This window comes from Ruegeria sp. BG6 (assembly GCF_056538465.1).
In genome coordinates, this window is record NZ_JBQFTB010000011.1 from 1 (window position 1) to 115,343 (window position 115,343).

The 115,343-nt window shown below is 57.7% G+C and carries 89 protein-coding genes and 1 pseudogene (1 of these 90 running past the window's edge); 23 read left to right on the forward strand and 67 right to left on the reverse strand.

The features are described 5' to 3' along the window. The 4 genes from ACR0JW_RS17360 to rpsL all read right to left on the reverse strand — a co-directional run. Positions 1-91 (reverse strand): GTP-binding protein (locus tag ACR0JW_RS17360; RefSeq protein WP_215675807.1); only part of this gene is annotated, 91 nt, incomplete at its 3' end. A 60-nt stretch (positions 92-151) separates the two neighbouring features. Then, a complete protein-coding gene (gene fusA, locus ACR0JW_RS17365) occupies positions 152-2,269 on the reverse strand; it encodes an elongation factor G (protein ID WP_170613555.1) in 2,118 nt (705 codons plus the stop codon). A gap of 18 nt (positions 2,270-2,287) precedes the next feature. After that, positions 2,288-2,758: a 30S ribosomal protein S7 gene (gene rpsG, locus ACR0JW_RS17370; RefSeq protein WP_039529242.1), complete on the reverse strand. Its 471-nt coding sequence runs from the start codon at positions 2,756-2,758 to the stop codon at positions 2,288-2,290. A gap of 15 nt (positions 2,759-2,773) precedes the next feature. Beyond that, entirely contained in the window at positions 2,774-3,145 is a 372-nt protein-coding gene (gene rpsL, locus ACR0JW_RS17375; RefSeq protein WP_005621086.1) for a 30S ribosomal protein S12, read from the reverse strand. Between the two features lie 368 nt (positions 3,146-3,513). Between rpsL and ACR0JW_RS17380 the strand changes: the two genes are divergently transcribed. Further along, positions 3,514-4,320 (forward strand): putative rhamnosyl transferase, encoded by an 807-nt coding sequence (locus tag ACR0JW_RS17380; RefSeq protein WP_170678401.1) that lies wholly within the window; start codon positions 3,514-3,516, stop codon positions 4,318-4,320. Here the strand turns inward: ACR0JW_RS17380 and ACR0JW_RS17385 are convergent. From ACR0JW_RS17385 to rplJ, 6 genes are all read right to left on the reverse strand, one after another. Further along, entirely contained in the window at positions 4,305-5,174 is an 870-nt protein-coding gene (locus tag ACR0JW_RS17385) for a DMT family transporter (protein WP_170678403.1), read from the reverse strand. The genes ACR0JW_RS17380 and ACR0JW_RS17385 overlap by 16 nt on opposite strands. A gap of 233 nt (positions 5,175-5,407) precedes the next feature. After that, the gene (locus tag ACR0JW_RS17390; RefSeq protein ID WP_170678405.1) at positions 5,408-6,187 is read right to left on the reverse strand and encodes a methyltransferase domain-containing protein; all 780 of its coding nucleotides are present in this window, start codon (positions 6,185-6,187) and stop codon (positions 5,408-5,410) included. 205 nt (positions 6,188-6,392) lie between these two features. After that, a complete protein-coding gene (rpoC, locus tag ACR0JW_RS17395) occupies positions 6,393-10,634 on the reverse strand; it encodes a DNA-directed RNA polymerase subunit beta' (protein ID WP_480714249.1) in 4,242 nt (1,413 codons plus the stop codon). Between the two features lie 50 nt (positions 10,635-10,684). Next, the gene (gene rpoB, locus ACR0JW_RS17400; RefSeq protein WP_170678409.1) at positions 10,685-14,821 is read right to left on the reverse strand and encodes a DNA-directed RNA polymerase subunit beta; all 4,137 of its coding nucleotides are present in this window, start codon (positions 14,819-14,821) and stop codon (positions 10,685-10,687) included. 250 nt (positions 14,822-15,071) lie between these two features. Beyond that, a complete protein-coding gene (gene rplL, locus ACR0JW_RS17405; RefSeq protein ID WP_170613567.1) occupies positions 15,072-15,449 on the reverse strand; it encodes a 50S ribosomal protein L7/L12 in 378 nt (125 codons plus the stop codon). 80 nt (positions 15,450-15,529) lie between these two features. Further along, positions 15,530-16,048, reverse strand: coding sequence for a 50S ribosomal protein L10 (gene rplJ / locus ACR0JW_RS17410; protein ID WP_170613569.1), 519 nt, complete (start codon positions 16,046-16,048; stop codon positions 15,530-15,532). A 423-nt stretch (positions 16,049-16,471) separates the two neighbouring features. On the opposite strand from rplJ, the gene ACR0JW_RS17415 reads away from it, so the two are divergent. Beyond that, the gene (locus ACR0JW_RS17415; protein ID WP_170678414.1) at positions 16,472-17,449 is read left to right on the forward strand and encodes a phosphotransferase; all 978 of its coding nucleotides are present in this window, start codon (positions 16,472-16,474) and stop codon (positions 17,447-17,449) included. Positions 17,450-17,544: 95 nt separating this feature from the next. On the opposite strand, the gene rplA is transcribed toward ACR0JW_RS17415, so the two are convergent. Continuing rightward, positions 17,545-18,243 carry a 50S ribosomal protein L1 gene (gene rplA, locus ACR0JW_RS17420; RefSeq protein WP_170678416.1) on the reverse strand — a complete coding sequence of 233 codons (699 nt, stop codon included), beginning with the start codon at positions 18,241-18,243 and terminating at the stop codon, positions 17,545-17,547. Between the two features lies 1 nt (position 18,244). Further along, positions 18,245-18,694 (reverse strand): 50S ribosomal protein L11, encoded by a 450-nt coding sequence (gene rplK / locus ACR0JW_RS17425; RefSeq protein ID WP_010440985.1) that lies wholly within the window; start codon positions 18,692-18,694, stop codon positions 18,245-18,247. A 313-nt stretch (positions 18,695-19,007) separates the two neighbouring features. Between rplK and ACR0JW_RS17430 the strand changes: the two genes are divergently transcribed. Continuing rightward, on the forward strand, positions 19,008-19,868 hold the full coding sequence (locus ACR0JW_RS17430; protein WP_170678418.1) for a hypothetical protein: 861 nt from the start codon (positions 19,008-19,010) through the stop codon (positions 19,866-19,868). After that, entirely contained in the window at positions 19,865-20,629 is a 765-nt protein-coding gene (locus ACR0JW_RS17435) for a hypothetical protein (protein ID WP_170678420.1), read from the forward strand. The genes ACR0JW_RS17430 and ACR0JW_RS17435 overlap by 4 nt, the downstream gene beginning before the upstream one ends. A gap of 132 nt (positions 20,630-20,761) precedes the next feature. Here the strand turns inward: ACR0JW_RS17435 and nusG are convergent, their stop codons facing one another. The 10 genes from nusG to ccoN all read right to left on the reverse strand — a co-directional run bounded on the left by nusG (position 20,762) and on the right by ccoN (position 29,743). Then, positions 20,762-21,295 (reverse strand): transcription termination/antitermination protein NusG, encoded by a 534-nt coding sequence (gene nusG, locus ACR0JW_RS17440; protein ID WP_170407498.1) that lies wholly within the window; start codon positions 21,293-21,295, stop codon positions 20,762-20,764. 201 nt (positions 21,296-21,496) lie between these two features. Beyond that, positions 21,497-21,694 carry a preprotein translocase subunit SecE gene (secE, locus tag ACR0JW_RS17445; RefSeq protein ID WP_050605011.1) on the reverse strand — a complete coding sequence of 66 codons (198 nt, stop codon included), beginning with the start codon at positions 21,692-21,694 and terminating at the stop codon, positions 21,497-21,499. 67 nt (positions 21,695-21,761) lie between these two features. Further along, positions 21,762-21,920 carry a cbb3-type cytochrome oxidase assembly protein CcoS gene (gene ccoS / locus ACR0JW_RS17450; RefSeq protein ID WP_170613579.1) on the reverse strand — a complete coding sequence of 53 codons (159 nt, stop codon included), beginning with the start codon at positions 21,918-21,920 and terminating at the stop codon, positions 21,762-21,764. Positions 21,921-21,924: 4 nt separating this feature from the next. After that, positions 21,925-24,102, reverse strand: coding sequence for a heavy metal translocating P-type ATPase (locus ACR0JW_RS17455; protein WP_170678422.1), 2,178 nt, complete (start codon positions 24,100-24,102; stop codon positions 21,925-21,927). A 4-nt stretch (positions 24,103-24,106) separates the two neighbouring features. Then, positions 24,107-24,565, reverse strand: a complete 459-nt coding sequence (locus tag ACR0JW_RS17460) for a FixH family protein (RefSeq protein WP_170678424.1) — start codon at positions 24,563-24,565, stop codon at positions 24,107-24,109. Between the two features lie 2 nt (positions 24,566-24,567). Continuing rightward, the gene (gene ccoG / locus ACR0JW_RS17465) at positions 24,568-25,995 is read right to left on the reverse strand and encodes a cytochrome c oxidase accessory protein CcoG (RefSeq protein WP_170678426.1); all 1,428 of its coding nucleotides are present in this window, start codon (positions 25,993-25,995) and stop codon (positions 24,568-24,570) included. 339 nt (positions 25,996-26,334) lie between these two features. Beyond that, positions 26,335-27,198 carry a cytochrome-c oxidase, cbb3-type subunit III gene (gene ccoP, locus ACR0JW_RS17470; protein WP_170613587.1) on the reverse strand — a complete coding sequence of 288 codons (864 nt, stop codon included), beginning with the start codon at positions 27,196-27,198 and terminating at the stop codon, positions 26,335-26,337. Further along, complete coding sequence (locus ACR0JW_RS17475) at positions 27,195-27,380, reverse strand: cbb3-type cytochrome c oxidase subunit 3 (RefSeq protein WP_170613588.1); 186 nt, start codon at positions 27,378-27,380, stop codon at positions 27,195-27,197. Before ACR0JW_RS17475 ends, ccoP begins: the two co-directional genes overlap by 4 nt. A 12-nt stretch (positions 27,381-27,392) precedes the next feature. Beyond that, on the reverse strand, positions 27,393-28,121 hold the full coding sequence (ccoO, locus tag ACR0JW_RS17480; protein WP_170678428.1) for a cytochrome-c oxidase, cbb3-type subunit II: 729 nt from the start codon (positions 28,119-28,121) through the stop codon (positions 27,393-27,395). 14 nt (positions 28,122-28,135) lie between these two features. Next, entirely contained in the window at positions 28,136-29,743 is a 1,608-nt protein-coding gene (ccoN, locus tag ACR0JW_RS17485) for a cytochrome-c oxidase, cbb3-type subunit I (RefSeq protein ID WP_170619174.1), read from the reverse strand. Positions 29,744-29,940: 197 nt separating this feature from the next. Between ccoN and ACR0JW_RS17490 the strand changes: the two genes are divergently transcribed. Then, on the forward strand, positions 29,941-30,780 hold the full coding sequence (locus ACR0JW_RS17490; RefSeq protein ID WP_170613594.1) for a universal stress protein: 840 nt from the start codon (positions 29,941-29,943) through the stop codon (positions 30,778-30,780). Positions 30,781-30,837: 57 nt separating this feature from the next. Here the strand turns inward: ACR0JW_RS17490 and ACR0JW_RS17495 are convergent, their stop codons facing one another. Together ACR0JW_RS17495 and fnrL are read right to left on the reverse strand one after the other, a co-directional pair. After that, a complete protein-coding gene (locus tag ACR0JW_RS17495; protein ID WP_170613596.1) occupies positions 30,838-31,092 on the reverse strand; it encodes a GlsB/YeaQ/YmgE family stress response membrane protein in 255 nt (84 codons plus the stop codon). 26 nt (positions 31,093-31,118) lie between these two features. Then, positions 31,119-31,862: a transcriptional regulator FnrL gene (gene fnrL / locus ACR0JW_RS17500; protein ID WP_170613598.1), complete on the reverse strand. Its 744-nt coding sequence runs from the start codon at positions 31,860-31,862 to the stop codon at positions 31,119-31,121. Between the two features lie 61 nt (positions 31,863-31,923). Here fnrL and hemN point away from each other — a divergent pair, with 61 nt between their 5' ends. Next, positions 31,924-33,279: an oxygen-independent coproporphyrinogen III oxidase gene (gene hemN / locus ACR0JW_RS17505; protein WP_170825311.1), complete on the forward strand. Its 1,356-nt coding sequence runs from the start codon at positions 31,924-31,926 to the stop codon at positions 33,277-33,279. A gap of 181 nt (positions 33,280-33,460) precedes the next feature. Further along, positions 33,461-35,389 (forward strand): elongation factor G, encoded by a 1,929-nt coding sequence (locus ACR0JW_RS17510; RefSeq protein WP_480714250.1) that lies wholly within the window; start codon positions 33,461-33,463, stop codon positions 35,387-35,389. Between the two features lie 20 nt (positions 35,390-35,409). Here the strand turns inward: ACR0JW_RS17510 and ACR0JW_RS17515 are convergent, their stop codons facing one another. The 5 genes from ACR0JW_RS17515 to ACR0JW_RS17535 all read right to left on the reverse strand — a co-directional run bounded on the left by ACR0JW_RS17515 (position 35,410) and on the right by ACR0JW_RS17535 (position 41,781). After that, entirely contained in the window at positions 35,410-36,987 is a 1,578-nt protein-coding gene (locus ACR0JW_RS17515) for an ABC transporter ATP-binding protein (RefSeq protein WP_170678434.1), read from the reverse strand. Beyond that, complete coding sequence (locus ACR0JW_RS17520; RefSeq protein ID WP_170678436.1) at positions 36,984-38,090, reverse strand: ABC transporter permease; 1,107 nt, start codon at positions 38,088-38,090, stop codon at positions 36,984-36,986. The genes ACR0JW_RS17515 and ACR0JW_RS17520 overlap by 4 nt, the downstream gene beginning before the upstream one ends. Beyond that, complete coding sequence (locus ACR0JW_RS17525) at positions 38,091-39,185, reverse strand: microcin C ABC transporter permease YejB (protein WP_170678438.1); 1,095 nt, start codon at positions 39,183-39,185, stop codon at positions 38,091-38,093. It abuts the gene before it with no gap. Between the two features lies 1 nt (position 39,186). Beyond that, complete coding sequence (locus ACR0JW_RS17530; protein WP_170678440.1) at positions 39,187-41,097, reverse strand: extracellular solute-binding protein; 1,911 nt, start codon at positions 41,095-41,097, stop codon at positions 39,187-39,189. A 174-nt stretch (positions 41,098-41,271) separates the two neighbouring features. Beyond that, positions 41,272-41,781: a c-type cytochrome gene (locus ACR0JW_RS17535; protein ID WP_170613798.1), complete on the reverse strand. Its 510-nt coding sequence runs from the start codon at positions 41,779-41,781 to the stop codon at positions 41,272-41,274. Between the two features lie 119 nt (positions 41,782-41,900). Between ACR0JW_RS17535 and ACR0JW_RS17540 the strand changes: the two genes are divergently transcribed. Next, positions 41,901-42,734, forward strand: a complete 834-nt coding sequence (locus tag ACR0JW_RS17540; protein WP_480714251.1) for a prephenate dehydratase — start codon at positions 41,901-41,903, stop codon at positions 42,732-42,734. An 18-nt stretch (positions 42,735-42,752) separates the two neighbouring features. On the opposite strand, the pseudogene ACR0JW_RS17545 reads toward ACR0JW_RS17540, so the two are convergent. The 9 genes and pseudogenes from ACR0JW_RS17545 to ACR0JW_RS17585 form a co-directional block, all read right to left on the reverse strand. Beyond that, positions 42,753-43,043, reverse strand: a pseudogene (locus ACR0JW_RS17545) (phosphotransferase-like protein); the annotation flags it as partial. 133 nt (positions 43,044-43,176) lie between these two features. Then, positions 43,177-44,448, reverse strand: a complete 1,272-nt coding sequence (locus tag ACR0JW_RS17550; protein WP_170678444.1) for an aminotransferase class III-fold pyridoxal phosphate-dependent enzyme — start codon at positions 44,446-44,448, stop codon at positions 43,177-43,179. Position 44,449: 1 nt separating this feature from the next. Then, on the reverse strand, positions 44,450-45,553 hold the full coding sequence (locus ACR0JW_RS17555; protein WP_480714252.1) for a mandelate racemase/muconate lactonizing enzyme family protein: 1,104 nt from the start codon (positions 45,551-45,553) through the stop codon (positions 44,450-44,452). Then, positions 45,550-46,656, reverse strand: a complete 1,107-nt coding sequence (locus ACR0JW_RS17560; RefSeq protein WP_480714253.1) for a mandelate racemase/muconate lactonizing enzyme family protein — start codon at positions 46,654-46,656, stop codon at positions 45,550-45,552. The genes ACR0JW_RS17555 and ACR0JW_RS17560 overlap by 4 nt, the downstream gene beginning before the upstream one ends. Next, positions 46,653-46,937 (reverse strand): cupin domain-containing protein, encoded by a 285-nt coding sequence (locus tag ACR0JW_RS17565; protein ID WP_170678450.1) that lies wholly within the window; start codon positions 46,935-46,937, stop codon positions 46,653-46,655. Before ACR0JW_RS17565 ends, ACR0JW_RS17560 begins: the two co-directional genes overlap by 4 nt. After that, positions 46,934-48,040, reverse strand: a complete 1,107-nt coding sequence (locus ACR0JW_RS17570) for a mandelate racemase/muconate lactonizing enzyme family protein (RefSeq protein WP_480714254.1) — start codon at positions 48,038-48,040, stop codon at positions 46,934-46,936. The genes ACR0JW_RS17565 and ACR0JW_RS17570 overlap by 4 nt, the downstream gene beginning before the upstream one ends. Next, complete coding sequence (locus ACR0JW_RS17575) at positions 48,037-48,615, reverse strand: dimethylsulfonioproprionate lyase family protein (RefSeq protein WP_170678454.1); 579 nt, start codon at positions 48,613-48,615, stop codon at positions 48,037-48,039. The genes ACR0JW_RS17570 and ACR0JW_RS17575 overlap by 4 nt, the downstream gene beginning before the upstream one ends. Next, complete coding sequence (locus ACR0JW_RS17580; RefSeq protein WP_480714255.1) at positions 48,612-49,694, reverse strand: alcohol dehydrogenase family protein; 1,083 nt, start codon at positions 49,692-49,694, stop codon at positions 48,612-48,614. The genes ACR0JW_RS17575 and ACR0JW_RS17580 overlap by 4 nt, the downstream gene beginning before the upstream one ends. Next, a complete protein-coding gene (locus ACR0JW_RS17585) occupies positions 49,694-52,147 on the reverse strand; it encodes an FAD-dependent oxidoreductase (protein ID WP_170825313.1) in 2,454 nt (817 codons plus the stop codon). The genes ACR0JW_RS17580 and ACR0JW_RS17585 overlap by 1 nt, the downstream gene beginning before the upstream one ends. A 68-nt stretch (positions 52,148-52,215) precedes the next feature. Between ACR0JW_RS17585 and ACR0JW_RS17590 the strand changes: the two genes are divergently transcribed. The 5 genes from ACR0JW_RS17590 (at position 52,216) to ACR0JW_RS17610 (ending at position 56,276) form a co-directional block, all read left to right on the forward strand. Next, a complete protein-coding gene (locus tag ACR0JW_RS17590; RefSeq protein WP_170613630.1) occupies positions 52,216-53,103 on the forward strand; it encodes a MurR/RpiR family transcriptional regulator in 888 nt (295 codons plus the stop codon). Continuing rightward, entirely contained in the window at positions 53,100-54,188 is a 1,089-nt protein-coding gene (locus tag ACR0JW_RS17595; RefSeq protein WP_480714256.1) for an aromatic ring-hydroxylating oxygenase subunit alpha, read from the forward strand. Before ACR0JW_RS17590 ends, ACR0JW_RS17595 begins: the two co-directional genes overlap by 4 nt. Before the next feature lie 64 nt (positions 54,189-54,252). Further along, positions 54,253-55,071 carry an aspartate racemase/maleate isomerase family protein gene (locus ACR0JW_RS17600; RefSeq protein ID WP_480714257.1) on the forward strand — a complete coding sequence of 273 codons (819 nt, stop codon included), beginning with the start codon at positions 54,253-54,255 and terminating at the stop codon, positions 55,069-55,071. 52 nt (positions 55,072-55,123) lie between these two features. After that, positions 55,124-55,864, forward strand: coding sequence for a sulfotransferase-like domain-containing protein (locus tag ACR0JW_RS17605; RefSeq protein WP_170678461.1), 741 nt, complete (start codon positions 55,124-55,126; stop codon positions 55,862-55,864). 28 nt (positions 55,865-55,892) lie between these two features. Continuing rightward, complete coding sequence (locus ACR0JW_RS17610) at positions 55,893-56,276, forward strand: carboxymuconolactone decarboxylase family protein (protein ID WP_170613638.1); 384 nt, start codon at positions 55,893-55,895, stop codon at positions 56,274-56,276. Between the two features lie 52 nt (positions 56,277-56,328). On the opposite strand, the gene ACR0JW_RS17615 is transcribed toward ACR0JW_RS17610, so the two are convergent. The 4 genes from ACR0JW_RS17615 to ACR0JW_RS17630 form a co-directional block, all read right to left on the reverse strand. After that, entirely contained in the window at positions 56,329-57,975 is a 1,647-nt protein-coding gene (locus ACR0JW_RS17615; protein ID WP_170678463.1) for a tetratricopeptide repeat protein, read from the reverse strand. Positions 57,976-58,052: 77 nt separating this feature from the next. Next, positions 58,053-62,471, reverse strand: a complete 4,419-nt coding sequence (locus ACR0JW_RS17620; protein WP_170678465.1) for an nSTAND1 domain-containing NTPase — start codon at positions 62,469-62,471, stop codon at positions 58,053-58,055. A 15-nt stretch (positions 62,472-62,486) separates the two neighbouring features. Beyond that, on the reverse strand, positions 62,487-62,951 hold the full coding sequence (locus tag ACR0JW_RS17625; protein ID WP_170619178.1) for a hypothetical protein: 465 nt from the start codon (positions 62,949-62,951) through the stop codon (positions 62,487-62,489). Positions 62,952-63,064: 113 nt separating this feature from the next. After that, positions 63,065-64,000, reverse strand: coding sequence for an adenylate/guanylate cyclase domain-containing protein (locus tag ACR0JW_RS17630; protein WP_480714258.1), 936 nt, complete (start codon positions 63,998-64,000; stop codon positions 63,065-63,067). 429 nt (positions 64,001-64,429) lie between these two features. On the opposite strand from ACR0JW_RS17630, the gene ACR0JW_RS17635 reads away from it, so the two are divergent. After that, positions 64,430-66,253: a BCCT family transporter gene (locus ACR0JW_RS17635; RefSeq protein ID WP_170678469.1), complete on the forward strand. Its 1,824-nt coding sequence runs from the start codon at positions 64,430-64,432 to the stop codon at positions 66,251-66,253. A 213-nt stretch (positions 66,254-66,466) separates the two neighbouring features. On the opposite strand, the gene ACR0JW_RS17640 is transcribed toward ACR0JW_RS17635, so the two are convergent. The 7 genes from ACR0JW_RS17640 to ACR0JW_RS17670 form a co-directional block, all read right to left on the reverse strand. After that, entirely contained in the window at positions 66,467-68,035 is a 1,569-nt protein-coding gene (locus tag ACR0JW_RS17640) for a trimethylamine methyltransferase family protein (RefSeq protein WP_170678471.1), read from the reverse strand. Further along, on the reverse strand, positions 67,986-69,236 hold the full coding sequence (locus ACR0JW_RS17645) for an aromatic ring-hydroxylating oxygenase subunit alpha (RefSeq protein ID WP_480714259.1): 1,251 nt from the start codon (positions 69,234-69,236) through the stop codon (positions 67,986-67,988). The genes ACR0JW_RS17640 and ACR0JW_RS17645 overlap by 50 nt, the downstream gene beginning before the upstream one ends. 32 nt (positions 69,237-69,268) lie before the next feature. Next, positions 69,269-71,335, reverse strand: a complete 2,067-nt coding sequence (locus ACR0JW_RS17650; RefSeq protein ID WP_480714260.1) for an oxidoreductase — start codon at positions 71,333-71,335, stop codon at positions 69,269-69,271. Positions 71,336-71,426: 91 nt separating this feature from the next. Then, positions 71,427-72,482 carry an extracellular solute-binding protein gene (locus ACR0JW_RS17655; RefSeq protein ID WP_170678474.1) on the reverse strand — a complete coding sequence of 352 codons (1,056 nt, stop codon included), beginning with the start codon at positions 72,480-72,482 and terminating at the stop codon, positions 71,427-71,429. 17 nt (positions 72,483-72,499) lie between these two features. Beyond that, positions 72,500-73,600, reverse strand: coding sequence for an ABC transporter ATP-binding protein (locus ACR0JW_RS17660; RefSeq protein WP_170825316.1), 1,101 nt, complete (start codon positions 73,598-73,600; stop codon positions 72,500-72,502). Positions 73,601-73,619: 19 nt separating this feature from the next. Next, positions 73,620-74,414 (reverse strand): ABC transporter permease, encoded by a 795-nt coding sequence (locus ACR0JW_RS17665; RefSeq protein ID WP_170678478.1) that lies wholly within the window; start codon positions 74,412-74,414, stop codon positions 73,620-73,622. Beyond that, positions 74,411-75,274 (reverse strand): ABC transporter permease, encoded by an 864-nt coding sequence (locus ACR0JW_RS17670; protein WP_170678480.1) that lies wholly within the window; start codon positions 75,272-75,274, stop codon positions 74,411-74,413. The genes ACR0JW_RS17665 and ACR0JW_RS17670 overlap by 4 nt, the downstream gene beginning before the upstream one ends. Before the next feature lie 190 nt (positions 75,275-75,464). Here ACR0JW_RS17670 and ACR0JW_RS17675 point away from each other — a divergent pair, with 190 nt between their 5' ends. Then, positions 75,465-76,106, forward strand: coding sequence for a TetR family transcriptional regulator C-terminal domain-containing protein (locus ACR0JW_RS17675; protein ID WP_170678482.1), 642 nt, complete (start codon positions 75,465-75,467; stop codon positions 76,104-76,106). Positions 76,107-76,175: 69 nt separating this feature from the next. Here ACR0JW_RS17675 and ACR0JW_RS17680 read toward each other — a convergent pair whose 3' ends face one another. Continuing rightward, positions 76,176-77,147, reverse strand: coding sequence for a LysR family transcriptional regulator (locus tag ACR0JW_RS17680; RefSeq protein WP_170678484.1), 972 nt, complete (start codon positions 77,145-77,147; stop codon positions 76,176-76,178). 89 nt (positions 77,148-77,236) lie between these two features. Beyond that, positions 77,237-79,672: a GcvT family protein gene (locus ACR0JW_RS17685; RefSeq protein ID WP_480714261.1), complete on the reverse strand. Its 2,436-nt coding sequence runs from the start codon at positions 79,670-79,672 to the stop codon at positions 77,237-77,239. A 183-nt stretch (positions 79,673-79,855) separates the two neighbouring features. On the opposite strand from ACR0JW_RS17685, the gene ACR0JW_RS17690 reads away from it, so the two are divergent. Together ACR0JW_RS17690 and ACR0JW_RS17695 are read left to right on the forward strand one after the other, a co-directional pair. Next, entirely contained in the window at positions 79,856-81,376 is a 1,521-nt protein-coding gene (locus tag ACR0JW_RS17690) for a trimethylamine methyltransferase family protein (protein ID WP_170678488.1), read from the forward strand. A 73-nt stretch (positions 81,377-81,449) separates the two neighbouring features. Further along, positions 81,450-82,421 (forward strand): agmatinase, encoded by a 972-nt coding sequence (locus ACR0JW_RS17695; protein ID WP_170678490.1) that lies wholly within the window; start codon positions 81,450-81,452, stop codon positions 82,419-82,421. Here ACR0JW_RS17695 and ACR0JW_RS17700 read toward each other — a convergent pair. The 4 genes from ACR0JW_RS17700 to ACR0JW_RS17715 all read right to left on the reverse strand — a co-directional run bounded on the left by ACR0JW_RS17700 (position 82,418) and on the right by ACR0JW_RS17715 (position 87,102). Then, complete coding sequence (locus ACR0JW_RS17700) at positions 82,418-83,398, reverse strand: arginase family protein (RefSeq protein WP_170678492.1); 981 nt, start codon at positions 83,396-83,398, stop codon at positions 82,418-82,420. The two genes, ACR0JW_RS17695 and ACR0JW_RS17700, sit on opposite strands and share 4 nt — an antisense overlap. A gap of 54 nt (positions 83,399-83,452) precedes the next feature. After that, on the reverse strand, positions 83,453-85,042 hold the full coding sequence (locus ACR0JW_RS17705) for an ABC transporter permease subunit (RefSeq protein WP_170613698.1): 1,590 nt from the start codon (positions 85,040-85,042) through the stop codon (positions 83,453-83,455). After that, positions 85,035-86,072, reverse strand: coding sequence for a quaternary amine ABC transporter ATP-binding protein (locus ACR0JW_RS17710; protein WP_170678494.1), 1,038 nt, complete (start codon positions 86,070-86,072; stop codon positions 85,035-85,037). The genes ACR0JW_RS17705 and ACR0JW_RS17710 overlap by 8 nt, the downstream gene beginning before the upstream one ends. 79 nt (positions 86,073-86,151) lie before the next feature. Beyond that, complete coding sequence (locus ACR0JW_RS17715; protein ID WP_170678496.1) at positions 86,152-87,102, reverse strand: ABC transporter substrate-binding protein; 951 nt, start codon at positions 87,100-87,102, stop codon at positions 86,152-86,154. Between the two features lie 970 nt (positions 87,103-88,072). Between ACR0JW_RS17715 and ACR0JW_RS17720 the strand changes: the two genes are divergently transcribed. Continuing rightward, on the forward strand, positions 88,073-89,398 hold the full coding sequence (locus ACR0JW_RS17720) for a TAXI family TRAP transporter solute-binding subunit (protein ID WP_170678498.1): 1,326 nt from the start codon (positions 88,073-88,075) through the stop codon (positions 89,396-89,398). A gap of 175 nt (positions 89,399-89,573) precedes the next feature. Here ACR0JW_RS17720 and ACR0JW_RS17725 read toward each other — a convergent pair whose 3' ends face one another. The 5 genes from ACR0JW_RS17725 to ACR0JW_RS17745 are packed head-to-tail and all read right to left on the reverse strand — an operon-like array spanning position 89,574 to position 96,322. Then, positions 89,574-91,262, reverse strand: a complete 1,689-nt coding sequence (locus ACR0JW_RS17725; protein WP_170678500.1) for an ABC transporter ATP-binding protein — start codon at positions 91,260-91,262, stop codon at positions 89,574-89,576. Further along, positions 91,259-92,173 carry an ABC transporter permease gene (locus ACR0JW_RS17730; RefSeq protein WP_170678502.1) on the reverse strand — a complete coding sequence of 305 codons (915 nt, stop codon included), beginning with the start codon at positions 92,171-92,173 and terminating at the stop codon, positions 91,259-91,261. The genes ACR0JW_RS17725 and ACR0JW_RS17730 overlap by 4 nt, the downstream gene beginning before the upstream one ends. After that, a complete protein-coding gene (locus ACR0JW_RS17735) occupies positions 92,170-93,138 on the reverse strand; it encodes an ABC transporter permease (protein WP_170612361.1) in 969 nt (322 codons plus the stop codon). The genes ACR0JW_RS17730 and ACR0JW_RS17735 overlap by 4 nt, the downstream gene beginning before the upstream one ends. Then, positions 93,139-94,692 carry an ABC transporter substrate-binding protein gene (locus ACR0JW_RS17740; RefSeq protein ID WP_170678504.1) on the reverse strand — a complete coding sequence of 518 codons (1,554 nt, stop codon included), beginning with the start codon at positions 94,690-94,692 and terminating at the stop codon, positions 93,139-93,141. 55 nt (positions 94,693-94,747) lie between these two features. Continuing rightward, positions 94,748-96,322 (reverse strand): ABC transporter substrate-binding protein, encoded by a 1,575-nt coding sequence (locus ACR0JW_RS17745; protein WP_170678506.1) that lies wholly within the window; start codon positions 96,320-96,322, stop codon positions 94,748-94,750. A gap of 1,163 nt (positions 96,323-97,485) precedes the next feature. On the opposite strand from ACR0JW_RS17745, the gene ACR0JW_RS17750 reads away from it, so the two are divergent. The 3 genes from ACR0JW_RS17750 (at position 97,486) to ACR0JW_RS17760 (ending at position 102,264) form a co-directional block, all read left to right on the forward strand. Next, positions 97,486-98,844, forward strand: coding sequence for a tyrosine-type recombinase/integrase (locus tag ACR0JW_RS17750; RefSeq protein ID WP_480573382.1), 1,359 nt, complete (start codon positions 97,486-97,488; stop codon positions 98,842-98,844). Further along, complete coding sequence (locus tag ACR0JW_RS17755) at positions 98,841-99,512, forward strand: hypothetical protein (protein WP_480573379.1); 672 nt, start codon at positions 98,841-98,843, stop codon at positions 99,510-99,512. The genes ACR0JW_RS17750 and ACR0JW_RS17755 overlap by 4 nt, the downstream gene beginning before the upstream one ends. 487 nt (positions 99,513-99,999) lie before the next feature. Then, the gene (locus ACR0JW_RS17760) at positions 100,000-102,264 is read left to right on the forward strand and encodes a virulence-associated E family protein (protein ID WP_170586702.1); all 2,265 of its coding nucleotides are present in this window, start codon (positions 100,000-100,002) and stop codon (positions 102,262-102,264) included. A gap of 1,135 nt (positions 102,265-103,399) precedes the next feature. Here the strand turns inward: ACR0JW_RS17760 and ACR0JW_RS17765 are convergent. The 4 genes from ACR0JW_RS17765 to ACR0JW_RS17780 all read right to left on the reverse strand — a co-directional run bounded on the left by ACR0JW_RS17765 (position 103,400) and on the right by ACR0JW_RS17780 (position 107,273). Continuing rightward, positions 103,400-103,780 (reverse strand): hypothetical protein, encoded by a 381-nt coding sequence (locus tag ACR0JW_RS17765; protein WP_170337130.1) that lies wholly within the window; start codon positions 103,778-103,780, stop codon positions 103,400-103,402. A 114-nt stretch (positions 103,781-103,894) separates the two neighbouring features. Further along, on the reverse strand, positions 103,895-105,073 hold the full coding sequence (locus ACR0JW_RS17770; RefSeq protein WP_170337128.1) for a carbohydrate porin: 1,179 nt from the start codon (positions 105,071-105,073) through the stop codon (positions 103,895-103,897). Further along, positions 105,070-105,834, reverse strand: a complete 765-nt coding sequence (locus tag ACR0JW_RS17775) for a DUF3299 domain-containing protein (RefSeq protein ID WP_170337125.1) — start codon at positions 105,832-105,834, stop codon at positions 105,070-105,072. The genes ACR0JW_RS17770 and ACR0JW_RS17775 overlap by 4 nt, the downstream gene beginning before the upstream one ends. Positions 105,835-105,860: 26 nt before the next feature. Next, entirely contained in the window at positions 105,861-107,273 is a 1,413-nt protein-coding gene (locus ACR0JW_RS17780) for an amidohydrolase family protein (protein WP_234900806.1), read from the reverse strand. A gap of 117 nt (positions 107,274-107,390) precedes the next feature. On the opposite strand from ACR0JW_RS17780, the gene ACR0JW_RS17785 reads away from it, so the two are divergent. Then, positions 107,391-108,398 carry an AraC family transcriptional regulator gene (locus tag ACR0JW_RS17785; protein WP_170586711.1) on the forward strand — a complete coding sequence of 336 codons (1,008 nt, stop codon included), beginning with the start codon at positions 107,391-107,393 and terminating at the stop codon, positions 108,396-108,398. A gap of 627 nt (positions 108,399-109,025) precedes the next feature. On the opposite strand, the gene ACR0JW_RS17790 is transcribed toward ACR0JW_RS17785, so the two are convergent. From ACR0JW_RS17790 to ACR0JW_RS17800, 3 genes are all read right to left on the reverse strand, one after another. After that, positions 109,026-110,150 carry an alpha/beta hydrolase gene (locus ACR0JW_RS17790; RefSeq protein WP_170499405.1) on the reverse strand — a complete coding sequence of 375 codons (1,125 nt, stop codon included), beginning with the start codon at positions 110,148-110,150 and terminating at the stop codon, positions 109,026-109,028. A gap of 438 nt (positions 110,151-110,588) precedes the next feature. Then, positions 110,589-112,691: a DUF1214 domain-containing protein gene (locus tag ACR0JW_RS17795; protein WP_171121461.1), complete on the reverse strand. Its 2,103-nt coding sequence runs from the start codon at positions 112,689-112,691 to the stop codon at positions 110,589-110,591. A gap of 53 nt (positions 112,692-112,744) precedes the next feature. Beyond that, the gene (locus tag ACR0JW_RS17800; RefSeq protein ID WP_217354419.1) at positions 112,745-114,256 is read right to left on the reverse strand and encodes a DUF1214 domain-containing protein; all 1,512 of its coding nucleotides are present in this window, start codon (positions 114,254-114,256) and stop codon (positions 112,745-112,747) included. Positions 114,257-114,390: 134 nt separating this feature from the next. On the opposite strand from ACR0JW_RS17800, the gene ACR0JW_RS17805 reads away from it, so the two are divergent. Continuing rightward, positions 114,391-115,343: the 5' portion of an AraC family transcriptional regulator gene (locus ACR0JW_RS17805; RefSeq protein ID WP_480714262.1), read on the forward strand. The gene runs 28 nt beyond the window's last position; the window shows 953 of its 981 coding nt (coding positions 1-953); the start codon lies at positions 114,391-114,393; its stop codon lies off the right edge, out of view.

Below are 115,343 nucleotides of genomic sequence, written 5' to 3' on the forward strand. Positions count from 1 at the left end.
CCGCCGTCAGCGTCGTCTTGCCGTGGTCAACGTGCCCAATCGTGCCGATGTTGACGTGCGGTTTTGTACGCTCAAACTTTTCCTTTGCCATGATGGCCTCCTTTTTCGGTAATGAAGGGAGCCCGTTATCCGAGCTCCCTCAAATCTTCGCTTATGCGTATTTCGCCTGGATCTCGTCCGAGATGTTCTGCGGAACCGGATCGTAGTGGTCGAACTGCATGGTGAACTGGGCACGGCCCGACGACATCGAACGCAAGGTGTTGATGTAGCCGAACATGTTCGCCAGCGGAACAAACGCGTCGATCGCGATTGCGTTGCCGCGGGGCTCTTGTCCAGACACCTGGCCACGACGCGATGTCAGGTCGCCGATGATACCGCCGGTGTATTCTTCCGGGGTGATCACTTCGACCTTCATGATCGGTTCCAGCAGTTTCGCGCCGGCTTTGCGCATGCCTTCACGCATACACATCCGCGATGCGATTTCGAACGCCAGAACGCTCGAGTCAACGTCGTGGAACTTACCGTCCAGCAGGGCAACCTTGAAGTCGATCACGGGGAAGCCAGCCAGCGGGCCGCTGTCCATGACCGAGTTGATGCCTTTTTCAACGCCGGGGATGTATTCCTTCGGAACGGCACCACCAACGATGCGGCTTTCGAACGAATAGCCTTCGCCCGCCTCGGTCGGCTGGATTTCCAGCTTGACTTCCGCGAACTGACCCGAACCACCCGACTGTTTCTTATGGGTGTAGGTATGCTCAACAGGCATCGAGATGGTTTCACGGTAGGCCACCTGCGGCGCACCGATGTTCGCCTCGACCTTGAACTCGCGCTTCAGACGGTCCACCAGGATGTCCAGGTGAAGTTCGCCCATGCCCTTCATGATGGTCTGACCCGATTCCAGGTCGGTTTCCACGCGGAAGGACGGGTCTTCGGCGGCCAGACGGGCCAGACCCTGGGACATCTTCTCCTGGTCGCCCTTGGTTTTGGGCTCGACCGCGATCTCGATCACCGGATCGGGGAAGGTCATGGTTTCCAGAACCACCGGATCCTTCGCGTCACACAGGGTGTCACCGGTGGTGGTGTCTTTCAGACCCGCCAGCGCGATGATGTCGCCTGCAAACGCTTCTTCGATCTCTTCCCGGTTGTTCGAGTGCATCATCATCATACGACCGATGCGCTCTTTTTTGCCTTTGGTCGAGTTCAGGATCGAGTCGCCCTTGTTCATGACACCCGAATAGATCCGGGTGAAAGTCAGCGAACCGACGAAGGGGTCGTTCATGATTTTGAACGCCAGGCCCGAGAAGGCCATGTTGTCGTCGGCACGACGTGCGATGTTACGAACTTCTTCCTCGTCGCCGGGTTTGAAGCCCATGTAGTCGACAACGTCCAGCGGGCTGGGCAGATAATCGATCACAGCGTTGAGCAGCGGCTGAACGCCTTTGTTCTTGAACGCCGAACCGCCCAGAACCGGAACGAAGTGCAGCGCCAGCGTGCCCTTGCGCAGAAGATTGCGCAGTGTCGGAACATCGGGCTCTTCGCCTTCCAGGTAGGCCATCATCGCGTCGTCGTCTTCTTCGACGGCCGCTTCGATCATCTTGCCGCGCCATTCGTCAGCCATGTCTTTCAGGCTGTCACGGATCGGGGCTTTGACCCAGCTTGCGCCAAGGTCTTCACCCTGCCACAGCCACTCTTCCATGGTGACCAGGTCGATCAGGCCTTCCAGTTCGGACTCGGCGCCAATCGGAATACCAACCGGAACAGCGCGTGCGCCGGTGCGGTCTTCGATCATGCGAACGCAGTTAAAGAAGTCTGCGCCGATCTTGTCCATCTTGTTGACGAAAACCATACGCGGAACCTTGTAGCGGTCAGCCTGACGCCACACGGTTTCGGTCTGGGGCTCAACACCGGCGTTTGCGTCCAGAACGCAGACGGCACCGTCGAGAACCGCCAGCGAGCGTTCGACTTCGATGGTGAAGTCAACGTGGCCGGGGGTGTCGATGATGTTCAGGCGGTGCTTGGGGGTATCGGCGGTCTGACCGTCCTCGGTGCGCTCCCAGAAGGTGGTGGTCGCAGCCGAAGTGATGGTGATGCCGCGTTCCTGCTCCTGCTCCATCCAGTCCATGGTGGCTGCACCATCGTGCACCTCACCGATGTTGTGGGATTTGCCAGTGTAATACAGGATACGCTCCGAGCAGGTGGTCTTACCTGCGTCGATGTGCGCCATGATACCGAAGTTGCGGTATAGTTCGAGCGGATATTCGCGTGCCATTTGGATAAGCCTCTGGGATTACCAACGATAATGGCTGAAGGCTTTGTTCGCCTCGGCCATCTTGTGGGTGTCTTCGCGTTTCTTGACGGCGGTACCGCGGGACTGAACGGCGTCCAGCAGTTCGCCTGCAAGGCGCTCTTCCATGGTGTTTTCGTTGCGGCCGCGCGCAGCAGTGATCAGCCAGCGGATGGCCAGTGCTTCGCGGCGCTCGGGGCGCACTTCGACCGGAACCTGATAGGTTGCACCACCAACCCGGCGCGAGCGAACCTCGACCGACGGTTTGATGTTGTCGAGCGCTTCGTGGAACACTTCAACCGGGGCGCGCTTTATCTTGTTCTCAACGCGGTCAAAGGCGTTGTAAACGATGCGCTCTGCGACCGACTTCTTGCCGTCGATCATCAGGTTGTTCATGAATTTGGTCAGTACCTTGTCGCCAAATTTGGCGTCAGGCAGGACTTCGCGTTTTTCGGCGGCGTGACGACGTGACATATCAGCCTCTCCTTCTTACTTGGGACGCTTCGCGCCGTATTTCGAACGGCGTTGCTTACGATCTTTGACGCCCTGAGTATCCAGAACACCGCGCAGGATGTGGTAACGCACACCGGGAAGGTCTTTCACACGGCCGCCACGGATCAGAACAACCGAGTGTTCCTGCAGGTTGTGGCTTTCACCCGGGATGTACGAGATGACCTCGAACCCGTTGGTCAGGCGCACCTTGGCAACCTTACGCATAGCCGAGTTCGGCTTCTTAGGTGTGGTGGTGTAAACACGTGTGCAGACGCCGCGTTTCTGCGGGCACTGCTCCAGGTGCATGGACTTCGAGCGTTTTACTTTCGGCTGCCGCGGCTTGCGGATCAGCTGTTGAATAGTTGGCATTCCGGTTTCTTCCCCGTTTTGCAACACACATGACATGCACGCGCGTTGCGTGCGGTTAAACTTGCTGCACTCATGCGTCCACAAGCGCAAAACCCGCGAGCGTTCCCATTCCGAGGTGAACGTCGCGGTTTGTTATCAGAGGGCGCGAACTGCAAAATTGTCCGGGCCTTGACCAGTTCATTACTGAAATCGGTTATGGGGCGGCCCCCGGTACCGAGATGACGCGCGTAATAGGGGGAGTCGGCCCAAGTGTCAACAGTGCCCTGTCCAACCGGCTTTCTCGGCCGCGACAAAGGAGCGGGCCGCCGCTTGCGATACACCTAATGCAGGGGCATAGTCCCGGCAAGATCCTAGTTTCCGGACATCCAATGCAAGTCATCGGCCTGTGCCGTTTTTCCTATCCAGCCCTCGGCGGCTTTCAGATCGAACACGAGACCCTGGAGGACAGGCGACGTTATCTTTACAGTCCCAGGCGGCTGGAAGAAAGGTTCAGGCTGTTCGAGTCCAGCACCCTGCCCTGTTTTCGGGAACAGACCGATGAAGATTTCCAGCTTCTGATCGTAATCGGGGATTGCCTGCCCACACAGGCCCGTGACCGGCTGCAAGACCTGACGGCCAACATCCGTCAGGTCCGGATCATCGAAAGAAAGCCTGCCCGACATCGCAGGGTCATGCAGGATATCCTGAACGCTGCTCGTCAGGACCCGGACCAACCCTGCCTGCAGTTTCGCCACGATGACGATGACGCCGTTTCCGTCGACTTCGTCGAACGGCTTCGTCTTGCGGAGCAGGATTGCCGGGGACTTTTTGAAAACAACCCTGCGGTCGGCATTGATTTCAACAACGGATTTCTGGCCCGCATGGACGCGATAGGTATTCGGGCGTTGAATGTATACAGCGATCTCGTCACCGCCGGATTGGGAATGCACGTTCAGGGCGGTTGCCCGCTGACGATCATGAATTTCGCCCACAACAAGATCGCTCGGCGCATGCCCGTTGTCAGCTATCCGGACGCGCCCATGTGGGTGCGTTCACTGAATCAGTTCAACGACTCGCCCCAGACCCGCAAAAGCAGGGCCGGTCTGTCAGACCTCAGCCCCGAACAGGAAGGCGAGTTCGTTGCGCGCTTTGCCATTGATCAAAACGTCGTTCGGAGGGTTCATTCCCCCGGTTGATGCGACCGCTCGCGGAACAGTGTGAACAGGCCCGCGCCCACGACCAGAGCTGCGCCAAGCATTGTCACGGCATCCGGCCAGTCGCCGAAAACGGTCCAGCCCAGCCCCAGCGCCCAGAGCAGGCTGGAATACCGGAAGGGCGCGACAAATCCGACCTCACCAACCCGCATCACCATGACGCTCAACAAGTACCCCATCAGAACAAATACCGCGGCCGATGCAACCAGCAGGCCAGAGCCGGCCGTGACAGGCACCCATCCTTCAACGACCGAAGCAACCGCAGCTGCGGTCGTGATCGAAAACGATGTCGCCAGTGTCACAACCATCGATGGCACATCTGCCGACATACGCCGCGTGATCAGATCGCGCGCCGTGACCGAGGCAACAGCGATCAGCGCATAAAGCGCATAGATACTGAACCCGTCCGGGCCGGGACGGACGATCAGCAACATTCCAGCAAAGCCCATCGCGATCGCGGTAATACGCCGCCAACCGATATGTTCGGAAAAGAAAAGCGCGGCACCCAGGGTGACCGTTAGCGGAAGCGCCTGCAACACGGCAGTGACATTCGCCAGCGGCATATGCTTCAGCGCTGTCAGGAAAAAGAACGTTGCCGACAATTCGCTGAGACAGCGCAGCGCGACCAGCCACTTGTCATGGCGCGAGAAATTCAGGTGCAACGCCCCAAGATGCCGGGCGAGAATGAACACCAGACACGAGGCCAGCAACCCGCGCAACGCAACCAGTTGAAACAGCGGCAAATCATCAAGCGCCACCTTCACCAGCGTGTCATTCACGGTAAACGCAGCCATGCTGCCCATCATCAGCAAGGCGCCTTTTAGGTTTGGGGTCATTTCAATCAGGCCCGGTCTCAAATCAATCGAGGCATTGGCGCTTTCGGGACCAGTTTTGTCAACTCATACCAGTGACGCCGAAAGGTCATCCGGCTGCGTTGGCAACCAGTGTTCAGCATGCCCCTGCGGAGGCTTGAAAAACACACCAATTGATTACAGCCCAAAGTTGGAACCCGCTTATCGAAGTTCATGTTCATGCGACGACCGCGCGCGCTCGCACTCAATTTCACGGTTCAGCTTGATTTCCGCGCCACGACAACAAACTGCGTAACCGAAAAGAAAAAGCGACCCTGCTCCGCAAGTCTGACTTGTTCGTCGAACCAAGCTTGTGCGACAGCTGACTCAATTTTTGCACTGTTCACTACAAATTGTTTCATGAGATGCATCATCATGATAGCAATCCCATCCGGCTTTAACTGATGATCCGTCATCGTGATCGATACGACATCCTCCACACTATGCCCGCTTTCCCTGATTAGGGCTGGCAGTCGTTCCGGAACTGTTCCACTGGCGAAGTGTTCGTTCCAGATGGAAAGCACAAGCTGCATTCTTTCCGGTTCATCGCTGAACCAAATGAGACTGCCGAAATGAAGATCGCTGATCACAAACCGCCCTGCAGGTTTGAGGCAACGCATCGCCTCGCCGAAGGCCGCCCCTATATCTTCTACATACTCAAATACTTGAACAGAAACGGCTTTATCAGCGATTTCATCCGCCAATGGCAGATTGCCGGCAACACCTTCAAGAAACTCAACGCAGGAGTAATCCAGGCATCTGTTCTTTCCGACCGCCAGCATATCTTTACTTGGATCCACGCCCACGATCCGACCCGACGGGCCAACCGCGCGCGCGAGCTCTGCGGTCAGCAGACCATTTCCGCAACCAATATCCAAGATGGTCTCGCCCGGACTTGGATTGAGAGCATCAAAAGAAGCGCGTCTTCTTCGAATAATGTCGGCACCCTGATAGGCAACGTCCAATATCTTGGCGGTTTCCCGGTCAAACTTGAGCATTTTCGCCCCCAGCATCAAGTCTTAAGCTTACCACATTGCAGCGCGGCCTTATTGAATATCTGCAAGACCACCCAAAACTTAGGAAAATTTTGCCAGCGCCAAAGCCCGACGCGTTCTTGAGACTTAAGAAAAATGGCGGTGGTGGCCTCACAAAGAAAAAGGCCCCGCGATTTCGCGGGGCCTGATCTTCAGCATTTTATAGCGCTCACTCGCGGCTTTCCGGTGTTTCCACCAGCACGTCCAACTCGTCGCCAACCATGTCGTCGTCGATCATCGGCGCTGCCAGGGCAGCGGCCGCTTCGGCCTCTTCCCGGCGAGCTTCGATCACGACATTGTCGCGCGACTGGGCAACCTGACGCACTGCCTGGGTGGCACCACCGGTACCGGCCGGGATCAGGCGGCCGACGATGACGTTCTCTTTCAGGCCAACCAGCTTGTCCTTCTTGCCCTGAACCGAGGCTTCGGTCAGCACGCGGGTGGTTTCCTGGAACGACGCCGCCGAGATGAACGAACGCGTCTGCAGCGAGGCCTTGGTGATCCCCAAGAGGATCGGCTCGCCCTGTGCCGGACGACCACCGCGGGCGATGGTCTTCTCGTTCGCCGCGTCGAACTCCTGCTTGTCGACATGCTCGCCCTTCAGCAGGGTGGTGTCGCCTGAATCCAGGATCTCCCACTTCTGCAGCATCTGGCGCACGATAACCTCGATGTGCTTGTCGTTGATCTTCACGCCCTGCAGACGATAAACGTCCTGCACTTCGTCGATCATGTAGTTCGCCAGAGCCTCGACACCCATAATGGACAGGATGTCATGAGGTGCCGGGTTGCCGTCCATGATGTAGTCACCCTTCTGGACGAAGTCACCTTCCACAACCGGGATGTGCTTGCCCTTGGGCACCATGTACTCGATCGGCTCCAGTGACTCATCAGCCGGTTCGATGCTGATGCGGCGCTTGTTCTTGTAGTCGCGTCCAAAGCGCACGTAACCATCGGCTTCTGCGATGATCGCGTGATCTTTCGGACGACGGGCTTCGAACAGTTCGGCCACACGCGGCAGACCACCGGTGATGTCCTTGGTCTTGGCGCCTTCGCGCGGGATACGCGCGACAACGTCACCGGCTTCGATCTTCTGACCGTCTTCGACCGACAGGATCGCATCCACCGACATCGGATAGTGAACCGGGTTGCCCGCATCGTTGCGGACCGGCTCGCCATCTTCACCGACCAGAATGATCTCGGGCTTGAGGTCGCTGCCTTTGGGGGCCGCGCGCCAGTCGATCACGATCTTCTGGGTCATGCCGGTTGCTTCGTCGGTCTCGTCGCGGACGGCAAGGCCCGAAACCAGGTCGACGTATTTCGCGGTACCGGCTTTCTCGGCGATGATCGGCAGGGTGTACGGATCCCACTCGAACAGTTTGTCGCCACGGGCCACCTTGGTGCCGTCCTTGACGAACAGCTTCGAACCGTAGCCCAGTTTGAAGCTGGCACGCTCTTCGCCATGTTCGTCGTTGATCACCAGCTTCATGTTCCGGCCCATGACCAGGCTTTCACCTGCGGCATTGATCAGAATCTGCGGGTTCTCAAATGTGACAACACCTTCCTGGTTGGCTTCCTGGAACGACTGCTGGCCACCTTGCGCAACACCACCGATGTGGAAGGTCCGCATCGTCAGCTGCGTACCGGGTTCACCGATGGACTGGGCTGCGATGATGCCGACAGCTTCGCCAGTGTTCACCATGGTACCGCGCGCCAAGTCACGACCATAGCAGGTGGCACAAACGCCTTCCTCGGACTCACAGGTCAGAGGCGAGCGGATGCGGGTCGACTGAACGCCGGCCTCATCGATTGTATCTGCCATACGTTCATCGATCAGCTGACCGGCGGCCACGATCACCTCATCCGTACCCGGACGCAGGATGTCGTCAGCAGCCACGCGGCCCAGAATACGCTCGGCCAGCGAGGCGACAACCTCACCATCGTTGACGGCCGCTTCGGCAGTGATCGCGCGGTCGGTGCCGCAATCGATCTCGCGCACGATGCAGTCCTGCGCCACGTCCACCAGACGACGGGTCAGGTAACCCGAGTTCGCCGTCTTAAGAGCGGTATCCGACAGACCCTTACGGGCACCGTGGGTCGAGTTGAAGTATTCAAGAACGGTCAGACCTTCCTTGAAGTTCGAGATGATCGGCGTCTCGATGATGTCACCGTTCGGCTTGGCCATCAGGCCGCGCATACCGCCCAGCTGTTTCATCTGAGTGACCGAGCCACGCGCGCCCGAGTGGGCCATCATGTAGACCGAGTTCGGCTCCATGTCCGACCCGTCTTCGGCCTTGGCGACGTCCGAGATGGTGCTCATCATCGCCTCGGTGACGCGGTCGTTACACTTCGACCAGGCATCGACAACCTTGTTGTACTTTTCGCCCTGAGTGATCAGGCCGTCCATGTACTGCTGTTCAAAGTCTTTCACCTGGTTGCGGGTGTCATCAACGATGCCCCATTTGTCGTTCGGGATGACCATGTCGTCCTTACCGAACGAGATGCCCGCCTTGAACGCTTCCTTGAAGCCCATCGACATGATCTGGTCACAAAAAATGACCGACTCTTTCTGACCGCAGTAACGGTAGACGGTGTCGATCACCTGCTGCACTTCTTTCTTCCGCAGCAGGCGGTTGACCAGCTCGAACGGCGCCTTGTTGTTCATCGGTAGCAACGCACCCAGACACAAACGGCCCGGAGTGGTTTCATAGCGCTTCTGAACTTCGTTGCCCTCGTCGTCGATCTGCGTGATCCGCGCGGTGATTTTCGAGTGCAGATGCACTTCACCCGCGTCCAGCGCATGCTGAACCTCGTCGATCGAACCAAAGACCTTGCCTTCGCCCGGCATGCCTTCGCGTTCCAGGGTCACATAGTACAGACCCAAGATCATGTCCTGCGACGGAACGATGATCGGTGCGCCGTTTGCAGGCGACAGAACGTTGTTCGTCGACATCATCAGAACACGGGCTTCCAGCTGGGCCTCAAGGCTCAGCGGAACGTGAACCGCCATCTGGTCACCGTCGAAGTCGGCGTTAAAGGCCGAACAGACCAGCGGGTGAAGCTGAATGGCTTTACCTTCGATCAGGACCGGCTCGAACGCCTGAATGCCAAGACGGTGCAGCGTCGGCGCACGGTTCAGCATGACAGGGTGTTCGCGGATCACTTCGTCGAGGATATCCCACACTTCGGGACGCTCTTTCTCGACCAGTTTCTTCGCCTGTTTCACGGTCGAAGACAGACCCTTGGCTTCAAGGCGCGAGTAGATGAACGGCTTGAACAGCTCCAGCGCCATCTTCTTCGGCAGACCACACTGGTGAAGCTTGAGTTCCGGACCGGTCACAATGACCGAACGGCCTGAGAAGTCGACGCGCTTACCCAGAAGGTTCTGACGGAAGCGACCCTGTTTCCCTTTCAGCATATCCGACAGCGATTTCAGCGGACGCTTGTTGGCGCCGGTGATCACGCGGCCACGGCGGCCGTTGTCGAACAGAGCATCCACGGATTCCTGCAGCATCCGCTTTTCGTTGCGGACGATGATGTCAGGTGCACGCAGTTCGATCAGACGCTTCAGACGGTTGTTCCGGTTGATGACGCGGCGATACAGATCGTTCAGATCCGAGGTCGCGAAACGGCCACCATCCAGCGGAACCAGCGGACGCAGTTCCGGCGGGATGACCGGGATCACGGTCATCACCATCCACTCGGGGCGGTTGCCCGACTCGAGGAAAGATTCAACAACCTTCAGACGTTTGATGATCTTCTTGGGCTTCAATTCGCCGGTTGCTTCAGCCAGATCAGCGCGCAGCTGCTCGGCTTCGGCTTCCAGATCGATCTGGGCCAGCATCTCACGAATGGCTTCGGCACCGATATTCGCGGTGAACGCGTCCATGCCATAGGCATCCTGCGCATCCATGTACTCTTCTTCAGTCAGCATCTGGCCGTATGTCAGGTCGGTCAGACCTGGCTCGATGACGACATAGTTTTCAAAGTACAGAACGCGTTCCAGATCGCGCAGCGTCATGTCCAGCATCAGACCGATGCGGGACGGCAGCGATTTCAGGAACCAGATGTGAGCGACAGGCGCGGCCAGTTCGATGTGGCCCATACGCTCGCGGCGGACTTTCTGCAGGGTGACTTCCACACCGCATTTCTCGCAGACAACGCCGCGATACTTCATCCGCTTATATTTGCCGCACAGACATTCGTAATCTTTGATCGGGCCAAAGATACGCGCGCAGAACAGACCGTCACGCTCGGGCTTGAACGTCCGGTAGTTGATGGTTTCGGGTTTCTTGATCTCGCCATAGGACCAAGACAGGATCCGCTCGGGCGACGCCAACGAGACCTTGATCTCGTCGAAAACCTTCGGGGGCGTCAGCGGGTTGAACGGGTTGTTGGTGATTTCCTGGTTCATTTGTTACCTCAAATCTTGCGGAAGGGGGGACGGGAGAAAGGGCAGCGCCCTTACTCCTCAACCTCCGCATCCAGGAGTTCCATATTCAGGCCGAGGCCACGGACTTCTTTCACCAGAACGTTGAACGATTCCGGTACGCCCGCTTCAAAGTTATCCTCGCCCTTGACGATCGACTCATAGACCTTGGTCCGGCCGGCGACGTCATCCGATTTCACGGTGAGCATCTCCTGCAGGGTGTAGGCGGCGCCGTAAGCTTCCAGAGCCCAGACCTCCATCTCACCAAAGCGCTGACCACCGAACTGCGCCTTGCCACCCAGCGGCTGCTGGGTAACCAGGCTGTACGGCCCGGTCGAACGCGCGTGGATTTTGTCGTCCACAAGGTGATGCAGTTTCAGCAGGTACTTAATGCCCACGGTCACCGGACGTGCAAATTGCTCACCGGTGCGACCGTCGAACAGAACCGACTGACCGCTTTCCGAGAAGCCCGCACGCACTAGCGCGTCGTTAACGTCAGCCTCTTTGGCACCGTCGAAGACCGGGGTTGCGATCGGAACACCGCGGGTCACGTTGCCCGCAGCCTCGATCAGACCATCCTCGTCCAGACCGGTGATGCCTTCTTCATAGACATTCTCGCCATAGGCCAGCTTCATCGCTTCACGTACCGGGGTCAGATCGCCGGAACGGCGGTATTCACCCAGAGCCTCATCGATGTTCAGACCCAGACCGCGTGCGGCCCAACCCATGTGGGTTTCAAGGATCTGACCAACGTTCATACGCGAAGGCACGCCCAGCGGGTTCAGACAGAAGTCAACCGGCGTACCATCGGCCAGGAACGGCATGTCTTCCATCGGAACAACCTTGGAGATCACACCTTTGTTTCCGTGACGACCGGCCATCTTGTCACCCGGCTGCAGCTTACGCTTCACCGCGATGAAAACCTTGACCATCTTCATCACACCCGGCGGCAGGTCGTCGCCACGACGGACTTTCTCGACCTTGTCTTCGAAACGGGCGTCCAGAGCACGCTTTTGCACTTCGTATTGTTCGTTCAGAGCTTCAACGATCTGTGCGTCCTGCTCACCTTCCAGTGCCAGCTGCCACCACTGACCACGGGTCAGGGTTTCCAGCAGATCCTCGGTGATCACCGACCCTGCCTTGACGCCTTTCGGGCCTTTGACAGCGGTTTTACCCAGGATCAGGCCCTGCAGACGCGCATAGATGTTGCGGTCAAGGATCGCCAGCTCGTCGTCCCGGTCACGGGCCAGACGTTCGACTTCCTCACGCTCGATCTGCAGCGCACGCTCGTCTTTCTCGACGCCGTGACGGTTGAAGACGCGGACCTCAACGACCGTACCGTAATCGCCCGGCTTCACGCGCAGCGAGGTGTCGCGCACGTCAGATGCTTTCTCACCAAAGATGGCGCGCAGCAGCTTTTCTTCCGGGGTCATCGGGCTTTCGCCCTTCGGAGTGATCTTGCCAACCAGAATATCGCCCGGCTCAACATCGGCACCGATGTAAACGATGCCCGCCTCGTCAAGGTTGCGCAGCGCTTCTTCACCGACGTTCGGGATGTCGCGGGTGATCTCTTCCGGGCCCAGCTTGGTGTCACGGGCAGCGACTTCAAACTCCTCGATATGGACCGAGGTAAAGACGTCGTCACGCGCGATACGTTCCGAGATCAGGATCGAGTCTTCGTAGTTGTAACCGTTCCACGGCATGAACGCGACGACCACGTTCTTACCAAGGGCCAGTTCACCCATATCGGTCGACGGACCGTCGGCAATGACTTCGCCCTTCTGGACAGTGTCACCCACCTTGATCAGCGGACGCTGGTTGATGCAGGTGTTCTGGTTCGAACGCTGGAATTTGCGCAGGCGATAGATGTCAACGCCAGCGTCGCCCAGTTCCAGATCTTCGGTGGCGCGGATAACGATACGCTGGGCATCGACCTGGTCGATGATACCGGCGCGCTTCGCCTGGATCGCAGCACCCGAGTCGATTGCAACCTTTTCCTCGATCCCAGTACCGACCAGCGGCGCCTCGGCCCGCAGCAGCGGAACCGCCTGACGTTGCATGTTCGAGCCCATCAGAGCGCGGTTGGCGTCGTCATTTTCAAGGAACGGGATCAGCGATGCAGCGACCGAGACCAGCTGCTTCGGCGACACGTCGATCAGGTCCACATTCTCGCGCGGGGCGAGGGTGTAGTCACCGGCCTGACGGGTCGAAACCAGATCGTTGATGAACTTGCCGTTCTCATCCAGCGTCGCGTTCGCCTGCGCCACGGTGTGGCGCATTTCCTCGGTCGCGGACATGTAGTGAACCTCATCGGTCACCTCGGCGTCTTTGACGACACGATACGGTGTTTCGATGAAGCCATACTTGTTCACGCGGGCAAAGGTGGCCAGCGAGTTGATCAGACCGATGTTCGGACCTTCCGGCGTTTCAATCGGGCACATCCGGCCATAGTGGGTCGGGTGTACGTCGCGCACCTCAAAGCCCGCACGCTCACGTGTCAGACCACCCGGGCCAAGCGCCGAGAGACGGCGTTTGTGGGTGACTTCCGACAGCGGGTTGGTCTGGTCCATGAACTGCGACAGCTGCGACGAGCCGAAGAATTCACGAACAGCAGCCGCAGCCGGTTTCGCGTTGATCAGGTCTTGCGGCATGACGGTGTCAATCTCGACCGACGACATACGCTCTTTGATCGCGCGCTCCATACGCAGCAGACCGACGCGGTACTGGTTTTCCATCAGTTCGCCGACCGAACGCACACGACGGTTGCCGAGGTGGTCGATATCGTCCACGTCGCCCTTGCCGTCACGCAGTTCAACCAGCGCCTTGATGCAGGCCACGATGTCTTCGCGGCGCAGGGTGCGCAGGGTGTCCGGCGCATCCAGAGCCAGACGCATGTTCATCTTCACACGGCCAACGGCAGACAGGTCATAACGCTCGCTGTCGAAGAACAGGGTGTCGAACAGGGCCGACGCAGCCTCGACGGTGGGCGGCTCGCCCGGACGCATGACGCGGTAGATGTCCATCAGCGCGCTTTCGCGGCCCATGTTCTTGTCCTGCGCCATGGTGTTGCGCATGTAAGGGCCGACGTTGACGTTGTCGATGTCCAGAACCGGGATGTCTTTGAAGCCCGCATCCAGCAGTTCCTTGACGGTACCGCCGATCAGGTCGCCGTCCTTGTCGTATTCCAGGGTCAGTTCATCACCGGCTTCGACATAGATCGCACCGGTTTCTTCGTTGATGATGTCCTTGGCGACGAATTTGCCAACGATATGATCGAACGGAACCAGCAGGTCGGTGACGGCACCCTCGTCAATCAGTTTCTTGACCGCGCGCGGCGTGACTTTCTTGCCCGCTTCTGCAATCACCTCACCGGATTTCGCGTCGATCAGGTCATAGGTCGGACGGGTGCCACGTACACGCTCGGGGAAGAACGGCGCGATCCAGCCCTTTTTCTTGTCCAGCTTATAGGACACGGTGTTGTAATACGCGTCCATGATCGCTTCCTGATCCAGACCCAGCGCATACAGCAGGGTTGTCACAGGCAGTTTGCGGCGGCGGTCGATACGGGCGAACACGATGTCCTTGGCGTCGAACTCGAAGTCCAGCCAGCTGCCGCGATACGGGATGATGCGGCAGGCAAACAGCAGCTTGCCCGAGGAGTGGGTCTTGCCCTTGTCGTGGTCAAAGAACACACCGGGCGAACGGTGCATCTGGGACACGATCACACGCTCGGTACCGTTCACGATGAACGTTCCGTTCGGCGTCATCAGGGGCATGTCGCCCATGAACACGTCCTGTTCCTTGATGTCCTTGACCGACTTGGCGCCAGTGTCCTCGTCGACATCAAACACGATCAGGCGCAGGGTTACCTTCAGCGGAGCGCTGTAGGTCATGTCGCGCTGCATGCACTCTTCGACGTCGTATTTGGGTTTTTCCAGATCGTATTTCACGAACTCCAGAACGGAGGTTTCGTTGAAATCCTTGATCGGGAAGACCGACTGGAACACACCTTTGATGCCTTCGCCGTCTGTGGGCTGCTCTGCATCGCCGGAGCGCAGGAAAAGATCATAAGAAGATTTCTGCACCTCAATGAGGTTCGGCATCTCCAGCACTTCGCGGATTTTGCCGTAATATTTACGAAGACGTTTCTGGCCAAGGAACGTTTGAGCCATGTCAGATGTCACCTTTCGATGTTCTCAGCGGGCAAAGACACCGTCGGGCCCCGGCATCTTGCACATTCGAGACGACACGTCCGGATCAATTCATGGCCACCGTCCCGAAGGCGGCCTCCCGATCCGACAACCGTGTCTTAGAAAACGCCCCAACCCATGAGGCCCTTTCTAAGACAGGTTCGGCTGGACCCGGATTTCTCCGGACCCAGCCAAATTTTCAGGCGCATCAGCGACGCACCAGACAAAGGGCTTAGGCCAGTTCGACCTCTGCGCCAGCTGCTTCCAGCTTGCCTTTGACTTCCTCGGCTTCGTCTTTCGACACGCCTTCTTTGATCTTGCCGCCGGCTTCGACCAGTTCCTTGGCTTCTTTCAGGCCCAGACCGGTGATGCCGCGAACTTCTTTGATCACGTTGATTTTCGAAGCGCCGGCGTTCTTCAGAACGACGTCGAATTCGGTTTTTTCTTCCTCAGCTGCGCCACCGGCGGCGTCGCCACCAGCTGCCATGACAACTGCGCCGCCTGCTGCGGGCTCGATGCCGTACTCGTCTTTGAGGATGGTTTTCAGTTCTTGTGCTTCCAGCAGGGTCAGACCCACGATGCTTTCTGCGAGTGCTTTCAGATCAGCCATTGTATTAGCTCTTTCCGTTTTACAGTGTGTGTTCCAACGTCAGGGCAAATGCCCCACGCAGATCATTCAGTGCCAACCGCTTACGCAGCTTCCGCCTTCTCTTCGATGGTGGAAAGGATGCTTGCGATGTTGCTTGCAGGTGCGCCAATCGCGCCGGCGATGTTCGAAGCAGGTGCGCCAATGCAGCCCACGATCGAAGCAATAAGCTCCTCACGCGACGGCATTTTCGAAACGGCTTCAACGCCTTTGCGGTCCAGAGCGTTCTCGCCCATTGCACCGCCGAGGATTTCAAAATTCTTGTTATCCTTGGCGAAGTCCTCGGCCACCTTGGCTGCTGCCACGGGGTCCTCGGAATAGGTCAGAACGGTCATCCCTGTCAGCAGGTCGGCCATGCTTGCACACGGCTTACCCTCAAGGGCGATTTTGGCGAGCCTGTTCTTGGCAACACGCACGGAGCCACCCGCGTCACGAGCACGTGCGCGAAGGTCCTGCATCTCGGCAACTGTCAGACCGGCGTAGTGCGAAACCACTACGACGCCAGAGCTTTCGAAGATTTGGCCGAGTTCCTCGACCACTTTCTCTTTCTGGGCTCTATCCACAGTTCTCTCCAAGTTAGGGATGTCAGACATCCCGGCTCATATTTGCCGCGGCTTGCGCCCCGGCGTTCAGGTCCGTTGTTACGGGATTGGCCAAAACTCGCCCGAGGGTGGGACCCTCAGAATTCTTTGGTCTTACCCGTCTCAGGCAGGGAATTAAGGAACCGTATGGCCCCACCCACCGTCTTGGACGAAACAAAATAAAGCGCACGACGAATCGCACGCTTTACTTCGTAGCCCTACTTAGGGCAGACACGCTCGGTTTCCAAGAGGTAAATTGCACGAAAAACGGGTTTCGCGGGCCGTGGCGTCATCGGTTCCAACACGGATAAATCGCGCCCGTCACTCATTGACACCAAGGACGCGCTGCGGTCCTGTCAAAGTCGATAACCCCGATCCCGATCCGAACTGGCGCGCGCCCTTAAAATGCTGACCCTTTCTCAACAAGAGCACGACCGGACATACCAATATCTGGATCAGCTTTCCCGAAGCGGCACGATCGACCCCATTCGCGAACATTCCTGTATCTACCGGTCTCACGATTTCCCCGAAACACGGCTTGTTCTAAAGCTTGAAACCCAAGGGGCGATGTACGCGCTGAAGGCCGACACCCAAGCCCCCATAACCGACCGGCTGCGCAAGGAGTATAATTTGCTCTGTCAGCTTGCCGAATACTTCGACGACAAGAAGACGTCGCAGGTTGTGCGTCCGATCTACCTCTCATACGCAGGTGACTTCATGGTCACCGAATACATCAAACGCCCCACCGCCGTCGATCTGATCTACAACAGCCCCGACAACGATCAGGTCGCCCAGGTCTATCGCCGCGCCGGAGCATGGCTGAACGATTTGCACGGGTTTCGCCCGGCAAAAGACTATGCCTTCCGGCCCAAATGGATGACCGACAGCATCCGGGACCTGTCGGAAAACCTGCCCGCCAATCTCGGCGGCACAAGTCAGCGAATGATCAACACGATGCTGGCCGAGGCCGCGCGCCTGAAAGGGACGCCGGATATTCAGGTGTTTGCGCATGGCGATTTTCACGGGCTCAACTTGATCATGGGGCAAGGGAAAACCATCGGGCTGGATTTCACCGAGGCACGCGAAAAGCTGGCCGTATACGACATCGTCGACTTCCTGAAGGCCGACATATTCCGCGACAGTCAGCCGTCAGATGTGGATCGCAGCGGCATCCTGAAACGAAACAAGGACATGTTCTTCCGCCTGTACCGCCATCCGATCAATATGGACATTCTGGATTTCTGCATTCGCGGACGCCTGCTCAAGGACTGGCTGTTTCTTAGCCAGCCAAGCCATGTTTGCAGCGAATTCGAAGACCACCGGCGCACCCGGCTGGAGATACGGCTGAAACAGGCATTCAACCTGCCCCGAAGTTCAGGTTGATCCGGCATCTACTGGAATTCAAGCGACCCAAAAACGAAAGAACCCGGATGGCTGGCACCACCCGGGTTATTTCGTGTTTTTGCAGAGGCTGAGGCTTATTCGCCCGAAGCCTGCGCAACATCAACAGTCACGCCCGGGCCCATGGTCGAGCTCAGCGCGATTTTCTTCATGTAGGTGCCTTTGGCGCCCGACGGCTTGGCTTTGGCAACAGCCGAGACAAATGCTCGGACGTTTTCGACCAGCTTGGCTTCGTCGAACGAAGCTTTGCCAACACCGGCGTGCACAACGCCGCCTTTTTCCGCCTTGAACTGAACTTCACCGCCCTTGGCTGCTTCCACGGCCGCTTTCACGTCCATGGTCACGGTGCCGACCTTGGGGTTCGGCATCAGGTTGCGGGGGCCCAGAACCTTACCCAGACGGCCGACGATCGGCATCATGTCCGGGGTTGCGATGCAGCGGTCGAAATCGATGGTGCCGCCCTGAATGGTTTCCATCAGGTCTTCTGCACCGACGATATCTGCGCCTGCTTCTTTCGCTTCGTCAGCTTTGGGGCCGCGAGCGAACACAGCAACGCGCATGTCTTTGCCGGTGCCGTTCGGCAGACCGACAACGCCGCGCACCATCTGGTCTGCGTGACGGGTGTCAACGCCCAGGTTCAGAGCGATTTCGATGGTCTCGTCGAATTTCGAGGTTGCATTGCCTTTGACCAGGGCAACGGCTTCTTCGACCGACAGGTTTTCCTTGCCGGCGACAGCTTCGCGCGCAGCGCGGGTACGTTTACCGAGTTTTGCCATCTTACTTCACCTCGATGCCCATGGAGCGGGCCGAGCCCAGGATGATCTGCATTGCGCCTTCGACGTCGTTGGCGTTCAGATCTTTCATTTTGGCTTCGGCGATTTCACGAACCTGCTTCGAGGTCACGGTTGCCACGGTCTCACGACCGGGGTTTTCCGCGCCGCGGGGACGGTTACGCTTGCCAACCGGCTTCAGACCAGCTGCTTTTTTCAGGTAGTAAGACGCGGGGGGCGTCTTGATGTCCATGGTGAAGGACTTGTCCTGATAATAGGTGATCACGGTCGGGCACGGAGCGCCGGGCTCCATGTCTGCGGTCTTGGCGTTGAACGCCTTGCAGAATTCCATGATGTTGATGCCGCGCTGACCCAGCGCCGGACCAACTGGCGGCGACGGGTTCGCCTGACCTGCAGGAACCTGCAGCTTCATTGTACCAGCAAGCTTCTTGGCCATTTGGTTTTCCTTTCAACTTAGGTGAAACGCGTCTCACCCAGATTATGTTGCGTGGTCCGATCCGGGATCGCGATCCCTGCAATCTCCCACGAGAGAATCTCGCCCGAAGACGATAGAGGCGGCATGTACAGCGGAACGGAGGGGTTGGCAAGTGGCTGGCACCCTATTCCCAAGCGACCCATTTGTATACCGATCGGGCTCCGGTGAGGCACGGGATCTGACAGAACAAAATGATTTTGTTGAATACATAAGTTGCGTCGGAGACGCAGGTGGGTATCTTGGTGAAACTTGGACACAAAAGAGGTGGTCAGGGATGGGATCATCTCGGCTGAACAAGGGATTACTGATCTGCGTTCTTTTTGCCATGCTGCCGGGCTGTGGCAGCAGGGCTCAGGATCAGGGCGAAGGGTCTGGATCGGCAACCCAAACCGACGGCATCAACAGCACGGCGTCCTCCGGCGCAAAAGGGATCGACCCCGCCACTTACGCCGGTCGGTTTCAGATCAAGTTCACCAAGGAAGTCCCCGTTCGCGACGTTCCGGTGCCTTTCACGGTCTATAGCGGCCTGGAAGAAGCCAGCCCTACCCGCTTGCGGTTGAGGGCGTTCATGGACTTGCGCGGCTTGCAGGAAAAGGCCCCCCAAATACTGACGGGTCCGCTTGAAGAAAGCTGCAAACGCCAAATCTACCTCGAGATCCGGGATGTCAGTGCCAAGGATGACACCGTCAGGGTCGAAGGCGCGGCCCGTGCACGATTTACAACCTGCAACCGGCGCCAGGAACCGGGTTTTCGTTATTTCGGGGGAACCGTGGACGCGGTTGCGGTCGCCAAGGCAGAGGTGAAAGGCCAGTGCCTTACATTCAGTATCGAAGACGTTGATCTGAACCCGCGCGGGTTCATCGGCGCTGTATCCAACCTCTTCGGCCTGACCAGCCGCATTAATGAAGCCGTCCTTGAAAAGGGTGGCGAGTTTTTGGCGGCAAACCCGGTCTGTCCGCCCTTGCCCGAGGAATTCACGGTTCTCGACCCGAATTACGAATCCGGAGGCACGCGCGAGATTGCGCCCGGCGGGCTGGGCGCAGCCATCACCGGATCGGCTGATGTCAGCGCAGAGACCATCGTCAAAGTCCTTGGTGGGCTGCAGGACCTTGGCGTATTGGAGTTTGCCAAATGAGACGTTGGTTGGTTTTCCCGGCCCTGATGGCCGCTGCGCTGGGTGCCCATTCGTCCGGCGCACAGGAAGTGACTTTTGTCATCGATGCAACCCAGCAGGTCCGGGAAACGGAGCTGCCATACAAGCTTGATCTGAGCCTGAGCGCTGTTGCGCCCACTCGGATCGGGGTGGGCGCCCTTCTCGATCTGCGCGAAATCCAAAAAACGGTGCCCGAGCGATTGGCGGACAATGCCATAATCGACAATTGTGGTCTGCAAGTGCGCCTGGACGATTTGAGCCTGCAAGCACTGGACGATGCGATCAATCTGGATGGCGACGTGACTATCACGATTTTCGAATGCAGCCGGACGAGTGAACGCGACTTTCAGCGGGGTGAACAGAAAACGGCAATCCTGGCGAACATGTCCACCGAAGCGACCGTCGAACTGCGTGACAATTGCGCCTACTTCAAACTCATCGATCTGACGCTTGCGGCCCCGGAAGAACAGCGCGAACAGCTTCTGGAGGATGACACGCTCGAGTCGGCAAAGGAACTTATGCTGGCCGCTGTTGACCTTGTGTTGAATGAAACCCCCCTTTGCCCGGAACTACCCCCCGAACTCGCGTCCCTTGACCCGACTTACGACAATGGCGGTCCAAAGGAGATCGGAGAGGGCGGGCTTGGTGTTTTTCTGGAAGGATCGGTGGATGTCAGCCCTTCGACTATCCTCGACATTCTGACGGTTCTTCAGGAACAACAACTGATCCCCGGCCGACCATAACCGTAAAGCACCTTCCTTGCCGGGGAAGTAACCTGCAGTTTTTGCCTGAGCCTAATTCACTGGCCCGGCACAACAAAAAAGCGCCACGTTGCCCAAGGCATCGCGGCGCTTCGAAACGCGTTGGCGAGCTTGTCAGCTCTGCTTGGTCACCTGTGTGAAGTCCAGCTCGACCGGGGTTTCCCGGCCAAAGATCGAGACCGAGACCTTCAGCTTCTGGTTCTCGTCGTCCACGCCTTCGACCATGCCGTCGAAATCCTCGAACGGGCCATCGTTGACCTTAACCTTTTCGCCGATCTCGAAAGTGATCATCAGCTTGGGCGCTTCTTCACCTTCCTGAACACGGTTCAGAATCTGGTTCACCTCGGCGTCGCGCATCGGCATCGGGCGGCCCTGCGGACCCAGGAAACCGGTGACGCGGTTGATCGAGTTAACCAGATGGTAGCCCTGATCGGACATTTCCATATGCACCAGCACATAGCCGGGCATGAAGCGGCGCTCGGTCGTAACCTTCTTGCCCCGGCGCACTTCGATCACCTCTTCGGTGGGCACCAGAACTTCGTCGATATCGTCCTCAAGGCCCTGCTCGGCCACCGACGTGCGGATCTGCTCTGCGATCTTCTTTTCGAAATTCGAAAGAACGCTGACCGAGTACCACCGTTTCGCCATGAACCTGCCGTCCTTGTTTGCCTTAGGTCGCATCCGCACATCCGGATGTACCGTCATTGAAATTCTGTCACGAGACCCGGAACAAAAAGCGGCGCGCAGCCCGAATCGCCGCACGCCCATTCCGGATAGTTCCGCGTGAACTACTCTGACATTGCGCGCGGCGCAAGGGGGCAGCCGCGTTTCCGCACTGCCCGTCCCGTCTTAGCTGAACGCGCCCAGAATCAGCTGCAGCCCGCCGCGAATGCCAAGATCCACCAGCGCAAAGAACACGGCCGTCAACGCCGCCATGATGAACACCATGACCGTGGTCAACAGCACCTCGCGCCGGGTCGGCCAGACGACCTTGGATACTTCGGCACGGACCTGCTGGATGAACTGGATCGGGTTTGTGGTGGCCATGAGGCTTTGTCTCTCTGCTAGCGGATGCGCCCGACATAGCCGGGCATTGCGGCAATTTCAAGGGCGGTTAGGGCTTGGGCTTGTCGTCCCATTCGTCGCTCAGAATCCGCCGGGCATCGCCTTCGGGATCGTCGTACTGGTTCGACCGCACGGTATAGACAAAGGCTACAAGACCGACACCGCCCAAAAGCAGCGAAATCGGAATGAGATAGGCCAGAACTTCCATCAGATCACCTCAGCCGCAAAGCGTTCAGGGACACGGTGATGGACGAGGTCGACATCGCCAGCGCCGCGATCAGCGGCGTCGCCAGCCCGGCCACCGCCAGGGGCACCGCGATGACATTATACACGGTTGCGATCTGGAAGTTTTCACGAATCCGTCTGGTCGCTTTTGTGGCCGTGTCGCAGGCATCGGCGATGGGCGACAGATCGTTGCCCAGCAGCACGATATCCGAGGCAACCCGCGCCGCATCCAGCGCCGAGGCGGGCGAGATCGACACATGCGCCGCCGCAAGGGCGGCGGTATCGTTCAGGCCATCCCCCACCATCAGAACCTTATTCCCGTTGTCGCGCAGGTCCTGAACACGCTGCGCCTTGTCCTGTGGCAGCGCTTCGGCCACCCAGTTTGCGATACCCAGATTTCCAGCCAGCTTTTCCACTGCAGCCCGTGTATCGCCTGAAATCAGGATCACATCCTTGCCCGCTTTCCTGAACGCCTCAACCGCGCTGGCCGCGCCCGGCCGCAGAGCGTCCGCGAACACGAATGGCACGGGTTTACAGCTCCCGACCGCAAGCCATGCTGACGTCTGGGTGCCGGATTCGGCTCCGACCCAATTCGCCCGGCCCAGCCGAACGCGCTGTCCTTTATGTTCGCCTTCGGTGCCAAAACCGGGCACTTCGACCACAGCGTCAAGGCAGGCCGGCCTGATACCCGCGTCACGCGCCGCTTTGGCCAGCGCGACGGAAAGCGGATGCGCCGACGCCTCGGCCAGCGCCAGCGCAACTTCCAGATCGGAACGGGTATGATCCGCCAGATTGGTCAGTTCAGGCGCACCCGATGTCAGCGTGCCGGTCTTGTCGAAGACAACAGTGTCCACCTCGGCCAGACGCTCCAGCGCTGTGGCGTGCTTGATCAGCATTCCCTTGCGGAACAGCCGCCCCGATGCCGCCGTCGTCACCGCAGGCACCGCCAGCCCCAGCGCACAGGGGCAGGTGATGATCAGAACCGCCGCCGCGATGTTCAGTGCGGTGCGGATATCGCCGGAATAGATGTACCAGCCCAGAAAGCTGAGCGCCGACAGGATGTGCACCCCGGGCGCATACAGCTTGGCCGCCTTGTCAGCCAGCGACGTGTATCGTGAGCGCCCCGATTCAGCGATGGCCACCAGATCGGCCATCCGGTGCAGCGAAGTGTCTTCGCCCACCGCTGTCGCCCGGATCGTCAGGGGGCCGGTCAGATTGACCTCGCCCGCGCTGACTGTCAGCCCGGCTTCGGCAAAAACCGGCAGGGTTTCCCCGGTCAGCAACGAGCGGTCAAGTTCCGACCGGCCCGAAATGATCTCTCCGTCCACGGGCATACGGCCACCGGGCCGAACGAGGATCAGGTCACCGACGGTCAGCGTCGCGACGGCCACTTCCTCTTCTGTGCCGTCGACCAGCCGGATGGCGCGCGGCACCTCAAGCGCCGTCAGTTCCTCGGCCGCGGACCGGGCAGCGGCGCGCGTGCGATAATCCAGATACCGTCCGGCCAGCAGGAAGAATGTCAGTGTCAGCGCAGCGTCGAAGTAGGCATGTTTGCCGCTCAGCGCAGTTTCCCAAAGCGAGGTGATCAGCGCCAGCAGGATGGCCAGCACGATCGGCACATCCATGTTCAGACGGCGCACGCGCAGGGCGCTCCAGGCATTGGCGAAGAACGGCTGCGCCGAAAAGGCGATGGCAGGCAACGCAATGGCCGCTGAAATCCAGTGGAACATGTCGCGCGTCGCGTCCGTGGCCCCGGACCAGACCGACACCGACAGCAACATCACGTTCATCGACGCAAACCCGGCCACCGCCAGCCGCATCAGCAAATCCCGGCCCGCCTTGTCGGTCTGCGTGGCCGACAGCGCACCAGTGTCCAGCTCATGCGCCTCAAAACCTGCCTGTTCCAGCACCGGGATCAGATCGGCGGCGCGGATATCAGGCGAGGCCTTAATCATCGCCCGTTTCAGGGTCAGGTTGACCCGCGCGTCCTCGACGCCCGGATGCGCGTTCAGTTCACGCTCGACCGTCGAGATGCAGGCCGAGCAGTGAATGCCCGGCAAGGACAGGGCGATCTGGACATCCTCGGGAACCGGACGGGCAGGCTCGGCCGGGGCGGCGACGCAGCCGGGACAGGCCATGGTTCCGGGTGAGGGTTGCGCCGTCATCAGCCTAGCCTTTGACGTATAGCGGAATACGCTGCGAGAAGGTGGCCCCTTCGCCATCCTTGGCGACAAGCCGGATGTTCCAGTTGCCCTCGCCAAGGGTCGCCGGGGTGGAATATGCGGTTCCGTCAAACACAAAGTCGGGGGTGAAATCCTCGCGCACATGGGTCGCCCGCCCCACAACGGCCTGCAATTGATTGACCCTGACCGGCGCGCCTTGCGCGTCGTTGATGTGCAGGATCAGCAAGCCGCCCTTGGTCTCGGCCCGCACGTCCCAACCCAGCGCCTGCTGTTCCTGCAGACGCTCGTTGAACTCCTGGCTGGCGACATACGAGTTTTTGACCTCGAGCCCGGGAAAGGTTTTGACCGCACTGTAGGCCAGTACAAGGTTAACACCGATGATCACGCCGAAGGCGGCGACAAACACGGCCAGCGCGTGCTTTCCGGTAAACTGTCGTTCTGGCATTCTCAGTTCCCTCGTCCGTTGAACGTGGTGTCCTTGTACGCGCGTTCACCGCTGATCAGATCCTCGACCCAGATACGAACCGGCGTCGCGTCGGTGTTGGCTGGGTCGGTGTCCTTCAGGGCGGTGATGTAAACGCGGCTCAATTGTGCCGTATCCGCGCTGACATTCACAGTGTCTATGATCGTTCCTTCAATCTCCAGCCGCATGGCCGGGTCTCCGGTCAGGGACAGTTTGAACAACCGATCCTCGCCATGTTTGTTGCGCAGACGCACGTCATAGGTATTGCGGATTGTGCCGTCTGACAGGGTGACAAAGGTCGGATTGCGTACCGGCGCCACGGTCAGGTCGATGTCGGAACGGATGAACAGGGCAAACAACAGGCCGAACCCAACGAGCGCCCACAGAGCGGTGTACATGATCGTGCGCGGGCGCAGGATGTGCTTCCAAACATTCTTGGCCGGCTGCCCCGAGCGTTCATGCGCCTCGTCGCTCAGCGCCATATAATCGATCAGGCCACGCGGCTTGCCGATTTTGGCCATCATGTCATCACAGGCATCAATGCAGAGCGCGCAGGTGATGCACTCCAATTGCTGACCGTCGCGGATGTCGATGCCGACCGGGCAGACATTCACGCAAGCCATGCAGTCGATACAATCGCCCAATTCCGTGTCAGCGGTCCGCTTGCCCTTGCCGCGCGGCTCGCCCCGCCATTCGCGGTAGCCGACGACCAGCGTGTCTTCATCCATCATTGCCGCCTGAATACGGGGCCAGGGACAGGCGTAAATGCAGATCTGTTCACGGGCAAACCCGCCGAACAGAAAAGTCGTGCCGGTCAGGATCAACATGGTTGTGTAGGCGATCGGATGCGCGTTGCCCGTCACCAGATCGCGCGCCAGTGTCGGTGCATCCGCGAAGTAAAAGATCCAGGCCCCGCCGGTGGCCAGTCCGATCAGAAACCACGCACCCCATTTCGTCGCCCGCAGGCGGGCCTTGCGGAAATCCAGTTTCTTCTGCCGATGCAGCCGCAAGCGCGCGTTCCGGTCGCCCTCGATCCAACGCTCGACCAGAATGAACAGGTCGGTCCAAACCGTCTGCGGACAGGCATATCCGCACCAGACCCGGCCCAGGGCCGAGGTGAACAGGAACAGTCCAAGCCCTGCCATGATCAGCAGACCGGCGACAAAATAGAACTCGTGCGGCCAGATTTCGATCCAGAAGAAATAGAATCGCCGGTTCGCAAGATCCAGCAACACGGCCTGATCCGGCAGGCTGGGACCCCGGTCCCATCTGAACCAAGGGGTGATGTAGTAAATCCCCAGGGTCACAGCCATGATGATCCATTTCAGGTTACGGAATGGACCCGACACGCGCCGCGGGAAAATCGGCTCACGTGCTGCATAAAGGCTGGGGGCAGGGTCGGAATCGCTCACGGGCTGGCTCCACGTCTGGCTTTGATCAGGCGTCTTTTCCCAGATCATGCGCTGACCAACTTTGACATGTGTCAAATGCGCATCGGGCAGACACCTTTTGTCACACCTAGCACATTTTCGGTCGGTTTCAGCGAAGAAAGGATAGGCCGCAAAGCGGAAAACCGGCAGGTTAATCGGTGACATCCGACGAAGATGGCCACACCGGAAACTGGACCCGGGCAAGTCCTGGTTCTATTCTCGGGAAAGTCGGCACCGGCTGTTCAGGAAACGCGCGAACAGATGGAACAGCCGGTGCCTAAGCCTTCGGGCGGCGAACCGCCCGAAGGTGTTCACTTATCTTTACTGACCGCCACCCAACTGGTGGACGTAAGCCGAAACGGCGCGGATCTGTGCCTCGGTCAGGCGGTTTTCCCACGCGGGCATGACCCCGAAGCGGCTGTACGTAACCGTCTCGGTCAGCGCCTCTTCCGAGCCGCCGAACAGCCAGATCGCGTCGGTCAGGTTCGGTGCACCTTGCGTGACGTCGCCGGTCCCGTCCTCGCCATGGCAGGACGCGCAGTTGTCCTCGAACACGACCTTGCCAGCCTGTGCCGAAGCATCGTCGGTCTGGGCGTTGGTCAGGGACATGACATACTGAACCACCTGCGTGATCTCTTCCGCTTCGAGGATTTCACCAAAGGCAGGCATTTCGGAATAGCGCGCATCGTCGCTTTCTTCGTTTCGAATGCCATAGGCCACAGTGTACTCGATATCCTCGAGCGAACCGCCCCACAACCAGGCGTCATCCAACAGGTTCGGGAAACCCGGCGCACCCTGCGCACCCGAGCCGTGGCACTGCGCGCACCACGTGCGGAACACGGCGCCACCCGAGTTGACGGCGTATTGCTGCAATTCGGCATCCTTGGCGATGTCTTCCAGCGGCGTTTCCACCAGCTTGGCGTTCCAAGGCGCATTTGCTTCTTCGAACGCAACCATCTCCTGCTGCACCAGCGCCCGAGAAGACCAGCCCATGACACCGGCGGTTGCCGACTGTACCAGAGGCCATGCCGGATACATGATTGTGTAAATCACACCCCAGACGATGGTGGCGTAGAAGGTCCACAGCCACCAGCGCGGCATCGGATTGTCGAATTCCTCAATCCCGTCCCAGCTGTGGCCGGTGGTGTTCGGATCACCCGGCTGTTTTTCAGGTGTCTTGCTCATTGCCGCGCCTCCTTGGATGTGGCGGGTTTGTCTTGATGCCGGAAGGGGATGTTGGCGGTGTCATTGTATTCCTTGCTGGCACCGGGGCGGAAAACCCAGATGATGATGCCCACAAAGAAGACAAACAGCACAAGCAGCATCCAGCTGTCCGCGAACTGCCTGAGAAGGGTGTACTCTTCCATCACGATCCTCCCTTAGCGGCTTGCGTCCGGGGTGAAGGTCGAGAAATCGACCAGCGTTCCCAGCATCTGCAGATAGGCGACCAGCGCATCGGCTTCGGTCAGTTCGGGCTGACCGTCGAAGTTCCGCACGTTGACCTTGTCGCCATAGCGTTCCAGCAGCCCGTCATAGTCGCTGTCCGGATCGGCCTGAGCGCGGAAGTCCGCCACGGCGTTTTCCAACATCTCGTCGGTGTAGGGCGTGCCGACCATCGCGTTCGCTTTCATGATGTCGCCAATGTATTTGCCATTGATCTTGCGATGCTCGAGGAAGCCGTATTTCGGCATCACCGATTCCGGCACCACCGACTGCGGATCACGCAGGTGGTCCACCTGCCACTGATCCGAATACCGGCCGCCGACACGGGCCAGATCGGGCCCGGTGCGCTTCGACCCCCACTGGAAGGGATGGTCATACATCGATTCAGCCGCCAGCGAGTAGTGGCCATAGCGTTCGACCTCGTCCCGCATCGGACGGATCATCTGGCTGTGGCAGGTATAGCAGCCTTCGCGGATGTAGATCTCACGCCCCGCCATCTCGAGAGGGGTGTAAGGACGCATGCCCTCCACCTTCTCGATGGTGTTCTCAAGGTAGAACAGGGGCGCGATCTGCACGATGCCGCCGATGGTCACGACCAGAAAGCTGAAGATCAGCAGGAGGGTCGCGTTGGTCTCGAGGATCTTGTGTTTGTCGAGAATTGCCATTGCTCCGGCCCTCCTTATTCAGCCGGGACCGCGACGGTCAGGCTGGCCTCTTTGGCCGGCGCTTTCCGCACAGTCATCCACAGGTTGTAGCACATGATCACAGCGCCAGCGACGAACAGAACGCCACCCAGAGCACGAACCACATACATCGGGAACTTGGCGGCCACGGTGTCGGCGAACGAGTTCACCAGGAAGCCGTTGGCATCCACTTCACGCCACATCAGGCCTTCCATGATACCGGTCACCCACATCGACGCGGCGTAGAGCACGATGCCGATAGTCGCGAGCCAGAAGTGCCAGCTGACCATCTGCAGCGAATAAAGGCGTTCCCGCTTCCACAGGACAGGCACCAGGAAGTACAGCGCACCAAAGGTGATCATGCCGTTCCAACCCAGCGCGCCCGAATGCACGTGACCAATGGTCCAGTCAGTGTAGTGAGACAGGCTGTTGACCGCGCGGATCGACATCATCGGGCCTTCAAAGGTGGACATGCCGTAGAAGCCGACCGAGATCACCATCATGCGGATCACCGGGTCTGTACGCAGCTTGTCCCATGCACCCGACAGGGTCATCAGACCGTTGATCATGCCACCCCAGGACGGCATCCACAGGATCACCGAGAACACCATACCCAGCGTCGAGGCCCAGTCGGGCAGCGCGGTATAGTGCAGGTGGTGCGGACCGGCCCAGATATACAGGAAGATCAGCGCCCAGAAGTGGATGATCGACAGCTTGTACGAGAACACGGGGCGCTCGGCCTGTTTCGGGATGAAGTAGTACATCATGCCCAGGAAGCCCGCAGTCAGGAAGAAGCCCACGGCGTTGTGGCCATACCACCACTGGATCATGGCGTCCTGAACACCCGACCAGACGATGACCGATTTCGAACCCCAGATGCTGACAGGGATGGTCATGTTGTTCACCAGGTGCAGCATTGCGACAGTGACGATGAACGCCAGATAGAACCAGTTGGCCACGTAGATGTGGGGCTCTTTCCGCTTGATGATCGTGCCCAGATAAACGGCCAGATAGGCGACCCAGACAATTGTCAGCCACAGGTCAACATACCACTCGGGTTCGGCGTATTCCTTGGATTGCGTACCGCCAAGGACATAGCCGGTTGCCGCCAGCACGATGAACAGCTGATAGCCCCAGAAGACGAACCACGCCAGATTACCACCCCACAGGCGCGCGGCGCTGGTGCGCTGCACAACATAGAACGAGGTTGCGATCAAGGCGTTGCCACCAAAGGCAAAAATCACCGCCGATGTGTGCAGCGGACGCAAACGGCCGAAGTTCAGATATCCTTGGGCCCATTCGAAATTCAGTGCCGGAAAGGCCAACTGAAACGCAATGAAAGTTCCTGCAATAAACCCGACCACGCCCCAGAAGGCAGTTGCGATCACGCCATAGCGGATCACGTCATCCATGTACTCGGCCGAGCGGTCTACGAGAATATCTGGCTCATCTGTGTTTCGAAGCGTCCAGATGAACAATCCAACGGCGATCAGCATCACCAGAATCGCGTGCACCTGATACGCCAAATCCCGTGCATAGTTGGACCCGATCGCGGCAAAAATCACGATCAGACCAAGCACGATCAGCTTGATATAATTTGACATATTGCGTCCCTTTGCATGCCCCGTGCGATTCTTGACGCCGCACGAAACCCATTTGACTGGCCGCTGTTCTGTCTGACAAGGGCCATAGCTGCTTTGATCTGTGTCAAGACAATAGCCTGTTTTCCGTGGCAGTGATAAACAATTGAGTGGGTTAACTGGTCGCAGCTTGCCCCCCGCGCACATCGAGTGAGGTCAAAATGGCTTACAAATCCCTTCTAACAGTCATGACAGAGACAAAGCAGGCGAACGCGGCACTGGCCCAGCTTGTAGCTCTGGCAAACGCGCAGGACGCGCATGTCGAAGCGCTGTGTCTCGGCGTTGATCGTAGCCAGACCGGCTACTATTACGCTGGCGCAAACGCCTTGATCCTTCAGGAGACGCTCAGCCGCGCCAATGCCGATTCCGACGCTGTTCTGGAGTATGCAAAGAACTACCTGGGCAAAACCGGGATCCGCTGGTCCGCGGAAAACGGCGTGGCCCAGATTGCCGATATCGGCCGCCACGTGGCCCATCGCGCACGGTTTTCCGATCTGGTTGTGCTGCCGCAGCCATATGGCGAGGATCGCGCGGCCGAGGCCGAGCCCATCATTGAAGCCGCCATGTTCGAAGGCCACGCACCGGTTCTGGTTGTGCCCGATGATGTGACGCCGTTCGAGAAACCAAAAACCGTTCTGATCGGATGGAATGAAAGCGTCGAGGCCATGCGGGCCATCCGCCGCGCCCTGCCCTTCCTGAAACAGGCGGACCTGGTGCGCATCGTCGTCATCGATCCGCCGCGCCACGGACCAGACCGCTCGGACCCGGGCGGATTGTTGTCACAAATGCTGGCCCGGCACGGGGTGAAATGCGAAATTGACGTGCTGAGCAAAACCATGACCCGCGTCTCGGACATCCTCAACCGCCATGCTGGCGATACCGAGGCTGACCTGATCGTCATGGGCGCTTATGGCCATTCGCGGTTCCGCGAGGCCATTTTGGGCGGTGCCACCCGCAACATGCTGGAACAATCCGTTGTGCCGGTCTTTTTGGCCCATTGATCCGAAGGGACGTGCGGCTTGCAGATACTGCCCCTTTCATTGGGGCAGTATTCTAAACTAGTTGCGCCGGATCAGGCCGATCACGAACAGCAGGATCACCGCACCGATGGTTGCGAAAAAGATCGACGAGAATAGCCCACCGCCAACCGAAAAGCCCAAGGCCGGGAAAATCGCGCCCGCAAGAAACGCGCCGACGATCCCGATGATGATATTGCCGAACAGGCCAAAACCCCGGCCTTCCATGATCTTGCCTGAAAGCCATCCGGCGATTGCGCCGATGAACAACATTGCAAGCAGGCTGGTGAACTCCATCCGAATCTCCTTTTGCGTATCGGGTGTCAGACCAGAAAACCGCCGTCCGCATCATCGCCGGCCTCATCCATGAGGCGCGCCATGTCCGGAATGGTCACGTGGCGTTTTCCGTCCAGTGTAATGACGCCGTCCTTTTTCAGCGCCGACATCTGGCGGCTGACCGTTTCCAGTGTAAGCCCCAGATAATCCGCCATCGCCTCACGCGTGAGCGGCAGATCAAACACCATTGGACCGGAGTTGCTTTTCTGGGCCACCGAAGCATCGCGCCGCGCGATGATCGACAACAGGCTGGCAATCTTCTCGCGCGCGGTTTTGCGCCCAAGGACAAGCATCCACTCGCGGGCCGCGTCCAGCTCATCCAGCGTCATCTGCAGCAGCCGGTGCGCGATATGCGGGGTTGTGCTCATCAATTCTTCGAACGGTTTCTTGCGGAAACAGCACATCACCAGATCAGTTGTGGCCTGAACGTCATAGGGCGCAGTTTCGCGTCCCGGACGGCCCACAAAGTCGCTGGGCAGCAACAGGCCCACCATCTGGGTCCGGCCATCCTCCATCGTCTGCGTCAGCGAGGCGATGCCCGAAACCACGGAGCCGACAAAATTCATCTGATCGCCGGACCAGATGATTGTCTGCCCGGCCTCGAAACTACGGTAGAACTTGATCTCTTCCAGTTCCACAAGCTCGTCGGGTTCGCAATGGGCACACACGGCACGGTGCCGGATCGGGCAGTCCGCACAATTCGAGTGGTCAAATTGGGAATTCAGGTTCATTCGCGTTTCCACTTGATCTCAGTCAAGGTCTTGTTGAAGGCCGTCCCTTAACGGTATCGCCATGATAGTGAAACCACAATTAGCACAGCTTGGACTATTTGACGCTAAAGTTCCGCGTTACACAAGCTACCCGACAGCGCCCCACTTCAACAACGATGTGGGATCAGGCATGTTTGGCGACTGGATTTCGGGCATTCAGCCCGGAAGCGCCGTGTCCCTTTACATCCATGTCCCCTTTTGCCGCAGACTGTGCTGGTTCTGCGCCTGCCGGACCCAGGGAACACAGACCGATAACCCCGTCATCGCCTATGTCGACGTTTTGAAGGCCGAGCTTGATCTGCTGGCCGCGCGCCTGCCCGAGGGCGTCACCCTGTCGCGGCTGCACTGGGGCGGCGGCACGCCAACCCTGCTGAACGCCGATTTGATGCGCGATCTGGCAGCGCGGATTCTGGACATCGTGCCGCTTGGCCCGGACGCAGAGTTCTCGGTCGAGATCGACCCGAACGAAATCGACGAAGCACGGTTGGACGCTCTGGCCGAGGCCGGCATGAATCGCGCCTCGATCGGGGTGCAGGATTTCGACGACGAAATCCAGAAAACCATCGGCCGCATCCAAAGCTATGACGCCACGCGCAAAGCAATCGACATGATCCGCGCGCGCGGCATCACCAGCCTGAACGCCGATATCCTGTATGGGCTGCCGCATCAGACCAAGACCCGGATGACCGAAAGCGTACAAAAGCTGCTGTCGCTCAGCCCGGACCGCGTAGCGCTCTATGGCTATGCCCATGTGCCTTGGATGGCCAAACGCCAGCAACTTATCCCCTCGGACGCGCTGCCGACGCCGGAACAGCGGCTTGACCTGTTCGACACTGCGCGCCGCCTGTTCATGTGGGACGACTACGCCGAGATTGGTATCGACCATTTCGCGACGCAGGATGACGGGCTGACCCGTGCACTTCAGACCGGAAAGCTCAAACGGAACTTTCAAGGCTATACCGACGATCAGGCCGAGGTTCTGATTGGCGTTGGTGCCAGCTCGATCTCAAAGTTTCCGCAAGGGTACGCCCAGAACGCGCCGGCGACGTCAGTGCATACCAAGGCCATCCGGAACGGCCAGTTCTCGACCTCGCGCGGGCACCTGTTCAAGGGGCAGGACATCCTGCGCGCACGGCTGATCGAGGCGCTGATGTGTGATTTCCGGATCGATTCGGCTGAAATCCTGCGTGACCACGACATCTCGGCCGGGGAATTGCAGGACATGTTCAACACGGCCAACGACGCGTTCGACGGGTTGCTGCAGGTGACCGGGGACGGTCTTTTCATACCGCCCGAGGCCCGTGCCCTGACCCGGATGATCGCCCGCAGCTTTGACGCCTATGACCTCAGCAAGGCAGGCCACAGTTCGGCCATCTGATTGACTTCGGACAGAGGGGGGGTTGACGCAGACAGGGGGTATTCCGCACACTCAAGAACGCGGGCGGCAAGCCGCCCCAACCCCGAGGCAGATCCGTTTTCAGGCAATTGACCCCTGCGCGTCAGCGCAAGGCAGCCGATATCGCGCAGTCGTTCTTAAACCTGAAAGAGGGACAGCACTCATGCGCGTTTTCACCGTCCTCGGCCCCAGTCAAGCGGGCAAATCCACCCTGGTCGAGGCCATCAGCCGCCTTGATGGTCGGCCAACAACATTCGACGTATCCGGAACCGTGCATCTGCACGGTTTTTCTTATTTGGACGAGCCGTGGTGCGCCATCGACGTGGATGGCGGCGGGGATTCCCTGGCCTATGTCGGTCCTGCCATGGCAATCTCGGACGCGGCGGTTGTGGTGGTTCCGCCCGACCCGGACGCCGCAGTGCTGTGCGCCCCCTATCTCAGACTGGTCGAAGAAGCCGGGATTCCCTGCTTCCTGTTCATCAACCGGATGGACAACCCCAACGGCCGCATCCGCGATATCATCGCGGCCCTGCAAACCTATTGCACCCATCATATCGCGCTACGGCAGGTGCCCATTCGCGACGGCGAGGCCATTATCGGCGCAGTTGATCTGATATCCGAGCGGGCGTGGAAATATCAGGAAGGCCAGCCCTCGGCCCTGATCGAACTGCCTCAATCGGTCGAGGACCGCGAACAGGAAGCGCGCACGGAATTGCTCGAAACCCTGTCCGATTTCGACGACAAGCTGCTGGAACAGCTGATTGAAGACAAGCAGCCTCCCAACGAAGAGGTTTTTGAACTGGCTGCACAGGTTCTGCAGAACCACCAGCTGATCCCCGCCTGCCTGGGCGCCGCCAGCCACGGCAACGGCCTGACCCGCCTGATGAAAGCCCTGCGCCACGAAGCGCCCGAGTTCGACATAGCCGCAGGGCGGGATGAGGCCGCAGACAACGCCCGCGCCATTGCCGGGTTCGCCGACGTGAAAAAACACATCGGCAAGATCATCGTGCTGCGCGGTCTTGGCGAAGGCGTCACCGCGCATGAAGCGTTGGGCGGCGAAACCGTCGGCAACCTGACCACGCTGGACGCCAAGACCCAGATCGGCGCGCTTGAGGCCGGTCAGATCGGTCTGGCCGTCAAGTCCGATCACCTCAATCCGGGCAACATTTACGACAGTTCCTCCGCCACGCCTCTGCCAGACTGGGCCACCTCGCGTCCCGCGGCGCATCGGCAGATCGTCTCACCGGCGCATGAACGAGATGACGTACGCCTGTCCAACGCGCTGAGCCGCCTGGTCGAAATCGATCCCGGCCTGACCCTCGAACAGGACGAACTGAGTGGCCACGCGATTCTGGGCTCGCAGGGCCCTCAGCATATGCGGCGCGTCACCGCCAAGCTGGCAGAAGACTTCGGGATCGAAATCGAGGCGGATCAGGTCGAAACTGCCTATCGCGAAACCATCCGGACACCGGTTGAACATCGTCACAGACACCGCAAGCAATCGGGCGGTGCCGGTCAGTTCGCTGACGTCGTGATCACGGTCGCGCCCATGCCGCGCGGATCGGGCTTTCAGTTCGAAGAGGTTGTCAAAGGCGGCGCGGTTCCCAAGAACTACATTCCGTCGGTTGAACACGGCGCGAAAGACGCGCTGGTCGAAGGCCCCGAAGGCTTTCCCGTTGTCGATGTCAAAGTCACGCTGAGCGATGGCAAGCACCACAACGTGGACAGTTCGGACTATGCCTTCCGCACTGCCGGCAAGAATGCCGTGCGCGAGGCACTGCCGCAGGGCAAACCCGTTGTCCTGCAACCGATCTTGAACGCCGAGATCCATCTGCCCTCGGATTTTGTGGGCGACCTGGTGCCGACGATCAGCTCGCTCCAGGGGCAGGTTCTGGGTTTCGAAGGCAACCCCAACGCCTCGGGGTGGGAGATCTTCAACGCCCAGCTTCCCGCTGTGGCCGAGGATGAGCTGCACCGCACCCTTGCCAGTGCCACGCGCGGTACCGGCTGGGTCAAGCTGAGCTTCGATCACTATCAGGAACTGCGCGGACCGGTGCCGAAATCGGTATCGCGTGAAACGGCCAACGCCTGACGCACCTTGGCGGGCTGCTTTCAGCCCGCCGCCGCGATCAGTTCTCGGGTGTAATCGGTCTGGGCATTCTCGAACAGGTCCTCGGCCCGGCCCATCTCGACCACGTCGCCATTTCGCATGACGATGACGTTGTGCGACATGGCGCGCACCACCTTCAGGTCGTGACTGATGAACAGATAGGCCAGCCCGTATTTCTTTTGCAGATCTCGCAGCAGATCGACGATTTGCACCTGCACCGTCATGTCCAGCGCGCTGGTCGGCTCATCCAGCACCAGCAGTTTGGGCCGCAGCACCATGGCCCGCGCGATGGCGATGCGCTGGCGCTGACCGCCGGAAAACTCGTGCGGATACCGGTCCATCGCCGCCGGGTCCAGACCAACTTCGGCCATCACCTCGGCCACCAGTTCGCGCGGCGCGCGGTGCGGGTCAACGTTGTGGATCGCCAAGCCCTCGGCAATGATCTGCTGGCAGGTCATGCGGGGGCTGAGGCTGCCGAACGGGTCCTGAAACACGATCTGCATATCTTTGCGCAGGCGGCGCAATTCACGCGTGGACCAGCGGCGCACGTCCTGATCGCGGAATGTAATCCCGCCTTCAGAGGCAATCAGCCGCATGATCGCCAGTGCCAGCGTGGTCTTGCCCGACCCGCTTTCGCCCACGATCCCCAGCGTCTCACCCGCACGTACCGACAGCGTCGCATCGTTGACGGCCTTCACATGGCCTACTATCCGCTTGAAGAACCCGCGCTGAATCGGAAACCACACTTTCAGGTGGTTCGTCCGCGCCACTTCCTCAGCATCCGCGGCCACCGGATCGGGTTCGCCCGACGGTTCCGCCGCCAGCAGCTTGCGCGTGTAGGGATGCTGCGGGTTGTCGAAGATTTCGGCGGTTTCGCCGGTTTCGACAATCTCGCCGTCCTTCATCACGCACACCCGGTCGGCAATCCGCCGCACGATACCCAGATCGTGGGTGATGAACAGCATCCCCATTTTTTCCGATTTCTGCAGGTCAGCCAGCAACTCCAGGATCTGCGCCTGAATTGTGACATCCAGCGCGGTTGTCGGCTCATCCGCGATCAGGATGTCCGGCTTGTTGGCCAGCGCCATCGCGATCATCACCCGCTGGCGCTGTCCGCCAGACAACTGGTGCGGGTAACTGTCCAACCGATCCCTCGGGTCGCGGATGCCAACCTTGATCAGCAGTTCCACGATCCGATCGCGCGCTTCGTCGCCAGTCACACCCTGGTGCAGGGCCAGCGACTCGGCCATCTGCTTCTGGATCGTGTGCAGCGGGTTGAGCGAGGTCATCGGCTCTTGAAAGATGAAACTGATATCGTTGCCGCGCACATCCATCAGCCGGTCCTCGGACGCGCCGATCATTTCCTGACCTTCATACGTGACCGAGCCTTCGACAATCGCGCTGTCACCCAAAAGCGAAACGGTGCTCAGCGCCGTGACAGACTTGCCCGACCCCGATTCCCCGACCAGCGCAACCGTTTCGCCCCGGTCGACGGTGAAGGACACACCCCTGACCGCCGCGGAAACCTGCCCGTCCTGCCGGAACGAGACCCTGAGGTTATTCACATCCAACAAACTCATGAGAACGTCTTTCTGGGGTCAAACGCATCCCGCACGCCTTCGAAGATGAAGACCAGCAGCGACAGCATGATGGCAAAGGTGAAGAACGCGGTGAAGGCCAGCCACGGCGCCTGCAGGTTCTGTTTTGCCTGCAAGGTCAGTTCGCCCAGTGACGGGGCCGAGGACGGCAGGCCGAAGCCCAGAAAATCAAGGCTGGCCAGACCCGCGATGGTGCCGGTCACGATAAATGGCATGAAGGTCAGCATGGCCACCATCGCGTTGGGCAACATGTGCCGGAACATGATCGTCATGTTGCCAACGCCGAGCGCCTTGGCAGCGCGGACATATTCAAGGTTGCGCGCACGTAGGAATTCCGCCCGCACCACGCCCACCAGCCCGGTCCAGCTGAACAGGATCATCAGGATGACCAGCAACCAGAAACTTCGTCCCAGAACCGCAAACATGATGATGATGACATAGAGCGACGGTGTCGCGGACCAGATCTCGATTATCCGCTGGAAGATCAAATCCAGCCAGCCGCCGAAATAGCCCTGGATGGCCCCTGCAAACACCCCGATCAGGCTGGCTGCGCCGGTGACGACCAGCGTGAACAGGATCGACAGTCGGAACCCGTAGATCACGCGCGCCAGAACATCACGTTTGGTGTCGTCGGTGCCCAGCAGATTCTGCCCGTTCGGCGGCAGGGGTGCCGCACCCGGCCGGTCAACGCTGGTGTTGTAGGAGTACGGAATCGGTGGCCAGATCGCCCAGCCCCGCTCGAACCCGTCCGCCTGAAACGTGCCGGCATCGATCTCTTCGATGATCCGCTCGGGATCGTCAAAACACTGATCAATCCCACCGCTGTCGATCAGGCATCGCACTTCGGGATCGCGATAGATGGCTTCGGTCTGAAAATCCCCGCCAAATTCGGTTTCGGCGTAGAAATTGAACACCGGCGTGAAGAACTCGCCCCGGTATTTCACCAGAATCGGTTTGTCGTTGGCGATGAACTCGGCGAACAGCGACAGGCCGAACAGTACCGAGAAGATGATCAGCGACCAGAACGCGCGACCATTGCGCCGGAAGTTGCGCCAGCGGCGCTGGTTGAGAGGGGACAGCGCCATTTACCCCTCCCGCTTTTCGAAATCGATGCGCGGGTCGACCACCACGTACATCAAATCGCTGATGATGCCGACCACCAGCCCCATCAGACCAAAGATGAACAGTGTGCCGAATATCACCGGATAATCCCTTGCCACCGCGGCCTCGAACCCCAAACGGCCCAGCCCGTCCAGCGAGAATATGGTCTCGATGATGATCGAGCCGCCAAAGAACACCCCGATGAACACCGCCGGAAAGCCCGCAATAACGATCAGCATCGCATTGCGGAACACATGACCGTACAGAACCTTGCGCTCGCTCAGGCCCTTGGCGCGGGCAGTCATCACATATTGCTTCTTGATTTCATCCAGGAACGAGTTCTTGGTCAGCAGCGTCAGCGTTGCAAACGCCGAAATCGTCAGCGCAATGATCGGCAGGGCAATGTGCCAGAAATAGTCCGCAATCTTGCCAATCAGGCTGAGGCTGTCCCAATTGTCCGATGTCAGCCCCCGCAGCGGGAAAATCTGCCAGTAGGATCCGCCCGCAAACAGCACCAGCAGCAGGATGGCGAACAGGAAACCGGGAATGGCGTAGGCCACAATGATGGTTCCGCTGGTCCAGGTATCAAAGGTCGATCCGTCCTTGATGGCTTTGCGGATGCCCAGCGGGATCGACACCAAATAGGCGATCAGGGTCGACCAAAGACCCAGCGAGATCGAAACCGGCATCTTTTCCAACACCAGATCGATGACGCTGATGGACCGGAAATAGCTCTCGCCGAAATCCAGCGTCAGGTAGTTGCCTATCATGCTCAGAAAGCGCTGGAGCGGAGGCTTGTCGAAGCCGAATTCTTTCTCCAGTTCGGCAATGAATTCGGGCGGCAGCCCCCGCGCGCCGACATATTTGTCGTCAAAGGCGCCCCCGGCAGGTTCCGAGGCCGCCCCAGCATCGCCACCGCCTGCAAATCCGGCAAACACATCGCCCTGCCCTTCGATCTGGGCGATTATCTGTTCAACCGGCCCGCCCGGCACGAACTGCACCAGCGTGAAGTTGACAATCATGATGCCCAGAAGGGTCGGAATGACCAGCAACAGGCGTCTTAGAATATACGCGCCCATGTTATCGCAGCGCGCCTTTCGCTTTCAGAGCCGCCTCTTTTTCCGGATTGATCCACCACAAATCCAGATAACCAAGGCTGAACGGAGGCAGGTTTTCCGGGTATTCATACATGTCGTAGTAAGCCGTCCAATAGTCCGCAACGTATCCATCCGGGATCACGAAGAACTCATACCGCAACACGCGGTCAAGCGCCATCAACGCCGCGTCCTGTTCTGCCTGATTCGTGGTATCGAACGAGGCTTCGATAACCGCATCCACCAATGGGCTGGCCAGTCCGGCCGGATTGAAAAGGCTGAACGCAGCCTCTTTCGAGCCGTACATCTGGCTGAGCCCGCCACCCGTGGACAGGAACGCCCCGTACTGGGTGGAATGGATCATGTCATAGTCCCGCTCGCGCCGGCGCAACGTGTATTGCGACGGATCCACCTTTTCCGCCATTGCATCCACACCAATGGCCTGCAAGTTCTGCACAAAAGTCTCGATCATCGTCGCGGTCGAGGTCGGAATGCTGGAAGAATAAGGAATGTTCACCTTCAGCGTCTGACCCTGTTCGTTTCGGCGCAGATTGCCATCTCCAACTGGCCAGCCAGCCTCATCCAGCAGCTTCGAGGCCGCCCGCATGTTTCGCCGATCGTTCAGGCGCGCCGAACTGGACTCGTGCATTACCAGGGCCGGTTCGCTCAGAACCTCATCCGGCACGATATCGCCAAGGCTTTCCAGAAAGGCCAGTTCAGCCCCCTCCGGCGGCCCCTTGGCCTCAATATGGGTGTCCTGAACAAAGGAATTGCGCGGTGCGTTCAAGCCGAACATCAGCGATTCATTGGCCCATTCAAAGTTGAAGGCCAGCGCCAGCGCCTGCCGCACTTTCTTGTCTTCGAATTGCGGTTTACCCAGATTGAACACAAACCCGGAAGGCGTCGGCGGGCTGCCATCCGCAATCTCGTCGCGGACAACCGTTCCTTGGGTCAGCTTCGGAAAATCATAGCTCGAGGCCCAAAGCTTGGGGTCACTTTCGATCCGCATGGTGTATTCACCGGCCTTGAACCCCTCGAAAGCGGCAGTCTGATCGGCGAAATACTCGATACGAATGGTGTCGTAGTTGTTGCGGCCAACGTTGATCGGCAGATCCTTGCCCCAGTAATCGTCCCGGCGTTTGTAGACGATGCGCCGGTTGATGTCGTAACTGTCCAGCTTGTAGGGCCCGGACCCCACGGCAACCTCAAGCCGGGGCTCGTCCAGACGGCGGGATTCGTCAGCCTCGAACCAGGCTTTCGAGAATACCGGCGTCGACCCGACCGTTTCGATCAGCCCGCGGCGCGTCACTTCCGGGCTAAAGGAAAATTTCACCGTGTGATCGTCCAGCGCTTCGGCCCCTGTCACCATGCGACCGACGGCCTGCGCATAAGATGGCAACCCCTGCTCGATGAACAGGCGATGGCTGTAGACCACGTCCTCGGCCGTCACCGGCGTACCATCCCAGAACGTCGCCTCCGGGCGCATGTGGAAGATCACGTAATTGCGCCCTTCGTCATATTCCATGCTGTGTGCCAGCAGACCGTAATACTGCCCCACGCTGTCTGACGCGCTGTCGATCAGCGCATCATATTGGATCGACGTCAGCGCCCCGGCGCGGCCCTTGCGTGAATAAGGGTTAAGCGAGTCGAAGGTGCCGGACCCCGCCAGCGACAGCTCGCCCCCCTTGGGGGCTTCGGGATTGACATAGTTCAGATGCGGATAGTCGGGCGGGTAGTCGAGATTGCCAAAATAGGAATACCCGTGGCTGCGCGTCACGCCCTCCTCAACAGCCCCGGCCAGATTCGCGGCGCCCACGACCAGAGCGGCAGAAACCCCCAGAACAGCAGCCCAGGACCGGACGTGCAATTTGCGATTACTGGACAGAAGGGATTTCATGGTGCTCATCCTCTTGGTCGTTTCCGTCTTCATTGTTGTGACCGACAGCTAAAAGGCCAGAACTGTAAGTTGCAAGTTTAGAACGCGTGAACGGATTGTGAAGTTGTCCTTAGACAAAAAATAAAGCCGCTGCACGGGGCAGCGGCTTTGAAATCGGTTCATCCGATGGGCCGATCAGTTGCCGATGGTCTGCAGATAGGCAATCAGGTCGGCACGTTCCTGCGGCTTCTTCAGGCCAGCAAAGCTCATCGAGGTGCCTGAAATGTAGCTGCTGGGTCTTGTCAGGAAGGCATCCAGCGCCTCTGGCGTCCAGTTGCCGCCATGGGCCTGCATGGATGCGGAATAGCCGGTAAAGCCCTTGGCGGACGCAACCGGACGATCCACAATCGCGTACAGATATGGGCCAGTGCCGTTGGCGCCGTCTTCCAGCTTGTGGCAGGCGGTGCACTTGCGGAATACCTTCGCACCCTTTTCAGGATCGGCGGCTGCCAGCATGTCCTCGAATACCACTTCTTCGCCGTCGGCGCTTTCGCCCGAGCTTTCGGTTTCGATGACATAGGCGGCTTCGGCGCCATGGGCATCTACACTATAGAGAACATCTGCCCCCCATTTGGCCAGAAGAAGCACCAGGAAGGTGCCGAACAGGCCTGCGGCGGCCTTGGTAACTGTCATCGTGTCGAACATTGATCGCGAGTCCATTTCAGCTGTCTGCGGGGTGTCTAAGGCTTCCCCTTGCAAGAGGCAAGGTATAGACACCGCGACTAAACGCCCAAATCAAGAACTTGTTGCACGGAATCGACCAAATGACCAATCGCATCGCATTTCAGGGTGAGCCCGGCGCCTACAGCCACGAAGCTTGCCGCAACGCGCGCCCCTATATGGAGGCCCTGCCCTGCCGCACTTTCGAAGATGTGATCGAATCGGTTCGCGCCGGTGACGCGGATCTGGCGATGCTGCCAGTCGAGAACACGACCTATGGCCGGGTGGCCGACATTCACCGGCTGCTGCCGCACAGCGGGCTGCACATCATCGATGAGGCCTTCGTGCGCGTCCACATCAACCTGTTGGGCGTGCCGGGCGCAAAGCTTGAAGACATCACCGAGGCGCATTCCCATCTTGTGCTGCTGCCGCAATGCGCGGGATTTTTGAAGAAATACGGCATTCGCGGCCGCGTCAGCCCCGACAACGCCCGCGCCGCGCGAGAGGTTTCAGAACAGGCCGAGCTGCACTCGGCGGCCCTTGCCAGCGAGCTTGCGGCAGAAATCTACGGCCTGAACGTGCTGGCCCGCCATATCGAGGACCGCGACAACAATACCACCCGGTTTCTGGTCATGTCCCGGCAGTCCGACCTGACGCCACGCGGGGATCACGGCATGATCACCAGCTTCGTGTTTCAGGTGCGCAACATCCCGGCCGCCCTTTACAAGGCGATGGGCGGTTTTGCGACAAACGGCATCAACATGACCAAGCTGGAAAGCTACATGATCGACGGCTCGTTCACCGCGACCCAGTTCTACGCCGACATCGTTGGGCACCCCGAGGACCGCAACGTGCAATTGGCCATGGACGAGCTGGAACACTTCACGACCAACGTTGAAATTCTGGGCGTCTACCCGGCGGCGCAGCCGCGCGGCTAAACGTCAAGCCCCCCAACGCTAGATCGCGAATTCTGATTTGCGCGTGCCGCTGCGCCACGCCGCAAGGATCGCGTCCACGTTGGCATCCACCCCGTCCATCGCGTCGACCTCCAGATCGTATTGCCGGCCTTTGTGAATTGTCCGCTGGTCCTGTTCCGCGCTGCCGGGCGAACGGTCACCACGGGCGGCCTCTCTGCGGATCAGCTCAGGCACCGGGCAATGCACGCCGATAAACAGCACGTCATGGTGCTTTAGCCCCTGTTTCATGGCTTGGGCCCAGTCCGGCGGGTGCAGAATATGATCTGCGAAAAATCGGAAGCCCGGGCTTGTTGGGTTCGTTCACGATGATCTGAATCCCGGAACACCGCTTAGATGCGACTTGCCCAGAACACCGGCCCTTGGGCAAGCCACGATTTATCTGATTCACTAGGACGCCTCATCCCTAGACGATGGCCGCAATCGCCTTTGCCACCGCCGCGCGCGTGTGTTCCAGATCAGCCTCGGTCACGGCCAGTGACGGGTACAGCTTACCCGGCGCCTTGAAGATACCCGCCTCGCGCAAGGCGGCGTTGTAGACGACGTTGCGCTGGGGATCATCATGTTTCGCGCTGCGGTAGTCCCGGCAAGTGTTGGCGGTGAAATAGATGTCGAACAGTGTCTCATCGCCGCAAATCCGGTGTGGGATACCGGCGGCGCTCAGCGCTTCGGACTGCATGGTCTGTAGCGCCTTTCCGGTTGCGCGCAGCTTGTCATAGACACCGTCGCGGCGCAGAACCTCCATGGTTTTCAAACCGGCCACGGACGCGATCGGATTGCCGGACAGCGTGCCCAACTGCATGAGCCAGCCCTCTTCGCCCACCTTCGCCTTGTCGAAATGCTTCATTATCTCGGCGCTGGCACCCAGCGCGGCCAGAGGGAAACCGCCGCCGGTGATCTTGCCCAGCGTGCAGATATCGGGCGTCACACCGTATTTCTCCTGCGCACCGCCATAGGCCAGACGAAACCCCGTTACGATCTCATCGAAGATCAGCAGTACACTGTGCTTGTCGCACAGATCGCGCAACCCCTGCAGATAGCCCGGTTCAGGCGGGATGATCCGCTGCAGCGGCTCGACCATAATGGCTGCAATGTCGTCATGTTCATTCAACAGGTTCGACACCGCCTCCAGATCATTGAAAGGCGCGATCAGCATCTGGTCGGCCACGCCCTGCGGGATACCGGCGCTGTCGGGAACGGCCTGCGGGAAGTTGACCTCACGGCTGGGGGCCAGGCTCATCTGCGCCTCGGCGCTCATCCCGTGATAACCGCCTTCGAATTTCAGGATCTTGTCGCGACCGGTATAGGCGCGGGCCAGCCGGATCGCATACATATCCGCCTCACCGCCCGAGGCGACAAAGCGGATCTGCTTGCAACACGGCACCGCATCGATAATCGCTTCGGCCAGCTCGACACCCTTTGCATTGTTGGCAAAAAAGGTCATGCCCTTGGGCAATTGCTCCAGCACCGCCTCCATCACCTCGGGGTGGCCATGGCCCAGCAGCATCGGCCCCGAGCCGATCAGGTAATCGATATACTCCTTGCCGTCCTGATCCCAGACGCGGCTGCCTTCGCCTCGGCCGATGATGATACCCGGATCGAAATTGCCAAACCCGCCGGCGGGAAGAACCTCGTTCGCGCGGGCGATCCATTCGGATTGAGTATTGATTTTCAGCATCTCAAACGATCTCCAATATTGGGGAGCCAAGAACCTCCGGGTTCGGGGTAACACCTAACCCCGGACCCTCAGGTGGGGCAATCCGGCCATTTTCACGGTTTGGTGCGTCCGGGCAGACGCGCGGGGAGACATAGGAAGACAGGTCGCAGGTATTCATCAGCGACGCAGCCGGTGTCGACGCCGCGAAATGCAGCGCCGCAGCCGTCACGATATCCGACCCCCAGGTGCATTCGGCGCAAATCTCGGCCCCCAGATGCACGGTCAGATCCCGCGCCCGGCGCATGGCCGACAGCCCACCGAATTTCGAGATTTTCAAAGCGACGGCATCCATGCAGCCCAGCGCATGCGCCTGCAACAGCGAGGCCAGATCATGAGCGTTTTCGTCGATCTTCATCGGCAGGCCGGTGGCCTGGTGCACCGCCGCGCAGTCCTCTAGCGTTTTGCAGGGTTGTTCCAGCATCACATCCAGATGCGCCACCGCCCGGCCCGTGCGCGTCGCCTGCAGCCGCGATGCCCCGCAATTCCAGTCGCCATAAACCAGCGGTCCCGGCCCCACGGCCTCGCGCACCCTGATCAGCCGCTCGGCGTCGGCCTGCCAGTCGCCTTCGACGCCCAGCTTGACCTGAAACTGGCGAATGCCGGTCTGGTAAGCGGTCTTGGCGATCCGCGCCATGTCATCTGGCGCGATGCAGGTAATCGAGTGGTACAGCGGCATATCCGCCTGTGTCCGCCCGCCCAGCAGCGCATAGACCGGCTGACCCGAGGCCTTGCCAAACAGGTCCCACAGCGCGAGATCCACAATGGATTTGGCATAGAGATGCCCCTGCAGAAACCCATCCAGCTTGCGCATGGGCGCATCGACCCCGAAGGGAGACATGCCAAGAATTTCCGACCCCATCTCGGCCACAGCTGCGGGAACCCCATCAGCATAGGCGGGAAGGTAATGCGGAATCGGGCAGACCTCGCCCCAGCCTTTCAAGCCGGTATCCGTGTCCAGACACAGGATATGACTTTTGACTGTCGCGCAGGTCTTGCCTTCGGCCATGTGATAGGTTTCGTGACTTGTCAGGTCGACGGACCAGAGCGCTATCTTGGTGATCCTCATTGGTAGGCTCCGACCGGATCGCCCAGCGCATCCTCGTCCGGCGAAACACCAAGGCCGGGCGTTTCGGGCAGGTGCAGGTGGCCATCAATGTTGCGCGGACCGCGCCCGCCTGCGATGTCGAGGGTGATCATGTCCTGACAGGCCCAGACCGCGTGGCAGTTGTCATCCGGGATGGTCGCGGCCAGATGCAGCGCTTCGGTGTCCGCCAGAACCGACCCGCCCGTGGCCATCACGAACATGTCGATACCATGGGCCAGCGCAATATCACGGATCCGCGCCGCCTTGGTCAGGCCGCCGACGCGGTTCAGTTTGATCCCGAAAACCTCGGCAAGCCCATCCCGGGCGATGCGCGCCGCATCCTGCACGGTGACCAGGCTTTCATCCACCGAAACGGGCGAGGCATGTCTGCCCGAGATCGCCGCAATGTCGTCCAGCGTCTCACCGGGTTGTTCGAACGTGACGTTCAGTTCCTCGCAGGCACTCATCACTCGCAGCGCCTGTTGCCGGGTCCAGCCCCGGTTGACGTCATAAAGGATGATCTCACCCGGTCGCCGGATGCTTTCGACATCGCGAACACGGGCAATGTCGCGTTCGACATCTCCACCAATTTTCACCGAATGGGCGATGTAGCCACGGCTGCGATAGCGCTCGATCACCGCGCGGGTTTCCTCCACGGTCTTCGCACCCACGGACGAAGCAATCGGACGCGGTGTTCGTGATCCGCCGCCCATAAGGTCGGCAATGGGCAGGCCCGCCGCCTGACCGGCGATGTCCCAGCAGGCCATGTCGATCGGGCTTTTTGCATAGAGATGTCCGGGTAAGGCAAGATCCATGGCACGTTCCACATCCAACACTTTGCGCGGATCCAGGCCCAGAACGAAGGGCGCCATCGTCTCGATTCCCGCGCGGATACCCGGCCCGTGTGCGGGCACGTACGTGTGGCCCCAAGGCGTGCCCTCACCCCAGCCGGTCAGGCCCTCATCCGTTTCGACTTTGACCAGCGTTGCATCAAGCACCTCGAACTTGAGCCGCCCGCCGGACAACCAATAGGGATGCTCCAGCGGCAGATCGACGTGATAGACCGATATCCGGGTGATCTTCATTTCAGTTCCACTTCGACAAAGGACATGGGGCTGTCCCCGTTATTGATAACGTTATGCTCGACCCCTTCATCGCGCCGATACGCGGATCCGGCCGGGACCGTCACGTCATTGACCGAGCCATCGGGCAATTCCAGCCGCATGTGGCAATCGGAGATGGCGATGATGACATAGTCCATCTCGTGCCGATGCCACCCGGTTTCCCCACCGGGCGCAAAGTCAAATCGCGTCACCCGAACACGGGCGTCGTCAATCATTTGAGTTGCCGTTGCTTGTGGCCTCATAGGAGGAACTCCTCTATCGGCGCGCCGAGGCTTTCGAAATCAGGGGTTACGCCCAGCCCTGGCGTATCAGAGGCGTAAAGCTTGCCATCCCGCGACACCGGACCGCCGATTCCGGTCGACCTGGTGTTGTAGTTCATCAGATCGGTGGTGTTCTGCAGATATTCTGCCGGGGTCGAGGCCGCGAAATGCGCCACGACCGAGGATGTGATCTCACCACCCCAGGTATCCTCACTGACCACCGGAATTCGGTTATCGACCAGATAATCCCGCACCCGCCGCGCCTTGCTGAGCCCCCCGAGGTTCGAGATCTTCAGACAGCAGATCTCGGCCCCGCGATCCGCAACGATCCGCTGCGCCATGTGGATGCCGGTCAGACATTCGTCCAGCTTCATCGGCTGCTCGGCCACACGGCGCACCTGATGGCATTCTTCATAGGTGCGGCAGGGCTGTTCCAGAATGAAATCCAGATCACGCGTGGCGCGCGCCACCCGGATCGCATTGTCCACGCGCCAGCCTTGGTTGGCATCGGCCATGGCCTTTTCGCCCGGTTTCAGCAAAGGCACCGTGCTGCGTATGCGGTCGATGTCGCTGGCCCAATCGCCCCCGACTTTGACCTGAAACTGGCGATAGCCCTGATCCCGATAGCGGTCCATCTCGGCCACGGTCTCGTCCACCGCCTTTTGTGGGGCCACCCGGTACATCGGCGCACCGTCGGTCAGCTTACCGCCCAGCAGCATCCACACCGGCTGATCACAGGCCTGCCCCAGAATATCCCAGCATGCGGCATCGAACGGGGCCTTGGCATAGCCGTGCCCCTGCACCAGATGATCCAGAAGCCGTTCGATCCGCCCGACCTGACGCGGGTCTTCCCCCAGCAGCTTTGGTGCCACCAGACGTGCGAGTGCAGGAACACCTTCGGTATGCGCCACCATGTAGTTCTCGCCACAGGGCGTGAACTCCCCACAACCCTGCAATCCGGCGTCGGTGTCGATCACAACAACCGAGGCGGTGGCCCTTTCGATTGCATTGCCCGCGCCCCAAACATACGCACCGCCCACATAGGGCAGCCCGGTCTGGAAGACGCGGATACGGTTGATCTTCATGCAGCGTCCATTCTGGGCAGATCGCCCATCCCGTCGCCGCGCCACAGGACAAAGGTCAGGATCGGCTGTTCTGTCGTGGTCATGGCGTGGCTTTGCCAGCTTTCGTGATGTCGCGTTTCGTTAGGGCCGACGAAGGCCTCGTTTCCGTCGACCCGGAACACCGCCCCGCCCGCCAGAGTCAGATACAGCTCCTCAGCCTGATGGCTATGCCAATCATAGTTCAGGCCGGCACCCCAATACGCGACGTAGCCCCGCAGTTGAGTCGAGTGGAAATGTCCTGTCGGACCAAAGAGTTCGTAGTACCCAAAGCGGTTCAGGAAATCCGCGCCGACCTCCTCTTCGGTATAGGTCAGCTTCCACTGCGCCAGATGCGCCGTCGCCTTGATCGCCGCGACCAGATCGCGGGTCGGCTCCCCGCCGTCCTCGGCAAAGTCACGCACTAGATCGGTCGCCGGTATCGGCGCAGGCTGCAGACCTGTGGGGGTCAGATCATCGGGCCAGACCCCGAAAGCGGCAAGATCAGGATGCGCCTGATGCACCAGCCGGGCCGCTTCCAGTACGTCATCAAGTGTCATGGGATCACCACAATATTGCCGGTGTGTTGTTTGGCGATGAAGGCGGCCTGCGCCTCGCGCAACTTTTCCAGCGGAAAGGTCGCGGCCAGAGCGGGCTTGATCTCACCGGCTTCGATATACTTCACGAGGTTCCGCATTACCTGCGGGTCGATCACGGTCGAGCCGGTAAAGGTCAGGTCGCGCAGATAGAAAGTCCGCAGGTCAAACTCGACCATCGGGCCCGCAATGGCGCCGGAACAGGTATACCGACCACCTCGTTCCAGAATGTCGATCAGGGTCGGCCAGTAGGGCCCGCCCACCACATCGGCAACCACGGTGATCTTCTCGTCGCCCAGCGCCGCCCGCAGGTTTTCCGGTCCGCGGGGCAGGATCACGTCGGGGCCAAGTTCCGCCACATCGGCATGCTTCGCCTCGGACGCCAGCGCGATCACGCGCGCACCGCGGCGCTTGGCCAACTGGACCAAAGCGCCCCCAACACCGCCGGACGCGCCGGGCACCAGCACCGTGTCTTTTTCGGTCACGTTGGCTCGGGTCAGCATCCCTTCGGCCGTCGAGTAAGAGCATGAAAACGTTGCCAGTTCTGCATCCGAAAGATCCGAAGTGATCGGCGCCGCATTCACTGCCAGTGTCGTGGCATATTCCGCAAAACCGCCATCCCGCTCGGATCCGAAATACCCGGTCTTGTCCATATTGCCCGGGTCCGCCGGATCGCGCAGCCATCCATCGGTAATGACGCGTTCGCCGATCAGCCTGGGGTCGACACCTTCGCCCACGGCCACGATGTGTCCGCAGATATCCGCGCCCTGAATACGGGGGAAAGTGATGGGATTGCCACCCCATGTGGGGTCCTCTTCGCCAACCTCTTCGAAGGCGCCACCGGTTGTCGCATCAGTCACGGTCTTGGAATACCAGCCGGATCGCGTGTTCACGTCAGTGTTGTTCAGACCGCAGGCGGCGACCTTGATCAGAACGTCTCCGGCGGCGGGGTCCGGGCGCGGCCAGTCCGTGTGCAGCACCATCTGCTCCAGCCCGCCGTGACCCATCGTGACCATGGCTTTCATCGTATCGGGCAGGCTCATCACGCGGTCTCCATTATTGCGTCTGTGCGGGGCAACAGGCTTTCGGGGTCATAGGCCGGCTGACCAAGAATACGGCCCGCGCGGGGCTTGCCGTGGATCACGACCTCTACTGCGGTTCCGGGCGCGGCCGCGTCGGGTTTGACATAGGCAAAGGCCAGGATCTTACCGACTGTGTAACCATAGACCACCGAAGCGGTCGACCCCACGACACGCCCGTCCAGCACCACAGCTTCTCCACCATGGCCATCCGCAACACCATCCGGCTCGATTTCGAGATATGCACACACCCAGGGCAGGTCAGTGTTCAGGGTCTTGTCCTTACCCAGATAGTCCTTGTCCGTCTGGGCAAAGCGCAGCACGCCTGCCTCGGCCAACGTGACCTCGTTGGTCAGTTCACCCGCGCCCTTGAAGGCCTTCTCCATCCGCATCACGTTCATGGCAAAGCTGCCATAATCGGTGATGCCATGGGCCTCGCCTGCCACCCACAACGCGTTGTAGACATCCAGGCAGGCGGCGTTGGGCATGTGCAGTTCCCAGCCCAGCTCACCGGCATAGGACATACGGAAGGCCCAGACCTTGTGGCCCGCTATGGTGATTTCCTGCGCGGACAGCCAGCGGAACCCGGCATTGGACAGATCGGCGTCGGTGCAACGCGCCAACACGTCCCGCGAGCGGGGGCCGTTCAGCGACAGGGCCGACCAGTCTGCGGACAATGCGGTGATCTGCACATCCTCAACTGCGCGCTGTTGCGCCAGATGATCCAGCAGGCGCTGTTCGAAGAACGCCGCGCAGACCAGATAGAACCGATCCTCGGCCATACGGACAATAGTCGTCTCCAACTCGATCCGCCCACGCCGGTTCAACATATGGGTCAACGTGATCGAGCCGACCTTCTGCGGCATCCGGTTGGCGGTCAGCCGGTCCAGCAGGGCGTAGGCATCTGGCCCCGAAACCTCGACCTTGGTGAAGGCGGTGACATCCATGATACCCACGCGTTCGCGCACCGCTTTGACTTCAGCCGCGACCATGTCATCGGCAGGTGTACGGCGGAAGGAATAGTGATCGCGCTGCTCCACGCCGTCCCGCGCGAACCAGCGGGGGCGTTCGAAACCATAGACCTCCTCGTGCACCGCGCCTTTGGATTTCAGCAACTCATACAAAGGGGACGGCTTGATCGGGCGCCCCGCCAGACGGTTGAAATGCGGAAAGGGTACTTCGTGACGCAGGCAATAGTCCTCTTCCGCCTTGATCACCTGCCAGTCCTTGTTGGCATAGCTGCCAAACCGTCGCGGGTCATACTCGCGCATCGAAATATCAGCAGCGCCATGCACCATCCAGCGCGCCAGTTCGCGGGTCAGGCCCGGCCCCCAGCCGATCCCGATCTGGGTCCCGCAGCAACACCAGTAGTTCCGAACACCGGGCGCGGGCCCGATCAGAGGGTTGCCATCCGGCGGATGCGAGATCGCCCCATGCACATCGCGCTGAATACCCAACTCGGCAAAAATCGGCATCCGGTTCAGGCTTTCCTCTAGCCACGGCATCACCCGGTCGTAATCCGCGTCGAACAGCCAGTTCTCGTATTCCCACGGGCAATGATCGTGCCAGACCGAGTTCGGGTTTTCCTTCTCATAAATCCCGATCAGCCCGCGCTGCTGCTCCATCCGGATATAGCCCGAGACCTTGCGGTCATCGCGGATCACCGGCAGCTCCTTATCCAGGTTCTGGAACTCCGGCACCGGCTCGGTCACGAAGTAATGGTGGGTCATCGAAGTCATCGGCAGTTGCAAACCGGACCATTCACCCATCTGCCGGGCATAGGTACCGCCCGCGTTCACCACATGCTCGCAGGTGATTGCGCCCAACTCGGTCTCGACCACCCACTCGCCATTTTCGGCCTGCGTGATGTTGGTGGCGCGGCAATTGCGGAAGATTCGCACGCCTTTCTGACGCGCGCCGGTCGCCATCGCCATTGTTACATTGGTCGGATCCACATGCCCGTCATCTGGCGTATAGAGCGCACCCAGAACGCCCTCGAGATTATAGAACGGATGCAGCTCGGCGACCTTCTCGGGGCCGACCAGCTCGATGTTGAACCCCAGCGACCGGCCCACCGACAACGTGTGGCGCAACCAGTCCATCTCGTCCTCGGTATAGGCCAGCCGGAACGAGCCGCAGCCATGCCATGTGACGGGTTGGCCGGTCTCAGCCTCCAGCTGGCCGGAATACAGGCCGATGTTGTAGTCCACGCATTTGCCCAGCCCAAAGCTCGAGGTCGAATGCGTGATCTGGCCCGCCGCATGCCAGGTGCTGCCGCTGGTCAGTTCAGCCTTCTCCAGCAGGACGGTATCACCGCCCCACCCTTCATGCGCCAGATGATAGGCCAGACCGACCCCCATAACGCCGCCTCCGACGATGACCACACGGGCCTGTGACGGCAATTCATTCCCGGACATGATTTTTCCTCTTCCCGAGTCGCGTTTCTGCTCGACAGGCTAATTCCACAGATGTACCATCGTCAATCATGAATGACACAAATGTATCATCAATCGTTCTGAACCGCCTGAGTCAGGAGTGGGACGCCCTCACCCCCGAGGCGCAGAAAGCCGCGCGTTATGTGCTGGAAAACCCAAGCGATGTTGGGGTCTCGACCGTGCGCGAGATTGCCGAAGCGGCAAAAGTGAAGCCCAACACCTTTGTCCGCATGGCGCGTCAGGTCGGCTTCGATGGGTACGAGGATTTCCGCGCGCCCTTCCGCGAAGCGATTCGCAAGGGCAGCGTGTCGTTTCCCGACCGTGCCCGCTGGTTGCAGGACATTGGCAAGTCGGGCGAACTGGGCGGGCTTTACGCCGATATGGTCGGCGCCGCGATTCGCAACATCGAAGAAACCTTTGCCGGTATCGACGCCACAAAGCTGAAAGCTGCCGCAGAAGACATCTGGAACAGCCGCCAGATCTTCACGCTGGGCGTCGGCGTCAACAACTCGAACGCGCGCAACTTCACCTATCTGGCCTCGACAGGGATGAAACAGTTCCACGCCATCCCGCGACCCGGCTCGACCCCGGTGGATGATCTGGCCTGGGCCGATGAACAGGACGTTTTGATCGCGATCACCTGCCGCCCCTACCGGACCGAGGTGATCGAAGCGATCAAGCTGGCCCGCCAGCAAGGCCTGACCGTCGTTGGCATCTCGGACAGCCCGGCCAGCCCGGTGATCCTGAACGCACATCACGGTTTTGTCGTCGCCGCCGACACACCACAGTTCTTCCCGTCCTCCGTTTCAACCATCGCGCTTCTGGAAACGCTGCTGTCCTTCGTGATCGCGGTGTCCAGCGATGAGATCGTTGAACGGGTGGAACGGTTTCACCAACGCAGACACCAACTTGGCCTCTACGCGGAGGAGCCCGAATGAACGCCCCCCTGACCCATTCCCTTGACGCCCGATACTATACCGATCCCGTCATATTCGGGCAGGAGTTGCAGGGTCTGCTGGCCCGAACGTGGCAGTTCGCGGGCCACATCGCGCAGGTCCGCGAGACCGGGGATTACTTCGCCTTCGAGATCGCCGGGCAAAGCCTGTTCTGCATCCGCGGCCGCGATGGCGAAATCCGCACCTTCTACAACGTCTGCCAGCATCGTGCGCACGAGATGGTCACCGGTGCGGGCAACACGCGCGTCGTCGTCTGCCCCTATCACGCCTGGACCTACGAGTTGTCCGGCCAACTGCGCGCCGGTCCCAACATCAAATCCGTCCCCGGCTTTGACCGCAGCGCCATCTGCCTGACCTCTGTCCGCACCGAGGTCTTCAACGGCTTTATCTTCGTCAATCTCGACGATGACGCCGCACCTATGGATGAATGGTATCCCGGTGTGCGCGAAGAAATCCGCGCCTTTGTTCCGAACATCGACAGTCTGGAACCGCTGGAATGGGTGGAAATTCCGGAAAACTGCAACTGGAAGGTCAGTATCGAGAATTACTCGGAATGCTACCACTGCCCGACCAATCACCCGACCTTTGCCGAAGGCGTGGTCAAGCCCGAGACCTATGACATCCAGCCCGACGCAAGCGGCGGCTATGTGCTGCGTCACACGACCGAATGTCAGAGCCTGGAAAAGATGACCTACCCCATTGACCTGTCAGTACCGCATGGGGGCGATTACCAGTCGTGGTTCCTGTGGCCGATGTTTTCGTTCCAGTGCTACCCGGGCAACGTGCTGAACACCTATCATTGGCGCGCGGTCGACGCCGATCACTGCACCGTCTGGCGGGGCTGGTATACCGAAGGCGGTTCGGAAAGCGCAGTGATCCGGCAACTGGCCGTACAGGACCGGGAAACCACGGTCGAGGAAGACATCCGCCTTGTCGAATCCGTGCACCGCGGGCTCAAGTCGCGCGGCTATCGTCCCGGCCCGCTGGTGCTGGACCCGGGTTGCGGCGTGATGTCGGAACATTCGATCGCCAAATTGCAACAATGGATGCGCGAGGCCGTCGAATGAACCCGGTGCCTTTGTCCCAGGGAATGCGTCGAATTTTCTCAGTCTTCGAAAGGACAGGCCGATTATGCTGATGCCCGGAGAATGGCGGCCTGAACACAAGCTTTTTCCTTATCAGGTCGGCTTCACCTCTCCGCCGTTCGATTTCGATGCCGCGCCATCGGACTTCCTGCGCATGTGCCCCGAAACCGTCGGCGTGCATGGCTGGATGCTGCATGACCCGGATTACGTCCACGGGCTGGATCAGCGGAAAAAGAACTTCGGCATGCTCGAAGATTTCGTGCATTGCATGTCACGCAATGGCGTGGATGTCTGCGGTCAGGTCGGGTCGAACTGGGTCCATGCCTGCGGGTTGGGTGTCGACGGGGTGCGGCAGCACTGTGCTGATTTGTCCGACAAACACGGCACGGAATTTCACATGGCAGGCTATGCCATGGTCGAAGCGCTTCGGGACATGAACATCGAGAAGGTCGCCCTTAACGCGGCCTATCACTGGCCCGAATGGTGGCAGGGCACCGTCGGCTTCCTGCGCGAGGCCGGGTTTGACGTGGTCTGGGCCGGCAATTTTCACGATCAGGGTTGGTTTTCCAGCCAGGAAGAGGTCAACAGTCATCGCTGGGTGTTCGACGGCGATCTGGCCCGCCGCAGTTTCGAATATGTTGCCGAAAAAGCCCCGAAGGCCGACGCGATCCTGATCAACGGCATGTGCAATTTCAGAACCGGTCCGGGCGGTCTTCCGCAACGTCCCTTGCATCTGGCCGATGATCTCGAGGCCGCAATCGGCAAGCCCGTGATCAGCCACGACATCGCGCTGTACTGGCGCATCTTCAAATCGCTTGGCATCGCACCCCAAACACCTCACGGGCAGCTTCTGCGGCGTCTGTAGCCGGGATTTTGCCTTGTACGAAGACAAGAATGGCAGTCGAAAGGTCGTTCAAATGCACCAAATCTTCGCGCTCTGGGCTGTACCCCGGTCAACCTCGACGGCCTTCGAGTGGATGATGCGCCAGCGCGGCGATCTCGATTGCCTGCACGAACCCTTTGGTGAAGCGTGGTATCAGGGCGAAGAACCGCTTTGGCATCGCTTTCGGCCGGGCGAAAAGACCACGCCGGGCCTGACCCTTGAAAGCGTCTGGGAAGACGTCCGGGCGCGCGCCCGCAAGGGGCCGGTGTTCCTCAAGGATTTTCCGCATTATATCAACCACATGTGGGATGCTGAGCTGCTGTCTCATTTCACTCACGCTTTCCTGATCCGCGATCCTGCTAAAACGATCACTTCTATGTACCGGCAATGGCCGGACTTTGCCGAAGGCGAAGTCGGCTTCCCCGAACAACGCGCCCTTTTTGATCTGCTGACAGCGCTAAACGGCACCCCGCCGCCCGTGATCGACAGCGACGACTTGCTGGAAGATCCGCGCAGCATGACGAAAAAGTTTTGTGATTCCATAGGCATACCGTTCAATGAAGACGCTCTGACCTGGGAGGCTGGCGGCGATCCGTCTGCCCATAGCTGGTGGGATGGCGGATCGTTTCACGCCAATCTGGCCAACTCCACCGGCCTTGCGCCACAACCACGCAAGCACATCTCGATCGAAGATGCATCCGAAAGGGTCCGGCAGGTTCATCGCCGGATGAAGCCGCATTATGATCACCTGTACAGGCATCGCCTGAAGCCCTGAATTCACCCAAACCAACCGGAGGTTCCGAATGGCGAACATCTTTGACGAAGACCTTTTTCTGATAGGACTGGAACAGCGAAAAGCAACGCTGGGCGCTGAATATGTCGAGAAAAATCTGGCAGCCGCCGACGATTTCACCCGCCCTTTTCAGGAAGCCATGACCGCGTGGTGCTGGGGGTTTGGATGGGGTGATGACGTCATCGACGCAAAGACGCGTTCGATGATGAACCTGTCAATGATCGGCGCGCTCGGCAAGATGCATGAATGGGAAATCCACTGCCGGGGCGCCATCAACAACGGAGTCACCACCGAAGAGATTCGGGCAATCATTCACGTGATCGGCATCTATTGCGGCGTACCGCAGGCGCTGGAGTGTTTCCGGGTGGCGCGCAAGGTCATTGAACAAGGCTAAGGCCGTCAACGGTGTGGGGCCGGTTTGCCCCGCGCCTTCGACACTGGGGCTTTTACGCTGCGGCCAGGTTTTTCTGACGACAGTAGCAGGACGCGCGGATCGGAACGTCTGCACGCGCAACCGCCTTGTCGAGTTGCAGCTTGATATGCGCTGCCTCCACCGTTTCACCACGCCGCGTCAGACATTCATGCAAACCATGCAGGCTCCAGACATTGCCCGGATGCTGACAGGCCCGGCTGAGCGTTGCATCAAGCCCCAGATCGGCACGATAGACGGCCTCGGCTTCCTCGACCTGCCCCTGTTCAAGTAACAGCGCGCCCAGCGCATGGCGGGTCGGCTGCATCCAGCCCCACGGCTCGTCATATGGCAGGTTATCGTCGATTTCGACCGATTTGCGCAGGTGTTCAAAGGCCTTTTCAAACTGCCCCTGATGATAGGCCAACTCGCCCAGCATCATCTGTTCGGCCACCATCAGGATATCGCGGCAGGTGTTGTTGAACAGCATCCGGCTGTCCGGCACCCGATCCAGCGCCTGATAGAACAGGTCTCGTTCCGTTTCCGCCTCGTCCAGACGCTGAGTATTGGCCAACGCCACCGTTCGCGCGTAGCGCATCATAGCGCGCGTGACGCTGTACAGCTCTTCATCGTCAGGCAAGGACTGATTCAGAATATCCTGCCACCGCCCGAACCGGATCAACACGTGCTGTTTCATCGGGATGAAACCCTCGAACCAGTCTGCCATCGGGCGCAGTGTTTCTGACGGCAGGGTGGCAATCAGTTCATCGGCCGCTTCCAGCGCGGCGGTGGGCTGACCCAGAAACATCGCGCCGTAGATTTTGAAATGGTAGTTGTGACACCGGTAGACCGTATAGAAATTGTCCGCCCCCTCGCATTTCAGAAACTTCCGGTCCGCCACAATTGCCGCTTCGTTGCGCAGCACCACATTCATGTAATCCCCGCAAAGCACGTCCACGTGGGTCGGCATATGCAACAGATGGCCCGCATCAGGCACCAAAGTGCTCAGCGCATCGCCATGGCGCAATGCCCGCTCGGGGTGCGGGGACATCTCCATAAGGTGAATATACATGTGCAACAGCCCGGCATGTGCCCAGGCTCCCGGAAGCGTTTCGAAAGCCTTGTCGAGAACGGCGATGGCCTCTTCGGTGTCTGCACCCTCGGCCGGTTGTCCTGTCGGCAAATCCCAAAGCTGCCAGGGTGTGCGGTTCATGATCGCCTCGGCAAAAATCGCGCAGATATCCGGATCGTTTGGGTGTTTTGCATGGACCTCGCGCATGGCATTGGCAAAGGCGTCATTCCAAGGCGCAAAGTCCGCAATCTCTGCCGTCTCGGGATAGCGCACCGACAACGCTTCGATCAGGGCTCGTTCGGCCGGGGTAACATCATCCAGCAACCCCATGGCGGTCTTGACCGAGGCACCGGCCACATCGATGCAGTCAGGCTTTTCCTCTTCCTCGAAAGCCTCCCAGGGTTTGTTGTAGTTGGGGCCGATGCAATAGGCGATGCCCCAATGGGCCATGGCGCAACCGGGATCAGCGCCCACGGCTTTACGAAAACACGCGATTGCTTCTTCGTGATTGTAGGCATACGTCCAGGCCAGGCCCCGGTCGAACCAAAGTTGAGCCTCGTTTGACGTGGTCGAAACCGGCCGGGAGTAATTTCCAAGGTCGTAGTAGTCCATTGCAGCGGCCTCCTTCTTCCCATTGGCGCAGACTACTACATCGGGCGTTTTGAAGAAAGTGAGCCGCGAGGCGCGCGCTAACGCTCCGGTCCATCGCAACTTGTCGATGGTTCCGCGCTGCCCAGATACTGTCCCCTGCGCCTTTTGTCGAAAGTCGGGCCGCCCAGCGCACAGGCAATCTCCAGGCTCAGCCTGTCCCAGATGCGGACGGTTCCCTCTTCACCCGATGTCGCAAATGTCTGGCCGCCGGGCGCCAGAGCAATACGCCAGCTTGGTTCCTTATGCACCCTTTGCACAGGCATGAGCCGCAAATTGGCAACCGTATCCCACCAATGAAGCTCACCGGATCTGTCGATGGCGACCAATGTTGCGCCATCCGCCAGAAAGGCAAGATCGGTCGCGCCGCCCTTGTGGCCACCAAATGATGCCAGTTCAGCGCCGGTTTGCACGTCCCAGATCTTGACCACCTCGTCGCTCGAGGCGGATGCGATCCGCGCGCTGTCGGCACTGAAAGCAACGCTCCACACGGTATTATCGTCCGCTTCAACAACCCGTTCCAACTGATTGTCGGCAATCGTCCAGATGTAGAGTTTTCCGTCCGGTGACGCGGCAGCAACGCGGGTTTCGTCGGGCGAAACCGCGACGCGGTTCAGGGCGATTTCGCCCGGTTCAACCGGGTTGACGGTGATGGTTTCAGACACATCCAACCGGAACAATCCGGACCCAGTTGCCGCGAAGAACGCAGAAGGTCCCGCAGCTGCTACCGACCAGACCGGCGTTTTGCCCAGGTTAAAACGCTGCTTTGACTGCATGGTCGCAGTGTCCCAGACACGAATGTCGCCGTCTCTGTCACCTGTCACAAGCATCTTTCCATCAGCTGAAAACGCCGCGGCCCAGACTTGATTGCCGTGCCCTCTTAGCAACATGGGTTTCATCGCCGACCCGACATGCCAGATCCAGACATTGCCGTTGTCGTCGCCCACGGCAATCGACATGCCATTCGGGCTGTACGCCACCCCCAGCGCTTTCGTCCCGTCCGGCAAGACCAGCACATCACCATCGCCAGGTTCCGGGTTGACCCGCCACAGACGAACCTGCTGATCCCGGCCCAATGTCGCCAACACCGGCGTTTCGCGCGCCACTCCGATATCCACGATGCTCTGACTGTGCGCCTGCACCACGTCACCCAAGGGCGACAGGGCTGCACTTTCCATGCGCAGTGTTCCATCGGCACCGGCACCTATCAAAACGTTTTCAGTACCCGAGAAAGTTGCTGCAACAATGGGTCCTGCATCCGGGAACCGTTCGATGATCGGCGCGCCTTGCGGAAACCCGATTGTCGAAACCTTGCCGTTGGTGTGTGATACGGCGAAGAAACTTCCGGTGCTGTCAAAGGACAGATGATCCGGATCAGGTCCAAGCGGGCCGCCCGGGATGGGCAGAAACGCCGGGGCGCCTTTCTGGTCAACCCAGCCGAAAATGGCACCATCCACATTTCCTGCGACCAACCCGTCGGACACAGGCGAAAACGCCACCCTTTTGAACCCCAGCGGCATTTTTGCCAGCGGTGCGCCGATCTGCATCCCCGTCAAGACATCCCACAGCCGGACAGTGCCGTCGCCGGTGGCCGAGGCGACCCGTTGGCCGCTTGCATCGAAAGCCACGCCAAATGCCACGTCATCGCCGGAAAACAGTGTCGTGACCGGGCCGGTCCGGGATGGGGTGACATTCCACAGGCGGACATCCCCATCGGTCGCCGCAGAAACAAGCAACGTTCCGTCGGGTGAAAAGGCGAGGTCTCTGATTCCACCCGAATGCCCCACAAGTTCCGCCAGAACACCCTCGTCTGCGCTGGAACTGTGGAGAACGATACGCCCGTCGCGCAGCCCCACGGCAACTCTCAGGCCCGAAGGGTCAAAGGCCATGGTCTGAGCATCGCCAACTGTCAGCGGGCTGCCCAACGGGATCAGGCCGGGTCTTTCAAGTTGCTGCCGCGCCATTAGCATTGCGGTCCGCGCCTCGGACGTGGAACCGGCGGATTTGGCGCGGGCGATGGCCTCGGCGCTTAGGGAAAGGGCAAGCAGCGGATCGGTTTGCGACAAGCCGTTCGCGGCCGCACCCAACGCGCGGGCAAACCGCTCGTTGGCTTCGGCGGTGGCTGCAACGGCCATCTCACGATTGCTTTCTGCAAGCTGCGAGGCGCGAAGCGCCAGAAAAGAAGCTGCCGTCGCGCCTGCGGCGAGCAAGGCAAGAGCGCCCACCGCAATCTGGTTGATACGCCGCCGCCGCATCCTGCGCTGGTTGGAGACGGCCAGAGCCCGTTCGCGCGCCTCCCGCGCCGCGTCCAGAAAATCGCGTTCCTGACCGCCCAGCACGTTTTCATGGCTTTCGGACCATTCCAGCGAAGCCAGCAACCGGGTTCCGCGATACAGCAGATCCGGTTCTCGGTCTTCCGCCTGCCACTCTGCCGCGTCGTGCTGAATCCTTTGGCGCATGCGCAGATCGTCGCGGCTGTCCTCGATCCACGACTCCAATCGTGGCCAGGTTCGAAGCAGCGCTTCATGCGCGATCTGCACGGACTTTTCATCCACCGTCAAAAGCCGTGCATCCGTCAAAGCCTCGACAACCCGCCGCGTCGTTTCCGGGTCAATGTCACGCTCGACATCGTCTATCGGCAGCAACCGGCGCGTATCGGGTGTGCCTTCGCCCGGAGTGACCAAACGCAGAAACAGCCGTTGCGTTGCCGCCTGCTGTTTCTTGTCAAAACTGTTCGAATAAAGCGTCTCGGCCGTCTGGCTGATCGCGCCCGTGACCCCGCCAGACTGCCGATAGCCGTCCAGTGACATAACCGCGCCTTTGCGCCTGCTCCACGTTTCATAGAGGGAATGCGCCACCAGTGGCAGCGAACCGGCCTCTCGCCCGGCCTCATCAACAATGGCGTCGATCAGAGATCTGTCCATATGCAACCCGGCCGCGCGCGCAGGTTCGCTGATCGCCCTGCGCAACTCGGGGCGCGTCATGGGGCCGACCAGCAACTGGTTGTCGGAAATACGATCAGCAAGCCAGGGGATTTCAGCGCAGGACGCATAGAAGTCCGCCCGGATTGTCAGCACGATGCGCACGCGGCTGTCGGCTGGATCGGTCATCGCCGACAGGGCTTCGATGAACTTGCCTCTGCGCTCTTGCGTGACCAGCGTGAACAGTTCTTCAAACTGGTCGATACAAATCAGTAGCTCGCCCTTGTTGGCGGTTGCCAGACGGCGCGCGGCGCTGGGATAGGCGACAAAATCGTTCAGGGAAATCTGGGCCGTCAGATGCGAATTGTCCCCGATCAGCTGAAAATACAGATCAGTCATCGGATCCCGACCTGGCGTAAAGATGCAAACCCGCCAGTTTTCACTGCCCGGCATCGCATTTGCAGCAACCGCCGGCAGCAGACCAGCCCGCAGGACCGAGGATTTGCCACTGCCCGACGAACCGCCCAACACCAGAATGCGACTTTTTTGAAGCCGACTGACGAGGTCCTCGACCAGATCCTCTCGCCCGAAGAAGTAACCTGAATCTTCGGGCTGAAAGGCAGCAAGCCCTTTATAGGGGCATTCCACCCGGCTTTCCGAAATCTGGGTCACAGCTTCGGATGCGGCCTCGCGCCGGTCGCGATCCAGCGCATCGTTCATTGCACTGCGCCAGGATAACATTTCCTGAAACCGGGCTTCGGGGTCCATCGCCATGCCGTGTTCAATGCAGTCGCGCCACATGTCCGGCAGCCCGGAAATGTGTTCAGAAACACGATGGAACGGCGGCGGCGGCCTGCCGGTCAAGACATGCCACATCAACGCGCTGGCGGAATAGATATCCGTCATCGGCGTGACAGGATGCCCATGTTCAGCCTGTTCCGGGGCCTGATACAACGGGGTGCCGGCCATCATGGTCGCGCCGGTCACATCGATCGCAAGATCCTTGGCGATGCCGAGATCGGCTAAAAAGACGCGTTCGTCCGGCTCTACCAGTGCTTCAAACGAGGCTGAGTTGCCGTTGTCCCTGCTGCGTTTGACCCTTTGCAGCAAAACATTCGCGGGTTTGACATCACGATGAACGACATTCGCCTCGTGAACCGCCGATAAGCCATCCGCCAGTGCATCGATCAGAGTGCCCAGACCCTCGCGCCTTGCCAGCACGGCGGGGTCCAATTGCTTAAGCCGCTCGGCCAGAGTCCCACGGTCCGCATAATCCATAACAAAATAAGGACGACCGTCTTCCAGCCGCCCTACGTCATGAACCGACACGACACGCGGTGACCGGATGCGCCGCAGCAAGCGCGCCTCCTCAAGAAAATGCGCTATGACGCTTTCATTGGCGGCCAGATTCGAATGGAGGATCTTGAGGGTTACAGGAACCTCCAGCTCCTCGTCCCGCGCCAGAACAACTGCCGCAAAACCTCCGCTGGCTATTTCCCTTTCGACGGCATATCGGCCAATGAACGCAGGAAAACTCATGTTGCGGTCTGCGTCTTAGAGATGCTCTTTCACGTCAACGCAATGGAACTTGGTCGCATCCAGGATATTGTGGTCCCGATCGGCGGCAGTCACGCACATCATCGTGCCTCCGTCGCGCGCTGCCGTGGAAGCCGCCTCTTTGGTGACATAGCTCGGGTATTCGTCATGCCGGTGCCAGCGGCCCTGTTCAACTTTGAAATCGCTCTGGGCATTGCGGCCAACCTGTTCGACCGAATAGCTGTCACCCCACCAGGCGTGAAAGTGGTTCTTTGACACATCAGGCGTGAAATTCGCCTCGTAGGTAACCACCAGTTCTTCACCGTTTTTTTCGACCGAAACAATCTGAACCTCGCACCCGTCCACCGGGCAGGCGTTGGGCATCGTGGACTGCGCATAGGCGGTCATGCTGCCGAACAAGGTGATCGCCCCAAAGATAAGACAGCCCCGGCGCACTTGGTTTCCAGAAGAATTCAAATACATCTTTCCCTCCTGAAGTTTGCTGAGAACAACCTTTCGCGCCGATCCTAACATAAATGCAGGTTTCCTTCTGAGACTTTCGCCACAGAAGCGGGAATACGGTACACAGATCATATTCAGCGGCGGACGATTTCAAACTCCAACGGGCGCGCATCGGCGTGCAGGACAGGTAGCGCCGGCGATATCAGCCCGCTGTCAGCCAGCATGACGGTCTCTCGCTTCAGCTGGATTTCCCTTGCGTTTTCGATCTGAACAAAGGTTCCGGACGAACTTCGGTCGGTCAGCGTAAGCTTGCCGCTTTTGACGCTGAATACGGCATGCAGCCGCGAAACCCAGGGCTGAGGCAATATCACGTCGCACTGGTTGGACCTTCCGATGCTAAGCTCTTCGCCCTCCCTGCACCTCCAGGACTGGTCGTCGTGATACAGCACAAGCGTGAAACTCTCGCCCTGTTGTCCCAGCGGAACATCGCCGGATCGGGTTGGCGAATGCATGACCGTACTCAGACCGTCTGTAGCTGCAACCAGGGAATAAGCCCTGACCGGATCGCTGACGCCTTTCAGGCGCAGCGCTCCAATCGGGATCAACTGCTTTCGGATGTTCGATCGCAATCCGGTCACAACGGTTTCGCTCAGACAGGCCTCGCCCGGGTTGGCCGCCGCCGCCAGCCGCGCCGTCAGGTTTACGGTTTCGCCGAATATATCATTCTCGGCAATGACGATGGGGCCCTTGTGGACCCCTGCATGAACGGACAGCACCGTTCCCGGGGGCTTGCTGACCATCTCAAGCGCCGCGTGAACGGCAGCGTCGTGATCGAAGAAGTAGCAAAGGACGTCATCCCCTTTCTGCCCCACGTCAATTCCGCCAAATTTTCTTGTCACATCGCGCAGCCTGTCGATCTCGAATTGAATCAGCTTCCGCGCCTGATCATCCTCCATCGACTCATAGAACGGAGTGCTGTCCGAGATATCGGCAATAATCGTGGTGGCGAGCTTGGTGTCCAATGTGTTGATCGCATCTGTGTGACTTTGGTCCGTGATATTATGGCACATGGCAGCCTGAACCGAGCGGGTTTGTTACGCACCCGATCAATTTGACTATTGGGCGGAACAAGTTCCGCCTTTCCATGGCATTTAAGTTGATCCCCAATGGTTGCTTCAGATTGGAGGTTGGCCGTGCCTGCCCTTGGACGCCAAGCTGACAACGGCACGCAGCGAGCAAGTGGTGAAGCAACAAAAAACCGCGCTACCCGGCACCCGGACCCTTCCATGATCAACACCAGGATGCTTGGAACAATACCCAACCAACAGAATTGCCGAGACTTTCTGTGAGGCATCTGACCAACCAGAAAACGTGAAGGTGGAAACCTGTTGTTGTTCATGTCTATTCTTTGGTTGTTGAAAGCGTCGCGCGTTCTTGCAAAGGGATTAGCGCTGCGGCGCCATAAGTGAAACAGTCAACCTATGTGAGACCGTTAGAATATGGCGCTTGAGGACCCCTTCACAGACCTCAAAATAGAAACGCAGCGGACTGGGTTTTACAAAGGATATAACCTGCCTATTGCGCTGGTCAGCAAATTCTCGGTTTCGCTGCTGGTCCTGTGGGCGTTGGTTTGGCCGCTATCTGCAAACGACACGTTGCGATCTTGGAAGTCAGGGTTGCTGGCCGAATTCAACGCCTTTTACAACATTTCGGTCGGTCTGTTTGTATTCTTCCTTTTTCTTGTTGCACTTATTCCGGCGACGGGGCGAATGCGGCTGGGGGCAGAAGGCGAGATGCCGGAATTTTCAAACTTTTCATGGTTTTCGATGATGTTTGGCGCGGGTCTGGGCGTGGGTCTAATGGTCTATGCAACGGCTGAACCGCTGGGTCTGTGGGAGACAAATCCACTGACCGTTTCCGGGCAAATTGCTCCAAAAAGTGACGAAGCAATTGAAGGCGCTTATCGCTATACGTTTTTGCACACCGGTTTTCACGCCTGGGCAATATACGTGGTCACCGGCCTGAGCCTTGCCTACTACGCCAATACCCGGGGCATGCCGCTGACAATTCGGACGGCGCTGACACCGTTGATCGGAGAATACTCGAACGGAATCGCAGGCCATGTGATCGATATACTCGGCGTCGTGGCCACGATACTCGGCGTGGCTGTGACGATCGGTTATGGCGTTTCTCAGCTAGTCGATGGCGCGTTTCTGATTACCGGCGCGAATTGGCTTGTGGAAAGTGCGCCGACCGCAATGCAGCCCTCGACCGCCGGACTGATCACGGCGCTGGTGCTGGTCATGATGATGTCGACACTCTCGGCCGTTTCTGGTGTGGGGCGCGGCGTCAAATACCTGTCGAACATCAACCTGCTGTTGTCCCTGGTATTGCTGGCAGTGTTCATTGTTTTTGGCTCGTTTGCGTTTGCCGCAACGACTTATGCAACGGCGCTGGTCGACTACGTCAAGAACTTCATCTCGCTGAGTTTTCAGGCCTATCGCCCAATATCGGAGATCGAGTACGCGTCCGTACTGCCGGCCGAGGCGGCCCCCTTTGTCGGAGAGCTGTTTGCAGGAGCAACAGATGCCTGGGGTACAAAAGCGGCCTTTCTGGAAGGATTGAGCAACGATGCCGCCAATCTTTCCGACGCGACCAAGGCTGCGGCTTATGACGCGGGCACACAGGGGCGCTTGTTTGAATGGCAGGCCGGATGGACAACCTTCTACTGGGCGTGGTGGATCGCGTTCTCGCCTTTCGTGGGTCTTTTTCTGGCGCGTATCTCGAAGGGGCGCACAGTGCGCGAATTCATACTTGGCGCGGTTATTGCTCCGTCCCTTGTGTGCTTCGCCTGGATGGCCATTCTGGGTGGGGCCGCTATCGATATGGAGCTGAATGGGGACGCCAACGGGGCAATCCTTGCCGCATCAACAACAGCGACACTGTTTGTCACCTTGGGCGAAATGATCTCGGGCGACTTCCTCATCATCATAAGTGTCATGTGTGTGGTGTTGACCATGACCTTCCTCGTCACGTCCGCCGACTCCGGCATTCTCGTGATGAACACGATCATGTCCGGTGGGTCTGAAGACACCGGTTTGCTTCATCGGGTTATCTGGGGCGCGCTGCTGACGCTTGTCATTGGAACCTTGCTGATTGCCGGTGGCGGCGGGTTAGAGGCTTTGACCAATTCGATGATCATTGGCGCGCTACCGTTCAGCGTAGTGTTGCTGCTCATGTGCATCTCGCTGGCCAAAGCAATGATAAACGACCTGCGCCGCTTGAACCACGAGACGCAAGCGGAGGGGCCGGCGGGTTCATGATTGCCTTGCCTAGCGGTTTCAGAACCCGAAAAAGGGTGGTTGGATTTGGCAAGTCAGTAGGCGAGTTGAACCAGACGGTCGGCCTTCTTGATATTGGAGGCTGTCTGGCAATCAAAGAACTGACGCACAAGGGCGTGTTTTGGACTTAGGCACGACCACAGAGCGGCATCGCAATCCTGCACGTTGCGATGCCTTTGCTGTTAACCGCAGAGTTCACCCCGCCCGCATCGCCTCGGGCGGCAGTTTGATCGGGAACCTCGAACGCACTTCCGCATCGGCCTTGCTGCCAAAGTAGTTCGGGTAGTGATTGGACAGAATGTCATCCACCACCGAGCGGCTGCGTTCAAACATGTCCTGACGCCCGGCTTTTTCCCATGTGTCGGTCAGTTCCCGGTCTAACAGGGTCGGATAGACATATTCAGTCTCCATGTATTGCAAGGTCTGCGCGTTGCCGAGGAAGTGGCCGGGGTCAATCGCGCATTCATGGATGACGTCGACGGAAAGCGTGTCGTCACTCACCTCGATTCCACGGAGCGTTCGCGAGATCATTCCGGCGGCCTCATTGTCGATGACCATGGACTCGAAGCTGCACCCCATCAGGCTGCCGACCATCCCGCCAAATTCGCAGAGTCGGTTGGCCCCTGCATGGGCCGCCAACGCGAAGGTCAGGGCCTTTTCCAGACCATATTGCGCGTCGAGGATCTTGGAATCCGTCATGCCACATCCGACGCTGGTCGGCAGGTTGTAAAAATTGCCCATCTGAATGGCTGCGGCCGAAATCAGCGCCTGCTCACCGCTGCCGCCCGTGAACGACCCGGTGCGCAGATCAGTAATGAAGGGCCAGGCCGCGAAGACGACCGGTGTGCCCGGGTTGATCAGGTTGGCAATGGCGACGCATGACAGGGTCTCGGCCACCGCCTGCGCCAAGGTCCCCGCCAGCGGCGCGGGTGATGTCGCCCCAGCTTGCGGCGGAACTGCAAGATCGCAGACGAGACCCATTTTCGCGGTATCGATCAGGATTTCCAGATTTTCCCGCCCAAAGCGAAGGGGAGAAACGATTGGGCAGCCACCAAAGATAACCGAGGGCTTTTCAAGGAACTTGCCCTCCCCGCCCGAAGCCAGATCGAACAGATGGATCGCGTCCTGAATATGCTCGCGCGTGCGGAAGGTCAGGCAGGACGGTTTTTCGCTACCCGCCAGGATGGCATAGAGCATGCTCATGTCATGCTCGTAATCCTGCGGAACATCCGTTGCCAGAACCGTGTCGCCGGTCATGTGAATATTGTCGAGCCGATCCACCAGACGGGTGAAGTCGTAAATGTCCTTGAGGGTTGATGGCCGGTAACTGCGCGTTTCGGCGTCGAACGTTGTCACAGCGGTGCCGGAGTTTGCGTAATACACCTTGTCCTTGGTGCAATGCATGTCGTCCTTGCCGGCCCGCGTTCCGCGTGCATGAACATAGAATTCACTGGCCGCCTTGGCCAACAGGTCTTCCATCAATGCGCGCGGAAAGCACAGCCTGCCATGCTCGTTTACCGTCGCCCCCTTGGGCATCACAAGATCAAGGACTTCCTGCGTGGGATCGCCGACGCCTGTGCGTTCCAGAATGCCGAGCGCGGCTTCGTGGATGCGCGCCATATCGGCGTCTGACAGCGGCTTGTACCGGCCACCGGGGATGCCGGGCCAGATTGCCTGCGAGGAGGTGTTGCTGGTCCGCACGGCCGCGCGTGCTTCACGCCCGCCCCCGCGCCGTCTCGATCTGCGCTGCGTAATTTCTGTCATCGTTCTTCTCCGAATTTTGCGCGTCTCGGATCATGCTGAAGTAGTTGCGATAGAAGCCGGGAATGCTCCATTCCATCTCGGACAGCGGCCCCGGGACGAAATGGTGTGAATTCACACCTTCCTGATTGTGCCGGATGATCCGTTCGTCATCGAGCGACGTGACATGCCAAAGCCATGTCAGCGCATCCTTGTCATAGTCGCGACCTTCTTCCGCGTCGCCGCGCACGTACCAGACGATCTGAATATCCGTTTCCTGCAGGGCGCGTGGGACGAACCGATAACCAACTACGTGATCTGCGTAGACGAGGAAGTAGTTGAGCATCCCGATTCCCAGATCGGTGGCGCCCCCATCGTGAGTTTTCAGATCACCCAAGGGTGGCGCCAGAGGTGCGCCATCCTTGCTGCCCGTCATGTAGCCGGGGAACAGCGGGTAGCGCCGCCAATAGACATCTGCGCCGGGCGCAACTGCATTTTCCCCGGTGAGGTCCAGTTGTTCAGTGGGAATTCCGGCTTCTTCCATCCGCTCGTGAAGTGCTCCGCTGAATTCCAGAACTTGCGCCGGGTCTTTCAGGGAATGACTGCGGGAATAATCCTGATGGGATGGTGCGCAGTGATAGCATTCCAGATAGTTCTCCAAGGCCAGCTTCCAATTTGCCGGAACCGGATATGAGGCTTCATGCGCGACCTTCAGGTTCTCTAGATCGAATGGCTTTGAAAGCGGGGCCAGCCTTTCCAGCGCAGCATCCAAAGGCGGGGCGTCTTCAGCGACACAGACAAAAATCAGGCCCTGGAAAATCTTCACCTGAACCGGGAACAACCCGTACTGGCCGGGATCAAAGTCCGGGCCCATTGATCGCCCGTTTCGCAGTTTGCCGTTCAGGTCGAAGGTCCACGCGTGATAGGGGCAAATGAAACTGCGCGCCTTGCCTTTCTGTTCAATGCAAACCCGCGATCCCCGGTGACGGCAGACATTCAGATGCGCGCGCACCTCTCCCTCGCGATCCCGAACGATGATCACGGACTCGGGGCCGTAATCGAACAGGAAATAGTCACCCGGTTCAGCGATCTGGCTGACATGCCCGACCCAGATCCAGTTGCGGTTCCAGAACGTACTGATGTCGTTGTCATAAACCGCCTGAGAGGTATAGAAATGGCGCGGCAAGGCGAACCCTTCCCGCTGCGCCTCCATCAGTTCGCGCATTACTTGCAAGTCATCTTTTAGCATGGCGCACCTCATTCAGCTTCAAGTGAAACGATTTCCCGGCGGAAATACTCGCGGTCGATGTCGCCCGCGTCGCGTTCGAAATTCCTGGCAGCCATGTGACCCGAGAATACAGCGTCCGCGATCAAACCGGGGTTTGCCGCGTCGCCGATCAGTTCCAGCTTTGTCAGCGGGCTGTCGGTCAAACCACGAAGTTCATCATAAAGGCCGGTTTCTCGCGTTCGCTGCGTGATCAAAACCACAGAACTGCATTCGATGGATTGTTCTCGGCCGGTATAGGCGCATCGTACTTTTGCCTGACCGGGCGCGATGCTGGCCAAGGTCTTGGACAGAACCAATCGAACGCCCTTTTCCAACAGACTGCGCTGAACTTTGATCTGTTCCAACGTCAATTCGGTAAATGGCGAAACCATCGAGGCCGGGGTCACAAAAACAACCTCATGCCCGGCCTGAGCCAGATGATCCGCCAGCACGCCACCAAGATAGGCCTGATCATCGTCAAAAATCAAAACAGGACCGTCCGCCGGCACCTGCCCTGACATGATGTCGTCCGGAGTGAAAACCCGGGTGCCAGCCTCTATTGCTATGCCGCGAAATGCGGACTTCCCGCGACCATCCCGCCGCCAAGTTGAACCGGTTGCCAGAAAGACGTTGGGAATGCCCAGTTCAACAACTTCACTTGCCGACAAGCGGCTGTCGGTGAACAGTTGAACGTTCCCGCGCTGTTGCAGGTCGTAAATCCTGTGGTCTGCCACGCGTTTCCAGGCAGACAGGCCGGTCAGACCGGACTCCTGCAACACGCGGCCGCCAAGCTCCTGCTTTGCTTCGGCCAGAGTTACGTCGTAGCCGCGCCGCGCCAGTTGCATGGCGCATTCCAGCCCGGCTGGCCCGCTGCCAACAACAAGCGCGGCTTCCTCTTTTCCCCGGTGCTCAATGATTTCAGGATGCCATCCACGCCGCCACTCTTCGCCCATAGTCGGGTTCTGAGTACACCGGATAGGCACTCCCAAGGAATCCGCTGAAACGCAGATATTGCATCCAATGCACTCGCGGATTTCTTCGATGCGACCTTCCTTGATTTTGTTGGGAAGAAACGGATCGGCAATGGACGGTCGTGCCGCGCCGATGAAATCAAGGATACCTTTCTTGACCAGCGACACCATCAGGTCCGGAGACGTAAAGCGCCCGACACCAACAACCGGCTTGGACGTGACCTGTTTGACGAATTCGATATACGAGGTTTGAAAACCGTCGCGGGGTTCAAAACGGGTTGTCGCAGAGTCATTGCTCCAATTCGCGACGTTGACGTCCCAGAGATCCGGCAGCTCTGCCAGCAGTTCAACAACGGCACGGCCTTCTTCCTGCGCCTGCATCCCCTCGGGTCCCAGCATTTCGTCGACCGCGAACCGAAGGGCGATGGCACAATCATCGCCGACCTCTTCTTTGGTTTCTTCCAAAAGCTCCCGGGTCAGGCGCACCCGGTTTTCCAACGAACCGCCATATTCATCGGTCCGGTCGTTGAACTGCGGCAACAGAAAGTGATGCGGCAGGGTCATGTGATGACCGGCATAGATGTAAACAATATCGAAACCCGCCTCACGCGAGCGTCGCGCCGCCGCACGGTGCCACTTGCGAAACTCGCGGATGTCAGACTTGTCCATCGCGAGGGCCTGCTTGGGATACGCGGTTTGCAGGGCGAGTTCTGAGGGGGCCAGCAAGGGCGCGCGGCTCAGGTGGTTTTGCGCATGGTGGCCGTTGTGCGCCAGTTCGATGGCCGCCAGCGAGCCCTTCTCGTGCACCGCCTCGGTCATCAGGCGCAGGGCGGGAATATCCCGCTCATCCCAGAGCCGGTTTTCGGCGAAAGGCGACAGGTCGGACGTCGGATGGATTTCCGTCTCTTGATTGGACACGACAGCCCAACCACCCTCGGCCTTCATCGCCCGCATGGCAGCCTCGGCCTGAGGTCTGAGATGCCCCATGCCGTTGCAGTGGGGCACCTGATAGAACCGGTTTCGGGCCGTCACTGGCCCGACCCGAACCGGTTCGAAAAGAACAGAATATCCGTCAGCGCCTGACATTGCCGCGCTTCCTCCAGAAAATTGGAAATGTTGTCGTGGGAATGGAGGGACCGTCTGTCCCGCCATTCCCGGTTGTGCTGTTAAGGTCTGCTTAGAAGCCTGCTTTGATGCGCTCGAACTCTTTCAGCATCTTGGCTTCCAGCTCGGGGTTGACCGCGTCGAAGAACAGGCTGCCCTCAAAAAAGCTGTCCACATCCGAGAACCCGTAGGTTTCGATCAGCTCCGGGTCTGCTTGTGCGAACGCGTCTTCATTGGCATGAGCATACCCCCAACTTTCGATGATGTACTTGCCGCTGGCGGCAGAGCTGAGCGCGTTCAGCATGTCATAGACCTGCTCATCCGACTGCTTGGCGGATTTCAGATGCACATAGCCGCATACCCAGGTGGCGATGCCCTTGTCCACATCCCGCATCATGACGGCCGGAGTTTCGTTCCAGATCAGGTTCAGTTCCGACTGGTTCCAGCCCCAACCCAGTGTCACCTCGCCACTGGCGATCGCCTGATCCAGCTGGCCCGCGTCAGACCAGTAGAAGCGCACATTGGGATGAATCGCGCGCAGGTAATCCGCCGCCTTCTGGAATTCCTCGTCGCTCATATCGGTATAGCTGGAGGCCCCTGTCGCCAATGCGGCCATGGCAAATGCGCTGGAGGCAGCATCCGGAATGGCAACCTTGCCCTGATAGGCAGGATCCGCGAGCAGTTGCAGCGAGACATCGTCCGCCGAAATCATGTCGGTGCGATAGATCAGGCCGGTGTTGCCCCATTCGAACGGCACCATATAGGTCTGCCCGTCGATCGTGATGCCATCGACTTCCTTGATCTTGGGCATCAGCTTGTCCCAGTTTTCAAGCTTACTGGTGTCGATCGGCTTTAGCATATCCGCCGCGACCCATTTCCTCAGCGCATCCGTGCAGGGATGGGCCAGATCTGCTTCAAACCCGGACTGAAGCTTGGTGAACGCTTCTTCCACGCTGCCGAAATAGGTATAGCTGGGCGCGCCGCCGTACTTTTCGACATAGTCGCCGTAGAACCCCTGATCCTCGTATCCGGACCAGTCGAAGACGGTCAGGTCCGCCGCGTTGGCCAGCGCTTGGCTGGCGGTAAAGGTGGCAACCACTGCTGCCGCGATTGGTGCTGCTTTACTCATTTTCTCCTCCCAAAGAATCATGTGTCACGTTTGCCCAGATCGATCACCGACGCGCTTTGAACGCCAAGCCATACGGTGTCGCCGCGGCTGTGATCGACAGTGTGAAAGTAGTTAGGAACCGCAACGGCGATGCTGTCAGCCAGACCATCGACACGGACATAGTAGTGGACGCTTTCACCGTAGAAGGCGACGTCCGTCACCTCGCCTTGGGCGCAGGCGTCATATCCATCCGGTTTCCCGGCTGCGATTTCCAGTTGTTCTGGCCGAATCCCGACCAGCAGGTCTTTGTCATGCACCTGAACATTCGGGTTTACCCCAATCGTCAATTTTCCGAACCCCTGAACATTGACCTCAAGTGTTTCAGCGTTCTCGGCCGAAACCTTGGCGTTCAGAAAGTTCATTCCGCCGATGAAAGCGGCCACTTCCCGGTTGCATGGCTGCGAGTACAGCACCTCGGGTCTGTCGACCTGTTTGAGCTGACCGGCGAACATCACACCGATGCGGTCGGACATGGTCATGGCTTCGTATTGATCATGCGTCACCATCACGAAGGTAATGCCAAGCTTCTGCTGCAGGCGGCGCATTTCCAACTGCATCGCTTCGCGCAGGTTTTTGTCCAGCGCGGACAGTGGTTCATCCAGCAACAACACCTTTGGCCGCATGACCAGCGCCCGTGCAAGCGCTACGCGTTGCCGCTGCCCGCCCGACAACTCGTTGGCCTTGCGGTCCTGCAAGCCTCCAAGCTCGACCATCTCAAGCGCTTCGGCAACGCGTTCCTTGATTTCCTTCCGCGACAGCTTTGTCTTGCGCAAACCGAACCCTACATTGTCGCCCACATTCAGATGCGGAAAGATCGCATAGCTTTGGAACACCATATTTGTCGGGCGTTTGTTTGCGGGCACCTCGCCCATGGTGCGTCCATCGATCCGGACTTCACCTTCTTCATGATCCTGAAATCCCGCGATGATGCGTAAAGCCGTCGTCTTTCCGCAACCCGATGGCCCCAGCAGCGAAAAGAACTCACCTTCTTTCAAAGTCAGGTTCAGATCGGACACCGCCACAAAGGACCCAAAGCGTTTTTCGACGCCCTTAATCTCGATGATGTTCTGTTCGCTCATCTTGTTTGTTCCTTTGGCTTCAATCCGAAGATTGCGTGGAGCGGCGGCGGAAGTATTCGGCAATCAGCAGCAGCAGGACCGACGAGAGCAAAAGCAGCGATCCCAGGGCCAGCGTGTTGGGCAGCTTTGCGGGGAACCGGATCTGGCTCCAGATGTAGACCGGCAGTGTCGGGCTGTTGCCAGACAGGAAGAAGGCCAGCACGAATTCGTCAAAGGACACAGTGAACGTGACCAGCAAGCTGGCGATGATGCCCGGAGCAACAATCGGCAGAGTGACGCGCCGAAACGTCCCGACAACGCTTTCTCCCAGATCGAAGGCGGCCTCCTCCAAAGACTGGTCGAAATCGTCAAAGGCGGACTTCATGATCGACACTGCGAAGGGCAGAGCCACGAAAACATGCCCAAGAATTACGGTCGTCAGCGATGGTTTCAGCCCGATGCTGATGAACAGAACCAGCATCGAACTGGCAACGATGATGCCGGGGATGACCAAAGGAAGCATGACCAGTCCCTCGGACAACTCCCGCCCCGTGAACCGATACCGGACATAAGCGCGCGCGGCGAACAGGCCCAGCGACGTTGCCAGCAGGGCGGTCACGCTGCCCACGATCAGCGAGTTCACCATCGCCTGCAACAGCGTGTCCTGCTGACCCAACTGCGCGTACCACTTCAACGTGAAGCCCTTTAGCGGGAAGGCGACGATGGTTCCGTCATTGAACGAAAACAGCGGCAAAAGCAGAACCGGCAGGTAGAGAAACACCAGGTAGGCGATGGCATAGACAAACAGCCATGGGACACGAAATACCTTGGTCATCGGATCCTCCGCCCCAAGGCGGTGACGACCACCACGAACAGGATCGCGACGCAGCCGACCGAAAGCATTGCCAGCAGAGACAGGGTTGCGCCCAACGGCCAGTTATTGGCGGCGCCAAACTGTACCTGGATCAGGTTCGCCACCATTTTACCCTGCGATCCACCGACCAGAGCCGGGGTGACATAGTCGCCCACAGTCGGGATGAAAATGATCAGGCAGGCCGCGATGATCCCCGGCACCGTCAGGGGCAGCGTTACGCGAACAAACCTTTCAAGTTTGCTGCACCCAAGGTCCGTTGCAGCTTCCAACAGGCTATGGTCGATCTTTTGGAGCGAAACATAAATCGGCAAGATCGCAAACGGCGCCCAGGCATGCGCAAGCGTGAGCACAACGGCAAACTCGTTGTAGAGCAGGAATGTCAGCGGTTCCTGAATCAACCCCAGCGAAATCAGGGCCGAGTTCATCACGCCGTTAAAACCAAGGATCAGTTTCCAGCTGAACACCCGCAGCAGATAACTGCTCCAAAAGGGGATGGTAATTAGCAATAGCCACAGGGTCTTCTTCTGCGTCCGAAATGCAATGAAATAGGCGATGGGATAAGCCAAACACACCGTCGCCAGTGTCACCGCCCCCGCTATTGCAACCGATCGGATCATCAGGTGCCGCACCAGGGGGTCGGTGAACGCCTCTTGGTAGTTCACCCAAGTCAGGGTGCGGTCAATCTCGACATAGGTCTGGGTCCAAAAACTGTAGGCCACCAGAATGCAAAGAGGCACAGCGACAAGCAGGCCGACATAGAGCGTCGCAGGCGCGCTCAGTGCCAGGCCCTTGCCCGTTTCGCTTCTTATGACTCCAGCCATGCTTCCCTGCTGAGTTTTGCTTGCGGTGGTGCGACGACATACATCGCAAAATGGACAATCGTCCATTTAAATCTGGAATTTTCAGGCCAGCTGTGTCAACAGATAATTTCACAACTAGGGCTGGCCAAATTCACAATGGCCGCAAGAAGGCACCGCAATAGGCTGAAAAGAAACAGAACCGCCTGAGCAAATGACCGGAAGACGACAAGAAATACGCGAACGAAATCGCCTGTCCCTGATCGAAGCGGTGCTCGCCTCGGTCGCAGAGAAGGGTATTTCAGAGACATCCGTAAGCGAAATCATCCAGCGCGCCGAGCTGTCCCGCGGCATGATTCACCTTCATTTCGGCGGCAAGGACAACCTGGTTAACGAAGCCGCCCGCTATTCGTCCGAGCAATACTACAATGGCATTTATGCCTTGCTGGAAACGACCGGGCAAACCGGCCAGGAACATATCGAGATGATTGTTCGGGGTGATTTGGGTGAAACCATCCTCAACAAGAAAAGCGTTTCAATTTGGTACGCGTTTCGCGGTGAGGCCAGAAACCGAGCGGCGATCGCGGCCTTTTCCGACACGCGCGACGCGAAGCTACGGAACCTTGTTTTCAACGCGTTCGCCCGGATTGCAAAGGAAGCTGAAATCGAACACCCCAATCAGGTTGCACGTGACGCAACTCATGGCACGCTTGCAATGCTGGAAGGGATGTGGACCGACTACCTGCTGCACCCGGATTCTTTTGACCGAACCGAGGCAATAAAGATCATCTTCCGCTTCTTGAGCTCAATGTTTCCAAACCACTTCGACCTTGGCGGCGCATTGTCGCCAAAATGACTGTTGCGGCCAACTGTGTGTCAGCCTGCAGTTGATAGAAATAGCCCCCTTTGCGACAAGCTTGATGGGCTAGGCACTATCCATTTCCATGGTGCGGAATTCGTTTTTCAGCCAGTTGTGCCTGGCGCACATCGGTCTTGTGAAATGCTGCCGGATCAGTTTTCCCATGGCCTTCTGGATCAGCAGTGATGTAGTCGCCGGGTACACTTCGGTCGTAAAAAGCGACACTGTCCGCACAAAGTTCCTGCCAGGAAACGGCATGGCTTTGACACTGTTGTGAAACCGCTGCGTTCGGTGGAAACACGCCGCCGTTGTGATGGCCCATCCGCTGCCCTGTGCAACCAGGCCGATGATGGACTGATTGCACTCAAGTTCAAACCGGTTGGGCAGGCTGAACTTGCTTCGGGCCAATTGAATTTCGATTTGTTTGCCGATCACGTAGTCACGCGAGTACCTTAACAAAGGCAACTCCGCCTCTGGTGTAAACAACTCTTCGGGCGAACCTTCAAACTTGTTGGGAAGAACGACGATGAAGGGATCACGCATCAAAGGGTATTCGATCAGCCCCTCAGTGCGTCCCGGCGGCCGAGTGGCAACGCCTACGTCCAATTTATGCTCTTGTAGTTTGGCGAGGATCTCGTGACTGGGGCGTGTGAAGTGCCGGAAATTGCAGCGCGGAAGAGCCTGAGCCAAAAACCGGACGAGATCGGGCGCGATCTGGTTGTCAAAATCGTCGATCAAAGCCAATCGCAGGTCCGTCGCATGCTGCCAGTTGCCCGTACGGATCTCGGCTTCGCCACGTTTCAATACGGTCAGGCCTTCGCGGACGTAGCGGGCAAACACTTCTCCTGCCGGCGTTAGCCCCATTGGACGGCGTCCATGGTCGACCAATTCGATGCCCAGCGCATTTTCAAGGCTGCGCAGATGGTTGGATACTGTACTGATCGACAGGTCCGTTTCAGATGCGACCTTCTGAATCGATCCGGACTTGGCGATCAACTGAAAAACTTCCAGCCACCTTAGGCTCAGGGATTTGGACACGGCAACTGACCATTGTTTCGATTTGTTCGAAACTAGCGAAGCAAAGATTCGCCCTTGCGGCAACAATGAAGTTGGCTGAGATGTCGTTTCTAAGCTTTCATACGGGCAAAATCCGGATCGTACGGGCTGGACGTTATGACCGTCGCGCCAAAACGCTGCCCGCAACTATCCAGTTCCATTTCACTGCCAACCTCCGAGACGGACGGATCAACAAAGGCATGCGCAAGGTTCATTCCCGTACGGTGACCCCATTCACCAGAGGTAACAGTCCCCACGACCTTATTGCCCAGCATGACAGACGCGCCGGGATGAGCCGGACCACGCGTTGCATCAATGCGCAGGGGAACCAGCTTGCGGCGAAGCCCTTCTGACTGCCGCTTCAACAGCGCCTCACGCCCAATAAATTCGCCCTTGTCCAGACGTACAAACCTATCCAGCCCCGTTTCCCAAGGATCAAATTCGGTGATCAAATCGGCTTTCCAGTGCAGGAAGCTTTTTTCCATGCGCATCGAGTCAACCGCTCTGGCACCAAACAGGTTCAGCCCGTACCCTTCGCCCGCCTCCCGCAGCGCAAAATAGGCCGCATAGAGAGAGGCGTTTGGGACATGGATCTCATAGGCCAACTCTCCCGAGAAACTAAGGTTCATGACCGTGGCAGGAGCGATGCCGACAAAGCACTCTCGCACGCTGAGCCAGGGGAATGCGTCCGCAGACCAATCACCTCTGGCGCAGTCAGAAAGCACAGAGCGCGACTTGGGGCCAGCCAAAACCAGAATGGTTTGGTCATTCGTCAAGCTGCGCATCTGAACGTCTTCATCGTTGCGCAGATGCTTCTGTAGCCAGTCCATATCGTGATACTCGCTCGCTGCGGCAGAGCCATACCAAACCCGTGCTGGACCGCGATCACTGGCAGGGAGATTGGCAACAGTTGCTTCCGCCTTGACCATACCGTGTTGGTTCAGCAGATAGCCCAACCCAACACGCCCTTCGCGCTTACCCACAACTCCGCAAAACATCCGATCCAGAAACGCGTGCCCGTCCACTCCGGTGATCTCAATCCGGTTGAACCCGTTTACTTCCGCCAACCCGACACCAGTGCGAACGTTATCGACTTCGGCAGCAACCAGATCGAAGGTTTCGTCAAAATCGAAACTGAGTGACGGCGCGAAATCAGGGTGAGGTTTGATGTAATCCACCCTTTCCCATCCATTGACTACCGTGAACTCCGCCCCTTCGGATGCGAGAACAGGCGTCAGAGGCGTCGTTTTGGCGGGACGGCCGGCTGGGCGGTGTTCATGTGGAAAGTGGAACCTGAATTCGTTCTGATAATCCTCAATCGCCTTCAGAGCAGTGAGTTCTACGTTCGCGTGCCCTGTAAACCTCCTCGGGTCGAGGCACCAAGTGTCATAACATGCCTCACCATGCACGATCTGCTGTGCCAACAGCCACCCGTGCCCGCCGCCTTCGCCCAACCCGGCTCGCAGACCAATGATGCAGTACGCATTGCGCTTGCCCGGGATCGGCCCAACCATCGGGGCGCCATCAATCGTATAAGTGATCGGCCCGTTTACGACCGTGTGAATGCCCACCTCCATCAAGGCCGGCATCCGCGCAAATGCACCCTCGAGCACATCAGTTACACGGTCCAGATCATCCGGACAAAGTGCGTTCACGAAGTTTGGATCGATCCCGTCCATACCCCATGTTTTGCACCCCTGCTCGTAGAACCCGAGCAAGAGACCGTTCTTTTCCTGACGGCAATAGTAGTCGCTGATTGGGCAGCGCAGCAGCGGCATCCGGTGCCCGGCATCCCGGATGGCCTCGATCTCTTCGGTCAGAAAATACTGATGTTCCATGGAGGACACGGGATGATGAACTCCCATCATGGTGCCAACCTCGTTGACCCGGTAACCACAGGCGTTGACGATTATGTCACAGTCGATGTCTCCGTGCTCGGTATGCACGGTCCAGGTATCGTCGTTGCACTGCGTCAAAGCTGTGACAGGCGTGTTTCTGTACACTTGCGCACCGGCTTTGCGCGCCCGTCGCGCAAGGGCCTGACACAGTTGGGCCGGGTCTATGTCACCGTCGAACGGATCCCATAGCCCACCGATAAGGTTGTCGGTCGAAATCAAAGGGTGGCGGCGGGCGCATTCATCCGCATCGATGACCTCGAAATGTACATCCATGCCCCGCGCCATGGACGCGAAGTGCCGGTAGCCCTGCATCTGCGCATCTGTATTCGCCAGACGTATCCCGCCATCTCCGTGATGATAATTGATCGGGTAATCCGGGTCATCGGCCAGTTCCTTGTACAGGCGGATCGAATGAGACTTCAGACCCACCATGGTCTGGTTCATCCCGAAATTTGTGACCTGTGCTGCCGAATGCCAGGTCGTGCCCGAGGTCAGTTCGTTCCGTTCAACCAAAACCACATCTGTCCAACCCTCTTGGGTCAGGTGGTACAGCGTCGAACATCCAGCGATCCCGCCTCCGATCACAACGACTCTGGTACGCGACTTCATTGGCTGTGCTCCCTCGGTTTCGGCACAAGTCTTGCTGAATAACGGGTTGGGCAGACAACAGGGCAGTCGCCGGTACTGTAAAATCGAAACCGCAATTTCGGATTCTGAAAACGGCAATTCTCCTTTGATGCCCGTGTGTTTTGCGCCTTACGGTGCAACGAAGATGCAAAGGGATTGGGATACATGTCATCGGAGGGCTCCAAACGCAGCGGTCGGAAAGCGCGGCACGCACAGCGTGCAGCCAAGCCCGCATTCGATCCCTGTCCACCCGGTCAGACAGGTGGTGCGTACAAGCCTTTAAATCACTCGGAAATAGAACAGGTATTTGATACCGCCCTGCGGCTCCTGGAAGAGCTGGGCATGGGCAATGTACCGGATAGGCTTGCCGCCGACCTAAGGGCCGCAGGGGCACGGGACCGGGAACCGGGGCGGCTGGTATTCCCACGTTCAATGGTCCAGCAAGTCATTAATTCCGCTGCCAAAAGTTTCATGTTCCATGGCCGGGATGAAAGCCGGTCTATCGATGTGGGCGGGGATCGTGTGTATTTTGGCACTGGCGGCGCGGCTGTTCAGACGCTCGACATTGACAGTGGGCTTTATCGCCCCTCCACATTGGTTGATCTGCATGACTTCACCCGATTACAGGACACACTGGCCAATGTCAGTTGGTTCACCCGGTGCTGCGTGGCAACGGATGTCCCGGACGTGTTCGATCTGGACGTCAATACTGTCTACGCCTTGGTTCGGAATACGACCAAGCCGGTGGCCACCTCTTTCACATTGGCCGAACATGTCCGACCCATTGTCGAGATGCTGGACATCGTCGCCGGAGGGGTCGGTGAGTTCGCCAAACGCCCTTTCCTGAAAGCGCACATCAGCCCGGTCATTTCACCGATGCGATATGGCGAAGACGCAGTGGACGTCGTTTATGAGTGCATCGCCCATAACATACCAGTGTCCTGCATCACGGCTGCGCAAGCGGGCGCAACCGCTCCGGCGACTCTGGCCGGATTTCTGGCGCAGTCACTGGCCGAAACGCTTGCCAGTCTCGTGATGGTCAACACGATCAAACCCGGCTTTCCGATGGTTTTTTCCAATTGGCCCTTCATCGTAGACCTCAGAACCGGTTCATTTGCAGGCGGCAGCGGCGAGACAGCGATCCTGAATGCCGCCTCGGCGCAGATCACGAACTGGCTAGGACTGCCTTCGGGCGTGGCCGCTTCGATGGCAGATGCCAAGGCCATTGATGCCCAGTACGGGGCTGAAAAAGGCATCACGTCGCTTGCAGCCGCATTGGCCGGTGGCAACCTGATTTATGAAAGTTCAGGCATGACTGCGTCCCTGTTGGGTGCAAGTTTCGAGGCCTTTGTGCTGGACAACGAAATGCACTCTCACACCTATCGGGTCTTGCGCGGGATCGAGGTCACCGAAGCGAATCTCGGCTTTGACGCCATTTGCAAATCGGTTTTGGGTGACGGGCACTTTCTGGGCAGCGCACATACATATGAAGCAATGGAGAGAGATTACTTTTATCCTCAGCTCGCTGATCGCCGGGAGCCGCGCACATGGGAAACCGAAGGTGCGAGGGACGCATGGTCATCCGCCCGGCAAGTCGCCAGAGAGGTTTTGAGCTCGCATCACCCCGAGTATCTCACCCCCGAGCAGGACGCCGAAATTCGCCGACGTTTTCGAATCCTGACCTGAAGTCTTACAGGCATTCCCAGCCCGTTGCTGAACCGCTAGGGTCACTGAAGAAACTTGCAGAGGATGGGAAGCCATGGCCGATTCATTTTTTCAACCGGTTTCAGCCATGGAGCTTGCCAGGTTTGCGGGCATACCGTCATTCATGCGCCTGCCCGTTCTGGATATGGACCACGAACGCATCTCGGACGTCGAATTGGGCCTTGTCGGCATCCCTTGGGACAGCGGTACCACCAATCGGCCGGGCGCACGGCATGGCCCGCGGCAACTGCGCGATTACTCCACGATGATCAGGGCGATGAACCCGGTCACGGGCGTCGCGCCGTTCTCGCAGGTGAATTGCGCGGACCTAGGAGATGTCGCCCCCAATCCGGTCGACATAGAAGACACGCTGGATCGGGTCACGAGCTTCTACTCGAAGCTGAAAGCGCGCAAAATCACGCCATTGACCGCCGGAGGGGATCACTTGACCACCCTGCCCGTCCTGCGTGCCCTGGCCGCCTCGGGCCCGGTTGGTCTCATCCAGTTCGACAGTCACACGGATTTGTTCGACACCTATTTCGGCGGCCACAAATTCACGCACGGCACCCCCTTCCGCCGCGCTGTTGAGGAAGGGCTGGTGGACCCCAAACGCTTTGTTCAGGTCGGAATCCGCGGCACGGCATACAACACCGAAGACATCGAATGGGGTGAAGCGCAGGGCATCCGTATCATCCGCATCGAAGAACTGTTCGACCGGGGCATCGACGATGTGATGAATGAAGTGCGCGGCATTGTCGGAACGGAGCCGACCTACTGCACCTATGACATCGACTTCGTGGATCCGACCTATGCGCCCGGCACCGGCACACCCGAAATTGGCGGGCCCAACAGTTTTCAGGCCCAGCAGGTCATTCGCAAGATGTCTGGCCTGAACCTTGTCGGTGCCGATCTTGTCGAAGTGTCGCCACCCTTCGATCCTGAGGGTGGGACAGCGTGGCTGGGTATTTCGCTGATGTTCGAATTGCTTTGTGTTCTGGCCCAAGCTGTCGAGGCGCGCCGCAGTTAATCCTCGGCGACATTTTCGGCAATCATCGAAATCATCTCGAACATCACTGCTGCGGCGGTCAGGGCAGTGATGTTGTTGGGGCTGTCTTTTGTGGGCATCATGCAAACCACATCACCGCCAACGATATTCAACCCGCGCGCCGCTCTCAGGATTCCAACCGCCTCATCGATGTCAAACCCCTTTTCACCCGGCTCAAGATTAGAGACTGCGGGCGCAACGGTTGGATCAAGGCAATCCAGATCGAAGGTGATGTAAACCGGCCGGTCGCCAAGCACCTCTTTGGTTTGGGCCACAACGTCCTCCAGCCCACGCTGACGGAACTCGCGCATTGTCACGATGTTGTAGCCATAGTCGTAAGAAGGCTGCAGCCAGTCCAAACTGCGTGGATGGCCCCGCAAGCCGATCTGCATCGATCGGGTCGGATCCACCTGCCCCTGATCGGCCAGATAAGCCCCCCAATGTGCCGCTGATTTCTTGGCACCCAGGAAGTGGTCAACCTTGGTAAAAACATCCGTATGGGCGTCCAGATGCAGGAAACTGACAGGTTCTCCGCCGGCCAATTTTCCACATCCCAACGCCTGTACTATCCCACCAGTGATGGAGTGATCTCCGCCGACAGAAACCGGTCGTGCACCGGCCGCGTCGATGTCCTTGTAGAATTCGGTGATCCGTTCGATGCAATCCTCATTGTCGTTCGCCTTCGGGAACGGCACGTCCCCCACATCGGCAATCCTCGCGCTGTTCCATGGGTCGATCTCGAAAACTGAATGCACCCTGCGCTGAACGGCCGAGACGTGCCGCAAGGCGCGTGGTCCCAAATGCTGGTCCCGCTCAGTCGTCCCGTTTCCAGTTGAGTGCGGCACGCCTGCCAATGCAATGTCCTGCCCCTCGGGCCCGACGTTGTGGCAACGAAACAGAGTAGGCACGCCCCACCAATACAGATTGTCCATCATGGACTGTTCGTAGCGATCCGCCATTGTTTTCTCCGGTCAATGAAAAACGCCCCCGGAAAGAACCGGGGGCGCAGATGGTTAGATTTTCTCGTCTTCCCGCCGGAATGCGCCTTGCACGATCCTGTCCATGACCATGGCGAGGAACAGAATTGCGAAGCCGCCCAGCAAGCCCGGCCCCTTGGCGGCATATTGCAGTGCCTCCAGGATTTCTTTGCCCAAGCCGCCACCACCTATCAGCGAGATGATTACGACCATGGACAGACACATCAGAATTGTCTGGTTCACACCTGTCATGATCGATGGCAATGCCAGCGGGATTTCCACGTCTTTCAGCAACTGCCATTTCGAGGCCCCAAAGGCGACGGCAGCTTCCTTGATGCTCTCCGGAACCCCACGCATGCCCAGCGCCGTCAGTCGAATAACCGGCGGCATTCCGAAGATGATCGTTGCCAGAATGCCCGGCGGATTGCCCGTGCCAAAGAAGGCAATGATCGGGATAAGGTAGACGAACGCCGGAAGGGTCTGCATCAAGTCCAGCACCGGTTCCGCAGCGCGATAAGCGCGCTTAGACTTGCCAAACCAGATACCCAGCGGAATGCCGAAGACAACACAGAGCAACACCGCTGCACCCACCAGCGCAACTGTTTCCATCGCCACGTCCCAATATCCCAGCAAAGCGATATAGGCCAACGAAGCAGCGGTGAAGATGGCAACCCTTGGTCCCGCCGCGCGCCATGCGGTCACACAGATGACCAGCATGACAACCGGCCAAGGTGAGCCGATAAGTGCCACGGTCAACGCATCAAGAACAGACCGCACACCGGCTACAATCCCGTCGAAGACGTCGCCCCCCGCTGCGGCGGCCGCGTCTATCTTTTCTTCCATCCAGCCAGCCAGGTTCGAAAACAACGTGCCGTTGCCCTCTCCCAATATCATCGCGGATACCTGCTGCTCGGGGAAAGCATCCAGCAAAGGAAGCGACGCGTTTACGGTGAACTTGTAAACGATCAAGGGACCAATGGCCGCGACAAGGATTGCGCCCAAAACCGTGTTTCGGGTCGAGCGTCCGCTTTCCGTGCTGCCCGGATCGATACGCCAGTTTGAATACTGTTTTTCGTAGACACGGTCGGCATACAAACCCTGAACCACCTTGAAAACCAGCAACATCAGCAACCCGGTGATAAGAATACCCGTGGCCTCGGACTGGGCAGCAGCGGCCCTTTCCAAGCTGGTATCAGCCGCTTTCTGAATGTTTTCAGCCAGCTTGGTGAAACGATCGATATCCGCCTTTTCAGTTGCGTCCGCCGCTCGGGCCAGCAGTTCGGCTGCACGCTCTTGCTGACGCGCGGCACGCTCTGCAAAGTCCGCACCCGGATTGCCCCACGCGCCCCTGCCGATTTGGACCCACGCGATGATCTCGAGGATCAGAAACGTCCAGAACATGCCCCAAATGGCTCGTGACGCGGACCAGAACGGCCCCAGCACCGCCGCCCACGTGTTGAACGTGTTGGGAATTGCACTGGTAGCGTCGTGGATTTTGTGAAAGGCGTTGACGTAATAGGCTCCGTTCGGACCAGCGAACTTCTTGATGGAAATATCAAGAGCCTCGCGATCAACCTCGATGTCAGAAGCGGCCGTTACTTTAAGCTCAGAAGTTGCGTCAGTCATTTTTGCCCCCCTGAATACCACGCAACAGGCGTGGCTTGGTCACGACACCCACGTCACTGCCCGCATCCGTTATGACGACCGGCAATTCGGAATTCACGGCCAGATCGATCAGTTGGTCCAGATCCGCGCCTTCGTCCGCCCTAGGCGCACCGTCGAGTGGCCCTGAATAACTGTCCATCGGTTCCATGATGGAATGCGCTTTGACCAGTTTGAGCTTGGAGATACCCTGAACAAATTCGCGCACGTAATCGTCGGATGGGTTCATAACGATATCCTCCGGCGTGCCGATCTGTACGATCACCCCATCCTTCATGATCGCAATTCGGTGGCCTATACGAATAGCTTCATCCAGATCATGAGTAATGAACAGCGTGGTCTTTTTAAGCTGCGCCACAAGCGCCTTGAACTGGTCCTGCAACTGCAGGCGGATCAGAGGGTCAAGGGCGGAAAAGGGTTCATCCATCAAAAGGATTTCGGGGTCCGACGCCAGCGCCCGCGCGATCCCCACACGTTGCTGCATACCGCCGGAAAGTTCCTTGGGCAGGCGGTCCTCATAACCAGTTAGGTTTACCAGGCTCAAAGCGTGATCCGATACAGCCCAACGTTTGGATTTCGGGACCTTTCTGATCTCCAGGGGGTAAGCCACGTTATCGCGGACGGAACGATGAGGCATCAGTGCCATGTGTTGAAACACCATGCCGATTTGCTGGGCGCGAATGCGGCGCAATTCGGATTCCGATAGTTTCGATACGTCGTGACCCAGGATTTCGATCCGGCCGGCCGTCGGCTCGATCAATCTGTTCACGTGTCGTACCAACGTGGACTTGCCCGAACCGGACAACCCCATGATGCAGAAAATTTCGCCACGCGGCACTTCGAATGTGGCACCCTGAACACCAACAACGCAGTTGAACCGTTCCAAAACTTCCGGCTTGCCGATGCCTTCGTCTCGGACAGCTTGCATTGCCTCTTCAGCACGTGCGCCAAAGATCTTCCAAACGTTTTCCAGTTTTACGACAGGTTCGTCCATTTATCCCCCACAGGGCATAGCCCTGCCCAACAGAAAAAAGGCCGCCGCGATTTTCCGCGACGGCCTGCAAGGTCGTGGTTTAGTTGGTTAGCCAGCCGATCACGGTATCTTCGTTCTCTGCCACCCACTGCTTGGCAAAATCCGCGGCTTCGACGTTGTCTACAGCCAGAGCCTTGCCCATCGCGCTCAGATCATCTCCTGACATCTGATAGTTGCTGAACAGAGCGGCCACTTCGGGATAACTCTCTTCCAGCTCTTTCGCGTAGTGCAGATGAAGAGTTGCGCCGTTCCAGGCCGTGGACGCTTCGGATTTCGACAGCCAATCTGGGTCATCGGTGGGCTGAACAATTGTCCAGGTGGAAGGGTCATGAGCCGGCTCTTCAAGAACCGTCAGGTCTTGGGTCACGAAGATATAGTGGGGGCTGTAGCAGAACCCGATCCACGGATCGCCCGCCTTGGTCGCGTTTGCCAGGTTGGCATAGGCAATGGTTTCCTCGTATTCCGTCAGGTCGAATATCTGATCATAGCCATAAGATTTGGCACGGATCTTCTCGACAACGGTCGAAGCCCAACCCGGAGCACCGATCCAGACCTCAGGCGTACCATTCCCGTCTGTATCAAAGATCGCCATCTTGTCCGGGTCACTCAAGTCGTCGATTGATTTGATGCCATGCTGTTCAGCGATGTAGGTCGGGACGCACATGCCCTGCTCGGCCTGGACCGGGTTTTGGTTCATGACAACCGTGCCATTTTCTTTGACATAGGTGTCATGCAGGTTTTGCTGGTTGGGCATCCACACTTCAGGGTGGACGTGCATCGAGCCGCTGTCCATGGCTTCGAAGACAATCGGATTCGTGCCGTTTTGCAGTTCCACGTCCAGACCAAGGTTTTCTTCGATCACTACCTCGAGAATATGTGCCGTGGCATTCACCGAGGCCCAGTTCGGCACACCGATCACGATATCTGCGGCCATAGCTGGGCCGGCAATCGCGACCGAAGCACTTCCTAGTAGCGTTGCAATTCTTTTCATCTGGTATCTCCATGTTGGGAAACTTCCGCGCTTGTTTTTCTCACCCTTTCGGACGGTGGTGCGCTTGGAATTTTTTTCGGGAAGGTCGTGCCTTCCGGTCCTTTTTGTCCAGCGAAGCTTGAGGCTGACATAGCCACAAAAGTGAAGCACGCGAGAGCGCTGCCCATCAAGAGATACGTTATTCTACTTCCCGTATTGGAAATTATCGCAACATTGTTTTGGTAAACTCGAATATGATTAATCTAAGGTGGTGTTCAGGCCCCTGAGCCCAGCATGAATTTACCGCATCCTGAGCACATTAATCGGTGCCGCCACTCAAATTCGAACCAGCCTCAACGAAGCCATGAAGCTTTTCGTAATCAAGCGCAACATTTGCGCGAACCTGCCCAACTGAACGGGTCCACCTCTACGGCTAGGTCGCGGAGGATTAATAGTGGCGATCACCTGATCGAAGCCCGACAGGACTGCCTAGACGCTGCGGCGGGTTGAAGTTTCTGGTGAGGCAAGACATGTCCCGCCTGCGCGACCTAAAGCAGATCGGTGTTGTTGAACAAACCTATTGTCGATGGCGAATGAAGCACAGGGGATTGGGAGTTGATCAACCAACGGGGTTGAGGCAGCGCCTGCGTCGAATGACCAGATCGTCCCGCTTGGGTCTCACCCCAGAAACGCAGCGCCGTGGAGCAAGGTCTGGCACTACGGGCGTAATTGCAGCAAGGACAGAAGCTGTTCAATGTCGGATTTGGGCCCAAAAGTGTCTACACACCGATGGCCTCAAAGCGGCACCAGATCTGCAATCCAGCAAATGCTCTTCAGCTAGGGACCCATTTCGTTGCGAAAACGATGTGTGACTTGGAAGTGCCTTCTGACGTTGAACGTTCACCTTGTTTCCGGTCCAACAATGATCGTCGGAACATGATCCACGCGCCTGCTTGATACGGGGTGCAAGCGCTCAATATTTGACAAACAGTTGCAACAAAACAGATCATCGGCGAGATTTCATCAACTTCAAAGAAGACCGATGCGACTGTTTTATATCCTACTTGTACCCGTCTTCGTTGTTGTTTTGGTTATTCTTCTTATTAGTAGCCTTGTTCCGCCCGAGACCATTCGGCTTGCCACTGGGCCAAAAGACGGCGGGTATTGGCGGATTGGCCTCGAGTATCAGTCCAAGCTTGCCAGGGACGACATATCGTTAGAGCTGGTGGAAACTGCTGGTTCCGTCGAGAACATTCAACGGCTCATTGACGGAGATGTGGACGTTGCCTTTGTGCAGGGCGGCATTCCTCTTCCCAGAGGAGAGAATCTAGAGTCACTCGGGGCTCTCTTCCCTGAACCGCTGGTGATTTTCAGACGTTCCGCCGCGCAAGTTGGCCGATATCCCGGAGATTGGCGCGGGATTCGTTTGGCTGCTGGACAAGTCGGATCAGGCACACGTGCCGCAGCACTGGCACTCATAGAAGCCGCAGGCCTTCAGGACTCGGGCATCGAATTGCAGGAAATTGGGGGATTCGAGGCCATAGACGCGTTGCGTGCTGGCGAGGCGGATGCAGCCTTGTTTGTGTCGCCTCTGGATGCGCCATACCTGACAGAGGCCATAGTCGACCCCAAGCTGGATCTGATCCAAATGGCCTTGATCGACGCCCTGTCTTTCAGATTTGTCAGCGGCCATTCCGTTGTTGTTCCAGCCGGGTCAACCTCTTTGGCCCCGCCGCGACCCGCGCATGATGTCAAAATACTGACTTTGACTGCATCGATGATCGCGACAAACGAGCTGCACCCGGCTGTTGTCGACAGGCTTGTTCATAGCGCAAACAAAATCCACGCAGACCGAACCGTTCTGCGAGCGGCCAAGGAGTTTCCAAACACCAATTCGCCTCCGGCCCCAATTAATGACGTCGCTTGGCACATGATCAACTCTGGGCCCAACATTCTTCACGATATCTTTCCATTTTGGGTTGCGGCCCAGTTTGGTCGGGTGTTGCTTTTTCTCTTGCCGATTTTATTCCTTGCGCCGCTGCTGCGTCTCGTCCCGGCCCTTTACGTGTGGTTTCAAAACCGAAGAGTTTGGCGACACTATCAACACATTGCATCCCTTGAAGCAGAAATCGAGGACGCTGCGACGGCCGAGGAGATTGAAGCTGTAGCGAAGAAACTCGATGACGTATCTGCGACACTCGCGAATTTGAACTTGCCACTCGCTTACCGGCAGAAGGCCTACGACGCGCGGATGCACATCGAGCTTATTGCTCAGGAAATCGAACGACACCGCGCCAATAGGCGCCAAGAGCCCTAGTTATTGCGAGGGCAGTTGGCCGTAAACAGACCGTAACTCCCAGCCTCTGCGTGTTTCAAAATGACGGCAATGCGATAAAAGCTGACACCGGGCGATGTCAGAACGGCGCTTGGCTGCCAATGCACCTCTCAAATCAGGCATCTGTAAAGACTGATGCTGGACCAAGTAGGTAAGTCTAAGCCAATTGCTTTAGCCGGGGCATCAAATCCAGGAGTTCCCTTGTGTACGGATGCTCGGGAGCTGTGAACAACGAGGCCGTCTCCTGAACCTCAAGCAGTTTTCCCTGACGCATCACGCCCACCCGGTCACACATCTGACGCACGACCGGAAGATCGTGGCTGATAAAGAGCATAGTCAAGCCGAGGTGATCCTGCAGGTCTTTGAGAATGTTCAGGATTTGTGCCTGAATGGACACATCCAGAGCGCTGGTCGGCTCATCACAGATCAGAAAACGTGGCTGAGTTGCAAGGGCCCGGGCAATACAAATGCGTTGCCGCTGCCCGCCGGAAAATTCATGTGGATACTTGCGCCACGCGTCCTTGGCCAACCCAACCCAGTCAAGCAATTCGCGCACCCGCGGTTCGATAGCGGACTTGGGCAGGATTTTGTGGTGATGGATTGGCTCGGCCACAAGGTCCCCGACCCTCATGCGTGGATTTAGACTGGAGAAAGGATCCTGAAAGATCATTTGAATTTGGCGGCGATAGGCCTGCAGGGCGTCTGCTCCCATGGCCGTCACATCCTGACCGTCAAAGATCACGCTGCCACCGTCCACAGGATATAGCGTGCCGATCATCCGCGCGACGGTGGACTTGCCAGAGCCACTTTCGCCAACAAGGCCAAATACCTCACCATCGCGAATGTCGAAACTGACCTGATCGACGGCGGTGAAGTAACGCCGCTGCGATGGCAGCAGGCCGCCCTTTTGCAGGAACGTTTTGGTGATGTTCTCGACTTCAAGCAGCTTACCGGATTTTGACAATTCGGTTTTGTCCCAATGCGCCGCCAGATCATCAATCTTGAAGGTTCTTGCCCGCTCGCCATAGCTGACCACCGGAAAGCGTTCTACCTTGGTGTGAGGTCTTGGCACGGCGGCAATCAGGGATTTGGTGTAATCATGCGTGGGCGCGCCAAGGATCTGATCGGTCGTGCCGCTTTCGACCACTTGGCCGGAATACATGACGGTGACCGTATCAGTGGTATCGGCGATAACACCCATGTCGTGCGTCACGAGGATTACTCCAACCTGACGCTCCTTCGCCAGTTCCTTGATCAGGTCCAGTACTTGCGCCTGAACGGACACGTCCAAGGCCGTTGTGGGTTCGTCCGCGATCAGGACGCTGGGTTCGGAGCACAAAGCCAAGGCGATCACAACCCTCTGGCGCATCCCGCCGGAAAACTGGTGCGGATACTGATTGAACCGATCCACCGGGTCGGGGATGGAGACGCGGTCCAGCAGAGCAATGGCACGCTTTTTGGCCGCTGTTGCAGACAGGCCCAGGTGCAGTTGGATCGTCTCCACCAGTTGCTGACCCACTGTGAACAGTGGGTTGAGCGAGGTCAGCGGGTCCTGAAAGATCATACCGATCTCTTTGCCCCGGATCCTGCGCTTGTCCTCTGCATCCAGTTCGTCGATCCTGCGACCGTTTAGCCAGACCTCGCCCTCGGACACGTGGGCCGGAGGGTCCAGCAGGCCGATCACGGCATTGCCAGTCATGGATTTACCAGCGCCGCTTTCGCCCACGACCCCCCGAATTTCGCCAGGATGCAGATCATAGGTCACGTGCTCCACCGGCTTGAAAACGCCGTGGCGGGTCGGGATTTCCACCGTCAGGTTGCGGATAGAAAGAACGGGATCAGTCATTTCAGCCTCGGGTTCAGAACATCTCGCAGCCAGTCGCCCAGCAGGTTCACACTCAACGCCAGCGCCAGCAGGGTGCAGGCCGGGAAGAACAGGATCCACCACTCACCCGAGAACAGGAAACCCTGTCCGATACGGATCAGGGTACCCAGCGAGGGTTGCGTGGGCGGTGCACCAACACCAAGAAAGCTAAGCGTCGCCTCGGCAATGATCGCCAGAGCCAATGAGATTGTTGCGATCACCAATACCGGTGACAGCACATTGGGCAGGATGTGGCGCAGCATGATCGTCAGTGGGCTTTGCCCGATAATGCGCGCGGCGGCGACATAATCCTTGTTCTTCTCAACCAAAGTCGCGCCCCTGACGACACGGGCGAACTGCACCCAGTCAGACAGGCCGATGGCAAGGATCAGCACCCAGATCGCCATCTGGTCGCGATACTCAACGGGTGTGACGCCCTTTGCGATACCAAAGATCAGCATGGCCAGAAGGATCGACGGGAAGGTCAGCTGCACATCGGCCGTGCGCATGATGATCGTTTCGGTCCAGCCGCCGAAATAGCCGGACAGCAGGCCCAGAATAATCCCTAGAACCATGGCAAACAGAACCGCGGCCACCCCGACAAACAGCGAAATCCGCATCCCATACAGAATGGTCGAAAACACATCCCGCCCCTGATCGTCGGTGCCCATAAGGAAGCTTTCACCGGTAAAGGCATTCGGCTCCATCGGTGGAGTGAAGCCGTTCATCAGGTTCAGGCTGGACGGGTCAAACGGGTTCGTCGGCGCAATCAGCGGTGCCAGGATCGTTGCGAGGATCAGAACCAACGCGACCGCGGCCGATAACATGGCCACAGGCGACCGGCGAAAGGCGTAGAACTGGTCGCTGTCCAGAATGCGTCTTACACGGCTCATGCGCTGACCCTCAGGCGCGGGTCGATGAACGCATAGAGAATGTCGACCGCTAGGTTGATGGTGACAAAGATGACCGAGATCATCATCAGGTAAGCCGCCATGACAGGAATATCCACGAACTGGATTGCGTTGATGAACAGAAGGCCAAGGCCTGGCCACTGGAACACCGTCTCGGTGATGATGGCAAAGGCGATAATGGCCCCCAATTGCAGGCCGATGATGGTGATCACCGGGACCATCGTGTTTTTCAGTGCGTGGCGAAAGTTTATGGTCCGATCGCTCAGGCCACGGGCGCGGGCAAAGCGGATATAGTCCTGCCGGAGCACTTCCAACATTTCAGACCGCACCAAACGCATGATCAGAGTCATTTGGTATAGACCTAGTGTTATTGCAGGCAAAATCAATGCCTTAAGTCCGCTTGCGGTCAGCAAACCGGTGCTCCACCATCCCAGATCCACGACCTCTCCGCGTCCGAAACTGGGAAGCCAGCCAAGTTCGACCGAGAAGATATAAATGAGCAGGATGCCGATCAGGAAAGTGGGCAAGGACACCCCGATCAGTGAGGCCGACATGATGAAATTCGCCGCAAAGCCATCCCGCCTGATGGCGGTGAAAACGCCCAGGGCGATGCCAAGGACAATCGCGAACACAGCCGAGACGATCGCCAGTTCCAGAGTGGCTGGTGCGCGTTCAGACAAGATCTCGGCGACCGGGCGGCCCTGACGGAAGCTGACGCCAAAATTGCCCTGTACGGCCTCTTTCAGAAACTTCACATATTGCACCGGAAACGGCTGATCGAGGCCCAACTGGCTGCGCAGACGCTCCACATCTTCCATCGTCCGTTCCTGCCCCAGCATGTTATCGATCGGGTCGCCGACAAAGCGGAACATGGAAAAGGCAACAAGGCCTACGACAAAAAGGACCAGCGCCGACTGGGCCACACGCCTGATAATGTATGACAGCATTTAGTTGACCGTGACCCAGCGCAGAAGGAAGAAGTTATCAGGCCGTTGCGTCAACTCGATGTTGCTGCGCGCGCCCCAAACCAGCGGTTGGACGTAGAGGGGCACATAGGCCACTTCGTCCTGCAAGATACTTGCGACTTCATCCAGCATCGCCTGACGCTTGGGTTCGTCAATTTCGGACTGGATCATTGGCAGTAATTCATCCACGCGGGCGTTGGAGTAACCGCCAAAGTTCCACGAGCCCAGCTTCTTTTCCTCATTGGGGGTCGAGGCGAGAAAACGCACCGGATGTTCGGCGTCGAAAGTCCCGGGCGACCATCCCAGCAGATACATGTCGAAGTTGTCAGCCCGCAGTTCGGGCCAGTAGTTCTGAACGGGCATTGCATCAAGTGTTACATTCAATCCAACCTGCGTCAGCATGGCCGTGATCGCTTGGCAGACGGACTCGTCATTCAGATAGCGATTGTTGGAACACTTGAAGCTAACTTCGGCACCTTCAGCTCCGGCCTCAGCCAGTAGCGCCTTCGCGCCTTCGGGGTCGAAGCCATGCGGGTCCGCGTTTACTACTGAGAACCCACGCATTGCTGGGCTGACAAGCTGGCTTGCCACCTCGGTGTTGCCGCGCATGATGGTTTGCAAGATGGCCGGCACGTTGACGGCCTTGGCTACGGCCTCACGAACGCGCGGGTCACGGAACAGATCAGAACCGCCTTGCCCGGCTTCGCTTGCGCCCTCCTGCTGATCAAATCCCAGCATGATAACGCGCGCTTCGATACCCTGAATGACCTTTACATCCGGGTTGCCTTGCAACCGGGCGACGTCCTGAATGGGGACAGGGTTGATAAAGTCCACATCACCCGACAGTAACGCCGCCAGCGCTGTTGCAGGATTCTGGATGGGCACCAGTTCAGCGCGGGTCAAGTTATGCCCTGCCTCGCCCCACCAGCCGTCAAACGGTTCCAGAACGGTGCGCAAACCCGGCTCTCGTGCAGTGACGCGGAATGCGCCGGTGCCGTTGGCGTTCAGTGTCGCATAGTTGCCAGCCTCTTTGTCGGGCAAAGTCGCGTCATTCGCCTCGGCCCATCCGCTATCCAGGATCATCCAGTTGGCGATGCTGTCTGGAAAGATCGGATTGGGCGCGGTCGTCATGACATCAACGGTGTAGTCGTCGATCTTCACCACCTCGCTGACCGGAGCGAACCAGCTTTGGGTATCCGAATTTTCATCCGAAGCACGCTGGTACGAGAATATCACATCATCTGCGTTGAACTCAGACCCATCATGAAACGTCACGCCTTCCCGCAGATTGAACCGCCAGCCTGCGCCGTCACCAATGGTCTCCCAGCTGGTCGCCAGCGCCGGTTCGATGGACATATCTTTGCCCCGACGGACCAGCCCTTCGTAAACATTGTTCAGAAATCCCAAAACCGGGGCGGAATTGACTGCATGCGGGTCCAGCGTTTGCGGGTCGGTCGTGACAGCAAACGTGAACTCTTCGGCTGATACGGGTAACGCAAGCGCACACATCAGCGCGGCAGTGGTCAGACGTCTCATAATAACTCCCACTTATGTGGCGGCGGGCCCCGCATCCCGAGGCCTGCCGCTCAGCTTAGTTCAGACCGAAGTGCTTCACCATGGGTTGATCCTCGGGATCGACCTCGATGGCCAGATTTTCAGCCATGCCCCAGTTCAGCACCTGATGGTGGATCGGGATGTACAGCTGCTCATCCTGCACTACACGCCAAATGTCGGCTATGTCCTGGTCGCGGGCAACAAGGTCTGTGTTTGAGGCAAGTGATTTGATCTTGGCGTCAAGCTCATCATCGTTAAAGCCAGTGCCGTTCCAGGTACCGATGTCACTTTCACGGCCATGAACCAGGAAGTTGAAGATGTATTCCGAGTCGTATGTCGGAACGCCCCAGCCCAGCATGTAGAAGTCGGTCTTTCCATCGGTGATCAGCGGGAAATGTTGCGCCTTGGGTTTGGCATCCAGATTCACGGTAATGCCAATCTGACCAAGCATCCCGACGGCCGCCTGGCAGATACCTTCGTCGTTGATGTATCGATCATTGGGGCAGTCAAGACGGATTGAGAAGCCATCAGGATAGCCCGCTTCAGCCAAAAGCGCTTTTGCTGCTTCAACATCAGTACTGCTTTCGGCGTCCATATCAGCCGTCCAGCCGTTCACGAAGGGCGGTGCAATCATCCCGGCGGGTTGCGACTGACCGCGCATGACCACCTGCTTGATGGCATCGCGGTTGATCGCCTTGGACATCGCCTGACGTACGCGCACATCTGCAAGGGGGTTCTTGCCATCGACGTTGTCCGCTTCGATGTCATTTGCACCCTGGTTCATCCCGAAAAAGATCACCCGGTTCTGCGGCGCCTGTTTGACTACAAGGCCATCCGCAGCGTTGACCCGTTCCAAGTCCTGAACCGGCATATCCTGAAGGAAATTCACCTCGCCGGACAGCATCGCCGCGACGCGCGTCGCGTTATTCTGGATGGGCGTATAGATAATCTCGCTGATTGCCATTGGGAACTGATCGCGGCCCCAATAATCTTCGTTTCGCTGCATGACGGTTTTTACGTCAGGTTCGCGGCTGACCAGCTTGTAAGGACCAGTGCCGTTCACGTTAGTAGTCGCGAAGGTGATCTCGCCACCTTCAAAATCCTGAACATCGACCGTGTTATTCGCCTCGGTCCAATCTTTGTCCATGATGAACAGGTCGGTCAGGTTTGCAGGCAGGATCGGGTTCGGACCATCAGTCACGATCTCGACCGTATGGTCATCGACCGCGCGCACCTCGACGATAGAGTTGATCAGTTCTTTCATATCCGAGTTCGGCTGCTTGGCGCGGTTGATGCTGAACACCACGTCGTCCGCAGTAAAATCGGCCCCATCATGAAACTTCACACCCTGGCGCAGGTTGAACACCCAGACATTAGGATCGCTCTCGCTGGGGTTCCAATCGGTCGCGAGCGCGGGCTCAAAGGCACCGGTCGTGTCACGGATAATCAGCGGTTCATACATCTGGTGGCGCACAGTATGCGTGGGCCCTTCGTTTTGCGAATGCGGGTCAAGCGTCAGCGCATCTCCAGAGCGCGCCCATCGCAACGTTTCCGCCTGAGCCAGCGTTGTCGAAGTCATCAGCAGCGCGAGCGCTAGCATTGGTTTTTTCATTATTTTCTCCCTTTTTGCAGTCGTTTAGCTGCATTGAATTCGCGATACGATGTCGCAAATTTCTGTTAAAGTCATAGTGGGCGATAGCATACCAACTGCGCATGCATGTCAATCGTTCAACGCAGTGTCGAATTTCCACACGTTAACGACCTGAGATTCTTCGAGGGCAGCCAACCCATTAAAAAATCATCCGATCAAGTAACCACTACTCAGTCGCGACCAAAATAACCTGAAAAACCACGCCTCCTGAACCGAGTTGTAAATCCAGAAAACACTGCGAGGAGCCGCGTTTCTCAGAAACCAACTAAATGTATGCCATAGTGGAGATTGTTAAACTGCCGTAAATTTTTGCGAATGTTGGCAATCCACCCAAGGTGTTTTTGCCGTTCTTGCAAAAGTGCACAAAGCGGTCGTTCAAGCAAAAAAACGATGGTTAGGTCTGCTTATTGGTCATTCGCGATATTTATGCGGACGTCGCACCGACCCACGCCATACCATGTCCGACAAGCACCTCAACCTGCCGCAACTTCGTGACAATCTTTTCCGGCATTTGTCGCTTGGTTAAAATCGTTGCTCCTCCGTTCTGGCAAGCACTACGGCGGACCACTTCAACGGGGGAGGCTCAGGTGCTGAGAGAGATTGCCTGCGGTAAAGCCGGTGTATGCGCAAAAGTTCTGAGTCACTAAAATGCTTCCCTAACCTATTCAGAGCCAGATACACTGCAGCAAGCCCAAACTCTATTTCAGCGATTCAGCTAGCTGAATCGCGCCGTTAAGGGTGCAGAAAAGGCGCTTGCCCATAGGATGGGTACTACCAAACTATAGAATTCCCCACCAAATGTTGCGGGCAATGTTGCGGAAAATAGAATGTTGCGGGATTATCTAGTTTCGAGCGGAAAATCTCGATCTAACATCTTGTTTTTATTTGAGCTTCCAAACATCGCCGCTTTTTAGATAAAAAGTGGCGGACCGAGGAGGATTCGAACCCCCGACCCCTTGATTCGTAGTCAGGCTTTGGGGCTTACATTGGGCTTCACAACGTTGCACAAAGTATCATTAAGCCTCTGAATTAACTTATATATTGTTTCATCCAGATGGACTACGTATCCTTGTCTTTGAGGCCACGGTGGCGACTCGGTGGCGACACATTCTGAGGTACCCCAAATGCCGACTGTGCGACTGACCCGCAAGACCATTGCCACTTTGCAAACAGCGGAAAAGCGCGTGGTGTTCTATGACGAAACGCTGAAGGGCTTTGGTCTGGCAGTGCGCCCCACTGGCTCGCGCAAGTGGATTGTAGAGTACCGGCCTGGCAATGGTGGACGCGGTGTTGCAAAGAGACGCTTAACGCTGGGTGATCCCGAGATGCTTACACCGGAAGCGGCACGCACGATGGCGAAGGACATTCTGGCGAAGGCACGGCTTGGTCAGGATGTGGCGGCCGAACGCTCGAACGAACGTGCGGCCGACACGGTGGCTGAAATAGCCAAAAAATGGATGGCAAACCATGTGGAAGCCAAGCGCAAGCCTAGTACGGTTGCACTGTATCGTGGAGTTCTCGACTGTCATATCCTCCCCGCCTTGGGGTCCAGAAAGGCCGTTTCGCTGACACGGCAGGACGTCTCCAAGATGCACCAACGCATTGCTGCAAAGGTTAAGGTCAAGGCCGAACCCCGAGCACGGCGTGGGGCGGCAATCAAGACTCGCGGCGGTCCCTACATTGCAAACCGTTGCTTAGCAGTCTTGAAGGCAATGTATTCATGGGCACTTGATATGGGACTGCTGCCGGAAGGTACCGCCAATCCTGCCAAACAGGTCGAGGCATTCAAAGAAAAAGGGCGCGAACGGTATCTTTCTGAAGCCGAAATGGGCAGGCTCGGCAAAGCATTGCGTCAGGCAGAAACCAGTGGCCTCGCATGGAAGGCGGACGAAACCAATCCCAACTCAAAACACCTACCCAAACCAGAGAACCGCTTCACGCGCTTCGACGTTTTTTCGGTTGCTGCAATTCGGCTGCTGCTTCTGACCGGTGCACGTTTGCGCGAGATTCTGCACCTCGAATGGCGGCACGTAGACTGGGAGCGTAGCCTCCTCCGACTCGAAGATTCCAAATCCGGAGCAAAACCAATTTTCTTGGGTAGTGCAGCTATGTCGGTTCTTGAAAGCTTGCCTCGGCGCGGGCGCTACGTAATAGCGTCCAGTTCGGCTGGTACGCCAGACGAAAAGCCCCGTGCAGACATAAACCGGTGCTGGTACGCGGTGCGTGCCGTTGCTGGGCTGTCGGACGTTCGGCTTCACGACCTGCGCCACAACGCGGCAGCCGTAGGCGCAGGTGCCGGTCTGTCCCTTCATCAAATTGGCGGACTCCTGGGGCACTCGCAGTCCAGCACCACACAACGGTACGCGCATTTGGCGTCCGATCCGATGCGCCGGGCCGCAGATCAAATCGGAAATACCATTGCATCAGCCCTTGGGCTCTGTGACGATAATTTGGTGTCCTATGATCATGAAAACCGCACATGAACAACGAAAAAACTGAACACCCTTTAGATGCAAACGATTCTGAGATTGAAACGCTCGAAGTCGAACTACCGCACTTAACAAGACACGAACGACTAGGAGTGTTTCAGCTTCGAGACTGGCTTCAGCGGCCGAATTGGTCGGCAACTGAAACCATGTTTCTGCTGGCGGGCATAGATCCGGAAGTGTCGATAAGTTTGGAACCGGGCGGTTGGTGGTTCCTTCCGGGCACACCGAGCCACGTCAATGAAATGGAGTTGAATGACCGCTTTGAACGACTGCGAGGGGTGGCGGTGCTCAGCGGAACAATTAAACCCAAAAATGCAGTCCGAGCGGCCGTTGAAGCCGGTATTGTGGTACCTTGGCTTGATATTGCTCTAGCGGACGAGATTTGCCGCCGGTTCTTTCCAACGGACTCAGCATACGGTGACACTAGGTCTGTACAAGCCCCTTTGATGGCCTCTGAAGTCGCCTCAATGGGTGGGAAAGCCAAATGGGATAGGAAACCAAATCCGGACCGAGAACTGTTTTACCCTCTCTTGCAGGAGGGCCTCAGTGCCGGAAAAACGGTGGCGGCAATCATAAAAGAGTTCGCGCATGAGTTCGATTATACCCCGCCTGATAGCACGATTTACAATTGGGCGAAGAAAATTAAGTCCGAGGCTTCCTAGGTTAAACGGAACTGCATTTTGGTTTCCACCTACTTGCGCTTGGAATCTAATTACTTGCGTTTATTATGATAAATTCAAATTCTATGCATTTTGGTCCGAACTGATCAAAGTCCGGAGGCTAATATGCAAACCCAAAATATCCCTCTCTATATTGACACCGTGACGGCGGCGAAGGTCCTTGGATTGTCCCGTTCATTGCTCGAAAAGTTCCGTTTTCACAAGGACCCAGATGGCCCACCCTACGTGATCTTTGGGCGCTCAGCTGTTCGGTATCACGTTCCCAGCCTTTTAAAATGGGCAGAGGCCCGAACTGTAAACGCCGCGACGCAGGGTTGACGTAGATTCGGACTGCACAGCAGTACGTTCTACGCTCTCAGCCAAAGCCCCGTTCTAGCGAAAACTGACAACAATATTCGACGATGAACCCCTCGCCGCGACCATCGGCAAGGGGTCTTCGATTGCACCAAACGGAAGAAAGGTACGGTAAATGAATACCCCAAACAGCAATATTGAACAAGGCAACAATCTGCGACCTGCACTGGATAACCCGCTTGCGATCACGTTTTTCGCAAATCGCTATGCGCAACAGTCTGAAGAGGAAGAGGCAACACTGCGGCAGCTGGCGAAGCGCGTGTCCAGCGGCGAGTTTTGCGCTTCCAGCAAGAGCGCAATGGCCCATATCAAGCTCGGCCGCTTTTCTGGCGAGCGCACCGAGAAAAACGCGCTGCGAAGTAACGCGGCTCACATCGCTATCTCGGGCATCGAAGTCGACTACGATGCGGGCTTGATGAGCCTTGATGAAACCGAAAAGCTACTACGTAAGGTAAATGTTGCCGCCTTTCTATACACGTCGCCTTCGCATGACCCATTGAACAGAAAACACCGCTGGCGCGCCTTGTGCCCTTGCTCAAAGGAGTTGTCACCCTCCGGCCGCGCACAGCTGGTGGCCAGACTGAATGGGGCGTTGGGCGGTGTGCTTGCTAACGAGTCTTTTACCGCATCTCAATCTTTCACCTTTGGCTATGTATTCGGCAAAACCACACCGGACGTCCGGCTAATAGACGGCCGTTTTGTCGACCAGTGCGACGACCTCGATGCCAATGCCATAGGAAAGCGCGAGAAGAACTTGTCCGAGCCGATGGCAGCGGTAGACCTTTCCAACGACACCGGTCGTGTGAAGGCCGCAGCGGCGATGCTGCGGCAATCCGCTAAGCGACTGGCGGCCACAATCCAAGGGGAAAACCGCAACGGCGCGCTTGCCCGCGAGGCGTTTCTATTGGGCGGTCTGATCGCCAATAACCTGGTACAGCCAGACGACGTATTTGATGCCTTCCTACCCGCTTTGGAATCCAACGGCTACCTTGCCGCCTACGGCGGCGAAAAGGACGCCACGCGAATAATCACGACACAGCTGAAGCACGGGGCGCTGCGGCCGGTAGACCCTCTGCCCGATCTATCGCACATGCTGACCTTGGAGGACGTGCCCGAGGCGACAACAACGGGGCCCAAGAAAAGTAGTATGATTGATCCCGACGATTGGGACGATCTAATCGGCCTGGCTCCCCCGCCGGGAATGGTCGCACCAGATTGGGGCAGCCCGATCACCTTAGGAAACGGACAGCTGGTGAACAATTTAAGTAACACCATCCATATCTTGGGGCGGCATATAGATTCGATTGTGCCCGGGCTGCGCTTCAACAAACTGAATCACGAAATGGAATGGGAAGGCGGGAAGGTCGACGATGCCACATTGTCCCTAGCGCAAGTCGGGATCGAAACGGCCGGGCTGAACAAGGCAACGAAACAGAATGTCACAGATGCTTTAGGGGTAGTGGCTAGACGCTTCGCCTACCACCCAATTTTGGACTACCTTAACGGGCTTGAATGGGACGGCGGGCCTCGGATTGATGATTGGCTAATTCGGACCGTGGGAACCTCAGATACCCCCTACGCCCGGGCAGTTGGCCGCAAGATGCTGATTGCAATGGTTGCGAGGATGATAGAACCGGGCTGTAAGTTCGATCACATGGTGGTCTTCCATGGGGCACAGGACCAAGGAAAAAGCACGCTTGGCGAAATCCTCGCTGGGGAGGGCTATTTCAGCGATACACTGCCTTCGATCCATAACAAGGAGGAAGCGATGCGTCATCTGGTCGGGCTGTGGCTGGTTGAGATGGCGGAGTTGGCCCCAAGCCGCAAAACGGATCAAGAAGACCAAAAAGCGTTCCTGTCGGGCAAGATCGACCGTGTGCGCTTCCCATGGAGCAAATTCTATACAAACGTTCCACGCACGTGCATCTTTATCGGGACGTCCAATGATGATGAGTTCCTGCGCGACCCCACAGGGGGCCGGCGCTTCTGGCCAATTAAGGTTCCAGGGTTGATCGATATTCCGCAGCTGCGAACTGAGCGCGATCAGCTTTTTGCCGAAGCTGTGGCCGCCTTCAAGGGCGGCGAACCATGGTGGATGGATCGGGAGTTCGAGGTCGCACACGCCCGCCCGGTGCAGGACGTAGCCCGAGAGATCGACCCTTGGGTAGAAAAGATCCAGCGGTACGTAGATGATGACCGCGTCGACCGCTGCGTGATCCGCATGGGGGAAGTTTTCAGCGATGCTTTGGAGCTGAAGCCGGTAAACCAAACCATGGCAAATTCCAAGCGGGTTGGGGTCATCTTAAAATCAATGGGCTTCGAAAAGATCCACACGCGGAGCGGGAAAGTCTGGATGCGAGGGGCAAATGAACTGGTGTGACCCCTGCCGCGCCCCTCATACACCGCTGGAGGAGTCACGCAATCCTATTTTATATCATGCTGTTACACTATTGTGACCCTTGTGACCCCTAATATTAGGAAGGTTGATTGGGAGTGATCCCGAGAGGGTCTGAAAAGGTTGTTGAGAGTACCACGGAGAGATTTGCGATCTACGGGTCACAGGGTCACGAAGGCTACACTCCCCGGGTTGTCGATTCCCGTGGCCCCTCCTGCAGGGGAGGCTCCCCCATGTGGGTGGCAAGCAGTGGCGATGTAGGCGGGAAAGGTGCTTATGGGGGGGCTATGACCTAAGGAGAAACCTCGCTTGGGTCCCTCCGAGAAGAAAGCCGCCCCTGGGGGGTGCGCGGAGCCCCGGCTTTCCGTAGTTTTTGGGGCATCCAGCGATAACAGACCTATTTCGATCTTCGTAGATTGTTCCAGCAACTCGTGCCAGCTAGCAATCAAAGATCCAACCCTAGGATTGCTTCCTAGGCTCTGGACTCATAGTCGGATGGAGCGTCCCACCAACGCAAGCCATTGCGAATTACATGGATGACGCCGCTGAGAAGCTTTCGGTCGTCTCCACGAGCAACCCCCCGTGGCTTTAGGAACATATGCTTGATGCGGTTGAGAAGCTCTTGGTCCGGCCAGAATAGATGCGACATGGACTATCCTCCTGACACCCTTGAAACACGAAGTTGTCGCCTTTGGAATCAACGCAGTGATGTCCGCAGTCCGGGGTAAAGCCGTCATCCGACTAAAACCGTCAGATGACGACACTGAGCCCAAAATACAAAATGCTTCAACGCGCTTTAAGGTCAGCGATGCGCAGAAAGCAGACTTTGCAAAGTCCGGTTGACCACATTGTCCACCAAAGGCGACAGTTCTGCTTCGCGACTGGGCTATACATAGCCCTCAAAGCGTATTGTTTGCGGGACTTCAGTTGCACCGTTTTCCTGAGCGAGTAGGGCGCGTGCTGACGAAAAGGTAGCAAGCGCAAAAAGAACAAGAAGGGCCTTTATCATCGTAGCGCCTCGGATCCGGGTTTTGAACTTGGGCCGGGGTTCACAAATGATCGCCCCGGCCAGCGTCAGGGCAAACGAGGTAGTTCTTGCCCTGAAACATCGTACTTTCGCCTAATTTAGAAGATCACCGACGATGCCGACGGCATCGACCACGGTAGACAGGTCATTCGTAACTTCGAGGACTTCGTCATCGACCAGAATGTAGCGGTTTCCTTTGCCCGGCTCCCCAAGCTTCCATTTGGAAAGGTCCCCAATATCCTCGAACTCCAGGTCAGATGGGAGCTTGGCACCGCGCGTGTAGCGCTTGATCTGTCCAGGTGGTACAGCTTTTGGGCCTTTGCCGGGTTTGTCTTCTATCTGAATGCTGACATCACCGTTCTTGCCCCCCTTGTTCGGCTTTTTACCCTTGTTGTCTTTGGCATGGGCATCGCTGCCTCCAAGGATGAAAAACACAACTGCTAAGGCTGCAAGAATTCCGTATGCAATCTTCATAGATTGTTCCTTTGCTTCCCAACTTCATTCGACCGGCGTTGAAAATTCCGGCACGCGCTTGATCTCTCTTAGTTGCCCTTTGGCACACCCCTTAGTGACTGCCTTCACCCCGCATTAGAAAACGATCCGGGTTCTTAGACCGAACAGGGTAATCCGGTCCTGATCGGGATTTAGAAGCGGGTCGGAAATGAATTGTACCGATGGCGTGATCTGCAGTCCGGGTGAGATTGAAAAGCGGTAGAAAGCTTCAAGCGTGAACTGATCGCCATCTATGCCTCTTGCTTCGGCCCAGTTTAGGCCCAGACCGGCCAAATCGGTGTTGCGACCATAGTAACCGAGACCGGCAGAAATCGACCGTTCATAAAGCGCTGCGGTTCCCTTCGAGGCCCCTGCACGGAAGAACGGCATCCATTTATTGTCAACAAACCATGCGGCGGAAAACGCTGCGCCGTAATCTTCTGCTCGACTGCCATCGTCAGCCGCATCCGCATGCCAGAGGGTCAGATGGATATTGTCGAAGTAGATGCGATCAAAGCCGGACGTGTACCCAAGTTCGAGCGACTTGAAGAGATTGCCGTCGCTAAACACATCAAAGTTTGGATCGGACGGGTCGGCGTTTGCGTCTGATACGCTGGCAACGGCGTAGAGGTTCTCGCTCAGCTTTACCCCACCGGCAATACCAAGGCCTTGGTTGGGCGTGTTGATTGTCGGGTTGGTATTGAAAGACAGGTTTTGAAAACCACTGTAGGGGCTTACCAACCCGTAGATATCCACAAAGTCCGTTACATCAATCTGGCCGACTTGCAGCGCCCACGACCCATTCTCAGCCCTTTGGGTCCAGAACAAATTGGTCAGAAGCAAACCGTTGTCATTGAAGGCTGTTCCCGTGATTGAAAGGGCTCCGCCATCCAGCCCGAGAAATTGCGGAGCAACGTCAGTATAACTGTGCCTGTCTTCGATCTTGAATGTCAGAGACCCCCGTTCAGTTGCCTGCCAACTGCCGTAGAACCGCGCAATTCCGCTGGCTGCTTCGCCGGTTCCCAGATCAGCATCCGTGGTTTGGCCCAATGCCAGGTAGTCAATGTTGAACCGAAAACCACCCTCAGCCAGTCGGTCTTTCCACTGAAACCAACCCGGTGCGATGTTGCGTGGAAAATCGGAACGATATTGCGGATCGGTGAGCCCATCTCCGGGCGCAAGATCGGCTTCGACTGAAGATGGCCCGGATAGTCCCTGAGCCGACGCTGCGCCAGCAAATGCAATGCTCAATGCGGCAACCAGAAGTCTTATCATTTTGACGCCTGTGCCCCACCGGTCTTGCGATTTCCTGCCGCGCGGATGCGATCAGCAGCACGCTGCTTCCATTCCAACCTGTCTGCCTCGGTTTCCAGAGTTTCGACACGTTCCGCCTCTAGCTGGAAAGTCGCATTCATAGGCATGAGGCCATCCACAACCATCATATTATGAACGGAAGGATCGATAGTCAGCGTGCCTGTCAGCCGAACGGGTTCGTGGAAATAGCTAGGCGCCCAGTCCCCGTTCAACCGCACACGGATCATCTGGTTAGGCGGAGGTGGAGGCATGTGGCTGCACATCCCTCTTTCTGGCACCAAATACGCCACAGGCCGGCCGTCCGGATCGCTTGGAGCAGGAATGGCAAAGCCCGCGAGTGTGATTGTTCTGCCGTCGAATTGCGGGTTTCCGCTCGTTCCAGCCTTTCTTCGACGTTCAGTCACAACCTCGCGCTGATCGAGTAACCAGTCGACGTCAATTCCGTCTGACACCAAGGCGTCTTCGGTCTCTGCTAAAAGCAATTGCCATTTCTGCCGTTCTTCGGCGCTGCCAACCTCCTGCTGCAACCTGCCGCGTATACGCACAACGAAAAGAACATCGTCGAACTGTTCGGGGCTGAGTTCACGATAGGGGTCATCAAAGACCTGCGCAGACGGATCTGGCAGATCTGCCCAGTCCAACGCGGTTCCAGGCGTCGCCGCAGCATCATAACCGCACAAAACCAACCCTGCGAATACTGCGGAGCAAAACCAATTTCGCATGAATGCTCTCCGGCTGCTTTATCTGGTCAATCCAGTGTGTTTTTGTAGATCACACCGTCCTTCATGATCAGGCGGATTGTTTCCGGGCTGTCCGGCCTCGGGTCCGCACCGAACCACTGATCGCCTGTTCCAACGACAGAGAAGTCTTCGAGGGGGTTGCCGTCTATCAGCAGGATGTCGGCATAGGCGCCTTCTTCGATCACACCCAGTTTGCCTTCCGGATAGGGGTTCATGAAATCACCGCTAAGTGCCGCGATCTCGCCACCTACCGAAGTTAGGGTTACCATCGACGCATAGGGGCCGAAGAAATGGTTATTCAGATGTTTCTCGTAGGCGATCTGGATGTTGCACGCTTCGACCGAGCCGACGCAATCGGTTTGGAAACCGCGCGGCGCCGGGCATTCCTTCATACTTGGAATGTAGGCTTCGAAGGTCGCCGAGGCCGATTTGGCCTTCCTCAAACTGTTGGGGTTGTTTTTCACGGAAGGAACATCAAGTAGGCCTGGATCAAATGCTGTGATGTTCGTCGTGATGTACGCTCCTTTTTCTTTCATCAAAGCAGAAATCTCGCAGTCAAAGTGAAATCCGTGTTCAATGGTTCTGACCCCTGCATTCAGGGCATTGATGATCGCTTCTTTGCGGTAGGAATGTGCCATGACATAGGTGCCGTACTCGTTGGCAACCTGAACAGCGGCCTCGATCTCTTCTTTCGAACCGGCGAGCAACTGCCATGGATCGAATGCCGAAATCACCCCACCTGATTGCATGAACTTCAATTGCGTGGCACCCATGCGCAGGTTGTTGCGGCCATACATGTAAATTTCGTCAACACCGTTGACCTGTTGGGCCATATTCAGAGTCCCAAAGTTGGTCACCCCACCCGGCGGAGATGTGAAGGATGCGAAATCGGCGTGACCACCACGTGTTCCGAGAAATGCCCCGGAAGGATAAAAGCGGGGGCCGACGATCTGGCCGGCGTCAATTGCGCGCCGCAGCCCGCCGCCAGCGCCCCCGGCATCGCGAACGGTCGTGAAGCCCTGCATCAGGTACATTTCGGCCATCCGGGTCCCGTGGATGGCGAAATCCTCCCAGGTCGAGTTGGTTTCCATCTCGGCAATCGATGGCCCCATGAGCATCAGGTGCGCGTGATTCTCTATAAAGCCCGGTGTCAGAGTGCGCCCACCGCCGTCGATAACCGTCGCGCTCGGCGCATCAATGGCATCGGTTGAGACGGACTTGATCAGATTGCCCTCGACCAGAACACTGGCATTTTCAATGCGTTGCTCATTCACACCGTCGAAGACATGCACGTTGGTAAACAGCGTTTGGGGTTCTTCTTGATCCTGAGCCTGCGCGGTCGCCGAAAAAGAAAGAACTGCCGCGACAATTGCCGTCGAGCAAAGAGACATTCGTAAGCCGGACATAAGTACTCCCTTCATATTCATGTTTTGCCAACTATAGTCTGGAATTCATTGGCTCGGTTGCCCCTTTTGAATTAGGATATACGAATGTGACTGCAAAAATGGCCACTTCTTAAAGCTAATCCAACAAGGGTTATGAGCTTGCCTTTCAACTCCACCTCCCGAGAGCATAGCGAGGGCTTTGTTCGCCTCTCTTTAGCCGCTCCCTTTCTGCAATATCTCACCGAACGTAAGATCAATCCGCAACCAGCATTGGATCAGGTCGGCTTGAAAGCTGAACTGATGACTAACCCATCCGTGTTCGTTCACTCCGAGTTGGTTTACGGCTTGGGAAATGCTTTCTCAGAAGTATCAGGGGATCGATACCTAGGACTGAATGTAGGGGAAGCGTTTGACCTACAAGGATGGCCGCCCTTCGCTCAAGCCTTGCAATCTACAAAAACGCTGTTCGAGTTTTTTACCCGCTTTGTTGAGCTCGTGCCGCAGGAGTCCAATTCTGTGCGGCACAGCCTTGTCATTGAAGCAGACAAAGCGACTTATCGTATCGAGAGGCAACAGGAACCAACCGTCCCACCCATTCAGGTGACCGGTTTTGGTGCCGCAATCTATGTACGCCTATTGCAGACCGTCGTCGGAGAGTCCTGGGACTCTTCCCGTGTGCGATGGGAAAGCAGATACATCAATGGGCTGCCTATCGACTACAAAGGGATCGAGGTTGGCCTTGGGACTGATCCCGGAATGCAAATTAGTTTTCCTGTGGAATGGTTGTTTTTGCACCACGTCTCTGAGGGTTCTGCCAAGCCCATAGCATCACTTCGACAAGATGAAGAAGTAACCGTGGTGGCAGCTTTGCGATCTGTCTTACGCGACAAACTGGATGAAACCGATTTGGGACCAGAGATGGTGGCTGGAATGCTGGGAATACAACCGGAACGGTTTCTGAAAGCGCTTCAAAAACAAGGCACAACGCTACCGCGCGAAATCAAACGGCTGCGTATCGATGTCGCCAAGGAGCACCTCAAACAAAACCAGATGACAATTGCAGAGATCGGACTGATGCTCGGCTATTCTGACAAGTCCCATTTCACTCGCTTTTTCCGAGGTCAGACCGGAATGACACCGACCAAGTTCCGAAGCAAGTAAATGTGGTCGAGCCAAATGAACGCTTCGAAGATTAGGTCCTCGTGGGATCAGTTCGGAGAAGTTGTAGTGCGACGTTGAACAGGTTAGTCGACGACATGAATGGTTGGTTGCCACCGCCGATACAACCTCTGCAACTGGCCGTTTCGTTGTGTATTTCGGAGTTAGCAAAGCTTGGTTGCGAAGGTCCGCTTCGGGCTGCGTGCGGCCAATCATGCTAACAGCAGACAACGATGGCACCGAGCCCAATTCAGTCGTTTACAGCAGACAACATGATTTCCTGAACGTCGCGCATGTCCTAGTCAATGGCTTGGTGCAAAACTGAAAAGCGTGATTGTGAATGCCTGCTTCAGGCTGGGACCAGCCAATCATGCTTGCTGCGGAGAACGGCAACACTGAGCCCAATGCAGACATAGTGTTCGGGCGCAGCATTGGTCGCAAAAGGCGGTTTGCGCAGCCTTGCTATAGGTGGAAGTAAAGGTGGCTGAACGTAATTTTTAGGGTCTTAGCATTTAGGTATTCAACGGGGGCATTGGGCGCGTAAACGATTTTTCTGTCTATTGGTTGAAACCGGCTGCGTAGCCCAAATGTACTTTGATACTTCCCCGAAACATCAAGAGGCATCGGCCTTTAGTTTGATACAACTAGGATGGGCAGGCCAGAGATCATATTTTCAAGGGGATGATTTGACTTGCTCCCAAAGCGGCTGGAACTGTTCAGACCCTGGCCAATCAATTGTACGACTTCCGGTGATCCTGCGAATTTCGAATGGCTGCCAGATTTGGAGTCATCAATATTGCTCAGGTCGATCACAGTCACTCCAAGCTCGGCAAGTTCGGCTGAGTCGGACGCTCCCACCCTGCTAATCCCACCCGAAATCCTGCGAGAAAACCCAAGGGCGTTATCATCCTTGGATGTCAGGACAAACAATTTGGTGCGGTCTCCGTCTATCATGCCCAATTGAGACCGGAACACATCAATATCTATGTCCGGAGATGCCATCATGACGGATTTGAGGCGACCCGTGGAGTTGAACTTGCCCGCCCGTTCGGCAAAGACGATTGCTTCCATTAACAACATCGAGCCCATCGAGTGTGCGAATATGTCAGCGCCATTTGCCTTGGTTCTGACAAGTATGTCTGCGGCCTTCAGGAACTGCGGACGCGCGGCAAGAGCGCTGTTCAGATCATACACGTACTTGACCGGTTGTGCTGCAGACGCCCAGGAGAACAAGACAGGCACGCCTTTAAAGTCCGTGTCTTCTACAAACTGGGCCAGCCTAAGGATCGAATCGCTGATAGTGTTGTTGTAGCCATGCACAAAGAACAGAATGTCGCGATCACCGGGTGGCAACTTGGCGAGCGCTCCATTCAGGGACCTGATGAATGCATCGTCGGTTTGATAGACTGTCGGTTCGATGACCGCAAATTCAGTTCTTGGGTCCGGCGGCATCCTCTTGGAACGCTCTAACTCTCCTGAAACATGATTAGGTGGTATCGATACTACAACCGATGCTAATCCCAGTTCTGGAGCTCTTTGGCCAGAGTAGAATGCTCCAACAACCTCTGTCGCTTGCCTTGTGGTGGTGATGAAAATCTTTTGCCGCGTTGCCTCCGTGACAGAAACGGCAGGGATCTTGGAGTTGTCGATACCAACCAGTTCTGGGGAACGGGAACAAGACGTAAGCGCACCAGTTATCAAAAGAACAGTGAGAAAACCTCGAAACCAATCCACAACGACACCAAAATGATTCATAAACATAATCTTCCCAAATTCTAGTTATCACGGGCAAACAAGGCTTCACGAGCTGACACCCTATGTATAGCCCAATAGAAGCTTGAAGCTATTGATCTCGATCACAGCACTCAAATCCAATGAATCGATATTTGTTATTAAGTCCTTTTGTCGCTATTTTCAGGGATTTCGATACACGGTTGCCAACGCAAAATATTGGTCATCTAAGGCTCAAAAGTGTAAATTCACCGCGACCGGCAAAAAGGTCGGGTTCGGGCCAGAAGCCGCCGTCGGGCCAACCAGAACGAAGGTCTGGAAAGTCCGCAGAGCGGTCGTTCGCGCTGGTCGCGGCGAATGACCGCTTCGAGCCCAAAGCGGCCGGTTTTGGAGACGCCCCAATTTCTTGGAGCGTCCATGTTCGCCATAAGACATTTGCTCGTCTAGCCTAAACTTCCAAGACTACTCCACGAGTTCCAAATCACCGGGCCGCCAGCTTTTGTCGAACCATGGTTCAAGCGGCCCGTAAAGGCGCATCATAACATTGAAGCTTCGACCGGGAACTGTTTGCGCCCAGTTGTTTTCCCAACCTTCCGGCGCTTCCGGTCCAAAATAGATGCTGAAGCTACCATCGTCGTTCGGCTTTATTCCGGGCCGGTTGGAGTCGATCCCTCCGGATTGTTGGTCTGTTTCCAAGATCGAACGAGTCTGCCCACTATAGAGCATGAATGACGCAAAGTTCTTGGCAGGGACCGGCGCGGGAAGCGTTACCTTATAGGTCTTTGAACCATCCAGATACTCCCCATCTTTGTCGCGGGCCGTCATTGCATACACCGACCCGGTGCCAACCGGCGGCGCAGTCATTGCAGGTGTGATACCTGTCGCCATGTAAAAGAAGTATGTCCGATCATCCAGAATACGCGCGCCATCCTCAAGGAACAGATAGCTCTGGCGTTGGAACGGCGAGTTCCATTGACGATCTTCATAGAAGTACACCCCCGGATCCCGTGAGGCATATGTGATCGCACGCGCTGTCGCGTTTGCGATGGCTGCTGCTTCTTTGAAGATTCCCTTCATTCTGGCGTCCGGTTCGAACGGTTCGCCTTTTTTGATGCCAATGGAAGCAAATGTCCCAACAATTTCTGGATCAAAAGCGCCGACCGGATTGTTATCCAAGGCTACATGAATCTCCTCGAAGAAGTCTTCGTTGTTGGCATGGACTGTGTTGTGCTGAACGCCGGAGATATTGATGAAGTTCTCCGATGGCGGATTGTCGGCTGCGCTGAGCGGATAGATGTTCAGCCCTGCCTTGATCTCTGCAACTGGTCCTGTTGTGTCACCATCTGCCCCGGGGGAGCGACGCAGCAGCAACCAGTGTTCATTTGTTCTTGTACGAAGTTCAAAATATCCTTCTGGCACTGCAGTTTCATCGTCGTGATGCATCAACAGGTATTTCCCGCCTTCGCCTTTGTCTGCACCAAGCGCGCCAATGTCTGCGACGTAGTCGAACCCTGCGTCGTCCAACAGGCCCAACATGCCAGCGGGCACCTCTATGACCATAGGACCTTCGGAGATATCAACGTTGGAACCAACGTAAATAGTCGTTGTATTAGGCGTCAGCCAGATTGATCTGGCATCCAGAAGATTTTCTGCAATGACGACATCATTGGGTTGTGCGCCTACATCTTCATAGCCTTGAAACATTCCACGCAGAGACGCGATTTTCATGCCATCAAGAAAAGCAGTCGTTGCGCGCATCAAGTCCAGATTGTCGAAGACTTTCTCAACCGTATCTGGTGAAGGCATGCCATCGAAAAACTCAAGTGTGCCAAGTGTCTCTGTTTTCACTCTGTCCGGTGTCAAAACGTTTTGCGGTACGATTGCGGCGAACTCTCTGTCTGATTGTGGAGGCAATGCAACTTGTTCGTTTGCGCCCTCGTTTTGTTGAATCATATCTTCGTTCAGCAAAACGAACTCCACGCGCCGGTTCAGCGCGCGTCCTTCCTCGGACAAGTTCGAGGCAACAGGCGCGATTGGACCTGCTCCCATGGCGACCAGACGTTCCGCCGCGACGTTGTAGGGTTCGCCCATCAGTGCATTGCGTACGGCCGCAGCACGGCGCTCAGCGAGGTCAATGTTGTATGCAAAGTCACCCACCGAGTCCGTATGGCCCACGATCGCCAGTCGCATTTCAGGCAGCGTCGCCATCGCGCTGGCAACTTTGAACAACACCTCGGGTGACGTGCCGGTTAGCGCGTCACTGTCGGTCTCAAAAAAACCGCCGCTCATTGAGACGCGACCATCTTCGCGCAGAGCGGACACAACCGCTTCATCTGTCAGTTCACCGACCGCTCGTGCTCTTTCTTGGCCAAATTGTTGCGCCTTAAGCGGTCCCGTGTTGACTGCGAGTGCAATCGCAATCGCTGTCATACAAGTCTTAATGTTTCTCATTTTGAAACTCCCATTTTCATTGCCTTTATGCGCTTGTCGCGACTTGGCACTTTGGTGTTTGTTGTGGAGAGACGGTGTCCCGAGGCATACACCGCCTCTCCAATTACTGACCAATTGGTTTGTGCCAATACCGGTCAGTGTCCGAATTCAATTGCGAAAAGTTTCAGCTACTCGACCTTCTTGAGATCTCCGAGCATCCAGCCGCTTTCCAGCCAGCCCTCTTCAGGGCCGTAGAGGCGGAACAGGAGGAAGTAGGGCTCGGTGGTTGGGATCCAGTTGCTTTCCATGCCCTCTGGCGCTTCAGGCCCGAAGTAGATGTCGTAAGAACCATCTTCGTTTGCTTGCATCGTGTCGGTGTCGCGCTCGGAAAGTCCCACAGGATCGACGTCGCGGATGAAACTCTTGGTCTCCATCGAATAGACAATGACTGACCAGAAATCCTCGGCGGGTGTGTCCGCTGGCACGTTCAGCTTGTAAGTCTGATTGTGGTCATACATCTCGCCTTCGCTGTCGCGCAGACCAGTTAGGTAGAACGTCCCGCCGCCAAGTTGTTTCGGCAAATAGGTAATCCAGAAGTAGCTGCCGCCGGCACGGGCATCGACAAGCACTTCGGTTTCAGTTTCGTAAGGAAACCCAAGCTCGGCCTGACCCTCTGCAAAGTCCCAGATAAGCCATTGGCTTTTCATGTCGCCGTTTTCGTCCACCCATAGCGGCAACATCGCTTTGCCTGGCGTCACAAAATAATGCTGCATGGATGCATAAGCCAGCAACAGACCTTCCTCCATTGCCTTCACCTGAAGTTCGGTTGGCTCGAACGGCTTACCCTTCTCAATCCCGAGATCCTTCAGAAAGTTCACCATGACTTTGTCTTGAGGACGGATTGGGTTGTTCTGGACATAGTCGTTTAGGTCCTGAAAGAAGGTTTCGTTGTAGTACGGCAGGGAGTCGTAGGGAACCTCAGAGGCTTCATGATAGGTGTTCGGTGGTGGGTTGTCGGCTTCTGACAGGTAGTAGACTTTTATCGTCTGTGCGTATTCAGCCGCGTCCGCATCAGTCGCGCCGTTGGTCAGCTTTGGGCGGAATGAAAACCCGTATTCGTAAGTGTCTGTCTCGAACGGCAAGTATCCCGCGTCAGTCAGTTCCTCGATTGACATGTCGCCATCATAGTCGGGTGGCAGCATGAGATATTTACCACCTTCTCCTTCGTCGAACCCGTCCGGACCAACATCGGCAATCGGGACATCCCAGGCGTTTACAATCGTACCGAAGTAATTGACCTTGTCTGTTGCTGCCGGAACTTCGATCACCAAAGGCCCGGGCTCAGATGTCATGGACGCCCATGCGTAAGCTGTTACATCATTGGCCGTCAGAAACCCGTGTTTGGAGTCGAACGGTTTGTTGAGATACACAATGTCGTTGTAATCCCCGCCCAGATCTCGGCGAATACCTTTCAGGAAGTCGATCATGCCTGCAGCAGGCATGCCCCAAATCGCGGTTTGCGTCGCGCGCTGCACCATTATTTTGTATTCGATGTCTTCAACCTGCGCCGAGCGCGCGAGAATGTCGCCCGTGTCGTTAAATTCCTGCGCCTCGACCTGAGCAGCGGCGCCGCCGACGCAAATGGCCGCAACTAAACACTTGGTCGATAAGTCTGTGAACAATGTGCCCATCTGTTTCATTCGTGACTACTCCCTTGAGGTTTTCGCGAGACTTGCACATCCGAAACGCAGATGCGTATCATTTCACGACAGGCGCATTTCCGGAGAACTCAATGGCACTGCCACCGATGATTTCAGCGAAGGCGCTTGGTGCGATGCCGCAGTTTGTCCATGAGGTCGCTGGAGAAAAAAGATTAGCGAAGGCCATGGATGTCGCTGACCTTCCACATCACTTTATCGAAGAACGGTCGGGATACATTTCCGAGCATTCGCTGGCGACATTCGTCGAGGAGGCGGTTCGATTGGCGGGCCATCAAAACATTGGCTTGCTTTGGTCTCCTTACCTAACGGTCGCAGACTACGGGCTTTGGGGAGAGTATGTCCTGTCCGCGCCTACGTTGGGTAACGCGCTACGTCGCGCAACATCGGTTATGCCTTTGCACTCATCAGTTGATCGTGCATGGCTGGAAGCCTCTGGCCGACGTTCGCGCTATTGCTACAAATTCGGAATGCCGGAGCACCCCGCTTACGCCGATATAGCTTTTTCCGCGATCGGCGTTTTCCTAAGTATTTTTCGCGAGTACCTAGGTAAGGAATGGACGCCTACGGCAGTTCTCTTGGATTTTGCAAAAGTACCGAACTCGGTCGAAGTCGAAGACACATATGGGTGTCCCATAGTTTGGAACGCACCAAGGTTGGGTGTGGAATTCGAAAGCTCATTGCTTTTGGTCGAGAACAGAAGGCAATATCGCGTTCGCGGTTTTGTGACGGTTGACGATGTTGCGAGGGAACGCGTCGGCGGACCACCTGAAACAATGGCTGGTCGGGTTGCCGCAATAGCCCGACAGCAACTCCACCACAAAGAAATCTCGGTTGATGCAACCGCTCGCGCACTCGGGCTTGGTGTTCGCGCTCTTCAAAGGAAGCTCGAGGAAGAAGGCGCGCAATTCCGTCGCATAGTAACCGATGTTCGCGTAAGCCGGGCGAAAGAGTTACTTTCATTGCAGTCTGGCACCATCGCCGATATTGCTACTGCGCTTGGATACGAGACAGCCAACAACTTCAGCCGTGCATTTAAGGCCGCCACTGGTGTCTCGCCATCTGAGCA

Bases quoted from the DNA above. Each gene is read 5' to 3' on its own strand.
- fusA (WP_170613555.1), bottom strand. From the start codon at position 2,269: ATGGCACGCGAATATCCGCTCGAACTATACCGCAACTTCGGTATCATG.
- rpsG (WP_039529242.1), bottom strand. From the start codon at position 2,758: ATGTCACGTCGTCACGCCGCCGAAAAACGCGAAGTCCTGCCTGACGCC.
- rpsL (WP_005621086.1), bottom strand. From the start codon at position 3,145: ATGCCAACTATTCAACAGCTGATCCGCAAGCCGCGGCAGCCGAAAGTA.
- ACR0JW_RS17380 (WP_170678401.1), top strand. From the start codon at position 3,514: ATGCAAGTCATCGGCCTGTGCCGTTTTTCCTATCCAGCCCTCGGCGGC.
- ACR0JW_RS17385 (WP_170678403.1), bottom strand. From the start codon at position 5,174: ATGACCCCAAACCTAAAAGGCGCCTTGCTGATGATGGGCAGCATGGCT.
- ACR0JW_RS17390 (WP_170678405.1), bottom strand. From the start codon at position 6,187: ATGCTCAAGTTTGACCGGGAAACCGCCAAGATATTGGACGTTGCCTAT.
- rpoC (WP_480714249.1), bottom strand. From the start codon at position 10,634: ATGAACCAGGAAATCACCAACAACCCGTTCAACCCGCTGACGCCCCCG.
- rpoB (WP_170678409.1), bottom strand. From the start codon at position 14,821: ATGGCTCAAACGTTCCTTGGCCAGAAACGTCTTCGTAAATATTACGGC.
- rplL (WP_170613567.1), bottom strand. From the start codon at position 15,449: ATGGCTGATCTGAAAGCACTCGCAGAAAGCATCGTGGGTCTGACCCTG.
- ACR0JW_RS17415 (WP_170678414.1), top strand. From the start codon at position 16,472: ATGCTGACCCTTTCTCAACAAGAGCACGACCGGACATACCAATATCTG.
- rplA (WP_170678416.1), bottom strand. From the start codon at position 18,243: ATGGCAAAACTCGGTAAACGTACCCGCGCTGCGCGCGAAGCTGTCGCC.
- rplK (WP_010440985.1), bottom strand. From the start codon at position 18,694: ATGGCCAAGAAGCTTGCTGGTACAATGAAGCTGCAGGTTCCTGCAGGT.
- ACR0JW_RS17430 (WP_170678418.1), top strand. From the start codon at position 19,008: ATGGGATCATCTCGGCTGAACAAGGGATTACTGATCTGCGTTCTTTTT.
- ACR0JW_RS17435 (WP_170678420.1), top strand. From the start codon at position 19,865: ATGAGACGTTGGTTGGTTTTCCCGGCCCTGATGGCCGCTGCGCTGGGT.
- nusG (WP_170407498.1), bottom strand. From the start codon at position 21,295: ATGGCGAAACGGTGGTACTCGGTCAGCGTTCTTTCGAATTTCGAAAAG.
- secE (WP_050605011.1), bottom strand. From the start codon at position 21,694: ATGGCCACCACAAACCCGATCCAGTTCATCCAGCAGGTCCGTGCCGAA.
- ccoS (WP_170613579.1), bottom strand. From the start codon at position 21,920: ATGGAAGTTCTGGCCTATCTCATTCCGATTTCGCTGCTTTTGGGCGGT.
- ACR0JW_RS17455 (WP_170678422.1), bottom strand. From the start codon at position 24,102: ATGACGGCGCAACCCTCACCCGGAACCATGGCCTGTCCCGGCTGCGTC.
- ACR0JW_RS17460 (WP_170678424.1), bottom strand. From the start codon at position 24,565: ATGCCAGAACGACAGTTTACCGGAAAGCACGCGCTGGCCGTGTTTGTC.
- ccoP (WP_170613587.1), bottom strand. From the start codon at position 27,198: ATGAGCAAGACACCTGAAAAACAGCCGGGTGATCCGAACACCACCGGC.
- ACR0JW_RS17475 (WP_170613588.1), bottom strand. From the start codon at position 27,380: ATGGAAGAGTACACCCTTCTCAGGCAGTTCGCGGACAGCTGGATGCTG.
- ccoO (WP_170678428.1), bottom strand. From the start codon at position 28,121: ATGGCAATTCTCGACAAACACAAGATCCTCGAGACCAACGCGACCCTC.
- ccoN (WP_170619174.1), bottom strand. From the start codon at position 29,743: ATGTCAAATTATATCAAGCTGATCGTGCTTGGTCTGATCGTGATTTTT.
- ACR0JW_RS17490 (WP_170613594.1), top strand. From the start codon at position 29,941: ATGGCTTACAAATCCCTTCTAACAGTCATGACAGAGACAAAGCAGGCG.
- ACR0JW_RS17495 (WP_170613596.1), bottom strand. From the start codon at position 31,092: ATGGAGTTCACCAGCCTGCTTGCAATGTTGTTCATCGGCGCAATCGCC.
- fnrL (WP_170613598.1), bottom strand. From the start codon at position 31,862: ATGAACCTGAATTCCCAATTTGACCACTCGAATTGTGCGGACTGCCCG.
- hemN (WP_170825311.1), top strand. From the start codon at position 31,924: ATGATAGTGAAACCACAATTAGCACAGCTTGGACTATTTGACGCTAAA.
- ACR0JW_RS17510 (WP_480714250.1), top strand. From the start codon at position 33,461: ATGCGCGTTTTCACCGTCCTCGGCCCCAGTCAAGCGGGCAAATCCACC.
- ACR0JW_RS17515 (WP_170678434.1), bottom strand. From the start codon at position 36,987: ATGAGTTTGTTGGATGTGAATAACCTCAGGGTCTCGTTCCGGCAGGAC.
- ACR0JW_RS17520 (WP_170678436.1), bottom strand. From the start codon at position 38,090: ATGGCGCTGTCCCCTCTCAACCAGCGCCGCTGGCGCAACTTCCGGCGC.
- ACR0JW_RS17525 (WP_170678438.1), bottom strand. From the start codon at position 39,185: ATGGGCGCGTATATTCTAAGACGCCTGTTGCTGGTCATTCCGACCCTT.
- ACR0JW_RS17530 (WP_170678440.1), bottom strand. From the start codon at position 41,097: ATGAAATCCCTTCTGTCCAGTAATCGCAAATTGCACGTCCGGTCCTGG.
- ACR0JW_RS17535 (WP_170613798.1), bottom strand. From the start codon at position 41,781: ATGTTCGACACGATGACAGTTACCAAGGCCGCCGCAGGCCTGTTCGGC.
- ACR0JW_RS17540 (WP_480714251.1), top strand. From the start codon at position 41,901: ATGACCAATCGCATCGCATTTCAGGGTGAGCCCGGCGCCTACAGCCAC.
- ACR0JW_RS17550 (WP_170678444.1), bottom strand. From the start codon at position 44,448: ATGCTGAAAATCAATACTCAATCCGAATGGATCGCCCGCGCGAACGAG.
- ACR0JW_RS17555 (WP_480714252.1), bottom strand. From the start codon at position 45,553: ATGAGGATCACCAAGATAGCGCTCTGGTCCGTCGACCTGACAAGTCAC.
- ACR0JW_RS17560 (WP_480714253.1), bottom strand. From the start codon at position 46,656: ATGAAGATCACCCGGATATCGGTCTATCACGTCGATCTGCCGCTGGAG.
- ACR0JW_RS17565 (WP_170678450.1), bottom strand. From the start codon at position 46,937: ATGAGGCCACAAGCAACGGCAACTCAAATGATTGACGACGCCCGTGTT.
- ACR0JW_RS17570 (WP_480714254.1), bottom strand. From the start codon at position 48,040: ATGAAGATCAACCGTATCCGCGTCTTCCAGACCGGGCTGCCCTATGTG.
- ACR0JW_RS17575 (WP_170678454.1), bottom strand. From the start codon at position 48,615: ATGACACTTGATGACGTACTGGAAGCGGCCCGGCTGGTGCATCAGGCG.
- ACR0JW_RS17580 (WP_480714255.1), bottom strand. From the start codon at position 49,694: ATGAGCCTGCCCGATACGATGAAAGCCATGGTCACGATGGGTCACGGC.
- ACR0JW_RS17585 (WP_170825313.1), bottom strand. From the start codon at position 52,147: ATGTCCGGGAATGAATTGCCGTCACAGGCCCGTGTGGTCATCGTCGGA.
- ACR0JW_RS17590 (WP_170613630.1), top strand. From the start codon at position 52,216: ATGAATGACACAAATGTATCATCAATCGTTCTGAACCGCCTGAGTCAG.
- ACR0JW_RS17595 (WP_480714256.1), top strand. From the start codon at position 53,100: ATGAACGCCCCCCTGACCCATTCCCTTGACGCCCGATACTATACCGAT.
- ACR0JW_RS17600 (WP_480714257.1), top strand. From the start codon at position 54,253: ATGCTGATGCCCGGAGAATGGCGGCCTGAACACAAGCTTTTTCCTTAT.
- ACR0JW_RS17605 (WP_170678461.1), top strand. From the start codon at position 55,124: ATGCACCAAATCTTCGCGCTCTGGGCTGTACCCCGGTCAACCTCGACG.
- ACR0JW_RS17610 (WP_170613638.1), top strand. From the start codon at position 55,893: ATGGCGAACATCTTTGACGAAGACCTTTTTCTGATAGGACTGGAACAG.
- ACR0JW_RS17615 (WP_170678463.1), bottom strand. From the start codon at position 57,975: ATGGACTACTACGACCTTGGAAATTACTCCCGGCCGGTTTCGACCACG.
- ACR0JW_RS17620 (WP_170678465.1), bottom strand. From the start codon at position 62,471: ATGAGTTTTCCTGCGTTCATTGGCCGATATGCCGTCGAAAGGGAAATA.
- ACR0JW_RS17625 (WP_170619178.1), bottom strand. From the start codon at position 62,951: ATGTATTTGAATTCTTCTGGAAACCAAGTGCGCCGGGGCTGTCTTATC.
- ACR0JW_RS17630 (WP_480714258.1), bottom strand. From the start codon at position 64,000: ATGTGCCATAATATCACGGACCAAAGTCACACAGATGCGATCAACACA.
- ACR0JW_RS17635 (WP_170678469.1), top strand. From the start codon at position 64,430: ATGGCGCTTGAGGACCCCTTCACAGACCTCAAAATAGAAACGCAGCGG.
- ACR0JW_RS17640 (WP_170678471.1), bottom strand. From the start codon at position 68,035: ATGACAGAAATTACGCAGCGCAGATCGAGACGGCGCGGGGGCGGGCGT.
- ACR0JW_RS17645 (WP_480714259.1), bottom strand. From the start codon at position 69,236: ATGCGCGAACTGATGGAGGCGCAGCGGGAAGGGTTCGCCTTGCCGCGC.
- ACR0JW_RS17650 (WP_480714260.1), bottom strand. From the start codon at position 71,335: ATGTCAGGCGCTGACGGATATTCTGTTCTTTTCGAACCGGTTCGGGTC.
- ACR0JW_RS17655 (WP_170678474.1), bottom strand. From the start codon at position 72,482: ATGAGTAAAGCAGCACCAATCGCGGCAGCAGTGGTTGCCACCTTTACC.
- ACR0JW_RS17660 (WP_170825316.1), bottom strand. From the start codon at position 73,600: ATGAGCGAACAGAACATCATCGAGATTAAGGGCGTCGAAAAACGCTTT.
- ACR0JW_RS17665 (WP_170678478.1), bottom strand. From the start codon at position 74,414: ATGACCAAGGTATTTCGTGTCCCATGGCTGTTTGTCTATGCCATCGCC.
- ACR0JW_RS17670 (WP_170678480.1), bottom strand. From the start codon at position 75,274: ATGGCTGGAGTCATAAGAAGCGAAACGGGCAAGGGCCTGGCACTGAGC.
- ACR0JW_RS17675 (WP_170678482.1), top strand. From the start codon at position 75,465: ATGACCGGAAGACGACAAGAAATACGCGAACGAAATCGCCTGTCCCTG.
- ACR0JW_RS17685 (WP_480714261.1), bottom strand. From the start codon at position 79,672: ATGAAGTCGCGTACCAGAGTCGTTGTGATCGGAGGCGGGATCGCTGGA.
- ACR0JW_RS17690 (WP_170678488.1), top strand. From the start codon at position 79,856: ATGTCATCGGAGGGCTCCAAACGCAGCGGTCGGAAAGCGCGGCACGCA.
- ACR0JW_RS17695 (WP_170678490.1), top strand. From the start codon at position 81,450: ATGGCCGATTCATTTTTTCAACCGGTTTCAGCCATGGAGCTTGCCAGG.
- ACR0JW_RS17700 (WP_170678492.1), bottom strand. From the start codon at position 83,398: ATGGCGGATCGCTACGAACAGTCCATGATGGACAATCTGTATTGGTGG.
- ACR0JW_RS17705 (WP_170613698.1), bottom strand. From the start codon at position 85,042: ATGACTGACGCAACTTCTGAGCTTAAAGTAACGGCCGCTTCTGACATC.
- ACR0JW_RS17710 (WP_170678494.1), bottom strand. From the start codon at position 86,072: ATGGACGAACCTGTCGTAAAACTGGAAAACGTTTGGAAGATCTTTGGC.
- ACR0JW_RS17715 (WP_170678496.1), bottom strand. From the start codon at position 87,102: ATGAAAAGAATTGCAACGCTACTAGGAAGTGCTTCGGTCGCGATTGCC.
- ACR0JW_RS17725 (WP_170678500.1), bottom strand. From the start codon at position 91,262: ATGACTGATCCCGTTCTTTCTATCCGCAACCTGACGGTGGAAATCCCG.
- ACR0JW_RS17730 (WP_170678502.1), bottom strand. From the start codon at position 92,173: ATGAGCCGTGTAAGACGCATTCTGGACAGCGACCAGTTCTACGCCTTT.
- ACR0JW_RS17735 (WP_170612361.1), bottom strand. From the start codon at position 93,138: ATGCTGTCATACATTATCAGGCGTGTGGCCCAGTCGGCGCTGGTCCTT.
- ACR0JW_RS17740 (WP_170678504.1), bottom strand. From the start codon at position 94,692: ATGAGACGTCTGACCACTGCCGCGCTGATGTGTGCGCTTGCGTTACCC.
- ACR0JW_RS17745 (WP_170678506.1), bottom strand. From the start codon at position 96,322: ATGAAAAAACCAATGCTAGCGCTCGCGCTGCTGATGACTTCGACAACG.
- ACR0JW_RS17750 (WP_480573382.1), top strand. From the start codon at position 97,486: ATGCCGACTGTGCGACTGACCCGCAAGACCATTGCCACTTTGCAAACA.
- ACR0JW_RS17755 (WP_480573379.1), top strand. From the start codon at position 98,841: ATGAACAACGAAAAAACTGAACACCCTTTAGATGCAAACGATTCTGAG.
- ACR0JW_RS17760 (WP_170586702.1), top strand. From the start codon at position 100,000: ATGAATACCCCAAACAGCAATATTGAACAAGGCAACAATCTGCGACCT.
- ACR0JW_RS17765 (WP_170337130.1), bottom strand. From the start codon at position 103,780: ATGAAGATTGCATACGGAATTCTTGCAGCCTTAGCAGTTGTGTTTTTC.
- ACR0JW_RS17770 (WP_170337128.1), bottom strand. From the start codon at position 105,073: ATGATAAGACTTCTGGTTGCCGCATTGAGCATTGCATTTGCTGGCGCA.
- ACR0JW_RS17775 (WP_170337125.1), bottom strand. From the start codon at position 105,834: ATGCGAAATTGGTTTTGCTCCGCAGTATTCGCAGGGTTGGTTTTGTGC.
- ACR0JW_RS17780 (WP_234900806.1), bottom strand. From the start codon at position 107,273: ATGAAGGGAGTACTTATGTCCGGCTTACGAATGTCTCTTTGCTCGACG.
- ACR0JW_RS17785 (WP_170586711.1), top strand. From the start codon at position 107,391: ATGAGCTTGCCTTTCAACTCCACCTCCCGAGAGCATAGCGAGGGCTTT.
- ACR0JW_RS17790 (WP_170499405.1), bottom strand. From the start codon at position 110,150: ATGAATCATTTTGGTGTCGTTGTGGATTGGTTTCGAGGTTTTCTCACT.
- ACR0JW_RS17800 (WP_217354419.1), bottom strand. From the start codon at position 114,256: ATGAAACAGATGGGCACATTGTTCACAGACTTATCGACCAAGTGTTTA.